The sequence below is a fragment of the Mesorhizobium sp. CA10 genome (assembly GCF_020165285.1).
GTDB lineage: Bacteria > Pseudomonadota > Alphaproteobacteria > Rhizobiales > Rhizobiaceae > Mesorhizobium.
The window spans coordinates 112,873-220,915 of the sequence record NZ_JAIUHV010000008.1 but is presented as its reverse complement, the minus strand read 5'-3'; the positions used below and the strand labels follow the sequence as shown (position 1 = coordinate 220,915).

124 protein-coding genes, 3 tRNA genes, 1 pseudogene and 1 riboswitch (1 of these 129 cut by a window edge) are annotated in these 108,043 nt (G+C 64.1%); of the genes and pseudogenes, 55 read left to right on the top strand and 73 right to left on the bottom strand.

From position 1 onward, the window contains the following. Positions 1-128 precede the first annotated feature (128 nt). Together LB535_RS18520 and LB535_RS18515 are read left to right on the top strand one after the other, a co-directional pair. On the top strand, positions 129-1,631 hold the full coding sequence (locus LB535_RS18520; RefSeq protein ID WP_224633214.1) for a tlde1 domain-containing protein: 1,503 nt from the start codon (positions 129-131) through the stop codon (positions 1,629-1,631). Between the two features lie 250 nt (positions 1,632-1,881). Beyond that, positions 1,882-3,123, top strand: coding sequence for a glycosyltransferase (locus LB535_RS18515; RefSeq protein ID WP_224633213.1), 1,242 nt, complete (start codon positions 1,882-1,884; stop codon positions 3,121-3,123). Between the two features lie 2 nt (positions 3,124-3,125). Here LB535_RS18515 and LB535_RS18510 read toward each other — a convergent pair whose 3' ends face one another. Beyond that, complete coding sequence (locus tag LB535_RS18510) at positions 3,126-3,884, bottom strand: DUF4239 domain-containing protein (RefSeq protein WP_224607307.1); 759 nt, start codon at positions 3,882-3,884, stop codon at positions 3,126-3,128. Between the two features lie 201 nt (positions 3,885-4,085). Here LB535_RS18510 and LB535_RS18505 point away from each other — a divergent pair, with 201 nt between their 5' ends. After that, on the top strand, positions 4,086-4,871 hold the full coding sequence (locus LB535_RS18505) for a ThuA domain-containing protein (protein ID WP_224633212.1): 786 nt from the start codon (positions 4,086-4,088) through the stop codon (positions 4,869-4,871). A 99-nt stretch (positions 4,872-4,970) separates the two neighbouring features. Further along, the gene (locus LB535_RS18500) at positions 4,971-6,029 is read left to right on the top strand and encodes a Gfo/Idh/MocA family protein (protein WP_224633211.1); all 1,059 of its coding nucleotides are present in this window, start codon (positions 4,971-4,973) and stop codon (positions 6,027-6,029) included. A 141-nt stretch (positions 6,030-6,170) separates the two neighbouring features. On the opposite strand, the gene LB535_RS18495 is transcribed toward LB535_RS18500, so the two are convergent. From LB535_RS18495 to LB535_RS18485, 3 genes are all read right to left on the bottom strand, one after another. Further along, positions 6,171-6,893: a 3-keto-5-aminohexanoate cleavage protein gene (locus LB535_RS18495; RefSeq protein ID WP_224633210.1), complete on the bottom strand. Its 723-nt coding sequence runs from the start codon at positions 6,891-6,893 to the stop codon at positions 6,171-6,173. Positions 6,894-7,061: 168 nt separating this feature from the next. Continuing rightward, positions 7,062-7,994 (bottom strand): dimethylarginine dimethylaminohydrolase family protein, encoded by a 933-nt coding sequence (locus LB535_RS18490; RefSeq protein WP_224633209.1) that lies wholly within the window; start codon positions 7,992-7,994, stop codon positions 7,062-7,064. A gap of 30 nt (positions 7,995-8,024) precedes the next feature. Continuing rightward, positions 8,025-9,620 carry an amidohydrolase gene (locus LB535_RS18485; RefSeq protein ID WP_224633208.1) on the bottom strand — a complete coding sequence of 532 codons (1,596 nt, stop codon included), beginning with the start codon at positions 9,618-9,620 and terminating at the stop codon, positions 8,025-8,027. An 82-nt stretch (positions 9,621-9,702) separates the two neighbouring features. Here LB535_RS18485 and LB535_RS18480 point away from each other — a divergent pair, with 82 nt between their 5' ends. The 5 genes from LB535_RS18480 to LB535_RS18460 all read left to right on the top strand — a co-directional run bounded on the left by LB535_RS18480 (position 9,703) and on the right by LB535_RS18460 (position 14,677). Further along, positions 9,703-10,599: a LysR substrate-binding domain-containing protein gene (locus tag LB535_RS18480; protein WP_095767109.1), complete on the top strand. Its 897-nt coding sequence runs from the start codon at positions 9,703-9,705 to the stop codon at positions 10,597-10,599. A 129-nt stretch (positions 10,600-10,728) separates the two neighbouring features. Beyond that, positions 10,729-11,823, top strand: a complete 1,095-nt coding sequence (locus LB535_RS18475; protein WP_224633207.1) for an ABC transporter ATP-binding protein — start codon at positions 10,729-10,731, stop codon at positions 11,821-11,823. A 71-nt stretch (positions 11,824-11,894) separates the two neighbouring features. Further along, the gene (locus LB535_RS18470) at positions 11,895-13,010 is read left to right on the top strand and encodes an ABC transporter substrate-binding protein (RefSeq protein ID WP_224633206.1); all 1,116 of its coding nucleotides are present in this window, start codon (positions 11,895-11,897) and stop codon (positions 13,008-13,010) included. A gap of 21 nt (positions 13,011-13,031) precedes the next feature. Continuing rightward, a complete protein-coding gene (locus LB535_RS18465; protein WP_224633205.1) occupies positions 13,032-13,865 on the top strand; it encodes an ABC transporter permease in 834 nt (277 codons plus the stop codon). 5 nt (positions 13,866-13,870) lie between these two features. Then, positions 13,871-14,677, top strand: a complete 807-nt coding sequence (locus LB535_RS18460; protein ID WP_224633204.1) for an ABC transporter permease — start codon at positions 13,871-13,873, stop codon at positions 14,675-14,677. A 415-nt stretch (positions 14,678-15,092) separates the two neighbouring features. On the opposite strand, the gene LB535_RS18455 is transcribed toward LB535_RS18460, so the two are convergent. Continuing rightward, positions 15,093-15,452 carry an ArsR/SmtB family transcription factor gene (locus LB535_RS18455; protein WP_224633203.1) on the bottom strand — a complete coding sequence of 120 codons (360 nt, stop codon included), beginning with the start codon at positions 15,450-15,452 and terminating at the stop codon, positions 15,093-15,095. Positions 15,453-15,882: 430 nt separating this feature from the next. Between LB535_RS18455 and LB535_RS18450 the strand changes: the two genes are divergently transcribed. The 3 genes from LB535_RS18450 (at position 15,883) to LB535_RS18440 (ending at position 16,900) form a co-directional block, all read left to right on the top strand. Further along, positions 15,883-16,077 carry a hypothetical protein gene (locus LB535_RS18450; protein ID WP_095767104.1) on the top strand — a complete coding sequence of 65 codons (195 nt, stop codon included), beginning with the start codon at positions 15,883-15,885 and terminating at the stop codon, positions 16,075-16,077. A gap of 107 nt (positions 16,078-16,184) precedes the next feature. After that, complete coding sequence (locus LB535_RS18445) at positions 16,185-16,430, top strand: DUF982 domain-containing protein (RefSeq protein WP_095767103.1); 246 nt, start codon at positions 16,185-16,187, stop codon at positions 16,428-16,430. 227 nt (positions 16,431-16,657) lie between these two features. Next, positions 16,658-16,900 carry a DUF982 domain-containing protein gene (locus tag LB535_RS18440; RefSeq protein WP_095767102.1) on the top strand — a complete coding sequence of 81 codons (243 nt, stop codon included), beginning with the start codon at positions 16,658-16,660 and terminating at the stop codon, positions 16,898-16,900. 105 nt (positions 16,901-17,005) lie between these two features. Here LB535_RS18440 and LB535_RS18435 read toward each other — a convergent pair whose 3' ends face one another. Then, positions 17,006-17,971: a glycosyltransferase family 8 protein gene (locus tag LB535_RS18435; protein ID WP_224633202.1), complete on the bottom strand. Its 966-nt coding sequence runs from the start codon at positions 17,969-17,971 to the stop codon at positions 17,006-17,008. A 9-nt stretch (positions 17,972-17,980) separates the two neighbouring features. Then, on the bottom strand, positions 17,981-18,472 hold the full coding sequence (locus LB535_RS18430) for a CatB-related O-acetyltransferase (RefSeq protein WP_318012311.1): 492 nt from the start codon (positions 18,470-18,472) through the stop codon (positions 17,981-17,983). Between the two features lie 298 nt (positions 18,473-18,770). On the opposite strand from LB535_RS18430, the gene LB535_RS18425 reads away from it, so the two are divergent. Both LB535_RS18425 and LB535_RS18420 read left to right on the top strand, forming a co-directional pair. Then, complete coding sequence (locus LB535_RS18425; protein ID WP_224633201.1) at positions 18,771-19,430, top strand: FkbM family methyltransferase; 660 nt, start codon at positions 18,771-18,773, stop codon at positions 19,428-19,430. A 175-nt stretch (positions 19,431-19,605) separates the two neighbouring features. Further along, positions 19,606-20,457: a hypothetical protein gene (locus tag LB535_RS18420; protein ID WP_224633200.1), complete on the top strand. Its 852-nt coding sequence runs from the start codon at positions 19,606-19,608 to the stop codon at positions 20,455-20,457. Positions 20,458-20,500: 43 nt separating this feature from the next. On the opposite strand, the gene LB535_RS18415 is transcribed toward LB535_RS18420, so the two are convergent. Both LB535_RS18415 and LB535_RS18410 read right to left on the bottom strand, forming a co-directional pair. Beyond that, a tRNA-Arg gene (locus LB535_RS18415) sits at positions 20,501-20,577 on the bottom strand. Between the two features lie 55 nt (positions 20,578-20,632). Beyond that, positions 20,633-20,938 carry an ETC complex I subunit gene (locus tag LB535_RS18410; RefSeq protein WP_095767098.1) on the bottom strand — a complete coding sequence of 102 codons (306 nt, stop codon included), beginning with the start codon at positions 20,936-20,938 and terminating at the stop codon, positions 20,633-20,635. Positions 20,939-21,186: 248 nt separating this feature from the next. On the opposite strand from LB535_RS18410, the pseudogene LB535_RS29075 reads away from it, so the two are divergent. The 4 genes and pseudogenes from LB535_RS29075 to LB535_RS18390 all read left to right on the top strand — a co-directional run. After that, positions 21,187-21,747: pseudogene (locus LB535_RS29075) on the top strand (NADPH-dependent FMN reductase); the annotation flags it as partial. Further along, on the top strand, positions 21,721-22,155 hold the full coding sequence (locus LB535_RS29070; protein ID WP_176477007.1) for a nuclear transport factor 2 family protein: 435 nt from the start codon (positions 21,721-21,723) through the stop codon (positions 22,153-22,155). The pseudogene LB535_RS29075 and the gene LB535_RS29070, both read left to right, overlap by 27 nt. Before the next feature lie 135 nt (positions 22,156-22,290). Further along, positions 22,291-23,466, top strand: coding sequence for a flavin-containing monooxygenase (locus tag LB535_RS18395; RefSeq protein ID WP_224633275.1), 1,176 nt, complete (start codon positions 22,291-22,293; stop codon positions 23,464-23,466). 68 nt (positions 23,467-23,534) lie between these two features. After that, positions 23,535-23,627, top strand: a tRNA-Ser gene (locus LB535_RS18390). Between the two features lie 134 nt (positions 23,628-23,761). On the opposite strand, the gene LB535_RS18385 is transcribed toward LB535_RS18390, so the two are convergent. Next, entirely contained in the window at positions 23,762-24,610 is an 849-nt protein-coding gene (locus LB535_RS18385; RefSeq protein WP_224633199.1) for a GIY-YIG nuclease family protein, read from the bottom strand. A gap of 370 nt (positions 24,611-24,980) precedes the next feature. Between LB535_RS18385 and LB535_RS18380 the strand changes: the two genes are divergently transcribed. The 3 genes from LB535_RS18380 (at position 24,981) to LB535_RS18370 (ending at position 26,641) form a co-directional block, all read left to right on the top strand. Further along, positions 24,981-25,349, top strand: a complete 369-nt coding sequence (locus LB535_RS18380; RefSeq protein ID WP_224633198.1) for a hypothetical protein — start codon at positions 24,981-24,983, stop codon at positions 25,347-25,349. Between the two features lie 427 nt (positions 25,350-25,776). Continuing rightward, positions 25,777-25,853, top strand: a tRNA-Pro gene (locus LB535_RS18375). Positions 25,854-25,918: 65 nt separating this feature from the next. Next, a complete protein-coding gene (locus LB535_RS18370; RefSeq protein WP_224633197.1) occupies positions 25,919-26,641 on the top strand; it encodes an LCP family protein in 723 nt (240 codons plus the stop codon). A gap of 15 nt (positions 26,642-26,656) precedes the next feature. On the opposite strand, the gene LB535_RS18365 is transcribed toward LB535_RS18370, so the two are convergent. Together LB535_RS18365 and LB535_RS18360 are read right to left on the bottom strand one after the other, a co-directional pair. Continuing rightward, positions 26,657-27,040, bottom strand: coding sequence for a type II toxin-antitoxin system VapC family toxin (locus LB535_RS18365; RefSeq protein ID WP_224633196.1), 384 nt, complete (start codon positions 27,038-27,040; stop codon positions 26,657-26,659). After that, on the bottom strand, positions 27,037-27,294 hold the full coding sequence (locus LB535_RS18360) for a type II toxin-antitoxin system Phd/YefM family antitoxin (RefSeq protein ID WP_224633195.1): 258 nt from the start codon (positions 27,292-27,294) through the stop codon (positions 27,037-27,039). The genes LB535_RS18365 and LB535_RS18360 overlap by 4 nt, the downstream gene beginning before the upstream one ends. 336 nt (positions 27,295-27,630) lie before the next feature. On the opposite strand from LB535_RS18360, the gene LB535_RS18355 reads away from it, so the two are divergent. Beyond that, complete coding sequence (locus tag LB535_RS18355) at positions 27,631-27,894, top strand: hypothetical protein (protein ID WP_224633194.1); 264 nt, start codon at positions 27,631-27,633, stop codon at positions 27,892-27,894. Between the two features lie 21 nt (positions 27,895-27,915). On the opposite strand, the gene hdaA is transcribed toward LB535_RS18355, so the two are convergent. The 3 genes from hdaA to LB535_RS18340 are packed head-to-tail and all read right to left on the bottom strand — an operon-like array spanning position 27,916 to position 30,398. Then, entirely contained in the window at positions 27,916-28,620 is a 705-nt protein-coding gene (hdaA, locus tag LB535_RS18350; protein ID WP_224605739.1) for a DnaA regulatory inactivator HdaA, read from the bottom strand. A gap of 1 nt (position 28,621) precedes the next feature. Continuing rightward, positions 28,622-29,869 carry an AI-2E family transporter gene (locus tag LB535_RS18345; protein WP_411969585.1) on the bottom strand — a complete coding sequence of 416 codons (1,248 nt, stop codon included), beginning with the start codon at positions 29,867-29,869 and terminating at the stop codon, positions 28,622-28,624. Continuing rightward, positions 29,781-30,398 carry a CDP-alcohol phosphatidyltransferase family protein gene (locus tag LB535_RS18340; RefSeq protein WP_224605738.1) on the bottom strand — a complete coding sequence of 206 codons (618 nt, stop codon included), beginning with the start codon at positions 30,396-30,398 and terminating at the stop codon, positions 29,781-29,783. Before LB535_RS18340 ends, LB535_RS18345 begins: the two co-directional genes overlap by 89 nt. Before the next feature lie 380 nt (positions 30,399-30,778). Between LB535_RS18340 and purM the strand changes: the two genes are divergently transcribed. From purM to LB535_RS18325, 3 genes are read left to right on the top strand one after another with little or no spacing between them, the layout of a single operon-like run. After that, on the top strand, positions 30,779-31,858 hold the full coding sequence (gene purM / locus LB535_RS18335; RefSeq protein WP_095767195.1) for a phosphoribosylformylglycinamidine cyclo-ligase: 1,080 nt from the start codon (positions 30,779-30,781) through the stop codon (positions 31,856-31,858). After that, positions 31,855-32,562: a phosphoribosylglycinamide formyltransferase gene (gene purN, locus LB535_RS18330; protein WP_140846087.1), complete on the top strand. Its 708-nt coding sequence runs from the start codon at positions 31,855-31,857 to the stop codon at positions 32,560-32,562. Before purM ends, purN begins: the two co-directional genes overlap by 4 nt. Before the next feature lie 8 nt (positions 32,563-32,570). After that, the gene (locus LB535_RS18325) at positions 32,571-33,086 is read left to right on the top strand and encodes a SixA phosphatase family protein (protein ID WP_224633192.1); all 516 of its coding nucleotides are present in this window, start codon (positions 32,571-32,573) and stop codon (positions 33,084-33,086) included. A 70-nt stretch (positions 33,087-33,156) separates the two neighbouring features. Here the strand turns inward: LB535_RS18325 and LB535_RS18320 are convergent, their stop codons facing one another. The 3 genes from LB535_RS18320 to LB535_RS18310 form a co-directional block, all read right to left on the bottom strand. After that, positions 33,157-33,405 carry a DUF680 domain-containing protein gene (locus tag LB535_RS18320; RefSeq protein ID WP_140846085.1) on the bottom strand — a complete coding sequence of 83 codons (249 nt, stop codon included), beginning with the start codon at positions 33,403-33,405 and terminating at the stop codon, positions 33,157-33,159. Between the two features lie 273 nt (positions 33,406-33,678). Next, positions 33,679-33,885, bottom strand: a complete 207-nt coding sequence (locus LB535_RS18315; protein WP_095767086.1) for a DUF680 domain-containing protein — start codon at positions 33,883-33,885, stop codon at positions 33,679-33,681. Positions 33,886-33,935: 50 nt separating this feature from the next. Then, positions 33,936-34,175: a DUF680 domain-containing protein gene (locus LB535_RS18310; protein ID WP_095767085.1), complete on the bottom strand. Its 240-nt coding sequence runs from the start codon at positions 34,173-34,175 to the stop codon at positions 33,936-33,938. Positions 34,176-34,657: 482 nt separating this feature from the next. Here LB535_RS18310 and LB535_RS18305 point away from each other — a divergent pair, with 482 nt between their 5' ends. Continuing rightward, complete coding sequence (locus LB535_RS18305; protein WP_140635760.1) at positions 34,658-35,335, top strand: response regulator; 678 nt, start codon at positions 34,658-34,660, stop codon at positions 35,333-35,335. Then, a complete protein-coding gene (locus LB535_RS18300) occupies positions 35,332-36,699 on the top strand; it encodes a sensor histidine kinase (protein ID WP_224633191.1) in 1,368 nt (455 codons plus the stop codon). The genes LB535_RS18305 and LB535_RS18300 overlap by 4 nt, the downstream gene beginning before the upstream one ends. A gap of 8 nt (positions 36,700-36,707) precedes the next feature. Here LB535_RS18300 and LB535_RS18295 read toward each other — a convergent pair whose 3' ends face one another. The 7 genes from LB535_RS18295 to LB535_RS18265 all read right to left on the bottom strand — a co-directional run bounded on the left by LB535_RS18295 (position 36,708) and on the right by LB535_RS18265 (position 42,945). Continuing rightward, the gene (locus tag LB535_RS18295) at positions 36,708-37,019 is read right to left on the bottom strand and encodes a type II toxin-antitoxin system RelE/ParE family toxin (RefSeq protein WP_224610530.1); all 312 of its coding nucleotides are present in this window, start codon (positions 37,017-37,019) and stop codon (positions 36,708-36,710) included. Then, positions 37,016-37,306, bottom strand: a complete 291-nt coding sequence (locus LB535_RS18290; protein ID WP_140846080.1) for a type II toxin-antitoxin system ParD family antitoxin — start codon at positions 37,304-37,306, stop codon at positions 37,016-37,018. The genes LB535_RS18295 and LB535_RS18290 overlap by 4 nt, the downstream gene beginning before the upstream one ends. A gap of 100 nt (positions 37,307-37,406) precedes the next feature. Further along, the gene (locus tag LB535_RS18285) at positions 37,407-38,282 is read right to left on the bottom strand and encodes an ABC transporter permease (protein WP_140846079.1); all 876 of its coding nucleotides are present in this window, start codon (positions 38,280-38,282) and stop codon (positions 37,407-37,409) included. Between the two features lie 13 nt (positions 38,283-38,295). Further along, a complete protein-coding gene (locus LB535_RS18280; RefSeq protein ID WP_224633190.1) occupies positions 38,296-39,150 on the bottom strand; it encodes an ABC transporter ATP-binding protein in 855 nt (284 codons plus the stop codon). A 157-nt stretch (positions 39,151-39,307) separates the two neighbouring features. Beyond that, a complete protein-coding gene (locus LB535_RS18275) occupies positions 39,308-40,357 on the bottom strand; it encodes an ABC transporter substrate-binding protein (protein ID WP_263490808.1) in 1,050 nt (349 codons plus the stop codon). Between the two features lie 128 nt (positions 40,358-40,485). Further along, positions 40,486-41,262, bottom strand: coding sequence for a 4-hydroxy-tetrahydrodipicolinate reductase (gene dapB, locus LB535_RS18270; RefSeq protein WP_224633188.1), 777 nt, complete (start codon positions 41,260-41,262; stop codon positions 40,486-40,488). A 195-nt stretch (positions 41,263-41,457) separates the two neighbouring features. After that, a complete protein-coding gene (locus tag LB535_RS18265; protein ID WP_224633187.1) occupies positions 41,458-42,945 on the bottom strand; it encodes a winged helix-turn-helix domain-containing tetratricopeptide repeat protein in 1,488 nt (495 codons plus the stop codon). A 170-nt stretch (positions 42,946-43,115) separates the two neighbouring features. On the opposite strand from LB535_RS18265, the gene LB535_RS18260 reads away from it, so the two are divergent. Beyond that, entirely contained in the window at positions 43,116-43,328 is a 213-nt protein-coding gene (locus tag LB535_RS18260) for a hypothetical protein (protein ID WP_224633186.1), read from the top strand. Positions 43,329-43,356: 28 nt separating this feature from the next. Here LB535_RS18260 and LB535_RS18255 read toward each other — a convergent pair whose 3' ends face one another. Both LB535_RS18255 and LB535_RS18250 read right to left on the bottom strand, forming a co-directional pair. Beyond that, positions 43,357-45,462, bottom strand: coding sequence for a molybdopterin-dependent oxidoreductase (locus LB535_RS18255; protein ID WP_224633185.1), 2,106 nt, complete (start codon positions 45,460-45,462; stop codon positions 43,357-43,359). A gap of 84 nt (positions 45,463-45,546) precedes the next feature. Beyond that, positions 45,547-47,424: an ABC-F family ATP-binding cassette domain-containing protein gene (locus tag LB535_RS18250; protein ID WP_224633184.1), complete on the bottom strand. Its 1,878-nt coding sequence runs from the start codon at positions 47,422-47,424 to the stop codon at positions 45,547-45,549. A gap of 136 nt (positions 47,425-47,560) precedes the next feature. On the opposite strand from LB535_RS18250, the gene LB535_RS18245 reads away from it, so the two are divergent. The 3 genes from LB535_RS18245 (at position 47,561) to LB535_RS18235 (ending at position 49,197) form a co-directional block, all read left to right on the top strand. Continuing rightward, positions 47,561-47,797 carry a hypothetical protein gene (locus tag LB535_RS18245; protein ID WP_224633183.1) on the top strand — a complete coding sequence of 79 codons (237 nt, stop codon included), beginning with the start codon at positions 47,561-47,563 and terminating at the stop codon, positions 47,795-47,797. A gap of 135 nt (positions 47,798-47,932) precedes the next feature. Next, the gene (locus LB535_RS18240; RefSeq protein ID WP_224633182.1) at positions 47,933-48,709 is read left to right on the top strand and encodes a lysozyme inhibitor LprI family protein; all 777 of its coding nucleotides are present in this window, start codon (positions 47,933-47,935) and stop codon (positions 48,707-48,709) included. Positions 48,710-48,999: 290 nt separating this feature from the next. After that, complete coding sequence (locus LB535_RS18235) at positions 49,000-49,197, top strand: hypothetical protein (protein WP_224633181.1); 198 nt, start codon at positions 49,000-49,002, stop codon at positions 49,195-49,197. Positions 49,198-49,292: 95 nt separating this feature from the next. On the opposite strand, the gene LB535_RS18230 is transcribed toward LB535_RS18235, so the two are convergent. The 5 genes from LB535_RS18230 to LB535_RS18210 all read right to left on the bottom strand — a co-directional run bounded on the left by LB535_RS18230 (position 49,293) and on the right by LB535_RS18210 (position 52,600). Then, positions 49,293-49,610: a hypothetical protein gene (locus LB535_RS18230; protein WP_224633180.1), complete on the bottom strand. Its 318-nt coding sequence runs from the start codon at positions 49,608-49,610 to the stop codon at positions 49,293-49,295. A gap of 3 nt (positions 49,611-49,613) precedes the next feature. Next, positions 49,614-50,063, bottom strand: coding sequence for a MucR family transcriptional regulator (locus LB535_RS18225; RefSeq protein WP_095767194.1), 450 nt, complete (start codon positions 50,061-50,063; stop codon positions 49,614-49,616). Positions 50,064-50,419: 356 nt separating this feature from the next. Further along, positions 50,420-50,641 carry a hypothetical protein gene (locus tag LB535_RS18220; protein WP_224633179.1) on the bottom strand — a complete coding sequence of 74 codons (222 nt, stop codon included), beginning with the start codon at positions 50,639-50,641 and terminating at the stop codon, positions 50,420-50,422. Beyond that, positions 50,622-51,707, bottom strand: coding sequence for a DMT family transporter (locus LB535_RS18215; protein WP_224633274.1), 1,086 nt, complete (start codon positions 51,705-51,707; stop codon positions 50,622-50,624). Before LB535_RS18215 ends, LB535_RS18220 begins: the two co-directional genes overlap by 20 nt. Positions 51,708-51,766: 59 nt before the next feature. Continuing rightward, complete coding sequence (locus LB535_RS18210; protein ID WP_224633178.1) at positions 51,767-52,600, bottom strand: hypothetical protein; 834 nt, start codon at positions 52,598-52,600, stop codon at positions 51,767-51,769. 113 nt (positions 52,601-52,713) lie between these two features. Here LB535_RS18210 and LB535_RS18205 point away from each other — a divergent pair, with 113 nt between their 5' ends. After that, the gene (locus LB535_RS18205) at positions 52,714-53,682 is read left to right on the top strand and encodes a LysR substrate-binding domain-containing protein (protein ID WP_224524912.1); all 969 of its coding nucleotides are present in this window, start codon (positions 52,714-52,716) and stop codon (positions 53,680-53,682) included. Between the two features lie 270 nt (positions 53,683-53,952). Here LB535_RS18205 and LB535_RS18200 read toward each other — a convergent pair whose 3' ends face one another. After that, positions 53,953-54,135, bottom strand: a complete 183-nt coding sequence (locus LB535_RS18200) for a hypothetical protein (protein WP_140846066.1) — start codon at positions 54,133-54,135, stop codon at positions 53,953-53,955. A gap of 133 nt (positions 54,136-54,268) precedes the next feature. Between LB535_RS18200 and LB535_RS18195 the strand changes: the two genes are divergently transcribed. The 3 genes from LB535_RS18195 to LB535_RS18185 all read left to right on the top strand — a co-directional run bounded on the left by LB535_RS18195 (position 54,269) and on the right by LB535_RS18185 (position 57,149). Further along, the gene (locus tag LB535_RS18195) at positions 54,269-54,436 is read left to right on the top strand and encodes a hypothetical protein (RefSeq protein ID WP_224633177.1); all 168 of its coding nucleotides are present in this window, start codon (positions 54,269-54,271) and stop codon (positions 54,434-54,436) included. Positions 54,437-54,580: 144 nt separating this feature from the next. Continuing rightward, positions 54,581-56,662, top strand: coding sequence for an ATP-dependent helicase (locus LB535_RS18190; protein ID WP_224633176.1), 2,082 nt, complete (start codon positions 54,581-54,583; stop codon positions 56,660-56,662). 184 nt (positions 56,663-56,846) lie between these two features. Next, entirely contained in the window at positions 56,847-57,149 is a 303-nt protein-coding gene (locus LB535_RS18185; protein WP_095767062.1) for a DUF982 domain-containing protein, read from the top strand. 63 nt (positions 57,150-57,212) lie between these two features. Here LB535_RS18185 and LB535_RS18180 read toward each other — a convergent pair whose 3' ends face one another. Next, positions 57,213-58,028, bottom strand: coding sequence for a sterol desaturase family protein (locus LB535_RS18180; RefSeq protein WP_224633175.1), 816 nt, complete (start codon positions 58,026-58,028; stop codon positions 57,213-57,215). Between the two features lie 242 nt (positions 58,029-58,270). On the opposite strand from LB535_RS18180, the gene LB535_RS18175 reads away from it, so the two are divergent. After that, positions 58,271-58,690 (top strand): hypothetical protein, encoded by a 420-nt coding sequence (locus tag LB535_RS18175; protein ID WP_224633174.1) that lies wholly within the window; start codon positions 58,271-58,273, stop codon positions 58,688-58,690. Positions 58,691-58,698: 8 nt separating this feature from the next. Here LB535_RS18175 and LB535_RS18170 read toward each other — a convergent pair whose 3' ends face one another. The 3 genes from LB535_RS18170 to LB535_RS18160 form a co-directional block, all read right to left on the bottom strand. Next, a complete protein-coding gene (locus tag LB535_RS18170; RefSeq protein ID WP_095767192.1) occupies positions 58,699-59,484 on the bottom strand; it encodes a GGDEF domain-containing protein in 786 nt (261 codons plus the stop codon). A 386-nt stretch (positions 59,485-59,870) separates the two neighbouring features. Further along, on the bottom strand, positions 59,871-60,803 hold the full coding sequence (locus tag LB535_RS18165; RefSeq protein ID WP_224544184.1) for a hypothetical protein: 933 nt from the start codon (positions 60,801-60,803) through the stop codon (positions 59,871-59,873). 209 nt (positions 60,804-61,012) lie between these two features. Further along, the gene (locus LB535_RS18160) at positions 61,013-61,522 is read right to left on the bottom strand and encodes a DinB family protein (RefSeq protein ID WP_095767058.1); all 510 of its coding nucleotides are present in this window, start codon (positions 61,520-61,522) and stop codon (positions 61,013-61,015) included. A gap of 61 nt (positions 61,523-61,583) precedes the next feature. On the opposite strand from LB535_RS18160, the gene LB535_RS18155 reads away from it, so the two are divergent. Together LB535_RS18155 and LB535_RS18150 are read left to right on the top strand one after the other, a co-directional pair. Continuing rightward, positions 61,584-62,273, top strand: a complete 690-nt coding sequence (locus LB535_RS18155) for a glutathione S-transferase family protein (RefSeq protein WP_224633173.1) — start codon at positions 61,584-61,586, stop codon at positions 62,271-62,273. Positions 62,274-62,312: 39 nt separating this feature from the next. Beyond that, complete coding sequence (locus LB535_RS18150) at positions 62,313-62,594, top strand: DUF1905 domain-containing protein (protein ID WP_224633172.1); 282 nt, start codon at positions 62,313-62,315, stop codon at positions 62,592-62,594. Positions 62,595-62,648: 54 nt separating this feature from the next. On the opposite strand, the gene LB535_RS18145 is transcribed toward LB535_RS18150, so the two are convergent. Then, positions 62,649-62,882, bottom strand: a complete 234-nt coding sequence (locus LB535_RS18145; protein WP_224524927.1) for a hypothetical protein — start codon at positions 62,880-62,882, stop codon at positions 62,649-62,651. A 157-nt stretch (positions 62,883-63,039) separates the two neighbouring features. Between LB535_RS18145 and ndk the strand changes: the two genes are divergently transcribed. Both ndk and LB535_RS18135 read left to right on the top strand, forming a co-directional pair. Further along, positions 63,040-63,462 carry a nucleoside-diphosphate kinase gene (gene ndk, locus LB535_RS18140; RefSeq protein ID WP_027165590.1) on the top strand — a complete coding sequence of 141 codons (423 nt, stop codon included), beginning with the start codon at positions 63,040-63,042 and terminating at the stop codon, positions 63,460-63,462. A gap of 162 nt (positions 63,463-63,624) precedes the next feature. Beyond that, the gene (locus tag LB535_RS18135; RefSeq protein WP_224633171.1) at positions 63,625-63,873 is read left to right on the top strand and encodes a hypothetical protein; all 249 of its coding nucleotides are present in this window, start codon (positions 63,625-63,627) and stop codon (positions 63,871-63,873) included. Here the strand turns inward: LB535_RS18135 and LB535_RS18130 are convergent. The 10 genes from LB535_RS18130 to LB535_RS18085 form a co-directional block, all read right to left on the bottom strand. Beyond that, complete coding sequence (locus LB535_RS18130) at positions 63,848-64,192, bottom strand: DUF190 domain-containing protein (protein ID WP_140700021.1); 345 nt, start codon at positions 64,190-64,192, stop codon at positions 63,848-63,850. The two genes, LB535_RS18135 and LB535_RS18130, sit on opposite strands and share 26 nt — an antisense overlap. 32 nt (positions 64,193-64,224) lie before the next feature. Next, a complete protein-coding gene (crcB, locus tag LB535_RS18125; protein ID WP_411969584.1) occupies positions 64,225-64,647 on the bottom strand; it encodes a fluoride efflux transporter CrcB in 423 nt (140 codons plus the stop codon). An 18-nt stretch (positions 64,648-64,665) separates the two neighbouring features. Beyond that, positions 64,666-65,079: a fluoride efflux transporter CrcB gene (crcB, locus tag LB535_RS18120; protein WP_095767051.1), complete on the bottom strand. Its 414-nt coding sequence runs from the start codon at positions 65,077-65,079 to the stop codon at positions 64,666-64,668. A 98-nt stretch (positions 65,080-65,177) separates the two neighbouring features. After that, positions 65,178-65,240, bottom strand: a riboswitch (Fluoride riboswitch). Positions 65,241-65,461: 221 nt separating this feature from the next. Then, positions 65,462-65,731, bottom strand: coding sequence for a hypothetical protein (locus tag LB535_RS18115; protein ID WP_224633169.1), 270 nt, complete (start codon positions 65,729-65,731; stop codon positions 65,462-65,464). 181 nt (positions 65,732-65,912) lie between these two features. Next, positions 65,913-66,326, bottom strand: coding sequence for a YbaY family lipoprotein (locus LB535_RS18110; protein ID WP_224633168.1), 414 nt, complete (start codon positions 66,324-66,326; stop codon positions 65,913-65,915). A 135-nt stretch (positions 66,327-66,461) separates the two neighbouring features. Further along, positions 66,462-66,941, bottom strand: a complete 480-nt coding sequence (locus LB535_RS18105) for a molybdenum cofactor biosynthesis protein MoaE (protein ID WP_224633167.1) — start codon at positions 66,939-66,941, stop codon at positions 66,462-66,464. Between the two features lies 1 nt (position 66,942). Next, the gene (moaD, locus tag LB535_RS18100; protein ID WP_095767047.1) at positions 66,943-67,200 is read right to left on the bottom strand and encodes a molybdopterin converting factor subunit 1; all 258 of its coding nucleotides are present in this window, start codon (positions 67,198-67,200) and stop codon (positions 66,943-66,945) included. 9 nt (positions 67,201-67,209) lie between these two features. Continuing rightward, positions 67,210-67,806, bottom strand: a complete 597-nt coding sequence (gene pgsA / locus LB535_RS18095) for a CDP-diacylglycerol--glycerol-3-phosphate 3-phosphatidyltransferase (RefSeq protein WP_095767046.1) — start codon at positions 67,804-67,806, stop codon at positions 67,210-67,212. A 491-nt stretch (positions 67,807-68,297) separates the two neighbouring features. Next, positions 68,298-70,388 carry an excinuclease ABC subunit UvrC gene (gene uvrC / locus LB535_RS18090; RefSeq protein WP_224633166.1) on the bottom strand — a complete coding sequence of 697 codons (2,091 nt, stop codon included), beginning with the start codon at positions 70,386-70,388 and terminating at the stop codon, positions 68,298-68,300. Next, positions 70,385-71,149: an SDR family oxidoreductase gene (locus LB535_RS18085; RefSeq protein ID WP_224633165.1), complete on the bottom strand. Its 765-nt coding sequence runs from the start codon at positions 71,147-71,149 to the stop codon at positions 70,385-70,387. Before LB535_RS18085 ends, uvrC begins: the two co-directional genes overlap by 4 nt. 413 nt (positions 71,150-71,562) lie before the next feature. On the opposite strand from LB535_RS18085, the gene LB535_RS18080 reads away from it, so the two are divergent. Beyond that, positions 71,563-72,216 (top strand): outer membrane protein, encoded by a 654-nt coding sequence (locus LB535_RS18080; protein WP_095767043.1) that lies wholly within the window; start codon positions 71,563-71,565, stop codon positions 72,214-72,216. Between the two features lie 142 nt (positions 72,217-72,358). On the opposite strand, the gene LB535_RS18075 is transcribed toward LB535_RS18080, so the two are convergent. The 5 genes from LB535_RS18075 to LB535_RS18055 form a co-directional block, all read right to left on the bottom strand. Continuing rightward, entirely contained in the window at positions 72,359-72,772 is a 414-nt protein-coding gene (locus LB535_RS18075; RefSeq protein ID WP_224633164.1) for a GFA family protein, read from the bottom strand. Positions 72,773-72,858: 86 nt separating this feature from the next. Next, on the bottom strand, positions 72,859-73,236 hold the full coding sequence (locus LB535_RS18070; RefSeq protein ID WP_224633163.1) for a TfoX/Sxy family protein: 378 nt from the start codon (positions 73,234-73,236) through the stop codon (positions 72,859-72,861). A gap of 263 nt (positions 73,237-73,499) precedes the next feature. Beyond that, a complete protein-coding gene (locus LB535_RS18065) occupies positions 73,500-74,096 on the bottom strand; it encodes a glutathione S-transferase (protein ID WP_224633162.1) in 597 nt (198 codons plus the stop codon). A gap of 274 nt (positions 74,097-74,370) precedes the next feature. Then, on the bottom strand, positions 74,371-74,748 hold the full coding sequence (locus LB535_RS18060; RefSeq protein WP_181174787.1) for a hypothetical protein: 378 nt from the start codon (positions 74,746-74,748) through the stop codon (positions 74,371-74,373). A gap of 411 nt (positions 74,749-75,159) precedes the next feature. Continuing rightward, a complete protein-coding gene (locus LB535_RS18055; protein ID WP_224633161.1) occupies positions 75,160-75,690 on the bottom strand; it encodes a DinB family protein in 531 nt (176 codons plus the stop codon). Positions 75,691-75,761: 71 nt separating this feature from the next. Between LB535_RS18055 and LB535_RS18050 the strand changes: the two genes are divergently transcribed. Further along, a complete protein-coding gene (locus LB535_RS18050) occupies positions 75,762-76,385 on the top strand; it encodes a TetR/AcrR family transcriptional regulator (RefSeq protein WP_318012309.1) in 624 nt (207 codons plus the stop codon). 21 nt (positions 76,386-76,406) lie between these two features. On the opposite strand, the gene LB535_RS18045 is transcribed toward LB535_RS18050, so the two are convergent. The 4 genes from LB535_RS18045 to LB535_RS18030 all read right to left on the bottom strand — a co-directional run bounded on the left by LB535_RS18045 (position 76,407) and on the right by LB535_RS18030 (position 78,615). Beyond that, positions 76,407-77,021: a LysE family translocator gene (locus LB535_RS18045; protein ID WP_224544048.1), complete on the bottom strand. Its 615-nt coding sequence runs from the start codon at positions 77,019-77,021 to the stop codon at positions 76,407-76,409. Between the two features lie 155 nt (positions 77,022-77,176). Further along, positions 77,177-77,629, bottom strand: a complete 453-nt coding sequence (locus LB535_RS18040; protein WP_224544049.1) for a hypothetical protein — start codon at positions 77,627-77,629, stop codon at positions 77,177-77,179. Positions 77,630-77,793: 164 nt separating this feature from the next. Then, a complete protein-coding gene (locus tag LB535_RS18035) occupies positions 77,794-78,156 on the bottom strand; it encodes a DoxX family protein (RefSeq protein WP_224633160.1) in 363 nt (120 codons plus the stop codon). Positions 78,157-78,192: 36 nt separating this feature from the next. Further along, the gene (locus tag LB535_RS18030; protein ID WP_095767036.1) at positions 78,193-78,615 is read right to left on the bottom strand and encodes a VOC family protein; all 423 of its coding nucleotides are present in this window, start codon (positions 78,613-78,615) and stop codon (positions 78,193-78,195) included. A 182-nt stretch (positions 78,616-78,797) separates the two neighbouring features. Between LB535_RS18030 and LB535_RS18025 the strand changes: the two genes are divergently transcribed. After that, entirely contained in the window at positions 78,798-79,553 is a 756-nt protein-coding gene (locus LB535_RS18025) for a helix-turn-helix domain-containing protein (protein ID WP_224633159.1), read from the top strand. A 19-nt stretch (positions 79,554-79,572) separates the two neighbouring features. Here LB535_RS18025 and LB535_RS18020 read toward each other — a convergent pair whose 3' ends face one another. From LB535_RS18020 to LB535_RS18010, 3 genes are read right to left on the bottom strand one after another with little or no spacing between them, the layout of a single operon-like run. Beyond that, positions 79,573-80,421, bottom strand: a complete 849-nt coding sequence (locus LB535_RS18020) for a 23S rRNA (adenine(2030)-N(6))-methyltransferase RlmJ (RefSeq protein ID WP_224633158.1) — start codon at positions 80,419-80,421, stop codon at positions 79,573-79,575. Positions 80,422-80,479: 58 nt separating this feature from the next. Continuing rightward, the gene (locus tag LB535_RS18015; RefSeq protein WP_224633157.1) at positions 80,480-81,106 is read right to left on the bottom strand and encodes a hypothetical protein; all 627 of its coding nucleotides are present in this window, start codon (positions 81,104-81,106) and stop codon (positions 80,480-80,482) included. A gap of 31 nt (positions 81,107-81,137) precedes the next feature. Continuing rightward, positions 81,138-81,758, bottom strand: coding sequence for a TetR/AcrR family transcriptional regulator (locus LB535_RS18010; protein WP_224633156.1), 621 nt, complete (start codon positions 81,756-81,758; stop codon positions 81,138-81,140). A gap of 132 nt (positions 81,759-81,890) precedes the next feature. On the opposite strand from LB535_RS18010, the gene LB535_RS18005 reads away from it, so the two are divergent. The 4 genes from LB535_RS18005 (at position 81,891) to LB535_RS17990 (ending at position 85,952) form a co-directional block, all read left to right on the top strand. Further along, a complete protein-coding gene (locus LB535_RS18005; protein ID WP_224524957.1) occupies positions 81,891-82,364 on the top strand; it encodes a carboxymuconolactone decarboxylase family protein in 474 nt (157 codons plus the stop codon). Positions 82,365-82,702: 338 nt separating this feature from the next. After that, a complete protein-coding gene (locus LB535_RS18000) occupies positions 82,703-83,620 on the top strand; it encodes a lysylphosphatidylglycerol synthase domain-containing protein (protein ID WP_224633155.1) in 918 nt (305 codons plus the stop codon). A gap of 5 nt (positions 83,621-83,625) precedes the next feature. After that, entirely contained in the window at positions 83,626-84,702 is a 1,077-nt protein-coding gene (locus tag LB535_RS17995) for a glycosyltransferase family 2 protein (protein WP_224633154.1), read from the top strand. Between the two features lie 92 nt (positions 84,703-84,794). Continuing rightward, complete coding sequence (locus LB535_RS17990) at positions 84,795-85,952, top strand: hypothetical protein (protein WP_224633153.1); 1,158 nt, start codon at positions 84,795-84,797, stop codon at positions 85,950-85,952. A gap of 6 nt (positions 85,953-85,958) precedes the next feature. On the opposite strand, the gene LB535_RS17985 is transcribed toward LB535_RS17990, so the two are convergent. The 8 genes from LB535_RS17985 to LB535_RS17950 form a co-directional block, all read right to left on the bottom strand. After that, the gene (locus LB535_RS17985; protein WP_224633152.1) at positions 85,959-86,264 is read right to left on the bottom strand and encodes an addiction module antidote protein; all 306 of its coding nucleotides are present in this window, start codon (positions 86,262-86,264) and stop codon (positions 85,959-85,961) included. A gap of 1 nt (position 86,265) precedes the next feature. After that, positions 86,266-86,571 carry a type II toxin-antitoxin system RelE/ParE family toxin gene (locus LB535_RS17980; protein ID WP_318012318.1) on the bottom strand — a complete coding sequence of 102 codons (306 nt, stop codon included), beginning with the start codon at positions 86,569-86,571 and terminating at the stop codon, positions 86,266-86,268. Between the two features lie 34 nt (positions 86,572-86,605). Beyond that, the gene (locus LB535_RS17975; RefSeq protein ID WP_224633151.1) at positions 86,606-87,601 is read right to left on the bottom strand and encodes a Rieske 2Fe-2S domain-containing protein; all 996 of its coding nucleotides are present in this window, start codon (positions 87,599-87,601) and stop codon (positions 86,606-86,608) included. After that, positions 87,598-89,994 carry a F390 synthetase-related protein gene (locus tag LB535_RS17970; protein WP_224633150.1) on the bottom strand — a complete coding sequence of 799 codons (2,397 nt, stop codon included), beginning with the start codon at positions 89,992-89,994 and terminating at the stop codon, positions 87,598-87,600. Before LB535_RS17970 ends, LB535_RS17975 begins: the two co-directional genes overlap by 4 nt. Further along, the gene (locus tag LB535_RS17965) at positions 89,991-90,815 is read right to left on the bottom strand and encodes an MBL fold metallo-hydrolase (protein WP_224633149.1); all 825 of its coding nucleotides are present in this window, start codon (positions 90,813-90,815) and stop codon (positions 89,991-89,993) included. The genes LB535_RS17970 and LB535_RS17965 overlap by 4 nt, the downstream gene beginning before the upstream one ends. Next, on the bottom strand, positions 90,812-91,795 hold the full coding sequence (locus LB535_RS17960) for an NAD-dependent epimerase/dehydratase family protein (RefSeq protein WP_224633148.1): 984 nt from the start codon (positions 91,793-91,795) through the stop codon (positions 90,812-90,814). The genes LB535_RS17965 and LB535_RS17960 overlap by 4 nt, the downstream gene beginning before the upstream one ends. Before the next feature lie 3 nt (positions 91,796-91,798). Next, positions 91,799-92,788, bottom strand: a complete 990-nt coding sequence (locus tag LB535_RS17955; protein ID WP_224633147.1) for a 3-oxoacyl-ACP synthase III family protein — start codon at positions 92,786-92,788, stop codon at positions 91,799-91,801. 85 nt (positions 92,789-92,873) lie between these two features. Next, positions 92,874-93,671, bottom strand: a complete 798-nt coding sequence (locus tag LB535_RS17950) for an alpha/beta fold hydrolase (protein ID WP_224633146.1) — start codon at positions 93,669-93,671, stop codon at positions 92,874-92,876. 114 nt (positions 93,672-93,785) lie between these two features. Here LB535_RS17950 and LB535_RS17945 point away from each other — a divergent pair, with 114 nt between their 5' ends. Further along, positions 93,786-94,682: a LysR family transcriptional regulator gene (locus LB535_RS17945; protein ID WP_224633145.1), complete on the top strand. Its 897-nt coding sequence runs from the start codon at positions 93,786-93,788 to the stop codon at positions 94,680-94,682. Here LB535_RS17945 and LB535_RS17940 read toward each other — a convergent pair. Both LB535_RS17940 and LB535_RS17935 read right to left on the bottom strand, forming a co-directional pair. Then, positions 94,679-95,128, bottom strand: coding sequence for a DNA polymerase III subunit chi (locus LB535_RS17940; protein ID WP_095767020.1), 450 nt, complete (start codon positions 95,126-95,128; stop codon positions 94,679-94,681). The genes LB535_RS17945 and LB535_RS17940 overlap by 4 nt on opposite strands. Before the next feature lie 9 nt (positions 95,129-95,137). Further along, complete coding sequence (locus LB535_RS17935; protein WP_224633144.1) at positions 95,138-96,640, bottom strand: leucyl aminopeptidase; 1,503 nt, start codon at positions 96,638-96,640, stop codon at positions 95,138-95,140. Between the two features lie 377 nt (positions 96,641-97,017). Between LB535_RS17935 and lptF the strand changes: the two genes are divergently transcribed. The 7 genes from lptF (at position 97,018) to LB535_RS17900 (ending at position 105,280) form a co-directional block, all read left to right on the top strand. Beyond that, the gene (lptF, locus tag LB535_RS17930) at positions 97,018-98,214 is read left to right on the top strand and encodes an LPS export ABC transporter permease LptF (RefSeq protein WP_095767018.1); all 1,197 of its coding nucleotides are present in this window, start codon (positions 97,018-97,020) and stop codon (positions 98,212-98,214) included. A gap of 2 nt (positions 98,215-98,216) precedes the next feature. After that, positions 98,217-99,299 carry an LPS export ABC transporter permease LptG gene (gene lptG, locus LB535_RS17925; protein WP_224633143.1) on the top strand — a complete coding sequence of 361 codons (1,083 nt, stop codon included), beginning with the start codon at positions 98,217-98,219 and terminating at the stop codon, positions 99,297-99,299. After that, positions 99,299-101,725, top strand: a complete 2,427-nt coding sequence (locus LB535_RS17920) for an LPS-assembly protein LptD (protein WP_224633142.1) — start codon at positions 99,299-99,301, stop codon at positions 101,723-101,725. The genes lptG and LB535_RS17920 overlap by 1 nt, the downstream gene beginning before the upstream one ends. A 235-nt stretch (positions 101,726-101,960) precedes the next feature. Continuing rightward, entirely contained in the window at positions 101,961-102,881 is a 921-nt protein-coding gene (locus LB535_RS17915; RefSeq protein WP_224524998.1) for a SurA N-terminal domain-containing protein, read from the top strand. A gap of 128 nt (positions 102,882-103,009) precedes the next feature. Continuing rightward, entirely contained in the window at positions 103,010-104,065 is a 1,056-nt protein-coding gene (pdxA, locus tag LB535_RS17910; protein WP_224544069.1) for a 4-hydroxythreonine-4-phosphate dehydrogenase PdxA, read from the top strand. A 7-nt stretch (positions 104,066-104,072) separates the two neighbouring features. Further along, positions 104,073-104,918 (top strand): 16S rRNA (adenine(1518)-N(6)/adenine(1519)-N(6))-dimethyltransferase RsmA, encoded by an 846-nt coding sequence (gene rsmA / locus LB535_RS17905; RefSeq protein WP_140842357.1) that lies wholly within the window; start codon positions 104,073-104,075, stop codon positions 104,916-104,918. Positions 104,919-104,986: 68 nt separating this feature from the next. Beyond that, positions 104,987-105,280: a DUF1330 domain-containing protein gene (locus LB535_RS17900; protein ID WP_224525004.1), complete on the top strand. Its 294-nt coding sequence runs from the start codon at positions 104,987-104,989 to the stop codon at positions 105,278-105,280. A 185-nt stretch (positions 105,281-105,465) separates the two neighbouring features. Here LB535_RS17900 and gmk read toward each other — a convergent pair whose 3' ends face one another. The 3 genes from gmk to mltG all read right to left on the bottom strand — a co-directional run. Then, a complete protein-coding gene (gene gmk, locus LB535_RS17895; RefSeq protein WP_095767013.1) occupies positions 105,466-106,140 on the bottom strand; it encodes a guanylate kinase in 675 nt (224 codons plus the stop codon). 4 nt (positions 106,141-106,144) lie between these two features. After that, positions 106,145-107,035 carry a YicC/YloC family endoribonuclease gene (locus LB535_RS17890; RefSeq protein ID WP_224633141.1) on the bottom strand — a complete coding sequence of 297 codons (891 nt, stop codon included), beginning with the start codon at positions 107,033-107,035 and terminating at the stop codon, positions 106,145-106,147. A 246-nt stretch (positions 107,036-107,281) separates the two neighbouring features. Then, a protein-coding gene (mltG, locus tag LB535_RS17885; RefSeq protein WP_224633140.1) for an endolytic transglycosylase MltG crosses the window boundary here: on the bottom strand, positions 107,282-108,043 show its 3' portion. It continues 429 nt past the right edge of the window; only the last 762 of its 1,191 coding nucleotides appear in the window; its start codon lies beyond the right edge, outside the window; its stop codon occupies positions 107,282-107,284.

Here is a 108,043-nt window from a genome sequence, read left to right as displayed (position 1 = left end):
TGCCGATTGAGAGTGGTCGTATGGCGTTTTTGCGTTTGAAGAACCGGGGTGACGCTCCTCATGGGGGGGTAACTTCGCAAAAGTCTGGTCATCGTTGGGTTGTGGTGCCTGCTGTCGGCGCCGCCCTCATGCTGTGGTCCGCCGCCACCTTGGCGGGGCTCCATTCGGTGAGCACCTCGCTGACCGCCGCTTCCAACGGATTGCCGCAAGGCCTGCTTTCGCCCCGCAACATCGCGCTTGGCGACCAGCGCCGACAGATCGCCAACGCCTGGGCGCCGCACCTTGCAGTCAATGGCGGCTACAAGGCAGGCTCGCTTACCGGCGGCTGCGACTCCGGCTGCTTCAGCCTCGCGACAAGCTTCAGGCATGACGGCCAAGCTCCTGAAAAATTGAAGAAAGAAGGCCACGCCGGCAAGACGGCGCGCCTCAAGTTGCCGGCGCCGGATAGCGTCGCGCATGAAAACGTCGTGGTGGCTTCGGCCGCCGGGGTCGTCGACCGCTTCGACGGCGTTGTAAAGCGCGCCGCGCTTTCGCCGCAGAAGCTTGCCGATGCCTTTGCCCGCGCCGAGAAGGCGCCGTTCCTGCTGGCCAGCCTGCCTTCGGCGAGCCGCTTTGGCGGCGCGCTGCCAGGCGCCCCGGCGGAAGCCCGCTTCGGTTCGCGGCCGGCCGAAATCGCCGGCGCTTCCGACTTGGCGCTGGCGCTCGCCAATATAGCGCCGGAGGAAACGGCCGACCCTCCGACCGCCGTCGCGCTCGAAAACAGCGACGCGCCCGATGTCGCCGCCAAACGGGACAACGGCAAGGATGGCGCCTACCAGGTCGCCTCACTGCCGCCGCAGGATGATCTGCCCGACACCATTGCCGTGCCCGGCCTTCGCCCGCGCGCCACGCTCGAACGCACCACCGAAGCGCCCGAAGAAAACGCCGCCAGGACGCAGAAGCCCGAAACCGCGAAGCCGCAGGTTGCCAAGGCCAAGCCGCGGCCGGCCGCTGCCGATACCGCGCAAGGCGCACCGACGGCGGTCTCGCCGAGGAACGGCGACCAGGCCCTGCCGGGCGTGACAGACTCGAAACCGCTCGTGACTGACTCCAAGCCAGGCAAGCGCAAGGCGCAGGCGTCCGAGATGCTCGCCTATGCCAAGCCGGACACGCCGGAGCGCGGCGGACTCGGCAGCGCGTTCCGCAACCTTTTCAATGGACCCACGACGGGCAATGGCGTTGCCGTCTACGATATTTCGGCGAGGACCGTTTACATGCCCGACGGCTCGAAACTGGAAGCGCATTCAGGGCTGGGCTCGATGGTCGACCAGCCGCGCTTCGTCAACCGCAAGAATGTCGGCCCGACGCCGCCCGACACCTACAATCTGTCGATGCGCGAGTCGCGCTTTCACGGGGTCGAGGCAATCAGGCTCACGCCGACCAGCGGCAACAACAAATACGGCCGCAACGGCCTGCTTGCGCACACCTATATGCTGCGCGGCGGCCGTGCGGAATCCAATGGCTGCGTCGTCTTCAAGGACTATCACCGCTTCCTTGCCGCCTACAAAAACGGCAAGATCAAGCGTCTCGTCGTCGTCCCGCGCCTCACAAGCTCCCCCACCCGGGTCGCCCACGAAGGCCGCCAGGGTTAAACCCTATCCGGCCGGCGAGCTTGTCGCCGGCACTTGCCGATCCCCACTTGCCGATCCGAAGGGCTTCGCGCCGATCCGCGCGGATGCTTGGTATGTCGTCGCCGCTTCGAATAGCGACGCGATCGCGACCTCAACCGAGGACGCAACAACGACCCTTCCCAGAAGGTAGATATGGCGCAGCCCGGGCTTGCGGCAAGCCCCCGGCCATGGCGTATCAACGCTGCTCCGAAAAAACGACACGGAGCATGGAATGCGTATCTTGTTATCGACTTATGGCTCGCGCGGCGACGTCGAGCCTTTGGCGGCGTTGGGCGCAGCGTTGCAGGCGCATGGCGTCGAGGCCAGGGTCAGCGCGCCGGGCGACGAGGAGTTTGCCGCCCTTCTGGCCCGCGCCGGCGTGCCGCTGGCACCGGCCTTCGCGCCGGTGCGCGAATGGGCGAAGGAAATGGTCAACCGGTCGCGATCGGCCTCGCCCGCGGACCGGGCCCGGCTCATTTCCGGCCAGGCGGCCGAGATCGTCGTCAGGCAATATGAGGCGCTGAGCGCGGCCGCCGAAGGCTGCGATGCAGTGGTGGCGTTCGGCCTCTTCCCGTCCTGCGCGGCCGGGCGGCTGGTCGCGGAACAACGCGGCATGCGTTACATGCTCGGCACGTTCTGCCCCATCTGGCTGCCCTCGCCGCACAACCGGCCGCATGAATATCCGGGCCATCCGCTGCCGGCCGGCGTGACCGACAACCGGCTGCTGTGGGAGCTGGACATCCGGACCAAGAACGCCCTCTTCGGCGAGGCGATCAACGGCCATCGCGCATCGCTCGGACTGCCCCCGGTGGAAAATGTCCGGGACTATGTCTACGGCAATCCCGTCCTGCTCGCCTGCGACCCGACGCTGGGACCATGGCCGGGCTCGGACCTGATCGACGTCGTGCAGACCGGCGCCTTCATCCTGCCGGACGAGCGGCCCCTCCCCGACCGGCTCAAAGCCTTCCTCGATGCCGGCCCGCGGCCGGTCTATGTCGGCTTCGGTTCCATATCGGTCGCGAGCGAAGCCGGCCCCGCCGCCATCGAGGCAATCCGCGCCAAGGGCCTCCGTACGGTGCTCGCGCATGGCTGGGCAGAGTTGGGCCCCGTCGACGATCGCGACGACTGCTTTGCCGTCGGCGAGGTCAACCAGCAGGCGCTGTTCGGCCGCGTCGCCGCCGTCATCCATCACGGCGGCGCCGGCACGACCATCGCCGCCGCACGGGCGGGAGCGCCGCAGGTGATCGTGCCGCAGATCGGAGACCAGCCCTATTGGGCAAGACGGGCGGCCGAGCTCGGCATCGGCGCCGCGCATGACGGTCCGGTGCCGACGGCGCAGTCGCTGTCGGCGGCGCTGGAGACGGCGCTGGCGGCCGGCGCCCGCGCGAGCACTATCGCCGGCATGATCCGCACCGACGGCGCCAAGGCAGCGGCGAGACTGCTGGTCGAATTGCTCGGCCAGCCCGGCCGGTAAACTCATTGCGTCGTCAGTTCAGCCAGCGCCCGTTGCAGGGGCGCTGGCGAGACCTGGATCGGGCCTGAGAACGGACTGTCCATGTCGACGATCAGATAGATCGCCGCGGCGACCAGCGCCCCGGAAACGAGGCAGGTGAAGACGATGGTGCCGTTGCGCGGCGCCCGGAAGCCGAAGCTGGCGAAGATCAGCGTCAGCCAGGCGACGAGCAGAACGATCAGTGGCGCGGGTATGGCGCCCTCGGACTGTTCGGCCAGTATCCAGCGCTGCTCGATCAGCTTCTGCAGTTGCTGTGTCGCGGCCTGTTGTGCGGCGGTCTGCCTGGCATCCGCCGGCGTCAATCCCGCCAGAATGTCGCCGACCTGATTGAGCAGCAGTTCCGCCAGCCTGTTCGGGACGACGGTCGTGTCGCTGTCGGCGGCAGAGGTGTCGACGACGCGCTGGACGTATGCGGTCAGCGATTGCCGGGCGCTGTCTGCTTCCGGTCCGTAACGTCGAAGCGTACGATCAAGCAGGATGAGATCGGTGGCGAAGGTGTGGACGTTGCCGTTGATGGCCTCGAATGTGTTCTTGGCTGAATTGATCATCAGGCCGAGCATAAGCGACGACATCACCACGAACAGATTCGCGGCAAGCCGCACCACTGCGCTGGTGTCGTCCTGAAGGTGGTGAGCAGGGAAACGCTCGTGCACCATCAGGCTGACCAGCGAGGCCCCGGCCAGACAAGCAAAGATCGCTGCGCCTACAAGCACTTCGCCCATGGCCAATATTGCGCACGGGAAGGGAAGCTTGCCAATCGGCCTCGCGAACTCATCATCCAGCGCGAAGCAAGGAGCGTGGCGGCGCAGACCACAGGATGATGACTCCGCCGGCATTCACCGCATTGCGAAAACCGCTTCCAATGCCGGGCGAAGGCGCTATCTATGGCGCGGGGCGGCTCCCAATCACTCACGAGGCAATCCATGACAATTCGCGCTGTCGTCTGGGGCGAGAACATCCATGAGCGGACCAATGAGGTGGTGGCCTCGATCTATCCGGAAGGCATGCACGCGACCATTGCCACGGCGTTGAACACCGACGCAGGCATATCAGCCTCGACCGCGACGCTGGAGCAGCCGGAGCACGGCCTGCCGCAATCCCGCCTAGCCGAAACCGACGTGCTGGTCTGGTGGGGCCACAAGGACCATGGCGCGGTGACCGACGAAGTGGTCGAACGCGTTGCGAAGCGCGTCTTCCAAGGCATGGGGCTGATTATCCTCCATTCCGGCCATTTCTCGAAAATCTTCAAACGGCTGATGGGTACGCCCTGCACTTTGAAATGGCGCGAGGCCGGCGAGCGCGAGCGGCTCTGGGTGACGAGCCCCAGCCACCCCATCGCCGAAGGCGTCGGCGAATATTTCGAGCTGGAGAACGAGGAGATGTATGGCGAGCAGTTCGCCGTGCCCGAGCCGCTCGAGACCATCTTCATATCCTGGTTCCAGGGCGGCGAGGTGTTCCGCTCGGGCCTGACCTACCGGCGCGGCGCCGGCAATGTCTTCTACTTCCGCCCCGGACACGAAACCTATCCGACCTATCACGACGCCACCGTGCAGAAGGTGCTGCGCAATGCGGTGAAGTGGGCGCACAACCCGCAAGGGGCGAAGCCCGCCATCCTCGACGCGCCGAACGTGCCGGTGGAAAAGGCGCTGGAGCCGATCGAGGAGCGCGGGCCCAAGCTGCATCAGCATGGCGAGGCCGGCTTCCGCTAAAAAGCGTCTCTCCGCTTCGCTTGGGATTGCGCGGAAACAGCGCCTGGGTCACATTCTCCCCGTTATTGAATCGAACCAAATCGCTCGGAGGAGCAGAAAATGCGGCTTTTGATACTGGGCACCGGCTGGATGGCGCAGGAACATGCCCGCCGCTTTGGCGCCATCGAGGGCGTCGACATCGTCGGCGCGGTCGACGTCGATGCGGCCCGCGTCGGCGAATATGCCGATGCCTACAACATCCCGAAGCGCTTCACCTCGCTGCAGGCGGCGCTCGACTGGGGCGATTTCGACGCGGTCGCCAATGTCACGCCCGACCGCATCCATCATCCGACCACCATGGCGCTGGTCGCCGCCGGCAAGCCTGTGCTGTGCGAGAAGCCGCTGGCGGAAAATTTCGGCAAAGCCAACGAGATGGCCGATGCCGCGGAAGCCGCCGGCATTGTCAACATGGTCAACCTCACCTATCGCAATGTCACCGCGCTGCAGAAGGCGCGCCAGATGGTGCAGGCCGGCGAGATCGGCACGGTGCGCCATGTCGAGGCGTCCTACCTGCAGAGCTGGCTGGTGTCGAAATTCTGGGGCGACTGGCGCACCGATCCGAAATGGCTCTGGCGGCTATCGCGCGGCCATGGCTCCAACGGCGTGCTCGGCGACGTCGGCATCCACATCCTCGATTTCGCCTGCTATGGCGCGGCGCTCGATATCGACCATGTCTTCTGTAGGCTGCGCGCCTTCGACAAGGCGCCCGGCGACCGCATCGGCGACTACCGGCTCGATGCCAATGACAGCTTCGCCATGACGCTCGATTTTTCCAACGGCGCCTTCGGCGTGGTGCATGCCAGCCGCTGGGCCACCGGCCATCTCAACGAGCTTCGGCTGCGCATCTATGGCGAGAAGGGCGGCATCGAGGTGGTGCACAATCTCGACGGCTCGATGTTGAAGGCCTGCGTTGGAGAAAATGTCGAGAACGCCAAGTGGGAAGAGCTCGACGCCGGCACCGTGCCGACCAACTACCAGCGCTTCGTCGAGGCGGTGCGGAGCGGCGCGCAGACCGAGCCGAGTTTCCGCCACGCGGCGGGCCTGCAGAAGGTGCTGGACCTCGCCGTGGTGTCGGATGAGAAGCGGGCGGAGTTGAGAGCGCACGCGGATCCGCAGTAGCGCTTTCCTCGCCCCCGCCAAAGGCGGGGGAGAGGTGTCCGCGAAGCGGACGGAGAGGGGGGTCTTCGTAGAGCGCTCCCCCTCTCCGTCTCGGCTTCGCCGAGCCACCTCTCCCCCACTTCGTGGAGGCGAGGAACAAGATCACCGAGCGCGATAAATCGCCACCGCCGCAGCCACCAGCGCGGCGTTGCCGTCCGCCACGTTTGCGTCTGGCAATTCCTTGCCGTCCTCCAGCCCGACCCGCGTCGAAAGCTTCCGCGCAGCCGCCCTTTCCACGAACGGCCATACCGTCGCGTTCTCGCCATGCAGCAGAATTGAGCGGCGGATGTCGGCGCGCTCCAGCACCGTCTCGATGCCGTCCGCCACGGCAAATGCCTGATCAATCGCCTGCTCGGAAATCTCGATCAGCACGCGCAGCACCCGCCCGCCATGGTCGAGGCCGACCAGGCGCTCGGCGTCGGCAATGGAAGCGAGCCCCGCCTCGATGCCGATGCCGCGCTGGCGCAGACTTTCCATGACGACGGGCGCCGCCGTTTCGCTGAGATTGACCGAGGCATAATCGGGCAAGTCTCGCCAGCCCGAGATGGCGACCAGCGCGCGCAAATCGTCCTTCTCGATCCAGGCACCGGTGGAGACGCCGATCAGCGTGCCCGGACAGGCGCGGCGGATTGCTGCGACCGTTCTGTCCATCGCCTCCGGCACCAGGCTCTCCCGGCCATCGGCGCCGCGCGCATGGACATGCAGCTCAGCCGCGCCCGCCGCGATCGAGGCTGCTGCGTCGCGCGCCATCGCCTCGGGATCGAGCGGCAATGCGGGGTGGAAGTCGGCGGGTCGGGCGCCGTTGATGCAGGCCTGGACGATCATCGTTGCGGCAATCCTGTTTCGGCTGGCCGGAGCCTAGCGTAGGGCCAGAATGATCGGAACGGATATGGCGAAGTCTCCTGACAGGCCGGGCCTGCAAAGAGAAATACCCCGGCCCCACGCCCAGGGGATAAGCTTTTATCGCCGGCAACTGCCGAGCTTCGAAATCCGTTATGCCGGCACGCGCTTCAACGCCTGCGCCATGCAGTGGATGCCGCCGCCGGTCTTGGAGATCTCGCTCATGTCGACGGCCGCGACCTCGAAGCCCTGCGCCTTCAGCTTTTCGATCAACGTCTTGCTCGACGTCGGCGCGATCACCCTGTCCTTGCCGAGCGACATGAAGTTGCAGCCGAGCGCCATCGTGTCCTGGAAGGGCACGTCGATGATCTCGTGGCCCTTTCCCTTCAGCCAGTCGACAATGCCTGGCTCGGTGCAGGCGAGGCAGACGGCGGTGAGCTTCTCGGCGATCGGCACCACCATCAGATCGATATGGACGTAATATTCGTCGATGAAGGCGAGCCGCGTCTCCCAGCCTTCCTTGTCGAACCAGGCCTGCACCTGACGCGCACCTTCTTCCTGCGTGCGGGCACCGCCGCAGCCGATCAGCACCACGCCCTCCTCGATAACGTTGAAATCGCCGCCCTCGAAGGTGCCGGCGGTCACCATGTCGTAGATCGGGATGCCGAGCTTCTCATACGTGCGGATGGCCGCATAGTTCTCGCCGCGCCGCCACCAATTGGCCATGGCGGTGATGAAGGCGCCGTAAGGAGTCATGACGCTGGAATCGCGCGAATAGACCTGCATCGGCAGTTCCGGCGTCGGCTCGTGCCAATGGATGTTGACGCCGAAATGCTCGTACGCAGCGACAAGGTCCTTATGCTGCGCCTGCGCGATCTGGATGTTGCAAGGCGCCTCGCGCAGATGCTTGCGCGACAGCGAGCTGGTCGACAGGTGGCGCAGAAAGTTCGGCGAGCCGAGCAGCACGTCAGTCAGCACATCAGTTTCGTTGGCGAAGCCCCAGGTGGTCAGCGGCTTGGTGCCGCCATTGGGGTTGCGGCGCTGCAGCGAGAACGGCTCGGCGACGATGCGGTCATGGACGGTCATGGTGTTCTCCTCGGGATGGTTTGTTTCGTGTCATGCGGTGGAGGCGGCCGGGATCCACCAGTCGCGCCCGCGCGGCGTGGTGACATATTCGGGCCAGCGGAAGTTGATCGGCGGTTCGTAGTCGCAGAGCGGCGCGATCCAGTTCGAGCCGCCGACCCCTCCGCCGGTTCGCCTGACGAACTCGTCCATGGCAGCGTCACGCGCGGCCTTGTCTTCCAGCAGGCGCAGCGCCGTCAGCGCCACCGTCTTGGCGGCGCAGGTGACCATCGGATCGATGGTGGCGGGGATGCCGCCCAGCGCATTCATCGCCCAGGCCGGATAGGTGTAGCCGGCGGCTGCGCGCAGCGCCGGACGGGCGATGTAGAAACGCGATGTCGGCGCATGCCAGCTCATGTCGGTGTAATCGTCGGAAGTGGAATTAACCTGCGATGGCGGCAGATCGCGGCGCAGGATCGCTTCGGCCTCTTGCGGCGAAATCAGCTGTTCCAGCTCGTCGATGAACGGATTTTCCGTCGCCTCGCCGCCTGCATTGACCTGGACCTCGCGGGCGATCGCCCTCGCCTCCTCGCTCCAGCGCGGCGCGCCGACGATCGAGAGTGACTGATAGGTGATGTCGGCCATGGCGTGGTTGGCGAGACCGGGTCGCGACTTCGACACCCAATGGCGCTCGTAGCGGCAGCCGCTCATCTTCGCCGCGGCTTGCGCGTTGCGGTCGAGAACGGTAGTCACCTGCTCGGCCATGGCAATGGTCGGCACGCGGATCATGTACTGGATCTCGGCAAGGCCGGCCGGAAGGTTGTCGGCGGTCGCCTGCCCTGCCGTCAGGATCGCCTCGCTGATCGACCAGCCGCCTTGATGCGTGAGCATGGAATCGCGCAGCGCCTTGGACGCCATGTACATCATCATCAGCGCGTCATTGGCGCCGGGCGCCCTGACCGCCGAATGCGCCTGCGGGATCGGCGCACCATCGCTTGCCGCGCGGGTCCAGTTCTCCGGATCGTCGCAGACAAAGCGGTAGATCATCGAATAGGCGGCGCCACAATGCGTGTCCCAGCGCGCGGTGTTGCAAAGCGGCAGCATGTAGAAGGGATGGAAAGAGATCATGCCGGCGAGGCCGTCATAATAGCCTTTGGTCGCATGGATCGGCTTCGAGCCCCTCACCTTCTCCGCCGGCTCGCCGGTGAAGCGCAGCGTGCCCTTGATGCCGTGCTCCAGCATCGCCGCCTTGGTGGCCAGAAGCCCGCCGAGGCTGCCGATGCCAAGGCCCGAATGCGGATCGGTGTGGCCGCCCGCCTCAACACCGAGACCCGGCCGCGCGCGCTTCACTGTCGCGGCGTCCTGGCAATTGCCGGGCACGGCGTCATACTCGCCATACATGCCGATCACTGGCCCGTCGCCATTCGTCCAATGGGCGCAGAAGGCTGTCGGCATGCCGCCCGAGCCTTCCTCGACCGAAAAGCCTTCGCGCTTCAGCCGTTCCACATACCAGGCCGCTGACTGGTACTCGCGCCAGGCGGTTTCGCCAAAGTCGAAGATGGTGCGCGTCCAGGCCGAGAGCAGCGGCTGGATACTGTCGATGCAGGCTAACGCGGTTTCTTGCGCCGAGGTCGTCACCGGTTTGTCCATACCTCAAAGAAAGCAGTGAAGCGGCTCATCAAAAAGTGATATGTTTTCCCGGTTCGTGCAAATTCGGTTCACCTGAGGCCTCTTGCGAATACCATCCACGCAGGCGCTGCGCGCCCTCGACAGCTTCGCCCGTCACGGCAGCGTCTGGCGCGCCGCCGACGAACTCCACCTCACCCGCAGCGCCGTCTCGCATCAGTTGCGGCTGCTCGAGCGCGACCTCGGCTTCGATCTCCTGCAGCGCATCGGCAAGGGCGTGGCGCTGACGCCGCGCGGCCAGCGCTACGCGGCCGACGTCCGAAAGGCGCTGACCGTGCTTGGCGATGCGAGGACTCAGAACAGCGGCGCCGGCGTCGGCGGCTCCTTCGCTATCTCCTGCCCGCCGGGCTTCGCCTCAATGTTTTTGTGCACGCATATCGGCGAGTTCCAGCAGATGTACCCGGACGTGACGCTCTCGGTGCTCACGCCGCGGCGGCTCGACGATGTCAGCAATCCGGATGCCGACGCCTTCATCGCCTTCGGCGTCGGCAACTGGCCGAACCGGGCCGTGGAACTGCTGTGCGAAGTCTCCTTCACGCCGCTTTGCAGCCCGAGACTGCTCAACAAGGTCGGCGGTTTTTCCAAACCCGCCGACGTGCTGCGCGCCAACCTCCTGCATCTTTCCGACACCGAGGACTGGGCGCGCTGGCTGGCGCTGTCCAAGGTGGAAAATCCCGATACCGAAGGCGGCATCTTCTTTTCCGATATGAATCTGGTCTTTTCGGCGGCAATCGCCGGCCAGGGGATTGCGCTCGGCGACGAGCTGACCGGCCGCCAGGCGCTGAGCGAAGGCCGGCTGGTCAAGCCGTTCGAGGCGACCGTCCCGTCGCCGCGCTCCTATTTTCTGGTCTTCGAGCACGCCAAGGCGGGGCACCCGGTGCTCAATGCCTTCGGCGACTGGCTGAGGGCGAAGCTGTCGGAGAGCAGTCTGGCTAAGTATTGAGATTGGCGCTGCCGCGTCGCCGCTCCGCACCACGCGTGAATCAAATTTGCCGATCAGGCGAAAACTATTCGGTTGCGGTGAGCCGCAGCCGTGCCTACGATTTGGCTTGACGGTGAGGATAGAGGCAGGATGCAGCAACCCGGCCGGGCCGCAGAGATCAAGGCGAACGGGATCGGCAAGAGCTTCGGCTCGTTCCGGGCGCTGGATAATCTGACGCTCGATATCGGCCGCGGCGAGTTCCTGACGCTGCTTGGGCCCTCCGGCTCCGGCAAGACCACCTTCCTGATGATCCTCGCCGGCTTCGTGCAGCCGAGCGAAGGCAAGCTTTTCAGCGACGGCGTCGACATCACCAACCGGCCGGCCGAGCAGCGCGCCGCCGGCATGGTGTTCCAAGGCTACGCTTTGTTTCCGCATATGAGCGTGGAGCAGAACATCGCCTTCCCGCTCAAGGTGCGCAAGAAATCCACTTCCGAGATCAAAAGCCGTGTCGGCGAGATGATCGAACGCGTCGGGCTGAACGGTCACGAGAAGAAGCTGCCGGCGCAGCTTTCCGGCGGCCAGCAGCAGCGCGTGGCGCTGGCCCGCGCACTGGTGTTCGAGCCGGGCGTGCTGTTGCTCGACGAGCCGTTCTCGGCGCTGGACAAGAGCCTGCGCGGCCAGATGCAGGCCGAGATGAAGCGGCTGCACCAGGAGACCGGCACCACCTTCGTCTTCGTTACGCACGACCAGAGCGAGGCGCTGGCGCTGTCGTCGCGCGTCGCCATCTTCAACCACGGCAAGCTGTTGCAGGTCGGCAGGCCTGACGAGGTCTATAACCGGCCGACCAACCGCTTCGTCGCCGAGTTCCTGGGCGAGATCAACATGCTGCCGGTGAAAAGCGTGCGCCCCGCCGACAATGGCGCGACCGGGCTCTGCGAAGACCGCGCGGTCAACATGCGCTGCAAGGCCGAGGCGATCAAAGGCGACGCCATCCTCGCCATCCGCCCCGAAGACATGTCGATCGCGCCGGAAGCGTTCGCCAACCAAAACGGTATCGCGGCGACGGCCGTCGCCTCGACTTATCTCGGTGCCGCGACCAAGCTCGACCTCACCACGCGCCAAGGCGCCAAGGTCACCGTCTCGGTGCCGAACGAGGTCGCGGCCGCGGCGTTGAGCAAGGGCAATTCCGTCTGGCTGACCTGGCCGGCGGAGAAGGGCTTCCTCCTTCCGGACGGAGGACAATAAGCACCCGCCGCCGCGGCCCGAAATCGCCGCGCCGGCTTCCGGTTCAATCAACGACAACAAGGGGAACTGACATGACGAACGAAACCAAGAAACAAACAATCGAATCCCTCGCCGAGCGGACCAGGCGCGGCGAGATCTCGCGCCGGCAGTTCGCGCAGCTTGCGGGCCTCGTGCTCGCCGGCACGCCGATGCTTTTGCGCTCGACCGGCGCTCAAGCCGAGACCAAAGGGCTGGTGCTGGTGAACTGGGGCGGCGACGCCATAACGGCTTACGATGCCGCTTACGGCCAGGCCTTCACCAAGGAAACAGGCATCCCGGTCAAGATGGACGGCTCGGGCCCGACCGAAGGTGCTATCGCCGCGCAGTACAAGAGCGGCGCGCCGACCTGGGACCTTGTCGACGTCGATCCGTTCTCAGCCATCACGCTCGGCGGCCAAGGCATGCTCGAGCCGATCGACTACAAGGTCGTCGACAAGAGCAAGATGCGGCCGGGCTTCGGCTGGGAATATGCCGCCTCGACCTACTTCTTCTCCTATGTGATCGCCTATGACTCGCAGAAATTCGGCTCCAACGCGCCGACCGGCATGGCCGACTTCTTCGACGTGAAGAAATTCCCCGGCAAGCGCTCGCTCTACAAATGGGGCGTATCGAGCTGGGAAGCGGCGCTGCTGGCCGACGGTGTGGCACCCGCCTCGCTCTATCCGCTGGACCTGAAGCGCGCGCATGACAAGATCGCCGCCTTCAAGGAAAACGTCGTCTCCTATTGGGGCGGCGGCGCCGAAAGCCAGAGCGTATTGCTCAACGGCGAAGCCTCGATGGCGATCGTATGGTCGACCCGCGCCTCGTTGATCGAGCAGGACTCCGGCGGCCAGATCAAGTTCATCTGGGACCAGGGCCTGATCTCGCCCGGCGCGCTGGCGGTGCTGAAGAACAATCCCGGCGGCAAGGACGCGGCGATGAAGTTCATCGCCAGCACCCAGGATCCGCAGAAGGAGCTGGTGATGTTCGACAAGCTCGGACAGGGCCCGGCCAATCCGGCGGCCGATGCGCTGATCCCGGCCGACAAGAAGCGCATCAACCCGGTCGATCCGGACAACATGAAGAAGCAGATCCCGCTCGACATGGAGTGGTACGCCAAGAATTACGGCGCCGCGCTCGACGAATACACCAAGATCATCTCGGCCTGATCAGGCCGAGATTTCTGACCGATGAGAGGCCCCCTCTCCGACAGGATGGGCGCGGCGCTGTTGATGGCGCCGCTGCTCCTGTTTTTGATCCTTGCCTATGCCTGGCCCTTCCTCGGCGTGGTGAAGTGGAGTTTTACCCTCCCAACGCTAGGCCTCGGCCAGTACCACGCTTTGCTCACCGACGACCTGGTGCAGTCGGTGTTCATCCGCACGCTGCGCATCGCGGCGATCGTCACCGTGGTCTCGGTCACCGCCGCCTATGCCATCACCGTGGTCTGGGTGCGCGGCAGTCCGGTGCAGCGTGTGCTGGCCGAGTTCTGCATCCTGGTGCCTTTCTGGATCTCGGTGCTGACGCGCGCCTTCGGCTGGGTCGCGCTGCTCTCCAACCGCGGCCTGATCAACACCTGGCTGCAATCGGTCGGCTTCATCTCGGAGCCCCTGACTTTGGTGCGCAACGAATTCGGCGTCATCGTCGGCATGTCGCATTTTCTCATCCCTTTCGCGGTGTTCCCGCTAGCATCCGCCATGCGCAGCCTGGACGAGCGCGTGCTGCTTGCAGCGCGCGGTCTCGGCTCCAGCCGCATGCGCACCTTCTGGACGGTGTTCGTGCCGATGACGCGCTCCGGCATCATCGGCTCGGCGCTGATCACCTTCGTCTTCTCGCTGGGCTTCTTCGTCACGCCGGCAATCCTCGGCGGCGGCCGCAGCGTCATGATCGCGGAGCTCATTTATCTGCGCATCTTCCAGAGCCCGGACTGGGGGCTGGGCGCGGCGATCAGCGTCGTGCTGGTGGTGTTCGTCGGCGCGCTGATGGCGCTGCTGTTCCGCTACGTCAAACCGAAGCAATTGGTGTAGCCGAGATGCCGACCTACCGCCCCGGCCCCGTCTCGCTGCTCCTCGCCGTTCTGGTGGCACTCTTCCTGCTGATGCCGCTGCTTGCCGTCATCCCGGTGTCGCTGACGCCGAGCCGGATGCTCACCATGCCGACGGGGGAATTGTCGCTGCGCCACTACCGTTCGCTGATCGAGGATCCGCGCTGGTTGGACTCGATCCTGCTTTCGCTCAGGATCGGCATCGTCAGCAGCATCCTTTCCACCGCGCTTGCCCTCACCTTCAGCCTCGGCGTGTGGATGTTCCAGCCGCGCTTCACCGCCGCCCTTGTCGGCTTCGTGCTGTTGCCGATGGTGGTGCCGCCGGTGGTCTCGGCGGTGACGCTCTATTTCCTGCTCACCTCGGTTTCCGGCATCACCTCCTTCTTCGGGTATGATACCTGGCTGGGTGTCGCCATGGCGCATTCGGTGATGACCGTGCCTTTCGCCACGGTGCTCATCCTCGTGTCGCTCAGCCAGATCGACCGGCGCATCGACCTTGCCGCGCGCGGGCTCGGCGCCAGCGTGTGGGAGCGCGCGACGCGCGTCATCATGCCTAATATCAAGTTCGGCATCGTCACCGCGGCGCTGCTGTCTTTCGTGCTCTCCTGGGAGGAGATCGGCGTGACGCTGTTCATCACCTCGGTCAACGCCATCACCCTGCCGCGCCTGATGTGGATGGGCCTGCGTGATAACATCGACCCGGCGATCGCCGCGCTCTCTGTGATCCTGATCATTATCACCGTGCTGGTGCTCGCTGTGCGCAGCGTCATCACAAGGCAGCGCGGCGCACGCTAGAGCGAGGCGTCGTTGGGCGGCAAGGCACATCGTCGACCCGCAACGAAAGAGGCCCGCCGGAGCGGCGAGCCTCTTACGGAGCCGAAGTGGAAGCTTGGCGCCGTCATGATCCGGGGGTGTGGATCGACTCGATATTTAGCCAACAGCGCCCGACCAGGCGACTTACAAATCTGTAATCTTCGGCTGAGCCAGACCCCGCTCATACACAAAAATCATTTACTATCAGCCGCCTGCAGCGGAAATCGGACTTCCAAGCGTCGCCTCTCAAACAAACGTGATGAACCGCCGGGCGAGCGGCATGACAGGAGCAAGGAAACGTGGGCGGGTCACGATGCGGCCGCTTGCACGCAGTCTGCGCCATGGCAGTGCCGCGCCGGACGAAGGCCCCCGGCCTCGTCCGTGCGTGCCAGTCTGTTCAGGCGGCTTGCGGCCGCCGCATCCTTTCGACCAAGGCCTGCCTTGCCGGTCCGGCGAGCGGCTTGTCCGTCGTCAGCAGGCCATCGAGCAGTGCCAGAAGCTCGCGCGCTGCCGAAGACTTGCAGGAATAATAGACCATCTGACGATCGCGGCGGGTTTCGACAAGACCAAACCTGCGCAGTTTGGCCAGGTGTTGCGACAGCGCCGACTGGCTGAGTTCGACCTTGTCGGCGAGCACGCCGACCGAGAGTTCGCCCTCAGCGAGGTAGTTCATGATGAGCAGACGCTTCTCGTTGCCCATCACCGCAAGAAAGGCTGCCGCGCTTTCTGCGTTGGCGGTAAGTTTCTTGGTGACCATCGATTTCCCCATGGTTCATGCTCTTCCGAAGGCCATGGGGGCAATGGCTTCGGAGTTCCAGAGCGTTGACGGGCCTGCCCCGATTTGGACGGGACCTGCCCTGCTTCTTTTCGACCAGAACCCCTTCGTAACCCGGTTGCCACCACGTCGGGGTTGCTGGTCTCGGACAGAACGCACGGCGCTTTTCTCGACGCAAGTCAATGCAGACTCGGAAAAATTCCGCGCTGCTAATGCGTATCAGCGCAGCGCTCATTCGGCAAGAATATAACGAGGCCGGCAAAACAGCGGTCAGCCGCAGCCGCGGAAGCAGGCCGGCCGAGGCGCCTGACCAAAGAGGCCTGCGGCTATGTACCGGCGACTCACTCCCGATCTTGAAGCATGCTAATATGTTAGCCGGGGCAGAGAGGGGCCGGGCTATTAGGAGGAAGCCATGACCGCTGTGCGCAACACATTCACCCCTGACGAGACGGCCATGCTTGGCCGTGTCTACGCGAACGGCAATGTCGAGGGCGAGACCGCCGAACAGAAGGAAGCGCGCGCTTCGCGCATCATCGCCAATTACATGGCGGGCATCACCGACGAGGCGGAATTGATGGAGCTTTCGCGGCGGCCGCTTGGCAGATGAGCAGCGTGCGCCGCCTTCGTGAGACGGCTTCACGGTAAGTTGACGTTCCGGATCGGAACCACGCGGCAAAATTTCGTGTTCCGACATATTTCGGGAGAGCTTTCGCGATGATCCAGGGATGGTTTTCCAGGCCGGTCGAAGTCGCCGTCGGCGTTTCCGGCTCTATCCGGCATATCTCCAACGCGGAGCAAGCCGTCGAACTGCTGACCGGCCAATGGCGCGATGCCGGCAGCGCGCTGCATGGCGCGGCGCTGCGCGCCTGCCGCCGGGCGATCCGCGGCGACATCGCGGCGGACAACGCCAGGGAGGCCTTTATCGTCGCCGCGCGCGAGGCGCATGTGCTGGTGGAATAGAGCGTTTTAAAGGCCATTGGTCGCGCCATTTAGCGGCCCGGATCGCGCGCCAGCCGGTGCCCAAGAGCCGGTCCGAACGCGGCCTGTCACCACCTTAAGATTCTTCGGAACCTAATGCGTGATGGTTGGTTAACGCGCGGGTTCCGCATCGCCTCGCGAACCTGCATCGGGTGCCCATCCGGCGCCGATTGCTTGCTCTAAAGACAATCACAAGAACGGAGGAAGTGATGAACGATGTCTGGTTTTCCGAACCAGTCGTGATCGATTTCCAGCCAAACGGCCAGCGCAAGGTATCAAGCTGTTTCGAGGCGATGGAATGCCTCGACCAGCGCTGGCCGGGGCCGGCGCGCGGCGGCGCCTGGCGCTCGGCAAGCCGTGTCTGCCGCGATGCGCTCGACGGCCTGCGCAGCCCGGTGGAAGCCCGCAAGACACTGCGCAAGGCGGCCAAGGTCGCCGGCCTGCTGGCGTAGCCCTCGATTTTCCAATGGCGTCCCACCAGGGGCGTCGCCAAGCCCGTCGCGGTTTCCCATTGCCGCGGCGGGCTTTGCTTTCAACGAGGGCGAAGCGACGCCTGATCAGGCGAAATCGCCAAGCACTTCGGGAAACTGGACCGCCATTGCTCCTTCATCCGCCTGCCGGGCGTAGAGCTGATGCATCTTCGTGCCGTCATATCTGGCCCGGCGGCGCTGCACGTCCTTGCCGAAAAGACCGGCAACAGCATCGAAGCGCCGGAAGAAGCGCTTCATCACGCCGCGCTCGAAGGGTATGCGCTGCTCGAACGGCTTGCCCCAAGGCGTGTCCTTTGCCAGGTCGCGCCATATCCTGAGAGCTTCAAGTTCGACGCCGACCTGATTGCCCCACGGCTTACCGCCCGCGAAATGCCTGGCCCAGGCTTGCGAGAAACGAAACTCTCTCGTTCCAAGCGATTGCAAATTCCAGTTGGGATGCATCGTCTGCCATTTGCCCTCGAAGACGACGTTCAGGGCATTTTGATCGTTCATCTGGCCTTCGACGGCGAGTCTCCGAGCCTCCTGCATGAGTCCCTGTTCGCGCACCGGCGGCATATTGAAGACGATGATGCCGGCATTGAAGTACGGCGCGCCCGGCTGCATGGACATCTTTTGCCGATAGGCTGGCCGGAAATACATGTAATCGTCATGCGCTGCGAGCAACGCGGCCTGAATAGGCTGCCCCACAAGGTCGGCAATGTCCCGGTTGAAAAGCACGTCGCAATCGATGTGCGCTATGCGGTCGTAAGGTGCAAACTCCGCAAACTGGTCGACAAAGAGACGGATGAACGTCGCAACGCTGCCCGGGCGAAAGCGGTAGCCGGATGCGGCCATGGATTCCGTTACATCAACAACTCGGACGCGATCTTTCACCAGCCGATCGGCGATGCTCTTGTCGGCGTCGCTCGCGCCGAGATGAAGAATGAAACCGTCCGTCGGTTTTTGTGCAACATCCAATATCCGGCGCGCCGCCAGGCAGGCATAAGGAAAGTACCCGGCGTCAGCCGCTATGAAAAAACATGATTTCGTCATCGCTGCCGTCTACCCCGACCGATTGAGGGCGGTGCCTGCCACAAAATGCTTCGCGACGAAAGCTTCGATGGGGCCAGTGAGCATGGCCGCCTCGCGTTTGACCTTGTCATCGTCCCAATGCCACCATTGGATCGCCTGCAGCTTCGAGATGATCTCTTCGGGAAAGCGGTATCTGATCAACCGAGCAGGAGACCCGCCGACGATCGCATAGGGGGGCACATTTTTGGTGACGACCGCCCCGGCGCCGACGATTGCACCGTCGCCGATCTCCACCCCTGGCAGGATCATCGCGCCATTGCCGATCCAAACGTCGTTGCCGATGGTGATGCCGGCCGGCTTGCCCCCATTGGGGATCAGCTCGGGCTGCTTCAGCAATCGGCTGTAGATTGGAAACGAGGTTGCGCTCTCGGTCGGGTGCTGGCCGGAGCACATGAAAAGCACCCGCCCGGCAACAGAGCAGAAGGCTCCGATTGTCAGCGGAGCGTCCTGCGAGGAAAACATGATCTTCTGCCTTTTCACACCGTAAGTGTGACGGCCAACGGTCACATGCTCCGGCAGTTTGGAACGGACTTCCCTCAGCCATTTGGAAAATGTCGACATCGCAAACCTCCCCTAGCCCATCAGCGACATAGCCGTACATAAGCCGAAGTAGCAAGCGCGAGGTCAGTGACGGGTCGTTCCTTTGCACCAGGTAACCAATCGAACGACTGTACCTTCCCTTCCCGTCGCGTCGTGAAGGCATGGTTGATACTCGATCCAGCCAAGATTATACCCGCTTCGGTCAAAAGGCGGGTGGACTGTGTTACAGGAAAGTTATCTCGAATTCATACTGCGCTGGCATCTGTACCGCAGGTGGCATCGTCCGCCGCGCCCGAAGCGACAAGCCGAATTCAACTTTCATCAATTGATGAAAGCCACCTCCCCAAACGGCTTGTTCATCGATCTTGGCGCCAATGTCGGCGACGTCACGCGGCACGCCCTCAGCTATGGCATGAAGGTAATAGCTTTCGAGCCCGACCCAACCGCGCTCAAAATGCTGACGCGCCGGTTCGGCGACGACAAACGGGTGACGATCATTCCCAAAGCAGTTGGCGGGTCAGCGCGAAAGGCCACTCTCCACCAGAGACCGGACACTCAAAACATCCGAATGACAGAGTGGTCATCCTTATTCGAGGTGCCCGCACATGCGAAGGGAAGCGCTTTTGAAGTCGAAGTCGTCGATTTGGTGGAATTCCTGAAAGCAATTCGCGACCCCATTGCGATTGTGAAAATGGACATCGAGGGTGCCGAGGTGGAATGCATCGAGGCCATGCTGGACGAAGGAATCTATCGTTCCATAGGCCGCATCTTGGTCGAGACCCACGAGAGGTTGTCGCCCGATCTGGACGCCAGGATCCGAGCGCTTCGCGAACGCATTTCGCGCGAGAATATCGCTAATATCGATCTGAATTGGGGCTGAAGCAAAGCCCAAACGCCTGCTGGCCACGCTCCAAGCTGCTTGATTTCCCAGCGACGACGGGCAAAGAGAACATCGGGGACACAGCTATTGCGAGACAGCTTTGGCATTCAAACCGCTCGTTGACAGACTGAGCCGAAGCCGGACGGTTATCCGGTTAAGGGCGCTCAGGAACCAGGTGGTCTACAAGGTCTTCGAGCATCGCGGGCGCGCATCCGGGCGTCTTCTTGCGAAGGAATTGCAGGAGGCCGGGGTCTCGCGCGTGTGCATCACGGTCGCCTTCAACGTGCCGTGGGTGATCGACGCGTTAACGAAGGCGTGGGAAATGCAACCGCCAGGAATGACCTTGGTCGTCGTCGACAATTCGACGAAGATTGCGGCAAGGGAGGTCATTGCCAACATCTGCAAGATGCGCGGCGTGCCCTATCTTGCCCTGCCAATGCGGGTCGAAAAGCACCTGTCGAGATCGCACGGAACTGCAATCACATGGGCCTTCCACAACATCGTGCGCCACCTCAAGCCGGAGCTCTTCGGCTTCATCGATCATGACTGCTTCCCGGTAACGCCGTTCGACATCCCGTCCAAGCTGGACGGCAAAGCCGTATATGGCCGCAGGGCGTACGGCACCGAAAATCACGTTTACAAGGCCAAGCAGGGCGATCAGCACTGGAATTTATGGGCAGGCTACTGCTTTTATCGGTTCTCCGCCGTGGCCCATCGCAAGCTGAACTTCGAGCCGCGCTTGAACCTCGGCCTCGACACCGGCGGCGCAAACTGGGCGGCTCTCTATTCGAAACTCGCCGAGGCGGATGTCGCCGTCGCAACGCTGGAACAGCGGCCGATGACGATGGCGGGCGCGGTCGGGCGGCATGAGTTTATCGACGGCGCCTTCTTTCACCTCGCCGGCGTGTCATATCCGGAAAGGCCAGGATACCACCATCGAACGATGGAGCACCGGGAAATGCTTCGGGACTATGTGTGGAACACTTATCTCGGCGGCCCCGCCGGGCAGGCCGTGAGCGACTTCTGATCGGATTCGGAGCCGGCCGGATCTCATAAGCCACTGAACAAACTGGCGATCCCGGCAGGATTCGAACCTGCGACCATCGGCTTAGAAGGCCGGTGCTCTATCCAGCTGAGCTACGGGACCGTCGGCCGGCCGGGCCGGCTGAGGCGGGTTACGCCAGGCGACGCAAGACCGGGAGTCAGTGCGTCCAGGGCGTCCTGCGGTCATAGCGGAAATTGTCCGAATAGGAAATCTGCCGGCGCTTGGCTTCCTTCGGCTCTTCCACGCGATAGGCGATCTTTTGCTTCTCGGCATAAGCCACAGCCTCTTCCTTCGTCTCGAAGGTGAGCTTCACCTGGCTCAACATGTCGCCCGAGGTGGTGTAGCCCATCAGCGGATCGATCTTCTTGCGCTGGGCGGGGTCGAATTCCAGCACCCAATGTCCTGTCTTGGCCTTGCCGGACTGCATCGCGGTTTTGGCTGGACTGAAAATACGCGCGGACATGACCACCTCTTTGCCGCCCGAAGACCGGGCACCTTTGTGCGGCGCAATATCCGAGACCCTGCAGGATGCCTGAAATCTCGCGCCAATCCGTCATTACTGTGCAATGGCCGCGGCGGCAAGGCCGCAAGCGGCCAGGGGCCCGCCATGACGTAGGGAACCTCACTGGGCTGGCGACATTATCGAAAGGTCGGGCGGCCGGCCCGAGCCGGTCCTACCCTGTGAGGCAAATCAGAACCGGACGTTTCGCCATGACCAATGCAACCGAACACGCCGTCCTGCAGCTTGCTGTCCTTGTCGGCAGCCTGCGCGCCCAGTCCTTCAGCCGCAAGATCGCCAAGGCGCTCGCCGCCCGCGCGCCGGATTCGGTGCGCTGCCGCTTCATCGAGATCGGCGATCTGCCGCTTTACAACGAAGATCTGGATGGCGACAGCCCGCCTGCGGCGTGGTCGGCTTTTCGCGCGGCGATACGCGAATGCGACGCGGTGCTGTTCGTCACCCCGGAATATAACCGCTCGATCCCGGGCTGCCTGAAAAACGCGCTCGATGTCGGCTCGCGTCCGCCGGGCAAGAGCGTGTTCAAGGACCTGCCCGCCGGGGTCGTCAGCGTCAGCCCGAGCAAGATCGGCGCCTTCGGCTCCAATCAGGCGCTTCGGCAGACCTTCGTCTTCCTCGACATGCCCGTGATGCAGCAGCCGGAGGCCTATATCGGCAATGTCGCGGAGCTGCTCGACGGCAAGGGCGCCGTCACCAATGCCGACACCGCCGCCTTCCTCGAGAATTTCATGGCCGGCCTGGAAAGCTGGATCCGGAGGGTGCACCCCGGCGGCTCGTCCTTCGATGCTTTCATGAAGCAGCGTGAGAAGATCGCCGAGGACTATGTCAATGGCGATGCCACCTCGCTGAAGGCGATCGTCACCCACGCCGGACCGGCGACGTTTTTCTCGCCGCGCGGCGACCATCTCGAAGGCGCCGAAGCGGTCGCTGGCCGCTACGAACGAGACGCTGCAAGCTTCCACAAGGGCGGCAACACCGACCTTGAGGTGCTGCAGGCTTCGGCAAGCGGCGATCTGGCCTTCTGGAGCGGCTTGCAGCATGCCAAGGCACGCATCGGCAAGAACGGCGAGGCGACCGAGATGACCCTGCGGGTGACGGAAGTGTTCCGGCTGGAGGATGGCGCATTCAAGCTGGTGCATCGCCACGCCGACCCGGCTCATTAGCCGGCGCTTGTAAAAATCCGCGACACAATGCCGGAGGTCTCGCAACATCCGCCTATTCCTTTTGGCACGTGAGCGGCATATGTCAGATACATGGCCGTGCCAGTTGAAGGCATGAAGGCGACGATAAAGACACCAATGGACGCGGAAGCGAAAGTCTTGCCGTCGGGGGTCGGCGAGCCTGCGATACTGGAAGGCGCGATTGTCATCGGCGCGGGCGCCGCCGGGCTTGCCGCCGCTTATGCGCTGGCCAAGACCGGTGTGGCGACGCAGGTCCTGGAAAGCGAGCAACGGCTGGCCGAGCCCTGGCATCGCCGCCACGACAACCTGCACCTCAACACGCATCGCGACCTTTCTTCGCTGCCGGGCGTATCCTTTCCGGCAGGAACGCCGGCTTTCCCGCACCGCAGCGCTGTCATCGGCCATCTCAACGATTTCGCCGAGAGGCACCGGCTGCCGATCGCCTTAGGCGTCAAGGTCGATGAGATCGAATTTCATAGCGACCACTGGCTGCTGCGAACAAGCGCGGGCTTGAAGGCGGCGCGCTATGTGGTGATCGCCACCGGGCGCGACCGGCAACCCTTCATCCCGGCCTGGAAAGGCATGGGGGATTTTTCAGGATCGATCATCCACTCGGCCGATTTCGGCAGGGCGAGCGATTATGCCGGCAAGACGGTGCTGGTGGTCGGCGCCGGCAATTCCGGCTTCGACGCGCTCAACCATCTTTCCCGTGTCGAGACGGGCCAGATGTGGCTTGCGGCGCGCAACGGACCTTCGCTGCTGCCCAAGCGCATCGGCAAGATCGCTATGCACCGCTTGTCGCCGGTGATGGCGAGCCTGCCGACAAGGCTCGCGGACGCGGTGATGGCGGCAACGCAGCGCCTGGTGTTCGGGGATCTGACGAAATACGGCCTGCCTCCTGCCCCGGCTGGCGGCGCCAGCCGGCTCGGCTCCGACTATACGGCGATCGCCGCCGATGACGGCGCGGTCGACGCCATCAAGGCCGGGCGCATCATCGTGGTGCCGCAACTGCACGAATTCAGGCGCGACGGCGTCGTGCTGGACAATGGCCAGACGATCGCGCCCGACATCGTCATTGCCGCCACCGGCTACCGCACGGGGCTGGAGACGATGCTGGGCCGGCTCGGCGTGCTCGACGCCAAGGGCGTGCCGTTGTTCAACGGCGCCGCGAACGACCCGAGGCTGCCCGGACTCTGGTTCACCGGCATGCGGCCGAGCATTCGCGGCTGCTTTGCCAATGCAAGGATCCAGGGCGCTGCGATCGCCAGGAAGATCGCCAGCCAGCAACGCTGAGCCGTCAGTTCCGACCTCCGTTTTTGTGTTGCCTTCCGGGCATCCGCCCCCTACACGCCGCGGGACGTCGGAGTGTAGCGCAGCCTGGTAGCGCACCTGATTTGAGATCAGGGTTGCTCAGGCTGATTTCTTTTTATCTTTCAACTTCATAGCCTCTCCGTCATCGATTTCGGTGTGACTCCCGGTGTGATTTGCAGCCTCCATGGCGAGACGCATGTATCGCGCAAGTCTCTAGCTCGATCAGCTGGCGTCGGCCAATGTTTGATCATTGAGTCCGTCGTGACAACAATGGCCACTATGGAGTAAGAAGCAGGATCGTGTGAGGATCCACGATCCTGCCCTGCACCGTGTCGCCTTCCTGGAAGTGTTCCTGAAACCAGCGGGCAATCTGCTGGTTGCCGCCGACAACCCGCACTGCACCGGTCCGGTTGGCTGTCCGGTTGATCTTGGAAACAACCGTCTGGCTGCCGTCGCTGAACCGGACACGGATCGGATCGCCGTCTTTTCCGAGAAAACGGCTGCTCTCCACACCTGGATTGAGAAAACCCCTATGGTAATAAGTCGCGCCGAGTTGAACCGTGAAAGACGCCGGGGCCGCGCGAAATGCCTGTGGTTCTGACAAGATGTCTGCCTCAGACTTATCATTGGGCCTCTCTGCCTCGGTTTCCTCTGCCTCTTCGCGTTCTGCATCCTCGGAGATTGGCTGCCCCTTATCCTTGCCGTTCCATGGCGGGTCGAAAGCACGGATCAGGCTGTCCTCGAGACCCGCGGCCAAATTGATTTCAAAATCGGCATATCGGAGGTGCGAGATAGGCGTGAAAACTAAGATACGGATCTCGGTGCCTTTAGTGATAGCCATCTTGATGTTGCGGTGGCAGCGCTGATTCGTCGCCTGCCCCTTGCCCGGGCGGCAGTAGCCAATATAGCGCTTCCGGATCGAACGGGCGGTCTTGCCGATATAGAGAACCTGGTCGCCATTCACGAACGCATAAAGCGCATTCGGAGCGTCCAGCAAAACTTGGTTCGCCTCAGCATCCGCGCCATCCAGCTCGTAGGCAATAACATCGCCGGCCGCCTGCCAACCGGCGACGTCGACGAAGCCGATATTGAGAAGAATCTCGGCATTCAGTTCCGGATCCGTCATATGTGATTGCCCTCCCTTTGCCCGAGAACTTTCTGAGTTGACCGCTGCGACAATCATTCGCCGCCGTCACCTCGCATAACCCGACGCTTGTCGTTTAGACCCCGCTCCGGTGGCCAGGCGGTAAAGATATCCGTGTCCTTGAGCAGACTGACGTTCACGCGGACAGGTGTTCTCCAACTTCTGTACAGACCAGGTCCATATGACGCGAAGCCCACCGACTCCAGGAGGTCCACTTTGGAGGTGCCAGGCTCGGAATAATCCAGACTTCCGTCGTCCCAGCCCGGGCTCGCGCAGTCCTGTCAGGCGCCGTTGGCACCGCTGGCAATTCCACGCCTAGCAAGTGACTCAACTCTTTTGATGTGCCGGCTCCGTGCGCGACCAATGCGCGTGGTCTGATGATTTCGAATATGGCCCGGAAGATTTCCGATCCACGTTGGGCCCCTCCTTCGTGTTCAGCGAGCGAGAGGTCCGCGCTCATTGGCGTCGAATAGCAGACCACATTCGTCTCAATGACATCGGAGATTCCTTCGTCGCGCAGTCCGGCCACAAGTCGATCGGTGTTGACCCTGGTGGGGGATGGCTTGCCGATGATTCGATCGTAGAGACCGCGACAGCTTTGACCATTTCGGTTGAAGAGCGCGTCAAGGTATGTGTCGTGATCGCCAACCAAGTCCGCAGCGAATCCATTTCGCTGATTGCGACCGACGGTAAAGACGCTCGAAGCCCATGGCATTGCTGATCCCGTCATCCAAGGGCGCGGATATTGACCGTTGATCGGCGCGGTTAGCTTTCTTAACGCAGCCTCGAGCTGCTCTGCGCGGTCCGCCCGCCCGCCCGCTAGTTCGATCAAATTTGCCTCCCCACACAGACCGGGAACAGCGCTTCAGCGCTCCGACGATCGTCGCTCGGGTGTCAACCCGGATTGGGTCATCTATCAGTTCTGAATCGCGCCTTTCGCAAGCCTAGCAGGTTTGCACTCCAACGCGAGGAGAGAGCAAAAAGGTTAGTCCGCAGCGCCGCCAAGGCCATCGGAACAAACAGAGACAACCGGTGTGCTTTTCGGTCACGAAAGGCACACCAGGACACTGTTTGTTCTGATTCCCCCGATTTGTCCCGACAAGGCACTTGCGCTACACCCCCTTGAGAATATAGGGCTTTCGGCGCGTCGGAGTGTAGCGCAGCCTGGTAGCGCACCTGATTTGGGATCAGGGGGTCGCGTGTTCGAATCACGCCACTCCGACCATCATTTCCTTCCCGGAAAGAACCAAGCCGGTCCCGCCCCGGCATCTGGCCAGAGGGGGCTCTCATTTGGCAGCCGTGGTCGTGGCGATCCTCGACAGGGACAATTGGGACGCCAACACAGACATCATCGTCGTCGTGGATGGCGCCAGGCGGCGGCTGACATGGGTGCCGCGCGACTTGTGGTCTCCCCTCATAAGCGACCGCATCAACGCGGCTTTCACCATCGGTGGCGGAAGCTTGCTGCTCGATGCGCTTGCTGAACTGGGATTTGCGGCGCAGAGTGCGATCTGCCTCAGGCGTGGCGCAAGCGAAGCCGCGCTTGCCGAAGCCAGCGTCAGAGTGCCGATCCCCGCGCCACTCGATTTCTGGTATCCGCTGACACCGACAAGCCGCATCGAAGACGGGCGCCAACAGGTCTCCTTCCGCCCGCCCGCCGAAACGCTAAGGGGCGCCCGTCTCCATCAGTGGATCGGCGCCCGCAGCATGGTCAACGGACAGGGAAGCGACTTCCACCGCATGCGGCGTCAGATCGTGTTCCTGCGCGCGCTCATCGCCCAGGATTTCGATTTCCGCCTTTTGCTGAAGGATCCCGAACTGGTGCGGATCAGCGGCGGCGATCCGTTCCCCCTGCTTGCCCGCGTCTCGACCAGCTGGCGCATGAAGGTGCATGACTGGGTGGACGACGCTCTCATCGACGGCAAGATGGTCCTGGTCCCGCGCAAGCCGCAACCATGGTGGCGGCGGCAACTGCGCCGGCTACGGGACAGGCTCAAGGGAAAGCCGACCTAGCCCATTTCCGGTCGCTCAAATCGCGCCTTCGACATCCGTCTTGGAGAAATCCTCGCCGACATAGAGCAGCCGGCAAGCGCGGTCCTTCGCCACCTCATAAGCGAAGCAGTCGCCGAAGTTGAGCGCCGCGGGGTGGATGCCTTTGCCCCATCGTGCGTAAGCCTCGGCAACACGCCGAGCCGCGCCTTCCGTGACTGGCGCAATCTCGAAGCCGAGCCCGTCGAGCAGGGATTGCACTTCCGCGGCCACGCCGCGTCGTGCGGCAACAGTCAGAAGCTCGGCTACGGTTCCGGCCGATATCAGAAGTTCGTCTTCCGTTTCAAGCGCAGCGATACAGGCGTCCGCCGCCGGCTCGTCGAGGACGATGGCGATCAAGGCCGAGGTATCGACCGCGATCATTCCGGCAGGCCGTCATCGCCGTAGAGGAAATCCTGGCTGCGCGCCGCAGGCGGGCCGGCACTGACTTTCGCGGCGCCGGAGGCCCGGACGGCCTGCAGCAGGCTCCGGCGGTGCTTCCGGTCCGGCGCGGACCGTACCGGGACGAGACGCACGGCCGCGTGACCGTGGCGGGTCAGGATAATCTCATCTCCAGCCTCGGCGCGCCTCACCAGTTCGGTCAGTTGCGCCTTGGCGTCTGTCACGGATATCTGCATGACAAGCTCTAAATGGACCACGTGTTGGTCCATCAAAATAGACCATTTGATAGTCTAGCTCAAGGCCGCAGGTCGGAGGAACGGTAAACCCGCCGGGCGAGAACCCCAACACCTCGAGCCCGGCGAGCCTACAACCCGATCAGGAACGCGACCGGGACCGGGATCAACCGGCATTGTCTGCCTTGCAAGAGCGATGCCGGAAAGACTGTTCCGAAATGGGACAGCTGGGCCGCTGGCTCGCACGGGTTGATCACGGAACACACCGGCTGTGGCTTGAATAATCCCTCGCTTCCAACTTTGTCGCCGGTCTAAGCTTTGAAAAAAAGGGGATTTCCCATGCCTGTTGTCGAGGCGGTGCTGTCGCTGATCGGCCCGGCCTATTTAGCCTATTACGGCTTTGCCGTTCCGGTCATGGTGGTCTGGGCAATTCTGTGCGCTGCGCTCTGGGTTTGGAACAACCGGCCGAGCAAGAGACCGGGTGGCGTCGCGCGGTCGCGGTCCGCCGGCCTGATGTTTTTCGTCCTTGTCGCCGCCTGTTACATCGCGGCGCACACAGGCGTGTATCTTCTGGCCCAGCATCTGGCCGGGCTATGGGCGTAACCGCCGGGACGCTATCGGTGGCTAAATATCGAACTCGCCCTGCCCTTCGTCCATGGCGCTCACGGTCTCGGCGGCCAAGGCGCGGGTGATCGGCGTCTTGCGTTCGAGTGCGGCGCGGTCGAGGCGCTCGACGACGCGCATGGCGGTCGCGAGCGAGCGCTCGATGCGACGCACCAGATATTGCACCACATGCGGCTCGACCTCGACCTGGCGGTCGGCGAAGAGCTTGGTGATGACGCCGGCAAGCAAAAGGTCGTCGGGCTCGTGGATCTCGACCGTCGACGCCGCCTTCAGCCGCGAGATGAGATCGGGCAGCGCGACGCGCCAGGCGGAGGGGAAACGCCGCGCCGTCAAAAGCAGCGTCGAGCCCGCGCCGCGCACGGCGTTGATCAGGTGGAACAGGCCCTGCTCGTCGACCGCCGCCTTGTCGATGTCGTCGATGAGCGCCGGCCTGCTGCCGAGCCCGGCAATGTGCTCGCCGATCCGGCCGGGATCGATGGCGACGGCATGCGTCCGATCCTGCCAGATCCGGGCGAGGTGCGTCTTGCCCGAGCCGGGCGGCCCGGCCAGCACGACCACCGGCGACGGCCAGTCCGGCCAGCGGTCGATCAGCGATGCCGCTTGCGCATTGGTGCCCGAGACGACGAGCTCGTCGCGCGAATAGCCGGTGCCGTGGCCGAGATCGAGCGGCAGCTGGCGCGGCGGGTCGGCTGGCTGAGCCGTCATTTCAGCCCCGCGTCGAGCGATGGCCGCCGCCGCGGTCGGCCGGCAATTGCGGCGCGGGCTGTGTGCCGTTGCCCTTGTAAAGCGGCGATTCCAGATAACGGGCGATGGCGAAGCGCACCAGCACGGCAATCGCCGCCGAGGCCGGCACGGCAATCAAAAGGCCGACGAAGCCGAACAGCGCGCCGAAGGCAAACAGCGCGAACATCAGCCACACCGGATGCAGGCCGACGCTCTTTCCGACCAGCCGCGGCTGCAGGATGTTGCCCTCGATGAACTGGCCGACGAAGAACACGCAGGCCACGGCGACCACCATGGTCCAGTCCGGCCAGAACTGGACGAAGGCGACGCCGACGGCGAGCACCAGCCCGGTCAAAGAGCCGACATAGGGGATGAAGGAGATCAGCCCGGCGAAGAAGCCGATGAGGATGGCGAAGTTCAGGCCGGTCAGCGTCAGGCCCGTGGCGTACATGGCGCCGAGCACCAGGCAAAGCGTGCCCTGCCCGCGCACGAAGCCGGCAGTGGCGGTGTTGATGTCGCGGGCAAGCGCGCGCACCGTCTCGACATGATCGCGCGGCACCCAGCCGTCGACCTCGGCCACCATGCGGTCCCAGTCGAGCAGCATATAGAAGGCGACGACTGGGGTGACGACGAACAGGCTCACCACCGAGACCAGCGCCACGCCGGAGCTCCAGATCGAGGTGAAGACGGCGGTGAGCAGGCTGAAGCCGGAGGTGAGCAGCGAATTCAGCCCGTCGCGAAGGCCGGCGGCGTTGACGCCGAAACGCTGCTCCAGCCATTTCGGGTCGAAACTGGTGATCAGCGATTGCAGGCGGGTGAGATATTCCGGCAGCTTGCGGGCGAAATCGGCCATCTGGGTGGCCAGCACCGGCACTAGGATAACCAAGGCCAGCACCACCACGACGATGAAGGCAATCAGGATCACCACGGTCGCCATCAGGCGCGAGAGGCCGAGCCGCTGCAGCCAGTCGGCGACCGGGTCGAGGAAATAGGCGAGCACCATGCCGGCGACGAAAGGCAGGAGGATGCCCGAGAAAATATAGAGGAACAGCGCCAGCAGGACCGCCGTCGCCAGCCAGAAGAAGACCTGGCGGCGAAGCCCGCCCGAGCTGTCGTCGGCCTCAATCACCGCGGCTTCGCCGTCAGGCGCCCGTGTTGGAGCCGCCCGATTTGCCGATGCCCGACTTGATGTCGCCGGTTTGGGAGTTGCTCGTTCGGGAGCCTTCGCCATAGCCGCTCATATGCCTTAGCCAGGCCACGAGATAGGCTGCGGCCGAAGCCACGGTCAAGACCCCGGTCAGCAATATGAGCGCGGTCCGCAACGGGTCCAGGTGCACGGCAAAGGCAAGTTCGCCCAGCACAAGCGCCGCCAGCACGATCTGCGCGGCGGTGTTGGCCTTCGACACGAAGAGCGGCTTGACCTCGACCGGATGGCTCATCACGCTGGACAAGAGCACGGCGCAGACAATGAGCCCGTCGCGCGAGACCACGGTCACCACCAGCCAAAGCGGCAGTTCGCCGGCAAAACCCATGACGACGAAGACCGAGACCAGCAGAAGCTTGTCCGCGATCGGATCGAGATAGGCGCCGAGGCTGGACGACTGGTTCCAGCGACGCGCGATAAAGCCATCGACGCCGTCGGAGATGCCGGCAACGAGGAATCCGGCAAAGGCCCAGTCCCAATGCGCCTGCAGCATGGCGAGCACCACCGCGGGCACGAGCAGCAGCCGCATGATCGTGATCATGTTGGGAAGGGTCACATGATGTCCCGTCGCGATTTTTATTGGAGAATAGATGATGGAGATAAGTAAATTGGGCAAGAGAGGAGCGGCGCTGAAGCTGCCGATCTCCCCTCTTGCAGGGGAGATGCCTGGCAAGGCAGAGGGGTGCTGTCCCTCGGCATATCGGAGTTCTTCTTTCGCCGTGTCGTCAGAACCATTATCGACGCTGGTATTCCTTCACACCCCGTGTCCTGCCGGACATCTCCCCCGCAAAGGGGGAGATTGGCCATCTCGGCCTTCGCCAATCGCCTATGTCGGTGCTCACTTTCCACGCTTTTGTCGGCGGAAACGACGGCCATCCTTGCTCCCCGAAACCATTCATGCGAAGAGCCGGCAATGGAAACGAGGACGAGCCGACGATGAGCAAGGGCGACAAGGCCGAGCGCAAAAACGGGCTCACCTACGCCGAGGCTGGCGTCGACATCGATGCCGGCAATCTGATGGTCGAGAAGATCAAGCCGCTGGTGCGCGCCACGCGCCGGCCGGGCGCCGATGGCGAGATCGGCGGCTTCGGCGGACTGTTCGACCTGAAGGCCGCCGGCTTCACCGATCCGGTGCTGGTCGCGGCCAATGACGGTGTGGGCACCAAGCTCAAGATCGCCATCGATGCCGGCAAGCACGACACGATCGGCATCGATCTCGTCGCCATGTGCGTCAACGACATCGTCGTGCAGGGCGCCGAGCCTTTGTTCTTCCTCGACTATTTCGCCACCGGCAAGCTCGACCCGGACCAGGGCGCTTCAATCGTCGGCGGCATCGCGCAAGGTTGCCGGCAGGCCGGCTGCGCGCTGATCGGCGGCGAGACCGCCGAGATGCCGGGCATGTATCACGACAAGGATTACGACCTTGCGGGCTTCGCCGTGGGCGCCGCCGAGCGCGGCCAGCTGCTGCCGACCGACGACATTGTCGAAGGCGACGTGCTGCTCGGCCTTGCCTCGTCCGGCCTGCACTCCAACGGCTTTTCGCTGGTGCGCCGGATCGTCGCCGCGAGCGGCCTTAGCTGGAGCGATGCGGCGCCATTCAACGAGGAGCTCAGCCTCGCCGAGGCGCTGCTCGAGCCAACGCGCATCTATGTGAAGTCGATCCTGAAAGCGATCCGCAACACGCATGGCATCAAGGCGCTGGCCCATATCACCGGCGGCGGTTTCCCGGAAAACATTCCGCGCGTTTTGCCCAAAGATTTTTCCGCCGAGCTCGACCTCGAAGCGATCGACGTGCCGCCGGTGTTCTCGTGGCTGGCCAAGACCGGCGGCGTCGCGCCGGAAGAGATGATGCGCACCTTCAATTGCGGCATCGGCATGATCCTCGCGGTCGCCTCCGGCCAGGCGGCGCAGGTCGCGGCGGTGCTGCAGGAAGCCGGCGAGACGGTGACGCCGATCGGCCGCATCGTGCCGCGCCGCGACGCCGGCGTCATCTATCGGGGCTCGATCGGCCTATGAGCAGGAAACGCACAGTCGTCCTGATCTCGGGACGCGGCTCCAACATGACGGCGCTGATCGCGGCCGCCGCCGATCCAATCTATCCGGCAGAAATCGTCGGCGTCATTTCCGACCGCGCGAACGCCGCCGGCCTCGGCATCGCCCAGTCGCGCGGCATCGCCACCAAGGTCATCCAGCGCGCCGACCATCCGAGCAAGGATGCCTATGACGCTGCGCTCGACGCCGCGCTTGTCGGCTTCGGCGCCGACATCGTAGCCCTTGCCGGCTATATGCGGATCCTCGGCCGCGGCTTGGTCGAGAAATGGCAGGGGCGCATGGTCAACATCCACCCTGCCCTGCTGCCGGCCTTCAAGGGTCTGGACACGCATGCGCGGGCCATCCGCGCCGGTGTTCGCATCCATGGCTGCTCGGTGCATTTCGTCACGCCCGAGATGGATGACGGCCCGATCATCGCGCAGGCCGCCGTGCCGGTGATGGTCGGCGACAATGAGGACACGCTTGCCGCGCGCGTGCTGAAGGTGGAGCACCGGCTCTATCCGCTGGCGCTGGGTCTGGTCGCCGAAGGCAAGGCGCGCATGGAAAAGGGCCACACCGTGCTTGCCCATTTCGCCGACGACGCCGACAACGCCACCTCGGTGGTGATGGCGCCCGACCCGCTGCGCGAGGAGACCGACCTCGAGCAGCTGGCGCGGATCACGCCGTAGAGGCTGCAATGCCCCTGAGACAACTTCTTATCCTCCGCCACGCCAAGTCGAGTCGGGACGATCCCAAGCTTGAGGATTTCGACCGGCCGCTAGCCGCGCGCGGCTTAAAGACGGCGCCGCTGATGGGGCGGGAGCTTGCCCAGCGCGGTTGGCTGCCGGATCTGGCGCTGGTGTCGCCGGCGCTGCGCACGCGCGATACCTGGCGGCTGGTTGCGGCCGAACTCCCGAAGAACGTGCCGGCGCAATTCGCCGACGAACTCTACGAGGCGGCTGCCGGTGCGATCCTGGCGCGCGTGCGGCAGGCCAAGGCAGCGAGCCTGATAGTGATCGGCCACAATCCCGGCCTGCAGCACTTTGTGTTGCGGCTGGCCGGCCCCGGAACGGATGGGAGCGTTTTCAAGAAGATCGAAGCGAAGTTTCCGACGGCAGCTCTTGTCCGGTTCACGCTGGACAAGGATTGGGCCGATCTCGACTTCCGTGGCGCCCGACTGACGCATTTTGTTCGGCCGAAGGATTTGACGTAGCCCGAAGCCTGGCGGCCCATAAGCAAGGCGGCGGGCAAGCCCGCCGCCTTCAATATTTTCAAAGACGAGCTCAATTGCCCCAGTTGTCCGATGGCGGACCCGGCCAATCCGCAGCGCCGGTCGCGCCAGTCTTCATCTCGGTATCGACCTTCGGGGCCGGCTTGACTGTGTTGTGCTTCGGGATCGAAGCCGTGACGCTGGTGTCGGAGCCAACGGTGGCTGCCTGATTGACGCCATCGGCGCCGTAGTGGTCGCTGCCGGCGAAGGCGGAGCCCATCGCGAGAAGCATTGCGACAGTGGTGAGAGCGATCCTGGTCATTTCGGTTTTCCTTGTCCGTTTGGTTTCGTCGGGCGATGGCCTTGGGAGGATGGCCCCGCTGCCGAAAAGACCCGCGGCGGCCTGGGTTTATTCCCGGCGCGTTCGCTTTTCAGCTGCCATGGCAGTGTCGGATCGGACTTCGCTCAGAAAAAGGCAAACGATTACAAATGCTTGTGATGACAAATACTTGTGATGCGATTCAAACGGCGTTAGCCGGCTGCAGAAAAACAGAGCGGCGGGACAAGCCCGCCGCCTGCTTTTTTCCGGGTCGGATCAGTGGTTGCCGAACAGGTTGTGATCGGTGCCCTGCACCACCGGCCTTCGGACATCCGCGTCCGACTTCGCGATCGAGGTCGTCACAGTCCGGTCGATGGTGACAGCCGGCTGTTTGGCATTGGCCGCTCCGTAATTGTCCGAGCTGGCGAAAGCGGCGCCCGTGGCGACAAGCAGGGCGACGGCGGTAAGAGCGATCTTGGTCATTACTCCAGATTTGAAGGTTATTGGTTGAAGCGGGTTAGGAGGCGCGCCGGTTAGCGGCCCCAGATGCCTTGGCCCGACTGCGGCTGGTTCTGATCAGGCGTGATGTGGAACTCGCGCTGCTCGAACTTGTCGAGCTTGCGGATCGAACCGGTGACGGTGTTGTCGACGTTGCCCGCAGGGGCCGTTACGGCCGGCTGGTTGACGTTGTCGGAACCGTAGTGGTCGCTGCCAGCGAAAGCGCTGCCCGTGGCAATGAGGAAAGCAGCGGCGGCAAAAGCAATCTTGTTCATTTCAGATACTCCAGATTTCAAAAGTCATGTCCGTCTAGTGGCGTGCCGTAATGGAAATTCGCGTCGCTCGGACCACCCCGAAATGGGTCGGGCCTGTTGCCATTTCCAATCACGAAAAGTTGTGAACTGAACCGTTCGGTTCGATCTTGAAATTGAGTGAACGACTGAGCGGCCACATTCTTGTTATTTAATATCAATCGGTTACCTGGATCGTCGCGCGATGCCGCACCTGGATAACGGGAGCCGGTGTTCACCCCGGCTATACGAACCGTCAACATTAATTGAACCGAACGGTTCGGTTTTATCACTTGCACGACCGAACAGGTGGCTCGGCAGGCACCATGACCGGGGTGGCGGCTGCCGAGAAACCACGTTTGCCTTGCGCGCGGATCGATACTATCGGTTGCCTCGGGAACCAATTTGGACGCCGCCTGCCGCCCTTTGGCGAAGGTCGACGCCGTTGGGAGGAACAGCGACGAACGATGCGGCTGCTGCTTGTCGAGGACAATCGCGAACTGGCCGATTGGCTGAGCAAGACCTTGCGCCAGGCGAGCTATGTCGTCGACGTCGTGCATGACGGCGAGGATGTCGAGCATGCTTTAGCCGCCGGGGATCACGCTTTGATCATCCTCGACCTTGCCCTGCCCCGCATGGGCGGCATGGAGGTGCTGAAAAGGCTGCGGGCGCGCGGCAACCCGGTGCCGGTTATCGTGCTTACCGCCAATGCCAGCCTTGACGGCCGGGTCAAGGGCCTCAACGAAGGCGCCGACGATTATCTGGCGAAACCATTTCAGATCGAGGAGCTGGAAGCGCGCATCCGCGTGCAGCTGCGCCGTGCCAACGACCGCACCGCGCCGGTCGTTTCCTGCGGCGATCTCACCTTCGACACCAACACCAGGCTGTTCTCGCTTGCCGGGGCGACGCTGTCGCTGACGCCTCGTGAGCACGCGGTGTTGGAACAGCTCGTCGTCAAGGCCGGCCGCACGGTGAGCAAGGCGGCGCTCTCGACCGCGATCTACGACTTCGACACCGACGCCGACCCCAGCGCCATCGAGATCTATGTGCACAGGCTGCGCAAGAAGCTCGAGGGATCGCGCGTCCAGATCGCCACCTTGCGCGGCCTGGGCTACCTGTTGCGCCACGACGATCCGGCGCCATGAAAATCGACAGGCTCCGGTTCGGCAGCCTTCGCCTGCAGTTGCTGGCCTGGGTGGTGCTGCCGCTGGCTGGGCTCGCCGCTATCAATCTGTGGACCAGCCAGCGCAACGCGCTGGCGACGGCGGACCTCGTCACCGATCGCATGCTGGTCGGCTCGGCACGCGCCATCGCCGAGCAGGTGGCGATGGCCGACGGCGCGCTCGACGCCACCGTGCCGCCGGCGGCGATCGAGATGTTCGACACCGGCGACCGCGACAGCGTCTATTATCGCGTCGAGACCGCCGGCGGGCGGCTGCTGAGCGGCTATCCGGACCTGCCCGAGGCGCCGGATCGCGGCAGCGTCGAGGCCACCTACCGCGATCACCCGCTGCGCCTGGCAACGCTCAGCCATGCCGTGATCGGCGCCGGCAGCGATTCGCCGATCAAGGTCACGGTCGGCGTCACGCTCGCCGGACATGACGCCATGGTCAAGCGCCTGTGGCTCAGCGCCTTCGCCCAGCAGCTTGCCTTGGTGGCCATTGCCGGCGTGTTCGTGCTGCTTGGCCTGCGCCGCGGCCTGGCGCCGCTGATCCGGCTGCGCGATGCCGTGCGCTCGCGAAGCCGCAGCAATCTCGATCCGGTCGAGGTCCCGGGCGCGCAGAGCGAGATCCGGCCGCTGATCGAGGCGCTCAATGCCTATATGGAGCGCGTGCGGGCGCAAATGGCGGCGCAGCGACGCTTCATCGCCAATGCCGCGCACCAGTTGCGCACGCCGCTGGCGCTCTTGTCGACGCAGGCAAGCTATGCCTTGCGGGAAACCGTGTCCGATCGGCGCCAGGAGGCGCTGGTCGCGTTGCAAGCGAGTTCCGGCAGGCTGGCGCGGCTCGCTGAACAATTGCTCACGCTTTCGCGCGCCGAGCCCGGCAGCCGGCGGCCACGCGCCGACCGCATCGACCTCACCGAAGCTGCCCGCCATGTGCTGGAAGCGCAGGCGCCGGTGGCGATCAAGCGCGACATCGACCTCGGCCTCGAGGAGAACGGACCGGTGGCGGTGATCGGCGACGGCACGATGCTGCGCGAGATGATCGTCAATCTGGTCGACAACGCGCTGCGCTACACGCCGGCTGGCGGCGCGGTGACTGTCAGGCTGGCGATGGTCGATCGCGAGGGCGTGCTGACGGTCGCCGACACCGGCCCCGGCATTCCGGCCGAGGAACGGGAGCATGTCTTCGAACGCTTCTACCGCCTCGCCGGCTCGGCAGAGGAAGGCAGCGGGCTCGGCCTGGCGATCGTGCGCGAGGTGGTCGAGAATGCCGGCGGCAGCGTCACTCTGGGCGACGCCGCCGCCGGCGGGCTCAAGGTCGAGGTCCGGCTGCCGCTGGCCTAAGACCTACCTCAATGCTCGGACTCTTCGTCCGGCAATTCGAGCGTACGACCCGAATAAAGAATCCGGAGGATGACCACTTTGTCATCCACGATTTCGAACGCGATCGTTGCGCGTCGGCGCCATCCTACCGTGCGCAAACCCGGTGCGATTTCGTCATGACGCGTGCCCCGCTCCGGAAAAGTTTCAAAGTCGAGACAATAGTCGACAATGCGCCCGACAAAACGCAAAGCGGTTGCCACGCCAGCCTTTGGCGCGAGCTCGCTCAGCAACTCGGCAATGTCCCGCTCGGCGGCAGCATGGAACCTGACCTGATATTTCATGCACCGGAGCGCGGTTTGGCGGCGATCGCGTTGATGTGCTCAGAGAGATTGCGGCGCAGCTGTTCGGCCGTCAAAAGCTTCTCAGGATGGGCGCGCGCATCCTGCATCGTCGGCACGACTGCCTCGCGCAGCCAGCGTTCAATCGCCGCGTCACGGGCAGCCAACGTACGCAGGCCATCACGGATGACTTCGCTCTCGGTGGCGTATTCGCCTGAGGCAACTTTATTTTTCACCATCTGCGCCATCTCGAGCGGCAGTGTGATCGTCAGGGGCTGGGAGTTTCGCATGGCTCGTCTCCTCGATACCCCTCAGTATAGCACAAGGCGCGTGACTTTGTCATACACTAGGTGAAGCCGCACACCAGACATGATGATGTGCGGCGATTGCTCAGGTCCCCTGCTCGTTGAACGGCGCCGGGCGCCACTTCACCACATAGTTCTCGAAGCGGGTGATGATGAACTCCACCACCAGCGCCATCACCGCCAGGATGATCATGGCGGCGAAGACGCCATTGGCGTTGAAGGCGCCCTGCGCGGTGGAGATCAAAAGGCCCATGCCCTGCTTGGCGCCGAGGAACTCGCCGACGACGGCGCCGACAAGGGCGAAGCCGAAGCTGACATGCAGACTGGCGAGGATCCAGCTCATCGCCGAAGGAATGATGACCGAGGTGGTGATCTGGAACGGCGAGGCGCCGAGGATCTGGGCGTTGGCAATCATCGCCCTGTCAGCCTCGCGCACGCCCTGGAAGGCGTTGGCGAAGACGACGAAGAACACCATGACGACGGCCAGCGCCACTTTGGAAGCCATGCCCAACCCGAGCGCGATGATGAACACCGAGCCGAGCACCACGCGCGGCACGGAGTTCGCGATCTTGATATAGATCGAGAACACATCGGCCAGCAGCTTGTTGCGACCAAGGATGATGCCCGCCACGATGCCGCCGACGGCGCCGATAGCGAAGCCGAGGAAGGTTTCCTCCAGCGTCACATAGATCTGCAGCCAGAGCGGCCCCTGCGAGGTGCCCTCGGTGATCCAGGACCAGATCTGTTCCCATATGCCCGACGGGCTGGAGAAGAAGAACGGGTCGATGATGTTGTAGTCGGCGCAGAGTTCCCAAAGGCCGAGGAAGACGACGAGGATCGCGAGGCGCAGGCCGATGACCAGAGCATGGCGTTTGCGCAGCCGTGCCCTCGCCTGCGCTTCCGCGGCGACGATCGAGGTGGCGCGGGCGGCGGCCTGATCGGTTGGAGAGATGGCGGTCATGGCAAGTCTCCTTTCAATGGCTCGCCTGCAAGCCACGGCTTTGGCCGAGCTGCACTTCCTCACGCAGATCGTTCCAGATCACTTTGGCAATCTCGATGAATTTCGGGTCGTAACGAATGTCGGACATGACGCGCGGGCGCGGCAGATCGATGCGGTAGACGCTCTTCACAGTGCCCGGACCGGCGGTGAGCACATAGACCTTGTCGGCCAGCGCCACCGCTTCCTCCAGATCGTGCGTGACGAAGACGACGGATGATCTCAGCCCCGACCAGAGGTCCAGCAATTCGTCCTGCATTGCCGTGCGGGTTTGCATGTCGAGCGCGCTGAAGGGCTCGTCCATCAACAGGATCTTGGGCTGGTTGATGAAGGTCTGGGCAAGCGCCGCGCGCTTGCGCATGCCGCCCGAAAGCTGATGCGGATAGTGCTTCTCGAACCGCGAAAGGCCGACCCGGCCGATCCAGTCGCGCGCCTTCTCATAGGCTTCTTTCTTCGGCGTGCCGCGGAAGAGCGGGCCGGCGGCGACATTGTCGAGGACGCTGCGCCACGGAAACAGCGCGTCGGCCTGGAAGACGAAGCCAATATCCCGGCTGATGTCGGTGACCGGATTGCCCATGACGCGGACATTGCCGGTGGTCGGACGCAACAGGCCGGTGACGAGGTTGAGCGTCGTCGACTTGCCGCAGCCGGTAGGGCCGACGACGCAGGCGAACTCGCCGCGCGCCACCGTCATGGTGAAATCGCGGATCGCCGTCATCATGTGGCCGTCGGGCGTGACGAAGCGCAGCGTCACATCGTCGATGGCTATCGCGGCGTCAACCGGCGGCGCGGCGGGAGACAGTTTCTCCGCCGCCATGGTCTGCGATTGCATGGCACACTCCTTTGGTGGTGCGGGGACGGCGCAATCCAGGCCCCGCGGGCCTGCTCGCCGGAATCCGGAAACATGGCCGCCGAATTGATTCAGGCGGCCGACGCAAGCTCTTGCTTTTCAAGGGCGGACGGGTCCGTCCGCCCTCGCCTGCCGGCGCCTACTTCGCCGCGTCGACGAACTCTGTCGTGTAGGTCTTCGATAGGTCGATCTGCTTGCCCTGCAGGCTCTTTGAGAAGGTCGACAGAACCTTCAGCACGGTCTGCGGTCCATCGGCCGGCATGCGGCCATCCGGCGTGAACATCGCCTTACCGCCTGCCAGGCCCTGAACATAGAGGTCCTTGCTGCCGGCATAATAGTCCTTCGGCATCTTGTCGGCGATCTCCTCGGCCGAATGGCCGGCGATGAACTTCATCGTCTTGACGAAGGCGTTGGCGAGCTTCTGCGCCTCGTCCTTGTGACCTTCGAGCCAGCTCGACTGGACGTAGAACGACGCAGCCGGGTAGTCGCCGCCGAGCGCCGCCTTGGTCTTTTCGGGCGTGCGCATGTCGACCAGGACCTTCGCCTCGCCGGTCTGGAGCAGCTTAGCGATGGTCGGCTCGGTGGTCATGCCGGCCTGGATCTGGTCCTGCTTGACGGCGGCGATGAAAGTGTTGCCGGCGCCGACGGGAAGCAGCGTGTAGTCGCCCGGCTTCAGGCCGCTGCGAACCGCGAGATACTGTGTCAGGAAATCGGTCGAGGAGCCGAGGCCGGTGACGCCGAGCGTCGCGCCCTTGAAGTCGGCTGGCGACTTGATTTCCGGGTGCTTGGCCGAGACCAGCTCGACCTCGCCCGGCGCCTGGCTGAACTGCACGATCGACTGGATGTACTTGCCCTTCGACTGCAGATCGACGGTGTGGTCGTAGAAGCCGACGACGCCCTGCACGGCACCGGCCAGCAACTCATTCTCGGCCTCGACGCCCGCGCGGGAGTTCACCAACTCCACGTCCAGCCCCTCGTCCTTGAAGTAGCCGAGCTGCTGGGTGAGCACGGCCGGCAGATAGATCTGCTTTTCCATGCCGCCGACGATGATGGTGATCTTGTCGGCAGCCGATGCCGTCGATGCGCCAGCGCCAACCACGGCAACCGTCAGCGCCACTGAACGCAGGGCGCGTTTAGAGATGAAACGGGTCACTAGTCTTCCTCCACTGGGCGGCGCGCCGCGCCGCATTCCTCCTGTCGGCCGCTCCCAGGCCGTTCATGTGGCGACCGCCACAAAACTGTCATGGCATGGCCAAGCTTTCAGCTGGCTTTCAGCCGTTTTAGAGGCCGTGGAATGGAGTCCGGCGGGGTTACCGGTCACAAGGCAGTGAAGCCCAGCACATCGCGCATGTCGTATTCGCCGGGCGGCCGTCCGGCGACCCAGAGCGCAGCCGCGATGGCGCCGCGGGCGAACATCGAGCGGTCGCCGGCGGCATGCGAAAGCGTGAGCCTCTCGCCGTCGCTCAGGAAGCTGACGCTGTGCTCGCCGACGATGCTGCCGCCGCGCATAACGGCAAAGCCGATCTCGCCGGCATTGCGCGGACCAACGAGGCCATCGCGGGCGCGTCTCGCCACATCGTCCAGCACGACGCCACGTCCTCGCGCGGCCGCCTCGCCCAGCATCAGCGCCGTGCCCGACGGCGCATCGACCTTCATGCGATGATGCGCTTCAAAAATTTCGATGTCGCAGTCGTCGGCGGCAAGCGCCCTTGCCGCCTGCTCGGCCAGGCCGGTCAGCATGTTGAGCCCGAGCGAGTAGCTGCCGGAGCGCATGATGGCGACTTTCTTCGCGGCGTCGGCAATCGCCGCCAGTTCCGAGGCGCTGAAGCCGGTCGAACCGATTACCAGCGCCGGACCGCCGCGCGCCGCGCAGGCCTTGGCCAGTTCGGCGGAAGCCGCGGGCATGGTGAAGTCGACGACCACATCGGCAAGCGCCAGCGCTTCGTCGCGCTCGACCTGCCCCTCGCCCATGCTGCCCGGTCGATGGAAGCGCGCGACGAGCTGCAGCCGCGGATCGGCCGCGACGGCTTCCGCCATCTGCCGGCTCATGCGGCCGAGCGCACCGGCGATGGCTATCCTGAGCGGCTGCGGCATGGCGATCCTGTCGAAAACTGAGTCGGAACAATCCTCTAGCACGCCGCCTTGGCAAATTGATTCAAACGACTGCAGGCCACGGCAAACGGGGCGAGACGAGAGCGAACTGTACACGAATGTGAAGGCGGCCGCGGACGAGATCAAGACGCTGGACGCGCAGGCGGCGAAGTAGCAAGGCTACGGGCCGCGACGGCGCTATCGCGCCTTGTCAACATGATCGAGGATCGCGCGATAGCGCCCGCATATGGCGGCATCCTGGTAGAAATCCACTTCGGTATCGATGATCTGGTCGAGGCTTAGTCCGCGATAATGCGCCTTTACCTTTGCCAGGACCTCTTGCGCTTGCCTGATTTCGCCGAGTTCGGAATGGCAGATGACAAGACGGATGAGCGACCACGGTGTTACAGTCGCCATTTTCGCGTAGCAGACGACTGCCTCGCGATATCGTCCGGCCGTCGTCAGAAGGACGCCACGGAAGTCGTCATACCATCCCACGGCGTATGGGTCGCGACGCTGGGCTTCGGCTATCTCATCAAGCCCCTCCTCCGGCCTGCCCGTGTGATTGAGGAAAATAGCGCGGATACTAAGAATGAATGGATCGTTCGGATTGAGCGCGACGGCCCGGTCAAGGCTGAATTCAGCCTGTTTGAACTGGCGCAGGTACAAGTGAGCGAAGCCGGTGGCGAGATGCCCATAGGCCTCGTCGGGATCAAGGTCCAACGCCGTTCTTGCGATCGCCAGTCCGGAATGCAAATGGCCGGGATTGTTGTAGTCCCAATAGTACTTGATCGACTCCACAAAGCTGAGCATGGCATGGGCGGCAGCAAACTGCGGATCGAGCTTTGCCGCCTGGCGCAGAAATGGCTCCGCTTCGAGCACAGTGTCATAGACCGCGGCCAGTTGCAGCGCCCGCAGATAAAACTCATAGGCCGACATGTTGTTGGTCGGGCGGCCTCTGGCGCGCGACGAAATCGCGGTTCTGGCCTGCCGAGCCAGACGCGCCGCGATCATCCGGGCGATTTCATCCTGGATGGCGAAAATGTCGTCGAGTTCCCGGTCGTAGTGTTCGCCCCAGATATGAGCCATCGACGACGCATCGGTCAGCTGCACGGCGATCCGCACCCTGTTGCCGATCTTCCGCACGCTGCCTTCGACGACGTATTGGACGCCAAGCTTGCTCGCCACCTCCGCCGGATCATGCGCCTTGCCGCGGAACTGGAAGGAGGAGTTCCGCGCGATGACCAGAAACTCCTTATACTTGCCAAGCTCGGCGATGATGTCCTCGGTGATGCCGTCGCTGAAATAATCCTGCTCCGGATCGCCGCTCATATTGTCGAAAGGAAGTATGGCGATGGACGGTCTGAACGACCGCGTAACATCCGCCTTAACCGCGAAGGGCCTGGGGCCTGCATATTTATAGCCGCGACCGTGCACGGTTGCGATAATCTCGGCAGACAGCAATTTTCGCAGCGCCGAAATGTGGACCTGCAGCGTATTCTCCTCCACCACCACGCCGGACCAGACCGCATCTAGAAGTTCGGTCTTGCCGATCACCTCGTCGGGTCTGTCGAGCAACATGGCGAGGATGTCGAAGGAACGCGCCGAAAGCTCCACCGGCCCTTTCGGGCCTAGCAACTGCCGTTCGGCTCGTCTCAAACGATAGTTCCCAAACTCCAAGTCCATTGGCCACCACCCTCGCGGGGAGGATAGTCCAAGATAACCCTGAAGGCGAACTTCAGGGCCGTTCGGGATTCTTCGCGTCAGGCAAATTCAGAGCCGTGCAGGTCTCTTCAGGTTCAAGCCAAGGACCTGCGTGGGAGGCAGCGCCATTGTCGCCGTTACAGGAGGACATCGTGGCTGACATCCTCACCACAGGCCCGATCATAGTCCGACGCCTTAAACTGCTGCGGCGAGGCTTTCCGAGGCTCGGCGCATCGCTCAATGCCATGTCCGGTTTGGTAGGCGACGCACTCAAGATGGCTTACGTGGATCCCTACGCCAGTCTTGGGCGCCAATCGCGGGTCGTGCCGGACGATGATCTCGAAGGCCGAGATCCCACTTGGTGAGCGCAAGCAATGGCAGACCGCGAAGTGGTCAAAGCGCCCTGAGCCACACCTTGTTGTCATGGACGGCGGCGCCGCCATAGGGCGCGGGCGCATCGGCGCCGGTCAGCACGTTGATGCCTTCGCCGCGCTCATGCGCGCTGTTCGGCCAGATGCCTTCGGCGATCACCACACCGCGCTTCACACCGTCGAAAAATTTTGCGTGCAGCACCACGTCGCCGCGCCGGTTGCCGACCTCGACGCGGCCGCCATCCTCGATGCCGAGCGCCACGGCATCTTCGGGATGGAGCAACAATTCGGGCCGGCCTTCCCTGGCCCTCGACACTGGCGTCTCGGCAAAAGTCGAGTTCAAAAAATTGCGCGCCGGCGAGGTCGCCAGCCGGAACGGATGCTCCTCGTCCGCGACCTCGATCAGTTCGACATGATCGGGGAATTCCGGCAGCCGTCCCAGCGGGCCGAACAGACCCATGCTTTTCGGCGGCCGGTTGGGCGCCGACTGCCCGGTCCAGTTGGGCCGGAAGTGGAATTTCTTGTCGGCATGGCCGAAGCCGTTGATGAAATGCGCGTCGTCGAAGCCGGGCTGCAGGTCGACCCACTTCTCAGCCTTCAGGCTGTCGAAGCTGCCGAGCCCGCGCTTGCCGAGGATGATGTCGATATGCTCGCGCTCGGTCAGGCCGAAGCCGGGCCGGTCGCCGACGCCGAGCCGCTTGGCGAGCTCCTCATTGACATAGTGGTTGGTTCTCGGCCCTTCCGGCGGCTCGATCAGCCTGGGGCCCAGCGTGATGTGCTGGTTGCCGCCACCTTTGTAGATGTCGTCATGCTCCAGAAACATCGTCGCCGGCAGCACGACGTCGGCGAGCTTGGCCGTGTCGGTCATGAACTGCTCATGCACGCAGGTGAACAGATCCTCGCGCAGAAAACCCTTTCTCACCAGCCGCTGCTCCGGGGCGACATTGGCCGGATTGGTGTTCTGGATCAGCATCGCCGTCACCGGGGGACCGCCATAGAGCGCGTCGGCCGCGCCCGTCAGCACCGGGCCGATGCGCGAATGGTCGAGATAGCGCACCTTCGGGTCGCGCATCGCGGTGCCTTCCAGCACGTCCTGGTTCAGCTGGAAGATGCCGGAGTTGGAGTGGAAGGCGCCGCCGCCCTCATACTGCCAGGCGCCAGTGACGGCGGCGATGCAGGAGACGGCATGCATATTGACGGAGCCGTTGCGCTGGCGGGCAAAGCCGTAGCCGAGCCGGAAGTAGGTCTTCTTGGTGTTGCCGACGAGATGGGCGAATGCCTCGATCTCGGCGACGGATAGCCCGGTTATGGCGGCCGCCCATTCGGGTGTGCGCGTCCGCAAATGTTCTTCCAGCCCACGCGGATCATCGGTGTATTTCTCGAGATAGGCGCGGTCGGCCAGCCCGTCGCGGAACAGCACATGCATGACCGCGCAGGCGAGCGCGCCGTCGGTGCCGGGCTTCAGCACCAGGCCGAGATCGGCCTGCTTCATCGTGGCGTTGTCGTAGATGTCGATGACGACGATCTTGGCCCCCCGCTCCTTGCGCGCCCTGGTCGCATGGGTCATCACGTTGACTTGGGTGACCACGGCATTGGTGCCCCAGATCACGACGCAGTCGGATTTGGCCATCTCGCGCGGATCGGGCCCGCGCAGCGCGCCCGCCCCCATCATCCAGCCGGTCCAGGCGAGATTGGTGCAGATCGAGCCGAAGAAGCCCGAGTATTTCTTGGCGTGGCGCAGCCGCTGGATGCCGTCGCGCTGCACCAGCCCCATCGTGCCGGCGTAGAAATAAGGCCAGACCGTCTCCGAGCCGTATTTTTCTTCGGCTGCGATGAATTTTTCCGCCACGAGGTCGAGGGCTGCTTCCCAGCTGGCTTCCTTCCAGGCGCCCTCGCCCTTGACGCCGGCGCGCACCAGCGGTTTCAGCAGCCGGTCGGGATGGTGGACGCGGTCGGCATAGCGCGCGACCTTGGCGCAGACGACACCCGCCGTGTAGCTGTTCGCCTTGGCGCCGTGGACGCGGCCGATGCGGTTGTCTTCGAGCAACTCGACTTCGAGGGCGCAGGTGGAGGGGCAATCATGCGGGCAGGCCGAATGGCCGATCCGGAGCTTGGCGTGCTGGTTCATGCGGGGTGTGTAGCGGGTTTTAGGGACGAGGTGTAGGGCCAGATGGGCTCCCCCTTCTCCCCTTGCGGGAGAAGGGGAACCGCGCTACTCCGCGATCCCTTCCTCATACTCCGCCGACATCGTCAGCCATTTGTCCTCGTTTTGCGCCAGCGTCTGCGCCAGTTGCGAGCGCTCCTTGGCGAGCTGCGTCGCGGTCGAGGGGTCCTTTTCGTAGACCGCCGGATTGGCAAGCTCGTCCTCGATCAGGTCGATGCGCTTGCGGATGCGGTCCATGAGCGCCTCGGTGGCGCGGATTTCCTTCGCTAAAGGCTCTAGTGCCGCACGGCGCTGGGCCGCCTCGCGGCGGCGATCGGCCTTGGACGCCTTGTCCGCCTCCTTCTGCTCACGGCGGTTGGCGGAAACGCCGGTGACCAGCGTCTTATAATCCTCCAGGTCGCCGTCATAGGGATTGACCGCGCCGTCCTTGACCAGCCACAGCCGGTCGGCCGTCGCCTCGAGCAGGTGCCGATCGTGCGAGATCAGGATCACGGCGCCCGGAAAATCGTTCAGCGCATGGATCAGCGATTCACGGCTGTCGATGTCGAGGTGATTGGTGGGCTCGTCGAGGATGAACAGGTTCGGCCCCTCGAAGGCCGACAACCCCATCAACAGCCGCGCCTTCTCGCCGCCGGACAGATCCTTGGCGGCGGTGTTCATCTTCTCGGTGGTAAGCCCAAACTGGGCGACACGGCCGCGCACCTTCGATTCCGGCGCCTCCGGCATCAGCCTGCGAACATGCTCGTAGGCGTTTTCCTCAGGCCTGAGATCGTCGAGCTGGTGCTGGGCAAAGATCGCCACCTTCAGCCCAGGCGCTACCGTCATCGTGCCGGCCTCCTGCTTCAGCCGGCCGGACAGAAGTTTGGCGAAGGTCGACTTGCCGTTGCCGTTGGCGCCGAGCAGCGCGATACGGTCATCGGCATCGATGCGCAAGGTCATCTTCTTCAGGATCGGCTCACCGGGCGTATAACCGACACTGACGTTGTTGAGCGCAACGATCGGCGATGCCACCGTCTTCACCGGCTCCGGAAACGAGAATGGCCGCACCGTGTCGTTCACGATCGCCGCGATCGGCTTCATCTTTTCCAGCGCCTTGATGCGCGACTGCGCCTGCCTGGCCTTGGAGGCCTTGGCGCGAAAACGCTCGACGAAGGATTCCATATGCTTGCGGGCGGCTTCCTGCTTGATGCGGCCCTTTTCCTGCTGTTCCTTTTGCTCGGTGTACTGGCGCTCGAACTGGTCGTAGCCGCCGCGCCAGAAGGTCAGCTTCTTCTGATCGAGGTGGACGATGGAATTGACGGCGCGATTGAGCAGGTCACGGTCGTGGGAGATCAGCAGAACCGTGTGCGGATATTTCGAGACGTAATTCTCCAGCCAGAGCGTGCCTTCGAGGTCGAGATAATTGGTCGGCTCGTCGAGCAGCAGAAGGTCAGGCTCGGAAAACAGCACTGCGGCCAAAGCCACGCGCATGCGCCAGCCGCCCGAGAAGGAGGAGGCCGGGCGGCGCTGCGCTGCGTCGTCGAAGCCGAGGCCGGCAAGGATGGTGGCCGCGCGGGACTCGGCCGAGTGGGCGTCGATGTCGGTCAGCCGCATGTGGATGTCGGCAATGCGGTGCGCGTCGGTCGCCGTCTTTTCCTCTTCGAGCAGCGCGGTGCGCTCAATATCGGCCTTGAGCACGATGTCGATCAGCGGCTCCTCGGTGCCGGGCGCTTCCTGCGCCACCTGGCCGATGCGGGTGCTTTTCGGCAGGCTGATCGAACCGGTCTCAGAAGGGAAATCGCCGGTGATCGCCTTGAACAGCGTGGTCTTGCCGGTGCCGTTGCGGCCGACAAGGCCGGCCTTGGTGCCGGCCGGCAAGGTCAATGAAGCATGATCGAGAAGCAGCCGCCCCGCCATGCGCAGCGTAAGGTCGTTGATGATAAGCATGGCCGGCTTTTGCACGGGAGATCGGCGCTTCGCAAGAGCCAGGGCCCGGGATGAGACCCCCGCTCGCTGTCTTTGGCCGTTCAGCAAAAAACTCGAAGGACTGGAACCAGTTGCCGGCCGAAGCGTTTGGACGCCCGTGATCCGCTATCTCGCCCTGGCTTTCATCTTCTTCCAGGTCGCCACGACAACCGCGCTGGCGACGCAGGTGGTTCTGTTCGAAGACGAGACCGCTCACATTGCTCTCGCCGCTGAACCCGCGAGCGGGCTGCAGGGCCAACCAATCTCGCCCCAAGCGGCCAAGATTGCGAACCGGCTGGAGACGCGGGAGCCGGAACACCTGTTGATTCAAATCGATTCTGGAAAAGCATCCTAGCTTCGCCTTATGATTGACGAAGAGGCTGGCGGACACGCCCCTCTATCCTGCCGGAATGTCTCCCCTCAAGGAAGGATTGTTCGTTCCTCAGCTTTCGCCCGGTCACACTTTGCTTGCCACGTCACAGGTTTGGCGTTGATCGCCGCTGTTGTCTCAACCTATGCTGGCGCGAGCGGCGGGTTCAAGCAGAGGACAGATCAGATGTCAGCCAAGACCTCGCTCCTTTCGGCCTCGCTGGCGGTCGCGATTTTCGCAGTCGTCGCCGGGCTGACCATGCTTCCCACCACTCCCGCCGCCCGTGCGGCAACCATCGACTGCGCGGCAGCGAAGACGCAGGCCGACCTTGCGACCTGCACGACCGCGAATGCCGCTTCGGCGGACGCGGGGCTCAATGCAGTCTACAAGGAGCTGGCGGGACGTCTGGCTCCCGCCGACCTGAAGCGCCTGCGCGAGGCGCAGCGCGCCTGGATCCCGTTCCGCGACAAGGAATGCGCCTTCCGCACCCAGCCCTATGCCGGTGGCTCGGTATATGCGACCCTCGTCGAGACCTGCAGACAGGACTTGACGAAGGCGCGGCTGGCGCAGTTACAGCACCAGTTGCAATGCCCCGAAGGCGACCTCTCCTGCGTGCCGCAAAGCGGCGGCAGCGCCGCGCCCGCGACGGCTGGTACGGCGTCTGCGAAACCCGCCCCTGCACAGGTAAGCCGGAACGACACGCGGCCATGCGTGCAATCCGCGGGAAAGGCGAAGTCGGACGAGTATGTCTCGCAATGCGTCCAGGTTTCGCCGGCGACCAATACGCCCTGCAACGGGCAGAACGCGTGCAACGTGATGATCGATGAGATCAAGCGCGGCTGCGCCATGATCGGCAATGACAACCCGCCCGCCTTTTGTTCCACCTACAAGAACTAAGCCGCACCCGACGTCGCTCCTGACTGCCACGGCGATCAACATTCCCGGAGAAAGATCAACCCGTCGCAAGCAGACAACCGCAAGTTTGCCTCGTGCTCAATATTGATGCAGCAAGAGACGATACCACCAAAAAGGCAGCGAAATCTTCTGACCCAAGCATGATGCTTATCAAAAATTGATTTCAGTTTTTATCGCAAACCTGCGATCTTGCCGATGCGCCGTGAGTCGTGAGTTGGCGCCAACGATAACTTGATCCAAGAAAACTTGGCTCTGGCATTCAGGAGCTCACGATGGGCGCGGCGATCAACGATCCACGCACGTTGCGATATGTCGCGGAAATCACGCGCAAGCTGGCGAAGATGCTCTCGCGCACGCGCTACAACATGCTCGTCTACCTTCTTGAGATGACGGCTGTCGAGGCGGAGAGCCTGGCCAACGAGCAGGACCCCAAGGTCCGGCCGGCGGAGCCGCCTCAGGTCCTCGGCTGAGCGCTCGCCATAAGGCGGTCCAGAGCGTTTCACCGTTTCAAGGAAACGGTAAATCGCTCTATCTCCCTGTTTTGACGCAGTTCCGGGCGGAAAGGCTACGCCGAAGTCGCCGAGCCCAACCGCTCACACTTTTCCTGGAATTGCTCAAGGACGGCGAGACATTCCAGCCTGTGCGCCTCGATTACCGGCGGAGCATCGCATTCGATGATGGCGCGCTCGAACCGGTCGAGCGCGTCCAGCGCCGCAAGCAGGTCGCCGGACGGACTGCCCAGCGAAAACAGGATGCGCCGCGCCTTGACGCCGTGAGCCGCACTCACTGAGCACTGCGCGGCGACCCCGCGGCGCAACGCGGCAAGGTCGGCCAGATGGTCGCGCAATGGCCATGGCGCGACATCATCCGCTGCGGGCAACATGCCTCAGGCCTTGGCCTTACGCTTGCCCTTGCTCCTGGCCGCGTCGCCGCCGGCCGGCTTGCGGCCGAGGCCGGAGGATTTGGCCAACGCCGAGCGGGTGGCCGAGTAGCTCGGCGCCACCATCGGATAATCGGCGGGCAGGCCCCATTTCGCACGATATTCGTCCGGCGTCAGGTTATGATCGGTCGCGAGGTGACGCTTCAACGACTTGAACTTCTTTCCGTCCTCCAGGCACACGATGTGGTCGGGGAAAACCGAGCGCTTCGGGTTGACCGCAGGCGTCTGCGCCACCGCCTCCTTGACAACGCTGCCGGTGGCGAGCCTGCGCACCGACGCGCTGACGCTGGCGATCAGATCGGGCAGGCCGGAGGCAGGGAGCGGATTGTTGCCGACATAGGCCGAGACAATGTCGGCGGTCAGTTCGATTGCAGTCTTGTCGTCGATGTTGGACAATTTTTTCACCTTCTGCTGGCCCTCAAATCGCCAGCTCTTTTTTTAAGACTTTCGTCGGTGTATCGAATTGGACCTGTCCCCCAACGGACCGTCCAGAGTCAGTAAAGCTACGAGACTCAATACCGGGTGATGTTTCTACACGGATTGGAAACGCGCAAGTTAGGAATTCTAATAGCTATAGCGCACGCTTTATAGCACCGGCCGCCCGCCTGGATAGGTAAAAGGGGCTACAGAACTTCAACCTACGGTAGGAGTTGCTGAAAAATCGAAGTTCAGGCCAAGTTCCAGCACGGCAACGGCAATCTACCAGCCGAATGCTCGACCATGCGCGATTCGGCGGCCCCATGGCAAATCGCTCATCCGGCGGCGACACCGCGCCTGAGCACGGCAGGCGGCCTCTCCGCGAGGATCTCCAGCACGCGCTTCCAGCGCGCGCAGCGGCTAAAGTCCTTCTGCTCGATGGCCTTTTCGGCCTTCATGGCCGCATAGAGCGGCGCCTCCGCGCCAAACTCCCTGACCAGCCAGTGCGCCTCCTGCCTGGCGCGGCGTTCGTCCTCGTCAACGGCCATTTTGGACATTGTGCCTGCTCTCCGTACCTTCGATGCCGACCGCAAGGCAGCTGCCAATGACGAGGACGGCGCCGGCAACAGCCGTCATCGACAAGCTTTCGCCCGAGAGCGTCAGCAGAAACGTGGAAGCTATCGGCGTCAGATAGGCGACGACCGCTATCCTGCCGCCGTGGTCGAGCTTTGCCGCGCGCGACCAGAAATAATAGCCGAGCCCCATCGGGCCGGCGCCGAGATAGAAGCCGAGCAGAAGATGCGCGCCGGTCGGGCGCACGACGCTATCATGCAGGCACCAGGCGAAGGTGAGCGCGACACCGATCAGCGCCGAAGGCAGGAGCAGCCGCTCGGGCGACACGGCGAGGCGGCCGACAGCGAACGAGTAGAAGGCCATGCAGAGCGCGGAGCCGAAAGCGGCGAGATAGCCGACAAGGCTGCCGCCTTCGAACCATGCACTGTTGGACCAAAAATGCGCGCGGCCGCCGGAGATCACCAGCGCCACGCCGACGAAACCAAGCGCCGCCGCCAGCCCGAGCAACACCGGACGCCGCGGCCTGCCAAGCAGGATGACCGCCGCGGCAGTCATCAGCGGCCAAGTATAGGCGACAAGGTTCGCCTCGATGACCGGCGCCGAGGCGAAGCCGATATATTGCAGGACCATGGTGCCGACCAGGCCGAGGAAGCCGACGAGATAGGCGAGCGCGGCATTTCCCTTCTCCCCTTGTGGGGTCCGAAGGACGGGGCGAGACCCGTGGCTCGCCCCCGGGCGGTGGCCTCGCATAGCGAGGACGGATGAGGGGTGCTCCAGGGAATGCCAGCGTCTCACTCCGCTGGAACACCCCTCATCCGTCTCGGCGCTGCGCGCCGATCCACCTTCCCCCACAAGGGGGGAAGGAAAGAGCCGGATCAGCGCGAAAACAATCGTCGCGCCGCAAAATTGCAGGAACTGCACTTGCGACACCGGATAGACGGCAAGCAACGTCTTGCCGACTAGGGCGTTGGTCGCCCACAGCGCCACGGCGCCGAGGGCGAAGGCAAGCGCCGCGCCGCGGGCGCCGGAACGGCTTTGGCTTTCCGGCATGACCGGCCCGAGGCTCAGCGACACTGAAGGCGGCTGACACTCGACCGGATCGTCGGTCATTACCAAGACTCCCTCGCCCCGCCGGAAACCGCTTCCGCCGTCGGCCGCGGCACAGGATGTTCCTCGGCATAGCGGCGGTAGGCGGGCAGCTGGTTGGTCCAGACATCCTCGGCCAGCTCGTTCACCCAGGCACGGTCATGGTCGTTGTCGGCGGCGAGGTAGAACATGCGGTTGTCGTCGACATAGGGTTTGGCCGTCGAGCGCTGGTTGAGCACCAGGGTGACGCGCTCGCCGAGCTGGATCGGCGCGGTGCGGTGGAGCACACCGAGGAACTGGCCGAGCGTGGCGTAATTCATCTTGTGGTCGATGCGCATGATCTTGTTGCGCGGCAGCTCGCGGCCGGATTCCAGGATCGAGCGGCCGGTCTCGGAATCGTCGCAGTAGATTTCCAGATGACCGCCGATGAGAGGATCGCTGATCGACAGCGGAATGAGCTCCGTCACCGGAACGCCGTCGCAATGCCATTCGACCGCGCCATCCCTTGGATTCATGAAGGTGACGGTCGAGCCGACGATCGACAGCGGATAGGGCTCGAGCTTGGTTCCCATCATGTCGGACAATCTTTCCAGGCGCAGCTTGTCGTGCAAGAGCTCCTTGATCTCGGGAATATAGCGGTCGGCACCAGTGATGAAGGTGAGGTCGAGGTGCTTGTGGACGGCATGGCTGCCCTTCAATTTGAGCGCCGCTTCTTCGATGGCGGCAAGCAGAGCCGGGTCGTAACCGTGACGATACTGGGCGACGCCGAAACCCGACACTTTCCAGGAGGTCTCATGACCAATGATGGCCTCGCGGCTCATTGCACAGCGCAGTTCGGGAATTGTATGGGCGTTCATTCTATTTTCTCCAAAATGGGGGCAACACTTGGTTAACAGTCATTTAAACGCCTACCCCTGTAAATTTAGGAATGCTGGTGGTAGCGTAAGCCCAGCTTAAGGTCGAAAACCCCGTGCGACTGCTCAGTCAGGTCAACCTCAACTCACTGAAAATCGTGGAGAGCGCCGCGAGGCACAGGAATTTCACGCGCGCCGGCGAAGAGCAATTCATCACCGCTTCCGCCGTCAGCCAGCGCGTCAAGAGCCTGGAGGATCAGCTGCGTTTCAAGATCTTCGAGCGTGGCGGCAACGCGGTGTCGCTGACGCCGGAGGGCGAGACCTATGTGGCGCGCGTGCGCGAGGCGCTGGAGCGGATAGTGGCGGCCAGCATGGAGGCAACCGGCCAGTCGCAGGCGCATGTGTTGCGGATCTGCGTGCTGCCGACCTTTGCGGCGCGCTGGCTGTTTCCGCGCCTTTCGGCCTTCCAGCATCAATATTCTGATATTGAGATGCGGGTGTCGACCTCTTACGCCACGCATGAATTCTCGACTTCGGAATACGACCTCGAAATCCGTTATGGCGACGGCAATTTCCCCGGTCTCACGTCGGAGCTGCTGTTCAAGGAAGACCTGACGCCGGTGTGCAGCCGCAAACTCTTCCATGAGGTGCTGGGCGACAAACCGCTGTCGAAGGTCGTGCCGGAGGATCTGCGCTACTTCACGCTGCTACACTCTGACACGTGCACGCAGAACTGGCAGTCGTGGCTGGGCTTTGCCGGCGCAAGCTTCGTGCTTGGCGAAACGAGGAGCGTCTATTTCGATAGCTGCATGATGTCCTACGAAGCGGCCAATGCCGGCATGGGCTTTGCCGTCGCCAACCGCGCCTATATGGCAAGCGACATCCGCGCCGAGCGGCTGGTGGCCCCCTTCGCGGTCCACCATCCCAACACGGCGGGTTGGTATTTCGTCAGCCCCATCAAGGCGGTCGGCGCCCGCAAGGTCGAGCTGTTCAAGCGGTGGATCATGGCTGAAGCGGCGCTGACGCAGCGCCAGTTGGACATCGAGATCGCCAACGTGCCGGTACGGCGCGTGGCGATGGCGTGAAGGCCAGTCTTCCACGGATGCTCACTTGAGCGAATCCCGCACCATCGGAGGCCTCGCAATGACGGGCCCTGCAGAATTTTCGTGATTTTCCGGTGGCTCCATAGCCGGCTACCGTGATCGCACCATGACGCGAAGCGGAGACTCAGCTATCTTGTGTTGTGCGGCGGGCCTGATTTTCCCGCTTGGCCGGCGCTACCCAGCTTCCTCCCAAGCAGCGCCGGCCTTCTTCGTTTCGGCCCGACGATAATCTCGGCAAGCCGGGCGTTGGCGCTATTGCTTCGGCGGCGTGCCCGGCTGGTCTCCGCCGGTGGTCGACTTCGGCACAGGGTTCTTGTCGACCTGAGGGTTCTGGTTGACTTCATCGCCCGGCGCCTTGGTGGGCGGCACGCTGTTGTCGCAGGCGGCGAGCACGAGCCCTGCCGCAAGAGCCAGCAGCACAGGAAGCTTCTTCATGACGACCTCCTCTCGTTCGCTCCTTGAGGGGCAAACGGGGCGGTGGCGGTTTGGTTGCGTTGACCGGCGGGAACCAACCGATCCGAGTCCGGTTGGAATCCCGAGCCAATCGAACGCAACGAGGAAACTGATTATGGTCCGCCTTCTGCTTGCCGGGCTTTTTGCCTACACCGCCTATCGCGTTGCCGTGAGGATCATCCACGAGGTGCCTGGAGACGTCGCGCCACTGGATATGCCGGGCGACGAGAGGCGCAATTTGCGGCGCCAGTCGGCGGCGATGGGGGTCGAGCCGAAGCGGTAGCGGCTCTTTCGATTGGGAATAGCCCCTTCCGGTGAAGCGTGGATGCCGGCGCAGCCCCTCTCCGGCCGCTTCGCGGCCACCTCTCCCCCTCGCGCGGGCCGAGGAAATTATTGCGAACAAAGCGGAAACGATGCTTGATGGGCGATGAACATCGCCGCTCGTGATTCGTCCTTCGAGGCGCCCGCCTATCTTGGCCGGCTGAACGACGAGCAGCGGCTGGCGGTGATGCATGGCGACGGCAAGGTGGCGGCGCCGCTGCTGGTGATCGCCGGCGCCGGCTCCGGCAAGACCAACACGCTGGCGCATCGCGTCGCCCATCTGATCGTCAAGGGCGCCGATCCGCGCCGCATTCTGTTGATGACCTTCTCGCGCCGCGCGGCGGCCGAGATGGCCAAGCGGGTCGAGCGCATCGCCGGCGAGGTGCTGGGGCGCGACGCGGCAATCATCGCCGACGCACTCGCCTGGGCCGGCACTTTCCACGGCATCGGCGCGCGACTGCTGCGCGACTATGCCGAGCAGATCGGCCTCGACCCGGCCTTCACCATCCATGACCGCGAGGATTCGGCCGACCTGATGAACCTTGCCCGGCACGAGCTGGGATTCTCGAAGACCGAAAGCCGCTTCCCCACCAAAGGCACCTGCCTGCAGATCTATTCGCGGGCGGTGAATGCGCAGGCGCCGCTGGGAGAAGTGCTTGGCTCAGCCTTCCCCTGGTGCTCAGGATGGGCCGAACAGCTGAAAGAGCTGTTCGCGGCCTATGTCGAGGCCAAGCAGGCGCAGAACGTGCTCGATTACGACGACCTCCTGCTCTATTGGGCGCAGATGGCGACCGAGCCGGAGATCGCGGCGCATCTTGGTTCCCGCTTCGACCATGTGCTGGTTGACGAATACCAGGACACAAACCGGCTGCAGGCCTCGATCCTTCTGGCGCTGAAGCCGGACGGCGCCGGGCTGACCGTGGTGGGCGACGACGCGCAGTCGATCTATTCCTTCCGCGCTGCCGAAGTGCGCAACATCCTCGATTTCCCAAAGCAGTTCGTGCAAGCAGCCGCGGTCATCATGCTGGAGCGTAACTACCGCTCGACCGAGACGATCCTGGCCGCCGCCAACAAGGTGATCGGCGAGGCCAGCGAGCGCTTCACCAAGAATCTGTGGACCGAGCGCCGGTCCTCGCACAAGCCGCAACTGGTCAGCGTGCGCGACGAGGCCGAGCAGGCCAACTATGTATGCCAGGCGATCCTGGCCGAGCGCGAGGCGGGCACGGCGCTGAAGGCACAGGCGGTGCTGTTCCGCACCTCGAGCCATAGCGGGCCGCTGGAGGTGGAGCTGACGCGCCGCAACATTCCCTTCGTCAAGTTCGGCGGGCTGAAATTCCTCGATGCCGCGCATGTCAAGGACATGCTGGCGATGCTGCGCTTTGCCGAGAACCCGCGCGACCGCGTCGCCGGTTTTCGCGTGCTGCAGCTTATGCCGGGCATCGGCCCGTCCGCCGCCTCGCAGATCGTCGACGCCATGGCGACGTCGCTGGACGAGACGCTGGGCCTCGCCCGGTTCCGGCCGCCGCAGCGCGCGGCGCAGGACTGGCCGGTCTTCCTCGACATCTATGGCGGCTTACGCGCCGGCGCCAAATGGCCGGCCGACCTCGAGCGGATCAGGCTGTGGTACGAGCCGCATCTGGAGCGCATCCATGAGGATGCGATCACGCGCCGGGCCGATCTCCTCCAGCTTGAGCAGATCGCATCGACATATCCGTCGCGCGAGCGCTTCCTGACCGAGCTCACCATCGACCCGCCCGACGCCACAAGCGACCAGGCCGGGCCGCCGCATCGCGACGAGGATTATCTCATCCTGTCGACCATCCATTCGGCCAAGGGCCAGGAATGGAAGAACGTCTTCGTGCTCAACACCGTCGACGGCTGCATCCCGGCCGATCTCGGCGTCGGCACCAAGGAGGACATCGAGGAGGAGCGGCGCCTGCTCTATGTGGCGATGACCCGGGCCAAGGACAGCCTGCATCTCGTCGTGCCGCAGCGCTTTTATCCGCACAACCAGGCGGCGCGCGGCGACCGCCACGTCTATGCCTCGCGCACGCGCTTCATCCCGGCCTCGATGCTTTCGGCCTTCGAGCAGTCGTCCTGGGCGAGCGCCGCGCTCAAGAACGACCCGCGCCAGCGGCCGGGCGTCAAGGTCGATCTCGGCGCCCGCATGCGCGGCATGTGGAAATAGGCTGCCTGGCCGTTCCAGCCGACTGCAAGACAAAGAGCCCGATTTGTCTCTGCGTCAGCGGGGGGCACGCCATCCTTGAGAAAACAGCGGCATGCGTGGAACCTCCCGCCGCAAGCCGCGTTGTGTGGCGTCCTTCCCCAGCCAGGGAGGCTCGCCGCCTCCGCAGCCAACTGACGAGGTCCGAATGCACGACAGGACGTTCTTCACACCGGTCGCCCTCAGCGTCGGCGCCGGCCACAAGCGCATGATCGCCTCGCTGTTCGAGATGCATGATTTCCTGACCGAGTTCCCGCCGTCGCGCCGCCGCCTCAGCTATGGCGCCGCGGTGAAGGCCTGCGAGGCCGCGCGGAATGGAGAAATCCCGGTCGAGGCCGCGCGCGATGCGCTGATCACCTTCGCGGTGACGGCAGGCGTCTTGTGGCCTTCAGAGCAGCCGGTCGTCTCGGTCAAGCCGGTGGCGCGCGGCTATGGCGGCTTCGCTGCCTGAATTTTACAACAGAAGACCGCCCTCCCGGAAAGCCCGCCCTCAGTGGCGGGTTTTTCCGTGACGTCATTCCGGCTTGGCGGCCGCCGGTAACGTTTCTGCGATCGGCGCGACCGGTTCGGCCGTGGTCACGAAGGGATAGACGAGTTGCTGGTGATAGAGCTGCGGCACCGGCTCGTCGATGCCGTATTTTTCCGGCATATGTTGCGGCATGAACAAGGTGCCGCCGATCAGATCGAGGACGGGCAACTGTCCGGCGAAGTTCTTGTCATAGGCCTGGCGTTCGTTGGCATGATGCCAGTGATGAAACTGCGGCGAGGCAATCAGCCATCTCAGCGGCCCGAACTTGATGCGGGTGTTGGAGTGGATGAACACCGACTGCCAGTGATAGATCAGCACATAGATGAGAACCGCTTCCCCGGAAAAACCCAGGGCGAAGAGCGGCAGGAACGAAGCCGACTTGGTCAGGATCTGATCCACCGGGTGCACGCGGTGGCCGGCCAGCCAGTCCATCTCCTCGATCGAGTGATGAATGGCGTGAAAACGCCACAGGAACGGCACCGCGTGAAAGGCGCGATGGGCAAAGTAGAAGCCTATATCGGCGATGAGCAGGGCCTCGATCGTCTGCAGCCATAAAGGCTGCGACCGGACGGCGGCCGAAAGCGCCTCGGGAACGACGCGCGGGACCACCAGCATCGCAGCGCCGATCACCAGCAACAGGCCGAACTTGATCACGATGCCGTTGAAGAGCAGATAGAAGACGTCGTTCAGCCAATGCCGGCGCGCGGCCGATTGCTCGGCATGCAGCGGCAGGAGCTGCTCGAGCGGAATGAAGATGAGGGCGATGACCAGCACCGCCTTGTAGTCGATGAGATCGAACACGGTCGCTCGCGGATCGGCTGAGGCCAGTCTCCGACACTAGCCGCCAAAGAATGAACGGACCGTTGCTGGCATACGCGGCGCTGCGAAATCGCGTGAAAACTTTTCGACGGCTGCGTGAAACACCACACGGACGGTTGCCGTTCACAATGTCAGTTGCGGACGCGCTTTAAGTCTTTGTTTTGATGCATGTCGTTGTCCCGGAACCGTTGCACACTTCCGGGCGACATGCATCGGGAGGGCGGATGTTTCTCGATCGCGAGCGTTTCAAGCCGGCGGCCGAAATGCGGCTTGGCCGGGACAAGTCGTCGATCCGAGTGACGATAACCGATCCGAAGGCCTGCGAACTCGGCGAAGCCGTTCTATGCCTGGGTCACCGCCGACGCAAGGCGGTCAGGATCGGCACCTGCAGCGCCTCGGCGGGCAAGCGCCTGCTTTCGTATCCCGGCTACATCAATCGCAGCCTCACGGGCCGCGGCGGCGCGACGCCTAAATGGGAAGCGCTGAAGTGGCTGAACCTGCTTGCCGAACACGGCATGCTGATGGCGGTGGTGCATCAGCCGGGCCCGACCCCGACCGCGGCAGACCTGATCAGGCCCTATCTCGATGTCGAGCGCCAGTTGATCCGCCAGCACGGGCCGCTGCTCAACCGCAGGCACCGTTGACCTCGGATTCAGTGGACCGTGCCGGCGGCATCGCCCGCCGGCCCGCCGCGCGGAATCTCGAAGCTCACCTGGTCGCGGCCATTGGACTTGGCCTTGTAGAGATGGCGGTCGGCGACCTGGAACATGTCATGGTAGGTGGTCGGGCCGCTGAAGGCGGTGCCGCCGATGCTCACGGAAAGCGGCCAAGGCCGCCCGCCGGGCGCAAACTCGGCCTCGCGGATGCGGCGCCTGATGGATTCGGCGACCAGAAACGAGCGTGCGGCGTCGGCGCCGGGCAGGAAGACCGCGAATTCCTCGCCGCCGATGCGTCCGACAATGTCGGCGCCGTGCAGTTGCCCCTTGATCGTCGCGGCGATCAACCTCAGCGCCTGGTCGCCGCAATCGTGACCGAGGCGGTCGTTGATCGATTTGAAGTGATCAGCATCGACGATCAGCAGCGCGCCGGTGTCGGCGACCGTTTGGTCGCGCGCCCGCTCGAGATAGGCTTCGACCAGCATCGAGAAGGCACCGCGATTGAAGACCGCCGTCAGGCTGTCGGTCGCAGCAATGACGCCGAGTTCCTTCTGCGTGATGGCCAGCTGGCGCATCTTCCACATCAGGAAGAACAGGAAGGAGCCGCCAAGGACAAGCGGCAGGAAAAGGTCCGTGAGTTGCGCCCAAAGCAGCGCCTGCGGCGACAGCGAGGGGAAATTGAAGGAATCGACGAAGAAAGCGGCGGCAATGAAAAAGGCGGTACCGGCGGCGGTGACCACCACGACCCTGCCCCAACTTGTCGGGGACAAATCGATGCGCATGCCCTTTGCTCCCACTGCAACACGCTTATTGTGGAGCGCGAGCGCAAAAGAAGTCCTAACATATTAGCTTCAATGCAAGTGTGGTTAACACGCCGTCGGCACCGCCTGCGGTGGGGGCAAGCAGAAAGCCACCACGGAAGGCTCTCCGACTGGCCGGAGGCCTCGTCAGGCACCGCCGGCCGCAGCCGGCAACGCGGCAGGAGTGCCGCAGAGCCTCACGGCCGGTCCGATGCTCCCGGTTGGCCGTTGGCTGCATGGTATTGCCCCGCTGCAACCGGTCGATTGTCCAGCGGGAGAACAATATCGGCTTCAATGCAAGCTCGGTGCGCGCAGCAATAACGCGAACGGCAGGCCCGCCTCCACGGCGGCGGGCTCTGCTTTTCCTTTTAGTGGGCTGTCGAGCTGCCCGAACCACCCACGGTGCCACCGATTCCACCGGTCGAGGTATTGCCGGAACCTATGGTGGAGCCGGCGGCCGAGCCGCCGATGCCGGCGTTGAAGCCGCCGGAGCCGCCCACCGTGCCGGTGCCGCCGACGCCGCCCGTCGCACCAAACGAGGTACCAGTGTTGGGGATGATTGTGCCTGTGGCACCACCAATCGAGCCGCTGGTGCCGGCGTTCAAGCCGCCGGCGCCGCCACCCACGGAGCCGGTACCGACGACGCCACCGGTCGCACCGAACGAGGTGCCGGTGGTTGTATCCATGGCACCGCCAATCGAGCCGCTGGTGCCGGCGTTCAAACCACCGCCGCCTACTGTGCCGACGCCGCCGATGCTGCCCGTCTCACCGAACGGGGTGCCGGTGGTCGTGCCCATGGCATCGCCAATCGAGCCGCTGGTGCCGGCGTTCAAACCACCGCCGCCTACTGTGCCGACGCCAACGATGCTGCCCGTCGCACCGAATGGGGTGCCGGTGGTCGTGCCCATGGCACCGCCAATCGAGCCGCTGGTGCCGGCGTTCAAACCGCTGGCGCCGCCCACCGTGTCGGTGACGCCGATGCCGCCGGTCGCACCGAACGAGATGCCTGTCCCGGTAGTCGTGCCCGCGACGCCGCCGATCGAGCCAGTAGTGCCGGCGTTGAAGCCGCCGGTGCCGCCCACGCCGACGCCGCCGATGCTGCTGCCAAAGCCAGTGCCGAGACCGGTTGAGCCACCCATCGAGGAGCCCGTGCCGGTGCCCGCGCCGCCCGGGTTACCCGCCGCGACGCCAGTGTTGCCAATACCAAAGCCGATGTCGAGACCAGCGGCATTCGCCGGCACGGCGAGAATGGCGATGCCGCCGATCAATGTGCCGGCGATTTTTTCTACGATACCATTCATGGCATTCTCCTTCGTTGCCACTTTTTTCGCACTGCATCGCCGGACTGCCGGGTCCGTGCGCATGCCTGTGCGAGAGGGAATGAAGGGAATACGAACGGGCTCGGTCAGGGTTCCATTTTTTCAAGGAAAAATTCGCTGATTCCGCGTCTTCCTTGATGGTCGAGTTTGATCGACAATCGGCTCGCGGAAAAGCCTGGACCATGCAGCGCTCAGGCGTAGGCGCGACCTTCCTCGGAGCGCTGGAACAGTGCCAGGTCGAGCGACACCGAAGGCCGGCCGAGCACCGTGAGCACCATATGCGCCTGGCCGCGATGGTGGGTCTGGTGGTTGAAGAAATGGCCGAGCGCCGGCGAAAGGCGCTGCGAGACGGTGCGCATGTCGACGGTCATGTAGGAGAAACGGCCGGCGAGCGCCTTGTCGCCCATCCCGCCCACCCAGTCGACGATCCTCCTGTCCTCGGCCTCGCGCGCCAGCCTCAGGGCCGGCAAGGCGTGGTAGAGCATGGCGGCGGTGTTCGAAGGCGCGTCGCCCTCGCCGGTGAAGCGCTTCATCCATACGCGGTCGACGGCGAGCAGATGGTTGAGCGTGCCGAGCATCGAGCCGAAGACGGCGCCGACGTCGCGACCGAGCTCGTCTTCGGCAAGATCGGCGGCGGCATCATAGAGACGGCCATTGGCCCATTGATTGTAGGCCGCAAACATCATGAAATGCTGCTTCATTCTTCCCACCCGGCTTGACCCGAATCCGGGCCCTTCGTAACCCGCAGCAACGGACCCGCCAATGACCATTCTGCTCTATGACCTCGTCGGCCATGACGTCGCCCGCCCGTTCAGCCCGCATTGCTGGAAGACCAAGATGGCACTGGCGCATAAGGGACTTGCCGCCACCAACGTGCCGACGCGCTTCCTGGAGGTGCCGAAAGTCGAAGCCGGCGTGTCGAGGACGGTGCCGGTGATCCGCGACGGCGAGCGGGTTGTCGCCGATTCCTTCGCCATCGCGCTCTATCTCGACGAAGCCTATCCGGAACGGCCGACGCTTTTTTCCGGCGAAGGCGGCAAGGCGATGGCACGCTTCATCGAGCGCTGGTCGCAGCTCACCATACACCCCTACATCGCGACGGTGGCGCTGACCGATCTGCATGCGATGCAGGACGAACCGAACGCTGCCTATTTCCGCGAGAATCGCGAGCAGCGCTATGGCAAGCGCCTGGAAGACGTCGTGGCCAACCGCGATGCCGGGCTCCCGGCCTTCCGCGCCGCGCTGGAGCCGCTGCGCTCGACCCTCGCCTATCAGCCTTTCATCGGCGGCGAGGCGCCGCTGTTTGCCGATTACATCGTGTTCGGGGCGCTGCAATGGGGCCGCATCGCCTCGCCTTTCCGGTTGCTCGACGACGGCGACAGCATCGCCCGCTGGTTCGAGCGCTGTCTCGACCTGCATGGCGGGATCGGCCGGCAGGTCGCGGCGGCGTGAAGACCGCGAGTGTTGGGGGCTGGCAGGTTGCGCTATGAGATGCGGGCCGAGATTTGGGTCTACCCCGGCAAGGGCGGCTGGCATTTCGTGACACTACCGGTGGAGTTCGCGGCACGGATCAAGGCGGCGATGACGGGGCTGGCGCGCCCTTGGGGCTCGCTCGGCATCACGGCGGCGATCGGCAAGACCAGGTGGCAAACATCGCTCTTTCCCGACAAGGCGTCCGGCAGCCTTCTGTTGCCGGTCAAGGCCTCGGTGCGCCAGCGCGAAGGTCTCAAGGCAGGGGATTCGCCGAAGCTGACCATTGAGGTCGAGCTTTAGATCAGAGCCGACTGAAGCCGACCGGTCAAAATCCCTGTGCAGTGCCATTCGCGTCTATTTTGACGCGTCCTTGTCGCGCGCGTCCCCGTTCGGCGCATTGCCGTCGGCCAGCCTCACGCAGATCGGATCGCCCTGTTCCATGCGCACGCACTGCCATTCCGGGCCGAAGCCGAAATTCTGCTCTGCGCGCTGCGGGAAGAACAGCAGGGCGAAGACAGCCAAGGCAAGAACCACGGCCACTAAGACAATGCCCGCCATGTCGCCGCGACTGAGATAGGGCCAGTTCATCGCCTCGGCTCCAAGCTGCGTCCAGCGCGTTCGCAGCCGTCCAATTATCCCGCAAAGCGCTCGCCTTGACCAGAAGCCGCCTCCCCTTGGCAAGCCGCCGGGCGGCTTGTATAGAGCCCGCCACTCCAATTTCCATTCCCACAACAAGGACGACCCTATGGCGATCGAACGCACCTTCTCCATGATCAAGCCGGACGCGACCAGGCGCAACCTGACGGGCGCCATCACCAAAATGCTGGAAGACGCCGGCCTGCGCGTCATCGCATCGCGCCGCGTGTGGATGAGCCGCCGCGAGGCGGAAGGGTTCTACGCCGTCCACAAGGATCGCCCGTTCTTCGGCGAGCTGGTGGAATTCATGTCGTCGGCGCCGACCATCGTGCAGGTGCTGGAGGGCGAGAACGCCATCGCCAAGAACCGCGAAGTGATGGGCGCCACCAATCCGGCGAACGCCGCCGAGGGCACCATCCGCAAGGTCCATGCACTGTCGATCGGCGAGAATTCGGTGCATGGCTCGGACGCGCCCGAAACCGCCGCGCAGGAGATCAAGTACTGGTTTTCGGACACTGAGATCGTCGGCTGAGGCGCAAGCTCGAGTTTCACGGAACGGCCCGCTCCAGCGGGCCGTTTTTGTTTGAAACGGGTGGTCACATTCGCCGCCTGCCCTAGGTTCAGCGAAATTGGCAAAGTAGCGCTGGGCGTCGGCGGCTGTGAGCCGCGCTTCCGCCGAACCGAGGGAGGAGGCATGATCAAGCCTCATGTTTCTGAAAGTGGCCTTGCCTATCCGGACGACCTCGCCCTGTTGAAGCGTATCTATGACGAGGTCTGCGAGGAGCGCGGCATCGTCTTAGGCAGTCCCGAGGCGTCGGACCTGGCGATAGAGGCGATGAGACTGTTTTCCGCCGGTGTCTTCGATGAAGTGGCCATCGGCCGCCGTCTCCGAGGCGGTGACGTGGAGACCGGGGAGTTCAGTCCCCGTCGCCGTAGCGGATGACTTCCACCTTCTCCCGGGTGATCAGGCAGCTCTTCGTCCTGGTCAATGCCTTGATCTCAGGGATCAGCGCATCGATCTTCTCCGGCGCGTCGACGATCTCGACGACAATGGGCAGATCCTGCGACAGGCGCAGGATCTTGGCGGTGTGGAGCACGCTGGAGCGGCCGAAGCCGAGCGGGCCCCTCAGCACCGTGGCGCCGGCCATGCCGGTCTCGCGCGCCTTGATGACGATTGCTTCATGCAGCGGCTTGCCGTCGGCCGCCCTGTCGTCCTCGCCGAAGAAGATCCTGAGCAGCGCGCATTGCGCGGGAAGTTCCATGTTCTCTTCTCCCTGTTCACCTGTGTGGCCCATCACCTATTGGCCGACTGCCTGTCGACCGGCAGGCGATTGAGCCTGGACGCCATGAGATAGCCCAACCACGCGGCGGCGAGCGACAGGCCGACCACACTGATGAGATAGGTCGCGGCCAGCGGCAAGTCGCCCTCGAACAGCAGAGTGAAGGTGTCGAGGCTCATCGCTGAAAAGGTGGTGAGGCCGCCGCAGAAGCCCGCCATGACGAAATTGCGACTGGCGGGACCGACCATCATGCGGCCGTCCGGCCCGGTCAGCGTGGCGAAGACCATGATGACCCAGGAGCCGACGACATTGACGAAAGCGGTCGACCACAGCGCATTCAGGCCGAGCAGCGAGACGATGACATAGCCCGACAGGAAGCGAGCCAGCGAACCGGTCGCCGCCCCGCAGCCGACCGCCAGATAAAGCCGCATTGCCATCTGTCTGTCCACCATCGCTCAGCCCGCAGCCCCGATGGATGAACCAAACACCCACACCACCGCCCAGAAGCCAAGGGCGACGAACAGCACGCACAGAGCCGACGACGCGACGACATTGAAGGCGGCCAGCCGCCCCTCGCCTTCGAGCGCCAGGCTGAGCGTCTGCAGGCAGAAGGACGACACCGTGGTGTAGCCGCCGAACAGGCCGACGACGATCAGGTCGCGCACGAGATCGCTGGCGAAGACGCCGCCGACCGAGCGTGCCGCGCCGGCGAAGGCGCCGATGGCCAGGGCGCCGGAAACATTGACCAACAACGTGCCCCAGGGAAAGGTCTCGCCGATGGAACGGCCGACCACGCCGGAGAGGAAAAAGCGGGAAATGCCGCCGAAGAAACCGCCGATCAGGACCAGGGCGCAAGCCGCAAGGGTCATCGCTTCAATGCCTTTCCAAACGCGATCCCAAACCGGAATCACCTCACAAGAACAGGCACGAAGCGGAGCGGAAAAACAAATCCTGCCGCGCGAGAGCACGCCTGGCAGGAGTCATCAGCCCATAAGGGCGGTTTCAGGGGAACCCCATCCCCATTTTCGAGGGAAGCTAGGCGGTTGCAACAGCGTGGTCAATTGCGGCGTGCTTAAATGATGGACAGAGCCGTTGAGACGGTCAGGCCAGCCGGAGCATGATGCCGAAAAGCGGAGCGGTTTTCGGACGACATCATGCTCCTGTTGTTTTCGACGCAATTCCGGACGGAAAACCGCGCCCCGTTTTTCCCGGAATTGCGCATAAAACCCGCCGGCCCCCGGCGGGCGGACGTCATTTGGCCTGACGGTCTTTCACATTCGCATGGGCGTTCGCTGCCTCGGTATCGGTAGACGGCGTCTTCGTCTCCTCACCGGTGAACGGACTGCCCTGTCCAGGCGCAAGGTCGCCGCTGTGGCCGGCCTTGTTGGTCTGGAACGGCTGGCTGTCAGGGCTGAGGCCATGCTGCTCGGCATTGAACAGATGGTCGTCCGCCCGGGCAACGCCGGCAAAGGCAATCAGCGATGCACTCGCGGCTGCGAGGATGAGCGTGCGCTTTTTCATGTCTGGTCTCCTTTGAGTGGCCAGATCGAGCCCGCGCATTCGGTCTGGCGGCTTAAGTGAAGGGACATTGTCCCTTTGCCTGCCCGCCATCTGCATAGGTGAACGCCCGGCGTTGCCGGTTTATTCCGGAGAAAACGGTGTCCAGGCACAAAAGTTGCGCGGTCGGGCTCGGCGCGCGACGTCAACGCGCCATTTTCAGCAGAACCGTCTGAGGCTTGCCCGTCAGCGGATCGACCTGATGACTTGTAGCGGTAACGAACATCAGCCGTTCGCCAACGGTAATACGCGCCTGCAGCGCATAGGTCCGGCCGTTCTGGATCGCCTTGCGATCGAAACCGATGTCGAACCTGATCGGCACTTGGCCGGTGGGCGCTATCCTGCGCCTGGCGACCACGGTTGCCGGCGCGTCGGCCAGCGAAACATCGGCGAGCTCGACCACGAGCACGGCGTCGGGCGGCAGCGCGATGCGCTCGCGGTAGGTCACCTCGCCCGCGATCGTCATTTCGCCGGCGTTGGTCGCTTCCGGCACGGCGAGCGCGCCGACGACCAATGGCATCAGCCCGAAAATGAAGAATTCCGCGATGCGGTCCAGCATGAGATTGCTCCCGCCAAGCAAATCAAACCACCCGGCAGGCTTGGGAAGGATTGCGGTCGTTCGATGGCCGAACGGGAGTTTTTTCTGATGCATGTCGTTGCCCCAGAACCGCTGCACAGTTCTGGGCGACATGCATTATTCGCCCTGCTTCTTCCAGCGCTCCGCAGCTTGATCGTCGGCTTCCTTGGCCTCGACCCAACCGCCCTCGGAGCCGTCGGCGCGGTGTTCCTTCTTCCAGAAGGGCGCACGCGACTTCAGGTAGTCCATCAGGAAATTCGCCGCCTCGAAGGCCGCCTGCCGGTGCGGTGAGGCCGCGACCACCAGCACGATATTCTCGCCCGGCGCTATCTTGCCGTGGCGGTGGATGACGGTGAGCCCCTGCACCGGCCAGCGCCCGGCGGCCTCGGCGGCGATGCGTCCGATCTCGGCCTCCGCCATGCCGGGATAGTGCTCGAGCTCGAGCGCCGAGAGCGCGCCCTGCTCGTCACGGCAAAGGCCGGAAAAAGTAACCACGGCGCCGATATCGGTCCGGCCTTTGGTCAGGCCGGCGATCTCGGCGGCGACGTCGAAGTCCTCGCGCTGGATGCGGATGGCGGGCACGACCGCGCCGGCCATGTCAGCCCCCGGTCATTGGCGGAAACAGGGCGATCTCGCGCGCGCCTTCGATCTTCTCGCGATGGCCGACATGCTCCTGGTTGATGGCGACGCGGATGACGTCAGGGTATTGCAGCGCGTTCTCATACTCCTCGCCGCGCGACTTCAGCCAGCGCAGCAGATCGGCGACCGTCTCGATGCCGGCAGGCAAGTCGACGTCCTCTTCCGGCTTGCCGATCCGCTCGCGCACCCAGGCGAAATAGATGAGTTTCGTCGACATCCGCGCTTCCTACTCGTCCATGATGTGCTTGAGGCCGGCGCGGAAATAGTCGTAGCCGGTGTAGAGCGTGACAAGTGCCGCGACCCACAGCAGCACGAGGCCGATCTGCGTGGTCAGCGGAAAGATCTTGTCGCCGGCCGGGCCGACCAGCAGGAAGGCGATGGCGACCATCTGTATGGTGGTCTTCCATTTGGCGAGCTGGGTCACCGGCACTGACACTTTCAAGGCGGCCAGATATTCGCGCAGCCCCGAAACAAGGATCTCGCGGCACAGGATGATGATTGCCGCCCACAGCGACCAGCCGGCGATGCCGCCATGGCGGTCGGTGTCGGCGGCAAGCAGGAGCAGGCAGGTTGCGACCAGCAATTTGTCGGCGATCGGGTCGAGCATCTTGCCGATGTTAGAGGTCTGCTGCCAGGCGCGCGCGAAATAGCCGTCAAAGTAATCGGTGATCGAGGCAAGCAGGAAAATGACCAGCGCCGACCAGCGGGCGAAGTCGGACGACTTCAGGTGGCCTTCAAGAAAAAAGCACAGCACGACCAGCGGCACCGCGATGATGCGGGCATAGGTAAGGATGTTCGGCAGGTTGAACGCGCGCTGTGCCATGTCGTCTCGGGAAATCTCCACCGCCAGACGTACTCAAATCAGAAGCCAATGTAGGGGGTCAACAGCCGAGATTCGATTGACCAGGGAAAAATGGCGTGAAGGTCGGCGTGAAGCACCTCTCTCTGGTCTGGGCATTCCACGTCAGAGGCAGAGATTGGCAACTTCGATGTATACTCTTCTTGCAACGTTGGGATTGGCGAAGCCTAAGCAACTTCGTCATCCACGGGCGGAGCGGGAGCGAAGCGGACGCGCAGACCCGAGGATCCAATCCGTGACCTCGCGCGAGGACTGCAACGGAGCAGAACGGAGGTTTTCTGAACCGCTGCAGCGCCTGGAGGTAACGGAATGGATTCCAGGGTCTGCGCCGCGTCGCTGCGCTCCTTGCTCCGCCCTGGAATGACGACGTGGTGGGCGTTTGAGCTAATCGCCAAGGTGCAACATCCCTCACCACGCCGACGCCTTGGTCAACCTTCCGTGCTCGCGACCAGCCCTCAGCTCTCGTGGAAGTGATTGTAGACCAGCTTCGCCACGTGCTCCGAAATGCCGTCGACCTTGACAAGGTCCTCGACGGCGGCGCGGCTGACCGCTTTGGCGGTGCCGAAGGCGTGGAGCAGCGCGCGCTTGCGGCCGGGACCGATGCCGGCGATCTCGTCGAGCGGGCTTTTGACCATCTCCTTCTTGCGGCGGGCGCGGTGGGAGCCGATGGCGAAACGGTGCACCTCGTCGCGCAGGCGTTGGACGAAATAGAGCACCGGATCGCGCACCGGCAGCATGAAAGAGTCCCTGCCCTTGACGAAGAAGCGCTCGCGGCCGGCGTCGCGGTCCGGGCCCTTGGCGATACCGATGGCCACCACCCTGTCCTCGACGCCGAGATCGGCAAGAATCTGGCGCACGGCCGTCATCTGGCCCTGGCCGCCGTCGATCAGGATGACATCCGGCCAGGCCGGGAAGCCGCCATTGCCGGCGACCAGATCCTCCTCGCCGGCTTCGTCCTCGACGGCCGAGCCGGGCTGGACGTCCCCATGCTCCTTGAGCAGCCGCGAAAAGCGCCGCTGCATCACTTCGCGCATCATGCCGAAATCGTCGCCCGGCGTGATCTCGGTGGAGCGGATGTTGAATTTCCGGTACTGGTTCTTCACGAAACCTTCCGGTCCGGCGACGACCATGGCGCCGACCGCGTTGGTACCCATAATGTGCGAGTTGTCGTAGACCTCGATGCGCACCGGCGGCTTTGCCAGGCCGAAGGTCTCGGCGAAGCCGGCGAGCAGCCGCGCCTGCGTCGAGGTCTCGGCCAACCTGCGGCCAAGCGCCTCGCGCGCGTTCTGCAGCGCGTGGTCTGTCAGTTCCTTCTTCTCGCCGCGCTGCGGCACAGAGATGGATATCTTGCGGCCGGCATGTGTGGAGAGCGCCTCGGCGAGCAGTTCCTGTTCCTGCGCGGCCTGGGAAAGCAGCAGCGTGCGCGCCGGCAGCTTGTCGTCATAGAATTGCGCCAGGAACGAGCCCAGCACCTCCGCCGGCTCCAGCGCCGGATCGGCCTTGGGGAAATAGGCGCGGTTGCCCCAGTTCTGACCGGTGCGGAAGAAGAATACCTGGATACAGGTCTGGCCGCCCTCCTGGTGGATGGCGAAGACGTCGGCCTCCTCGACCGTCTGCGGGTTGATGCCCTGATGTGCCTGGACATGCGAGAGCGCCGCAAGACGGTCGCGGTAGATGGCGGCGCGCTCGAAATCGAGCTCTTCGGAGGCCTGCTGCATGGCGGCCGAGATTTCGGTCTTCACCTTCTGGCTGCGGCCGGAGAGGAAGTCCTTGGCCTCGGCGACCAGCTCGGCATAGCCCTGATGCGAGATCTCGCCGGTGCAAGGCCCGGCGCAGCGCTTGATCTGATAGAGCAGGCACGGCCTTGTGCGGTTCTCGTAGAAAGAGTTGGTGCAGCTTCGAAGCAGGAAGGCGCGCTGCAGCGAATTGATGGTGCGCCCGACGGCGCCGGCGGAAGCGAAGGGGCCGAAATAGTCGCCTTTTCGCGAGCGCGCGCCGCGATGCTTGTAGATGCCGGGCGAGACATGGTCGCCGGTGAGCAGGATATAGGGGAAGGACTTGTCGTCCCGCATCAGCACGTTGAAACGGGGCCGCAGCCGCTTGATGAGGTTGGCCTCGAGCAGCAGCGCCTCGATCTCGGTGCGGGTGACGACGAATTCCATCGTCGCCGTCTCGCGCACCATGCGGCCGATGCGGGCGGTGTGGAAGCGCCCCTGCGCGTAATTGGTGACGCGCTTCTTCAGGCTGCGCGCCTTGCCGACATAGAGAACGTCGCCGGCGGCGTTCATCATGCGATAGACGCCGGGCTGGTTGGGCAACCGCTTGACCAGGGTCTGGATCACCTCGGCGCCGACCATCCCGTCTGCGTCGCCGGCATGCGGCGTCCAGTCGATGGCCGTGAAAGCGACCTCGGGGCCGGACGGCAAAGGCTCGGCCTCGACGATCTCCTCCGCCGCCTCGTCCTCGACGTCCATCTCGGGGTCGATATCGGGCGGCAGATCGTCGGCGGCGCCGTTTCGTTTGTCTCTTTGGGCTACGGGACTCATTCCACCATGCCTGTCACATCGGGCGTCTGCCACGCAAGATGCTGGCCGCCATCGAGCGCGATCATCTGGCCGGTCACCGAGCGCGCTTGCCACAGATAACGGATCGTAGCGCCGAATTCGGGCAATTGCGGGCCGCGCTTCAGGATCAGGCCCTCGATCTGGCTCTCGAAATCATCGTCATCCTGGCGCTTGTTCTTCAGTGTCGGGCCGGGGCCTATGGCGTTGACGCGGATGCGCGGTCCGAGCGCCTGTGCAAGCATTTGCGTTTGCGTCCACAGAGCCGATTTCGACAGCGCATAGGAGAAATAGCGCGGCGTCGGCCGCCAGACGCGCTGGTCGATGATGTTGACGATCAGCCCCTCCCCCTCTTGCGGCAGCGCGCGAGCAAGGTTCTGCGCCAAAAGCGCCGGCGCCTTCACGTGGATGGCGAAGTGGCGGTCCCAGGCCTGCCAGTCGAAATCCTCGACGCGATCGTCGACGAACAAGGAAGCGTTGTTGACCAGCAGCGTGACGGGTCCGAGCGCCGCCTGCGCGCGACCGACAAGATCACCCACGGCATCCATGTCGGTGAGATCGGCGGCGACAGCGGCGGCGCGGCCGCCCCCGGCCACGATCTTCTTTGCCAGCGCCTCGGCCTCGTTGCCGGAGCGATTGGCGTGGATGGCGACGGCGAAGCCATTGGCGGCCAGATCCTCGACGATCGCCTTGCCGATCCGCCTTGCTCCACCCGTCACCAGCGCGACGGTCGTGGCTTGTCTCATGGTGTCAATCCTCAATCGACTTCACGATTCCGGGAAGCCGGCACAATGTGACGGGCCAAGCGTTAAATGCCATTTCCACCTGAGGCAGGAATGTGGCGAAGCGGCCCGGACGCGCCTCCGCCCCATCGGATTCGGGGCGCCGTTCACGGCAATATATGTCGCCGGACCCCTTGAACCAAGCGGTGTGCAGCGCAACATGATTAGCCTGCTGACATTCGCTGTTGCGAAGATGCAACGTCAACTTTCGGCCTTATTCGCGCCGGGGAATGACCCAAGTTCAGGTTCGCTTCAGCCGCATTTCAGCACGACATTCGGAACCGTTGAGCGCCAAGCCCGTTTATCCCCCCGGACGGGCCGGGGCGTTTCATGAACAAAAAAGCCTAAGTGTCTTGTGGCTTAAGGAGAGTATAACAATGAAGACCAATCTCAAATTCGCGCCGCTTGCCGCTGCGCTCGGGCTGTTCGCCTTTGCTGGCACCGCCTTTGCGGCCGACGTCGTTTCCGAAGAGCCGCCGGCTCCCGCCCCGGTTGCCGAGCTTCCGGTCGCTTCCTGGGCTGGCCCCTATGCCGGTATCAGCCTCGGCTACGGCTTCAGCGGCCATGCCGATGCTCGTGACGCCGGCGTCAATGTGAAGACCAAGGGCTTCATCGGCGGCGTGTTCGGCGGCTACAACTGGCAGCAGGATAACTTCGTCTACGGCGCTGAAGCCGATCTCGGCTACAACGGCGTCAAGGGCGACAGCGCTGGCATCAACGCCAAGGGCGGCCTCGAAGGCTCGCTGCGCGCTCGCCTCGGCTATGCCGTGACCCCGGAAATCCTGCTTTATGGCACCGGCGGTCTCGCCGCCAAGAACCAGAAGATCACGGATAGCGTCACCGCCACTGACGAGAGCAAGGCAATGCTCGGCTGGACGGCCGGTGTCGGCACCGACATCAAGATCACGGACAACGTGTTCGGCCGCGTCGAGTACCGCTACACCGACTACGGCGACAAGGACTTCGGCGCCCTCGGCAACGTCAAGTCGAAGGACAACCGCGTCACCTTCGGCGTCGGTATGAAGTTCTAAGTCGTAGAAGCCACGACACGAAAAAGCCGGGCCTTGAGCCCGGCTTTTTTTGTGTTTGTAATCCTGTCCTTCTGCCCTTGCCGGTTTCGAGAACCTTGTACGAGCAGGCAACAAACTGCACGCGAGCCGTATCGCCCTGACTTCAGGGAGTCGGCGTCGACGGCGCCTGCTGGAAATCCTCATGGACTGGAATCGACTGCAGCCGGTCGAGCCATTTTGCTCTTGAGCGCATCATGACTTGCGCATCCGCACGGTACTCGCCCAGGTCGTCCAGCGTGGCGGCGTGGACATGGATCTCGGCAGGCCATTGGTCGGAGCGGAAGTAGAGCCTCGCGCCGCAGGACGGGCAGAAACCGCGAAAAGTATTCGGGCTGCTTTCATAGTGCCTGATGTCGCCGCTCCAGCTCAGCTTGTCCGGCTTCATTCCCAGAAAGACCGTGAAGGGGGCGGATGTCGCCCGCTGACAGTCGGTACAGTGACAGACCAGGTTGCGCGTGATCTCGCCTGAATAGGTCCAGGCCACAGCACCGCACATGCAATGCCCATTGAGTGCCATTGCTTCCTCCCCTGGCCGTTCGTTCCTCGAGGCCAGCTCAACAACGCTGACACATCGCAGTCCGCAAGGCCGATGCGACGAGCGGCTTACGCGCGTTTCTTTGCGACCTTGGCGGGTTTGACCTTCGGCGGCAAAGTTTCGACGAATGCCAGCGCAAGGCCGAGCCAGCCACGGAGATCCGCCTCCGTGGCTGTGCCTTCCGGCGCGACATGGACATAACCTTCCATCGAGCGCCCGCCCATTTCCATCGGGCTTGCATGGGGCCGTGCGACTGCGGCCGCATGCGCGGCCTTGCCGACACGCACCAGCAAACCGCGCTTCGACGTGCCGATCAGCATGTTGCCGTCGATCATGAAGCAGGTGCCGCCGAACATTTTCTGCTCGGTGAAGGCGCGCCGGCCGAGCGCCGCACGCAGACGCTCGACCATGGGGTCGGGCGCGAGGCTGGTTGAGGGCTTTGCCATGTCACCACTCCGACTTGGGCGGTGTCAGGCAAGCATGGAAGAGAATGGGATTCAAGGTGGGCGCGAGGCCGAAACTGCCAATCTCCCCCCTCGTGGGGGAGATGGCCGGCAGGCCAGAGGGGGGCGCGAAGGAACGCCAACTTTCGAGGCGGCCCCGTTATCTTTGTTGGCGGCACATGATCGGCAATACTGAGATCCCGGCAGGACAGCGCCCCCCTCTGCCCTGCCGGGCATCTCCCCCACAAGGGGGAGATCAGCTGTATCTACCCCGGCACGCTGCCCTTCAGCTCCGGAAACTTCTCATCAAACCTCGCGGCCCAGCGCACGAGCCGGCTGCGGCCCTTCTCCCATTGGCCGGGAAAGCGCAGCGCCAGATAGCCGAGGCAGGCGCGCAGCGCCATATGGCCGGCGGTGATCTTCTTCGGCAGCTTCGGCGGGTTGGCGTTGATGAGGTCGAGCGCGGCGGTGATCTTCGCCCACTGGCGATCGAGCCAGGGCTGGTGGACCATCGCTTCCGGACGCGTGCGCCGTTCATAGACCATCGACAGCGCGCAGTCGCAGATGCCGTCGGCCAGCGCCTCGAGAACTTCCGCTTCGAGCCGCTTGTCGGGATTGCGGGGGAACAGCGCATTCTTCGACAGCCGGTTGAGATGCTGGGTGATGGCGCGGCTGTCATGGATCGACCGGCCGTCCTCCAGCACCAGCACCGGGATCTTGCCGAGCGGATTGGCCGAGATCAGCTCGGCCGGCTTGTCCTCCGTCTTGACCGGCACGAGATCGATGGCGATGCCGGCATGGACGGCCGCCATGCGGACCTTCGAACTATAAGGAGACGTGGGCGCGTAAAGCAGCTTCGGCATGATCGGTTTTCCAGTTTGTCTGCGGCACTGTCGACCGAACGGGTCTCCAGGGCAACGGCCCAGCAAGGCCGATCCAGCTTGGCCAATGCATTTTTGACGCCCGGGCGCGGCAACAAAAAAAAGCTCCCGGAAGTTTTGCCTGGCAGCAAAATTTCCGAGAGCTTTAGGAGGAGCGTGCGCTCCGGCTCCGTTCGCCGTGACACCGAATTGGCGAGAGGGGTGCCTGAGTGGCACCCGCCCTCACCTGTTGCGGTTCGCGAGCGAAGCTACGCGATTACTTTTTGGCGGCCGGCTTCTTGGCCGGAGCTGCCTTCTTCACGGCTGCCGGTGCCTTGGCGGCGGCGGCCTTCATCGGAGCCTTGGCGGCGGGCTTGGCTGCGGCCTTCGCTGCCGGCTTCTTGGCGGCGGGCTTGGCCGCCGGCTTTGCCGCTGCCTTGACGGCGGGCTTGGCCGCAGCCTTCGCTGCCGGCTTCTTGGCGGCGGGCTTAGCCGCAGCCTTCGCTGCCGGCTTCGCTGCTGCCTTGGCCGGGGCCTTGGCGGCTGCCTTCGGTGCGGCTGCCTTCTTCACTGCTGCAGGTTTCGCGGCAGCCTTAGCTGCCGGCTTCTTTGCCGGCGCTTTCGCCGCCGGCGCCTTGGTTGTCGTCTTTGCCATGCGATGCCCCTTGCGTTTTGCCAATGGTCGTGAGTGACCCGGCGTGTCTATGCATATCTGACTCGCGACTGTCTAGCCAGCGAAGCAACACAATGATTTTCAGTTATTGAATTTTGGTTACACGAAACGCTTTAAGATGCATCTCATGGAAAAATTGTGAGCGAATCTATCACTTTCGAAGTGACGGCCTGGCGCACAGATTTTCGCGCGGCTTCTATCGCCCGATCCTCCATCGACCAGGGGCATAACCTTGCATCACAATGTGAGCAGAGTGCTCATAATAGACAAGAGGCCGTCGAACGTCGACTTCATCTTGTCCAGCAGAAACATCTACAGACGAACCGGCCAGATGCGACGACCAAAGCTTGAGCGCTTTAAAGTGAGCTTAAAGCTCATATTCACGCGCCGCATTCAAACGCCCGCCGGGCGGCATCCGCGCCGCAGGCGGCGCGCCGGCTCGGCCTGGTGCAGATGCACGGCGTAGGTGTCCCAGGGCGGCGAGAGCGCGATGGCGGCCAGCATGCGGCCGATTTCGCCGCGATGGTAGCTGCCGTGCAATACGATATGGATCAGCATCTCCTGCCTCGTCATGCAGCCCCTGTCGCCGTCAGTGAAGGTGAAAGCGACAGGATCGGCAAGCCTTTGCTCCGAAACGGCTTCGAGATAGTCGAGATACCAGCCGTCGATCTCGGCCAAGGCGGCGCGCAATGCGCGCGGCTCGGGCGTGTCCGGCGTATTGTCGCTCGCATAGCCATGGGCGACGCCCTTCAGATGCGCGGCAAAAATCCGCGCCACGACATGGATATGGTTCATCAGGCGGATCGCGGCGTGGCGTTCCCCGGCGTCGCCAGACGGATCCATCCCGGCAAGCTTCTCCACCAGCTCGTCGTTCGCCCGGGCCTGGTAGGCGAGCATGCCCTTCAGCAAGGTCTTGGCACTCATCTTTGCCGCCCCATTTGCGTTGGTGAATTGAATGTGAGTATCCTGTCTATATTCTCGGGAGACGGGCCAGCATGTCTACTCGCGTTGCAAAGCCGGCCGCACGCATGCGCAAGCAGCCGCGCCAGGCGCGTTCGATCGCCACCGTCGAGGCGATCATCGAAGCCGGTGCTCACGTTTTGAGCGAGCTCGGCTGGGCAGGCTTTTCCACCAACAAGGTGGCAGAGGCCGCGGGCGTCAGCATCGGCTCGCTCTATCAATATTTCCCCGACAAGCTCGCCCTGGTCGAAGCGATCCGGCGCCGCCACTTCGATCATGTGCTGTCGGTGATTCGCGAAGCGGCGGCCGACGAGAAGCCGCTCAGGCAATTCGCGCGCGAGCTGGTGCGCGGCATGATCGGCGCGCACTCGATCCATCCGACGCTGCACCAGGTGCTGCTGGACGAGGCGCCCGGCGACCGCGGCTCGCGCGCCGCGCATGCCTCGTTCCAGGCGCGTTATCTCGAACATTATTCGGCTGCCGTCGCGCAGTATCGCAAGCGCCGCAAGGATACCGAGACGATGGCGCGCGTGCTCTCATCGGCTGTCGAAGGCGTGATCCACAACGCGGCACGGCGCAACATGCTCGATGCGCCGGAGCTGCAGAAGCAGCTCGTCGAGCTGATCCAGGTTTACATATCGGGCGGCAGGGCCGCGTGAGATTGTCGGCTTGGCGTCGGTTCAGCGGGCAGCGACGATGGCGACGCCAGCACCGACCATCACGCCACCTGCCGCACGGTTCACCCGGCGCACGACCTTCGGCGTGCGCAGCAGCTTTCGGGTGCGGCCTGCGAGGACGACATGGCCGCCGATTACGACAGTCTCGACAGCCAGGATCACCAGCATCAGCGCGCCGAGACGCTCGGCGTCCAGCGATGCGCCGACGACGTTCGGCAGCAGCGCCAGATAGAACAAAGGCATCTTCGGATTGCCGAGATTGAGCGCGACGCCGGTGGCGAAAGTCGCAAGCAGCCCGCGCCGCCCGGATACGGGCAGCAGGTCCGGCACGATGGGCGCTGCTGTCCATAGCCTGACGCCCATCCAGATCAGATAAGCCGCGCCGCCATAGCGAAGCACGGCCATGACGACCGCCATCTTGGCGGCTACGACCGACAGACCGAAGGCGGCGAGGACCAGGAAGATGAGGATACCGGCCACCGTTCCGGCGCCATAGGCGATGCCCGATGCGGCGCCGCCGGAGATTGTGCGGGCGACGATGGTCATGTTGTCGGGGCCTGGGCTGGCTGCGAACACGAAGAAGGCCGCCGCAAATGCAAGGAGGGTAGCAGTATCCATGAAGGTCCCCGAGGAAGTCGTTGCTCTCGGGAGTTCAGATTAACTGATTTGCCTTCCGGCGAAAGCCGGAAGGCACAACATTCGCGGCGAGACCTATTCAGCGCGCAAAAGGATGCGGTCCCTCTGACCGCAGGCGCGCGGCGGAAGCGACAAACCTAGCGCAGCACGCGGCAGCGACCGTTATACACCAGCCAGCGATCGAAGCCGGAGACGCAGAATTCGACATTGTCGCCGATCGAGGCAAAGCCCTGGCCTTCCTCGATCAGGTAGAAGATCGAACGGTCGCGGCCGTCCGTCAGGTTGACGGTGGCGCGGCAATAGTGGCGGCCGATCGGCCATTCATCGCTCGCCGGCTCATAACGATGCTGGCGGATGTTGCGGAAATCAGTGATCGCGACGTCCGGCAGATGCGGCACGTGATGCACCTGATAAGAGAAGCGGTCGGTGATCTTGTTCAGCACCCAGGCCTCGCCGCACACGCTGCCGTCATCCTCGGTGTAGATGGACAGGTCGGCGGCATGCGCTGCCTGGCTGAAGCCAAGCGGAGCGGCAAAGGGAGTGGACAGGGCAACCAGCGCGGCAAGGGCGGAATGGGCGAAGCGAGTCATGACAGCCTCTCAAGGTCGGTTCCGCGCACTGTGCGGGAGCACTTGGCGGCGGTCAAGCGGTTGCGAAAACAATGGTTTCCGTAAAACTTCATTCCAGACTTCACCGGCTAATTGGGTTGCATGGGATTTCAGGTCAGCCGGCCTGACCTGAAACCTCATCCAAACTAAAGCCCTCCGGTAAGCAGCAGCCCGCCGATGACGGCGATGTTGATCAGGAACGCGTTGCGCAGAACCTGCCTCTCCGGCTCCTCCACAGCCCAGAAGCGCAGCAGCATGACGTTCGTCGTCAGCGTGAAGACGACCAGCGCGCCGGCGGCGAAGGGCCGGGCCATGTCAATGGCAAGCAGGGAACCCGCAATGATCTCGACCGCCGAACCGGCGGCCAGCATCAAGGCCGGGGCCGGAAATTTCTGGGCGGCCAGATGGTCGCGCATCGCTCCGAATTTCAGGAAATGCTCGACGCCGGCAAAGACGAACACGCCGCCGATGAGGAGAGCGCCAAGCGCTTGAATGGATTGAACGGGCATGGCGGCCTCCTCTCTCGACGACGCGCTTCGCTTTGCTCAATCCAGCGGAATGAAGGCCGGGTTGTAGACGACCTCCCACAGATGATCGTCGGGATCCTGGAAATAGCCGGCATAGCCGCCCCAGAAAGTTTTTTGCGCCGGCTTGACCACGCGTGCGCCGGCCTTGACGGCCTCGGCCATCACGGCATCGACCTCGGCCTCGCTGCCGACATTGTGGCCGATGGTGAGCTCGGTCGGACTGCGGCCGCTCTGCGGCACCGTCGCGTCATGGGCGATGCTGGACCGTTCGAAGATGGCGAACTTCAAGCCGCCGGCGAGTTCGAAGAAGGCGACGGCGCCATGCTCGAATTCCCGGCCGATGATGCCTTCCGTCGGCAGCCCAAGGCCGTCGCGATAGAATTTGAGCGACGCTTCCAGATCGTCGACGCCGAGCGTTAATACGGTGATGCGAGCTTTCATTTCTCTCACTCCTTTCTATATCCGTGACCACAGCCGCAAACGGATGCGGTCTGATGCGAGCGCGTGAAGCGCGGTGAAGTTGCGTCCGTTTTGCCATGGATGACGTGGCCGGCCTTGAATATTTCGGCCAAAATGACCGTCGCACCGATCCGGCAACCTTGCTGGAGCAGATCGGAGAGAGAATGGAACCGGTCCTGGCGCAGACCACCGGCTTCTTTCACGAGCGGCCCGTCGCTGGTGGCCTTGCCGCTGCCTTCTGCGCGGTCTGGGTCCACCGCATGGATGACCGCGCCGTTCCGCCCATCGTCATCACGCCGGACGCGACGATCGACCTGCAATGGATCGACGGCCGCTTCCGCGTGGCCGGCCCCGACAAGGAGCCGCAGATCGAGACGCCGCCGGCCGGCGCGGTGATCGTCGGCTTCCGTTTCCGGCCTGGCGCGGCCGCCGGTTGGCTGGGCGTGCCGGTCAGCGAAATCATCGGCGGGCGGCTGAGTCTTCAGGAAGTATGGGGTACGCGTGCCCGCGAACTGTCGGATCGCATCAAGGCTGCGAGCGATCTGCCGGCCATGCTGCGGCAGTTGGAAGAGACGGTCGGCATGCGCACCGAAGGCCGCGATGCGCTCGACCCGCAGATGGGCCGGGCCTTCGACGTCATTCACAAAGGTTTGCCGCCGGAAACGCCGCTGGTTCCCTTCCTGCAGCGCCAGCTGCATATGAGCGAACGGACGCTGCGACGCCGCTTCGAGGACGCCTTCGGTTATGGCCCCAAGACGCTCGACCGCATCCTGCGCTTCCATCGGTACCGGCGCTTGCAACGACAGCAAGGCGACGCCTCGACCGCGCTGCTCGCCATCGAGGCCGGCTACGCCGACCAGGCGCATCTGATCCGCGAAAGCCGGCGGCTGACCGGCGTGACGCCTACGGCGCTGGCTTAGTCTAGGCGATGCGGTCGCCTTACTCGCCCGCCAGCCACTCGAGCGACCAGCGCGACGGTTGCCGGAGGGCGAGCGCTTTGTGCAGGGCCGGCAACAGGACCTTCAATTCGCTCTCCAGCGTATAGGGCGGATTGACCACCACCAGCCCGCTGCCGTCGAGGCTGGGCTCGTTCGAGGCGGGCCGGATCTCGAAGGCGATGTCGAGCAGCTTCGGAATGCCGGTCTCCGTCAACGCCGTGCGGAAAGCGGTGACCGCCTTGCGGTCCTTGATCGGGTACCAGAGCGCGTAGATGCCGCCCGGCCAGCGCCGATGCGCCTTCTGCAGGCCTTCGACGAGCCTGGAGAACTCGCCCTCCTCCTCGAAGGGCGGATCGATGAGGACGAGGCCGCGCTTTTCCTTCGGCGGCAGTTGCGCGCCGAGCGCCAGCCAGCCGTCGAGCTCGATGACCCTTGTCTGGAAATCGCCGGCGAAGACCGATTTCAGCCGCGCGGCATCCTCGGGATGCAGCTCGATCGCCGTCAGCCGGTCCTGGTTGCGCAGGAGATGGCGCACGATCAGCGGCGAGCCGGGATAATACTCGAGGCCGCCGTCGGGATTTCGCGCGCGTACCGCTTCCAGATAGGGCTGAAGCAGCGCCGCCGCTTGCGGCTCGAGCGCGGATTCTACCAGCCGGCCGATGCCGGTCTGCCATTCGCCGGTCTTGCCGGCCTCGACCGAGGCAAGATTGTAGCGGCCGATGCCGGCATGGGTGTCGATGACGCGAAAAGCCTTGTCCTTCTGCTTGAGATATTCGACGAGGCGCGCGAGCACGACATGCTTCACGACATCGGCGAAATTGCCGGCGTGGTAGGCGTGGCGATAGTTCATGCGCGCTTATCTCCAGAGAGCATGATGCCGAGCGAGAACCGCTTCACACCTTTCGGCATCATGCTCGTGGCGAACCGTTGCGGCCCCAGCGCGGCGGTGGCGGCTGCGAATTGGGATTTTGCGGGCCACCGCCGCGGCGCCCGAAGACCAGCGAAACCGCCAGTCCGGCAAGGCCGACGCCCATCAGCGTATAGCCGGCCGGCCGCGCGCGTTCGTCGATCGAGCCGGTGTCCGCGCGCAGGATGAGATCGACCGCGCGCATGGCGATGCCGTCGGCATCGCCGGGTCCGACGGTGAAGAGGTAAGGACCGGGCGCGACCTTATCGATGACGCCGGCCTCGTCGCGAAAGATCTTGTCGGGCAGTTGCGGGCTGGCCTGGCGCGGATTGTCCGTGTGGTTGAAGGAGAGCGCCGAGGCCAGCACCGTGCGGCCGCCATGCGCTGCGGTCAGCGTCAGCACCGTGCGCTGCTGACCCGCGACGCGCTCGGCCCGCGCGGTCAGATCGACCAGCACCCTTACCGGAGCGTCGCCTGCGGCAAGTTGCACGGTGGCGGGCCGGAAGCGGCCGCCCTCATAGACGCGATACGTGCCGATGGGGTGGCCGGAAAAATTGCTCATCGCCCAGGGATAGAAGATGCCGATGGCGGCACCGGCGATGAGGAGAAGGACACACAGGAAGCGCATTCAGAGCCTTGGTTTCTGAGCGAGATCGCTGCTATTTTTTGGCGGGTTCGTTTCGCGCAGCTTCGCGGACCCGCTCCATCTCGTCCAGAAACATTTCCAGACCAAGCTCGAAAGTCTTGTCGAAGCCGGCGGCGCCGAAATAGGCGCCGGCCTTCACGACGCTCGGATAGTTGCGCGCCAGCTCCTCGTCGCTGACGGTGGTGACCGCCGAAGGCCCCTTGGCATAGCCGGCCGTCTCGTCGAGGATCGCGCCCATCAGATAGTAGCCGGCGGCGCGGAACAGGCGGGCGCTGAGCTCGGGTCCGAAGCCGCCATCCTCGAACAGGCCGATGATGGCGTTAAGCTTGGCGAGGCAGGGCGGCGAGTTCATGCGGTAGACGACGATGAACGGCGCAAAGGCCGGGTGCTCGGTAGCGACGCGCCGGAATTCCTGCATGCCGATGCGGGCCCGCTCGCGCCAGGGCAGGCTGTCGTCGGGGATCACAAGCCCGCTCATCTGGCGATCAACCAGCGCTTCGTAGAGATGCGCCTGCGAGGGGAAGTGGTGATAGATGCTCATCGCTTCGCAGCCGAGCCTGGCGGCGAGCTTGCGCATCGAAAAGCCGGAAAGCCCTTCCCGCTCGATCACCTCGAAGGCGGCGTCCTCGATCATGTCGCGGGAGAGTTTTCCGCGGGGTCGCTTTTTTCTGCTCGGTGCATCCATGGCGCTTGACAACTTACACTGTAAGGTTCATCCTCCACACACCTTACATCGTAAGGCTAACAAAAACCAGAGGAGAATATCATGTCAGTCATTCGCATCATCTCAACCGCGCATTCCTGCCTTCGCTTCGCCTCGTTGATCGCCGCGGCGGGCGTGTCTGCCGCATTGCTCGCCTCCGCGCCGGCCCGCGCCGATGACTATGACGCGGCGCTGAAGGACATCCAGTCGACTATGGGCGGTGTGCCGAGCTTCATCAAACAATTCCCCAAGGCCGGTCTGCCCGGCGCCTGGGCCGAGGTCAAGGCCATCGAGCTCAGCGACAAGACGGCGCTGACGCCGAAGGAGAAGTCGCTGATCTCGCTGGCGGTCGCGGCGCAGATCCCGTGCAGCTACTGCATCTGGTCGGACACCCAGAACGCCAAGCACGCCGGCGCCACCGACGAGGAGATCCAGGAGGCCGTCACCATGGCGGCGCTGACACGCCATTGGAGCACCATCTTCAATGGCATGCAGGTCGATTTCGATCAGTTCAAGAAAGAGATGGGCGGAGAGTAAGGCTTAATCGGCATATCGGGCGGACGCGATGTCCGCCCGCTTTTCGCCGCCCCAATCGCTGCTCCAACCAAGCTTATGGATTCGCCGGCGCCGCTGCTCCAGAGCGTTTCACCGTTTCACGGAAACGGCGAACCGCTCTATCTCTTTGTTTTGACGCAATTCCGGACGGAAACCGCTCACACTTTTCCTAAAATTGCTCTATAGGAACAGCGCCTTGAAAAAGCCGGCACGGATCCGATATCGGACCGGCGCCGGTCGGGCCGACATTCGAGAGCGCCCCCTTTGCAGGCCCTCGAATGGCGCTTCCGCCCCGACCGGGCGGCCCGTTGGAGACCTGTTTGAAGCGAGCGATATCGATAATCGTCACTCTGGCGCTGCTGGCATGGCTTGCCAGCGACCAGCGCTGGAAGATGGTCGGCGATGCCTTCGCCTCCATTACGCCAGGCGCCTTCGTGGCAGTCGCGGCGGCGCTGTTCGTCACCTATGTGCTCAGGGCGCTGCGTGTCTGCGACGAATTCCGCGGCGACGTGAACGGCCGCTTCGGCGCCGTGCTTCGCGTCATCCTGATCCACAATGCGATGATCAACATCGTGCCGTTCCGCGGCGGCGAGACGGCGTTTCCGATCCTTTTGCGCCAGGTGTTCGGCGTGCCGATCGTGCGCGCCAGCGCTTCGCTACTGTGGTTCAGGCTGCAGGACGCCTTCGTCGTCGGCGTGCTGGCTTGCCTCGTCTGGCCGGGCCTGCATCCGGCGCTGCGGGCCGCCGGCATCGCGGCGCTGATCGCCGCCGCATGGTACCTGCCGCGCTGGGCGCGCGCGCCGCACAACTGGACGGCGGGCGGCAGGATCGTCTCGAAGCTCGGCAAATTGCGCGACATCTTCACCGAAGCGACGGGACGCTCGCGCTACGGCTGGTGGTGGACGATGGCCAATTGGGCGCTGAAGCTCGGCGTGCAGAGCTGGCTGCTCGCCATGCTGCTTGACACCTCGTTCCAGACCGCCTTTCCCGGCGCGGTCGGCGCGGAGGCGGCCGCCATCCTGCCGGTGCAGGGTGTCGCCGGCTTCGGCACCTATGAAGCGGGCGCGGCCGCCGCACTGCTCTATTCCGGCATCGCCATGAAGGACGGCCTGCAGGCCGCGCTCGCGCTGCATCTCTTCATCCTGTGCTCGGCGGTCGCAACCGGTGCGATCGCCTGGCTGTTTCCCTCGAAATCGACGCTGCCGGAAACCCCGGCGGCGGGGCCGGCAAGGAAATGACCGCCATGAACGTGCTTCCCATTCCGGCTTCCGGATTGCCCGAGGGCGCCGTCATGCCCGAGCACAAGCTCTCCATCGTCGTCCCGATGTACAACGAAGCCGACAATGTCGAGCCGCTGCTGGTCCGCATCCATCAGGCGATGGAAAATTACAGCCAGCCCTGGGAAGTGGTGCTGGTCGACGACGGCAGCACCGACGCCACGCCCGCCGAGATCCGCCGGCTGGCGGCCCAATACGGGCCGCATGTGCATGGCGTGGAACTGGTGCGCAACTACAAGCAGACCGCCGCCATGCAGGCCGGCCTTGACGCCGCGCGCGGCGACGTCATCGCGACGCTCGACGGCGATCTGCAGAACGACCCGTTCGACATTCCGCGCATGGTCTACCGCCTGCTGACCGAGGATCTCGACCTCGTCGCCGGCTGGCGCAAGGACCGCAAGGAAGGTTTCTGGATGCGCCGCCTGCCCTCGCGCATCGCCAACAGGCTGATCGCCCGCGTCACCGGGGTGCAGCTCAAGGACTATGGCTGCAGCCTGAAAGTGTTCCGCGGCAGCGTCATCCGCAGCGTGCGGCTCTATGGTGAGATGCATCGCTTCATCCCGGCCTGGCTCGCGACGGTGACGACGCCGCGCCGCATCGCCGAGGAGGTGGTGACGCATCACGCCCGCATCCACGGCCAGTCGAAATACGGCATCTCGCGCACCTTCCGCGTGGTGCTGGACCTCGTCTTCATGTTCTTCTTCCTGCGCTACCGCACGCGGCCCGGCCATTTCTTCGGCGGCATCGGCATCGTGTTCGGCGTGCTCGGCTCGCTGATCCTTGCCTATCTCTTCGCGATCAAGGTTTTCTGGGGACAGGATATCGGCACAAGGCCGATGCTCATCACCGGCTTCTTCCTGGTGATCGCCGGGCTGCAGGCGGTGACGTCGGGCGTGCTCGCCGAGATGCTGTCGCGCGTCTATCTCGAGGCCAATGGCGCGCTCGCCTATGTGGCGCGGCCGCAGGCCGCGCATGGCGAGGGCGAAGGCTGGCATTGGCCGAGCAAGCCGGCGATCGAGAAGGCGAAGCCGCGTAAGAAATGATCTTGCCGCTCCGGCATCGATCGCTGCCCGCGTTGCTAACCACGCCGATTTCGCGCAACGATTTTTCGCGACGGGAACGACGCGAATGAGCGATGCCGGGGGCTGACGGATCCATCCTGATTACCGGGGCGCGGGCGCCGGTTGCGCTGCATCTGGCGCGCCTTTTCCATGGCGCAAGCCATAGGGTGATCCTGGCCGACACGCCGGCACGGCCGATCGCGGCGGCGAGCAAAGCCTGCGCGCGTTATCATCGATTGCCGCCGCCGCGCTTCGAGCCGCGGGCCTATGCCGATGCGGTTGAGGAGCTGATCCGTGCCGAGGGCATCGGCCTCGTCGTCCCGACCTGCGAGGAGGTCTTTCATCTTGCGCTTGCCTGGCGCGGCAGGAGCATGCCGGCGCTTCTGTTCGCACCCGATATCGAGCTGCTGGCGGAGGTCCACAACAAGCACAGCTTCATCCGGCTCGCCGAACGGCTCGGGCTGGAGGTGCCGGAAACGACGCTGCTCAGCTCGCGTGGCGATATGGAGGTCGTGCGCGGCCGCTCTCGCGAGCTGGCGTTCAAGCCGGTCTGGTCGCGCTTTGCCAGCCATGTGCTGCTGCGTCCGCCGTCCGAAGCGCTCGATGCGATCGCGCCCTCGGCCGCCATGCCCTGGGTGGCGCAGCGTTTTGTCGAGGGCGAGGAGATCAGCGCCTATGCGGTGGCGCGCCAGGGCAGGCTCAAGGCGCTCGCGCTCTACCGCTCGCTCTGTCGTGCCGGAAAGGGAGCAGGCATCTTCTTCGAGCGGGTCGCGAACGAGGCCGCGCGCGAGCTGGTCGAGCGGATCGTGGCCGGCACCACGTGGACCGGGCAGATTTCCTTCGACCTGATGCGCGAGCCGGGCGGCCGTGTGCTGCCGCTCGAATGCAATCCGCGCGCGGTGAGCGGCCTGCATTTCTTCCGCGATCCTGGGCGCTTCGTGGATACCGTGCTCGGCGACGGTCAGGAAGTCGCGCCCGACGTCATCGCCCCGCAAACGGTGCGGCTCGCGATGTGGATTTACGGATTGCCGACGGCGCTGCGTTCGGGAGGGTTGGGCGGATTCCGAAAGGCGATGCGCGAGGGCGAGGAGTTGCTCGACTGGCCGGGAGATTCGGCACCGGTTAAGGCGCAATGGCCGGCGCTGGCGGAGATTGCTGGGGTGGCATTGCGCGATCGCATCAGCCTGCAGGCGGCGTTGACGCGAGATATCGAATGGAATGGGCCTTGTTGACGCGCTTCAAGCTCCGAGCGAGCCAGGGCCGATCGGCCTGACTTCGAGCTGCAAGCCCAGCGCCTTAGTTACACCGAGCAGCGTGCTGAGGCGTGGATCGCCTTTTTCACTCAGCGCTTTGTAAAGCGCTTCGCGCGTAACGCCAGCATCCTTGGCTATAGCTGTCATCCCGCGCGCACGGGCGACAACACCAAGCGCGTGCGCGATATAGGTTGCGTCGCCGGTCTCGAAGGCGTCGGCAAGGAGTTCGGCCTGGGACTCCGCGTCTTCGAAATATTCAGCAGCATCGAACGGTGTGGTTTTGAGAGCCATATTAAACCTCGTCTGCCATCTGCTTGGCTTTTCTGATGTCTCTGTCTTGGGAGGATTTGTCACCTCCGCAAAGCAGGATGATGATGGTGCTGCCGCGCCGGACGAAATAGACGCGGTAACCCGGCCCGTAGTCGATCCGAGGCTCGCCTATGCCTTCGAAGAATTTGGCGTCCCCCAATAGACCGGCCCCAACACGGATAAGCCTCTGAGCGATCTTCCTGGCAGCCCGGATATCCTTGAGGTCTCGCAGCCACTTCCTGAATTCCTCGGTCTGCTGAACATCGATCGTATGTGAACTATAATTCACAGATACAGGCAAATCAAGGTATGTGAACTATAATTCACAGCTCGATATCATGCACCCTCGCCTCAGTCGCAGCCGCCGGCATCTTGCCATCCATGATCGCGGCGATGTCGCGGCGCAGGAAATCGAGCGGGCCGATCACCGGCAAGGCTTGCGGCGGTAGCCGGGCATTGTCGCTGGCCGATTTCAGCACCCGGCGATCTTGGTGCAGCGCGATGTTGAAAAGCGGCTTGAAGGCCAGCGCTTTCAGCTCGCCGAGCAGGCCTTGGCGCCGGCCGATCAGCCAGCCGATACCCTCGACGGTGTGCTTATCCGCTTGGCGCAGATGGAAGGTGGTGGCTAAGACCAGCCCGTCCCTGCCCCAATATTCGAGCTCGGCGATGCCGGGATGGCGGAAGCGGCCGATGGTTTTCGTGCGCTCGCCTTCCAGAAGCCGGCTGATCAGGCCCTGCTGGCGGTCCTCGCCGGTGTAGCTCGCCTCGACCCAGCCCTCGCCGCCCGTCACCTCGACCCGCACCAGATGGCGCTTGGAGGTGAGGCCCCGCAACAGGCCCTTATGGGTGAAATGCGTATGGGTGGCGTCGAGGATGTTTTCCGCCGCGTCGATGACCGTCGACTGAGTCGACGATCGCACGCGCCGCACGATGATGTCCTTGCCCTGCATGCAGTGAAGGTAAGGCTCGCCTCGCGGGGTGCCGGATGAGACGAAGACTACGCCGTCGCGCTCGATCGCGGCGTAGCGGCGGACCCGGTAATGCGGCATGGCGCCGACATGGCCCGGGATCGCCGTGCAGCGGCCCTCGCCATCATAACGCCAGCCATGATAGGGGCATTCGATCTCGCCGCCGACCACCTTGCCGGTCGACAGCTCGACAAACCGGTGCGGACAGCGGTCGAACAGCGCGGCAATGCCTTGCCCCGAGCGAAACAGCACCACGGGCTCGCCGTCGAACAGGATGCGCTTGGGCCGCCTGCCGATATCGGCGGACAGCGCCACCGCCTGCCAGTGAGCTTCCGCGCGACGCTCGCTCACAGTTCGAACCTCCTGAGCAGCGGAATGCCGACCAGCGCCAGCACGGCCTCCATGATACGGATCGCCAAGCGCCGGCGAAGCGCAAGATGCCCGGCATAGACGGCGTTGTATTCGATCGCGGCGACTGCGCCGCGACGGCGTTTGAAACCGGCGGCGCCCGCGCTCATGTTGAAGAACAGGCCGCGCGCCGTGGCGTGGTCCTGCGCCATCGCCATCATCATGCGGTAGAGCCCGTCGGCGACCGGCAGGCTTGTATCGTAGCCGACGATGGGCTGGGTCAACGTGCGGCCGTTCTCGAACAGGCCGGTGACAGCGACCAGCTCGCCGCCCGGCCTGCGCAGCCCCGCAAGGCTGATGATGCCGCGCCGGTGCATTTCGGCGATGTAGCGGGCGGTGTAGTGCGGATTGAGCGGCGTGTATTTGTCGAGGTAGAGCATGGTGTAGAGCTGCTCGGCGCGCGCATAATCGGCATCAGTGAAATCGCCATTGCCCACTTGCTCGAACGGCGTTGTGCGCAGGCAGGCGCGATCGCGTTTCATGTCGCGCGTCATTGCGGGCGCGGCGCTGCGATCGGCGAAGATGTATATCTGTCGCGCCGCCAGCATGCGAAACCCCTCGGCCTTCAAGGCGGCCATGGTCGCCGGATCGGCAATATCGTTCAACGAGCGGATGACGATGGCGCGATCGGGGAAACGCGCGGTCAAGGCCGAACGCAACGACGCGGCTGTCGGCCGGTCGAGCAGCGGCACCGGATTGGTCGAATAGAGCCAGTTGTTGACCTGCGCCTGGCGGTCGAGGCCGCTCGCCCTGACCAGCGGCGCGCAGGCCACGATGATGGCGTTGAGCGCGCGCTTGAGCAGCGGATGGGCGGCGAAGTTGCGCGTCTCATCCATCGCGTAGTCGATATAGGCGCTGGTCGGGCAGCAGATATAGCAATTGTGCGCCTTACTCCCGTCGTTCAACGTCAGCGGAAAAACCCGCCCGGCGATTTCGAGCGTCTCGACTTTCGTGTCCAGATTGGCGATGAGGTGGCGCACCGGCATCTCGTTGAAAAGCCTTACAAAAGCCTCGACCTTTGCCGGCTTGTTCTCGACCCGGTCAGCCTGCTGCACAAGCCTTTGCGCCATCGCCGCGCCGCTCATCGCGCGCTCCAGGCGGGCTTCGACGCGACGCAGCTTGCGGCCTGTCTCCAGCGGCAGCGGCGCGCGGACGAGCGTGACGGTGGCGACCGCCTTTCGCGCATCCAGCAACGCTTGCACCGCTTGATGCGCGGCCGCCGCCGCATCATCCGCGAACGTTGGCGGAAGGCTGAGCTCGACCTTGTCCGGCCCGGTCTGGACAAGACGAAAATCGTCGATGCGGCGATCGGCCTTGAGCACGGCGTTGCGCAGCACATCCGGCGTGACGAGCACCGGGCCGTCCGGCGACATGAGCCGGAACACATCATCCATGCGGCCGACGATCTCGTCGACGCAGCGCAGCGGCGAACCACATCGGCAAGGTGCTTCGGACAAGCGCAGCAGGTCGTTCATCCTGTAGCGCGCCATGATCTGTGTCCGGCGGCGAAAGGTTGTCACTAACGGCGTCACCAGCCCCTCACCCGCCGGCTCGAATTCGAAGAAGACGGAGTCTTCGGCAAGATGCAGTCCGCCCCGGCGGCAGGTGACCGCGAACAAGCCTTCGGTCGCCATGTAGATCTGATCGAGCGGCAGCCGGAAGAAATCCTCTATAACCGGACGATCGACCGGATCCAGCGTTTCAGCCGCCGAGAAGACACGCTTCGGACGCAGACGGAAACCCTCGCTCGCGAAATGCCGCAGGATTTTCGGCGGCGCGATAATCACCGTCGGATCGAAGGCTTCGAGCGCGGAGCGCCAGCTTTCCGGGCCCGAGGTCAGATCGAAGAAGGCGAGCTCTATCAGGCGCGATTTGCGGGCGCTGTCGTAAAGCCCGGTGTTCTGCGGCAGGATGACGGCGACGCGCATGCTGCGCCAGAGGAGATCGGGCGCCGCCTTGGCCAGGATCGCGCCCAGCCAGCGGTATTTTTCGGCCTCGGAAATCACGAACAGGCCGCGATTGCCCGATGTTCCGGTGCTGGCGCCGATAGTGAGCGGTCCGGCGCGGCCCTCGCCCGCCAGGGCCGCCCAGGCTTGCGCGGCGGTGAGACGGTGGATGTTGAAATCGTCGAAGCGCGCCATCAGCAGCGCCTTGTCGGTGACCGGCAAATCGATGAGGCGCGCCGGCGCCTTGCCGTAAAAGGGCGCGCGCGGCAGGTCGCCGTTCAGGAAGCGCCGCAAGGCCGCCGCCTGCCAGCGCTCGAAATCCGCGCGGCTCTTCCGCGAGACCCAGCGCGTCAAGGCGAAGGAGCCTGCCGCTTCCGCCAGCCCGTTCATGCGGCCTCCGGTGCGAGGTCGTAAGATGTCGGAGCGGGATCATGGCACAGCATCACTTCGCCGCCTGAGGCGAGGAAGCGACGCAGCATAGCGCTGGTCGGCTCGATCGCCGCGGCATCCTCGGCGATCAACGTGGCCGGGAAACCTGGCGTGCGGCTCTCGGTCAATGCGGCGAGCAGCCATTGCGCATCGACGGCGTAGAGCAGCGGCCGGGCAGTTCCGGTAAACAGCAGGCCGAACTGGCCGTCGGCATGTCCTGGAAGATCGACCGCGATGACGCTGCCGTCGCCGAAGAGATCGGCGCCGCCTGGCGCGCCTTCGCGCGCCTCGACTCGCCGCTTAGCGGACAACGCCTCCAGCCGCGCCTCGAAATCCGGCGGGAAGAGTTCGGTGAAGACGCCATGCCGCAGATTCCGCCCCGGGCCTCGCGCCTTGACCCGAGCCCAGGCCGCATCGCTGGCGATGAAGCGCGCGTTGCGGAACAGCGACAGGCCCGAAATGTGGTCAGCATGAAAGTGGGTGACGATGATTGTGCGGATGTCGTCCGGCGACAGATCGAAACGCCGCAGCACCGGCAGGACCTGCTCGGCGGCGTTGAGCTCGGGTTTCAGCAGCGCACCGTAGAGCCGAAGCGTGCGGCTACGCTGCTCACCGCTCAGCGCCTCAGATGTGTAGCCGGTGTCGATGAGCACAGGCCCGGCAGTTGGGTGAAAGATCAGCCCATAGCGGACACGCAGCCTGACACTTTGCCAGCGGCCGCCGCGCAGGATCAATCGCTCGGCGGCGCTCACCCAGGCGCTGTTGGCGAAGACGATCCTCATGCCTGCGCCCCACCGGAAAACGTGCGGTCAAGCCCTTGCTCGAACGAGATTTTCGGTGCCCAGCCAAGCATCCGCTTGGCCTTGGAAATATCGAGGCTTTGCGCATAAGCGAAGAGGCCGAGCCCATAGCGGGTGACCGGCGGCTCGGGGTGGCCAGGCAACCGGAGCGCCACTGCTTCCATCAGGCCCGCCGCCAGCATCGCCGGCATGAGCGGCGTCGGCCGCCAGCGCGCCTCGAGACCGGCGCGGGCGCAGGCCTCGTCGGCAATGCGGCGGACCGGCAGCACCTCGCCGCCGGAGATGTTGAAGATTTGGCACTCCGCCTCCCCGGGCGCGGTAAGCGCCGCCATCACCGCGTCGACGACGTCGTCGACATGAGTGAGGTCGATGGCCGCCCGGCCATTGCGAAACAGCGGCAGCGGCCGGCTTTTGGCTGCCTTGATCAGGCGCGGCAGCAGCGCGTGGTCGCCTTTGCCGTAGATGCCGCGCGGCCGCAGCGCCAACGGATGGATGGCGGGCTGGCCGAGCACGATCTTTTCGGCCTCGCGCTTGGTGCGGGCATAGTGATTGACGGGCTCCGGCAAGGCCACGTCCTCGCTGAGCCCAAGCTGGTCGCGGAAGGCAAAGCAGACGGACGAGGTGGAGATGTGGACGAAGCGGCTGACGCCTTGCCGCTGCGCGAAATGGACAAGGTTGCGCGTTGCCGTGACGTTGGCCGCCTCGAAATCAGCGAGGCGTCCGAAAGGCGAAGAGAGCGCCGCGCAATGGATGATCCGTTCGACCCTGCCAAGCCTCGGATCGAGCGCGGCGTCGAGCGGCTGCTCGAGATCGTGGCGGACGATGCGATGGCCGGCGGCCTCCAGCGCGGCGCAGCACGCTTCATCGCGGCCGAGCCCGAGCGCCAGCGTGCCGGAGGCAGCCAGCCGCTCTAGCACATGCGAGCCCAAGAAACCGCTGGCCCCGGTGACGAGCACGGCCATCCCTCAGACCTCCAGCGCCATGCCGCCGAAGGAGACGCCGGCCGACGTGCCGAGGATGAGCAGCTTCATGCCCGGCGCCACGCGGCCCTCGCGGCGCGCGACGTCCAGCGCGAAGGGAATGGAAGCCGCGATCTGGTTGCCGAAGCGGGCGGAGATGTCGACGAGCTTTTCCGGCGCAAAGCCGGTCTGGCGCGCCATATGGGCAAGCGCGAACGGGCTCGCCTGGTGCGGCACGACGAGATCGACATCGCCATGCCGCCAGCCGGCGCGCTCAAGCAGAGCGGCGACGAAGCCGTTGAAATGGCGCGCGGTGAGCCTGAACAATTCCTTGCCGTCCATGTGGAACAGGCTGTGCGCGGCGAACGCTTCTTGCTCCTTGCGGAAATCGAAGCGCGTGCCGCCCGAACCGATGCCGCAGGCTTCCCAGCCCGACGGATAGGTGCGCATCAGGCTGGCCGCCACCTTGCCCTCGCCTTGGCCGCCTTTGCGCAGCACGGCGGCCGCGGCGCCGTCGCCGAAGAGCGCGGCGATCTCGGGCGCGTCCTGCCACGGCAAGGCGCGCGAGGCGATCTCGGAGGAAAACACCAGCGCCGTCTCGCATTGCCCGGCCTCGATCATGCGGCCGGCGGTCTCGAAGGCGGTGAGGAAGCCCAGGCAAGTGCTGTTGACGTCGAAGGCGGCGGCCGAGCCGTCGGCCAGCCCAAGGCGCTGCATGACCAAGGGCGCGGTCGCCGGCAGCGGCTGATAAGGCACGCCGCAGCCGCCGATGATCAGGTCGACGGCGCCGGGATCGAGGCCGGCATCCTCAAGCGCCAGCGTCGCCGCCGCCCAAGCTAGATCGATTTGCGATTCGCCCTCGCAGACATAGCGCTCGACGACGCCGGTCGCGGTTTCGAGCGCGCCCTCGCCGAGGCCAAGCCGCTTCTCCAGCGTCCGCGTCGTGACGCGCTCAGCCGGTACCGCCCTGCCGGTTCCGACGATCCTGATCTGCATTCTCCCCCCGCCGCATGAGCTTGGCCCTGTCTAACGCAAAAAACGATCGATAGCGACGTTTCCAAGCTCATGCGGCACTGCCAGATCATCGCTTCCGAAGGAAGCCCGTCACCGCTTCCATGAACTCCGCTGGACGCTCGACATTGAGCAGGTGGACGCCGGGCAAAAGCAGGAGTTCCGCGCCGGGGATCGCCGCGGCGATCGCCTCGCTGTGGCTTGCCAGCGTCACCTTGTCGTCCTCGCCGCCGATGACCAGCGTCGGCGCGGCGATGAGGGAAATCGGGCGGCGCAGATCGGCGTCGCGGACCGCGGCGAAGCATCCCGCCAAGCCTTGCGGCGACATGGCGAGGATCGCGGCGTGGAATGGCTCGACTGTCTTGTTTTGACCGGCAAGCATAGAGGCAGGGAACCAGTTTCGCATGAACATGTCCGCCGTCGCCGACAGGTCGTCGGCCGCAAGCACGTTGCGTATCTGCTCGTCGAAATAGGATGCCGGCCCGAGATGTGGCGAGGTGTTGGAAAGGATCAGGCGCTCGATGCGCTCCGGTGCATGGATGCCCAGCCACTGGCCGACGAAACCGCCCAGCGACAGGCCGAGGAAATGCACGCGGGCAAGCCCGAGGAAATCGAGCAGTTCCAACACGTCGCGGCCGAGACGGTCGAGCGAATAGGCGCCGGCCGGCGCGTCGGAGCCGCCATGGCCGCGAAAATCATAGCACAGCACGCGGAAGGATTTGGCGAGTTCCGGAACCTGGCCGTCCCACATGTGGAACGTCGTGGCAATGGAGTTGGAGAGCATCAGCACCGGACGGTCTTCCGGACCGTCCAACCTGTAGCCGATGCGGGCGCCATCGCCCGCAGTGAAGTGCAGCGTGTCGGTCATTTTGGATCCTCATCCTTTCGGCGCTTTTGGAAGGCTTTCGATGAGGCAAAGTAGGCATCGTAACTATCGAAGAAAATTACTATGATGCGACAATCTTTGTAGGACTTTTCGACTATGGATGGCGTGAAACTTCACGATCTCAGATGTTTCGACGCGGTCGCTCGCCGAGGCAGCTTCCAGGCCGCAGCCCAGGCCTTGCACCGGACGCATCCCTCGGTGTTCGCAGCCGTCGCCCGGCTCGAAGAGCAACTTGGCCTGAGGCTGCTGGATCGCAGCGGCTACCGGGTGAGCTTGACCGAGGAGGGCCGCCTGTTCCATGCGCGGGCGCAACTGACGATCCGCGAATTCGAGCATCTTCGGACCTATGCGGGCCAGCTGGCGAGCGGCGAGGAAACCATGCTGCGCCTCGTCATGGGCGACGTCTGCCCTCGGCCCAGAATACTCGGCCTGCTCAGCTGCTTCTTCGCCGAGCGGCCGCGCACGCGCCTGCATCTCGACTATGAAGCGATCGGCGGGCCGGTCGAGCGATTGATGGACGGCGAAGCGGACCTCGTCTTCCACCGCGCCAACCCGTCCGATCCGCATCTCGAGAGAATCAACCTGTGCGAAGTCGCCTTCGTGCCGGTGGTGGCGCCGGGCTTCCTGCCGTTCGACCCGGGGAATGACGTCACGCCAGAAGCGATGCGGCCCTTCACCCAATGTGTGATCCGCGACACGGCGCGGCGTCCTTCACCAGAAAACTTCTTCGTCATCGACGGCGCACACTCCTGCTCGGTGCCCGACCATATGATGAAGAAGGAGTTGATCCTGCACGGGCTTGCCTGGGGCCACCTGCCCGACTGGTTGATCGAGGACGACTTGCGCGACGGACGGCTGCTCTCGATTGCCGGCCGGCATATTCCCGGCCGCACCGAAACCGTCGCCGCGGTGCGGCGACGCGACAAGCCGCACGGACCTGTGGCCGAGGCGCTGTGGCGGCATCTTCAGGATAGTGCCGGACTTGCGAGCTAAGCCTTGCGTTCCCAGCGTCGGTCCTGCGTCTGCTGCCAGTAGGTCACGGCGTGGCCGGCTTCCTTCATCGTCTTCCAGTGGCCGCGGGCGGCTTCGAGCTGTGCCGCGTCATGGCCGTCGAACAGGAAGACGGCGCGCTCGTAGCCGGACAAGTCGGGAGGCGTCGCGCCGTCGACCAGAAAACGGATCTGCGCGGCATTCTGGTTGCCCTCGCCCGTGGTGAGCAGGATCGGCTGCTCGGCCGGATAGGCTTCGCGGTCGGTGGCATGCGCCAGGAAGGAATCGTCGCGAAAAATCCACAGATGCTGGTCGAGCGCGTCGCGGCGATCTTCCGTGCCGGTCTGCACCACCGCGCGCCATCCGCGCTCGACGCTGCGTTCGAGCAGGCCCGGCAGCGCCTCCTCGAGCGTCGATTCGGTCAAATGGTAGAACAGGATGTCGGTCATCCCGGAAACCTAACCCTCATAGTGATCGCGGACCAGGCGGTCGAGCAAGCGCACGCCAAAGCCCGAGCCCCAGGACTGGTTTATCTCGCTCGACGGCGCGCCCATCGCGGTGCCGGCGATGTCGAGATGCGCCCAGGGCGTGTCCTTGACAAAGCGCTGCAGGAACTGCGCGGCGATGATGGCGCCGCCATAGCGGCCGCCGATGTTCTTCATGTCGGCGTTCTTGGAATCGATCAGCTTGTCGTATTCAGGCCCGAGCGGCATGCGCCACAGCCGCTCCTGCGATGCCTGCCCGGCGCCGAAAAGCCGGCCGGCAAGCTCGTCATTGTTGGAGAAAAGGCCGGCATAGTGCTGGCCTAGCGCCACCATGACGGCGCCGGTAAGCGTCGCCAGGTTGATCATGAATTTCGGCTTGAAACGGTCGTTGGCATACCAGAGCGCATCGGCCAGAACGAGGCGGCCTTCCGCATCGGTGTTGAGCACCTCGATCGTCTGGCCCGACATCGAGGTGACGATGTCGCCGGGACGCTGGGCATGGCCGTCGACGGCGTTCTCGACAAGGCCGATGACGCCGACCACATTGGCCTTCGCCTTGCGCGCAGCGAGCGCACGCATAAGGCCGGTGACGGCGGCGGCGCCACCCATGTCGCCCTTCATGTCCTCCATGCCCGAGGCCGGCTTCATCGAATTGCCGCCGGTGTCGAAGGTGACACCCTTGCCGATGAAGGCGAGCGGCGCGTCCTTGGCCTTGCCGCCGTTCCAGCGCATCACCGCCAGGCGCGCGCCGCGCGGCGAGCCTTGCGCGACGCCGAGCAACGAGCCCATGCCGAGCTTCTTCATCTCCTTTTCAGCCAGGACCTCGACCTCGACGCCGAGCTGCTCCAGCGCCTTGACGCGCTCGGCGAATTCGACGGGCCCAAGCGCATTGGCCGGCTCGTTGACCAGATCGCGCGCAAGCAGCACGCCGTCGACCACCGCTTCCTCGCCGGCAAAAGCCTTTTTCGCGGCAGCGGGATCGGCGCAGTGAACGGTTACCCTGGCGGGCTTGCCCGACTTCGTGTCGGATTGGCCGTCTTCCTTGTCTTTCCTGGTCTTGTATTTGTCGAAGGAATAGCTGCGCAGCAGGATGCCGGCGGCGAGGCTCGCCGCCTGGCGACCGTCGGGCTGCAGCTCCGGCAGATCGAGGATGACGGCCACCTCGGTCGCCTTGCGCAGCGAAGCGGCAACGGCGCCACCGAGCTTCAGCCAGGCATAGTCGTCGAGGCTCGAGACCTTGCCGGCGCCGACCGCCACCAGCCGGTCGACCGGCGTTCCTTCCGGCGCCAGCACCTCGGCCGAGCTTGCGAATTTGCCGGAGAAATCGGCGACCGGAAAGGCGCGAGCCAATGCACCAGCCGGATCGCAGGCCTTCGCCGCCTCGCCGAGTCCGCCGTCATCGGCCGCGAAGACGAAGACGCTGCCCTTTTTGGGCGCGGCGAATTTGGCGAAGGAAATGGACGGTCTGGACGTCATCAGGTCCTGCTTTCGGGGATGGCCGTAGGGTGACGGCAAAGGTAATTTTCAACGGGCGAGAGGTTTGGCAAGAGTGCGCGACATTTGGTCGTTTTCCGCCATTTGGCAAGACTTTGGCCGAAATCGCGGTCTATATCGGCGCCACCATAGACAAAGGATTCGCCTCGGCACGGCCTTAGCTTGCTGCCGCAACCTGCTGTTAACCATCGATGTTTTGCATTTTTTATTCATTGGCGCGGAGACTCCGCCACGCCGGGGCACGTGGCGTGGGGCGACAAACCGGAGCGAGCCGCCCATGACGCAGTTGTGCGGGCGCCGCCGGATCACTACCTTGTCGGCGGGCATGATGCCGTTCGGCAAAATCGAGAAAAGCCTTCATGAAGGTCGTTGAACGCTACATCATGCGCCGCGCGCTGACGATGTTCCTCGCGGCGCTGGTCTGGACGCTGGCGATCGTGTGGACCACGCAGGTGCTGGCCAAGATCGACCTCGTCACCGACAATGGCCAGTCGGCGCTGACTTTCTTCGAAGTCGCGGCACTCATCATCCCCTCGATCATCCCGATCGTGGTGCCGTTCGCCCTGGTGGTGGCGGTGGCGCAGACGCTGAGCGCCATGAACACCGATTCGGAGCTGGCCGTGCTCGGCGCCGCCGGCGCCTCACGCTGGACGATCGCGCGGCCGATCCTGCTGCTCGCGATAGCGGCTTGCGCGTTTTCCTTCATCGTCGACAACGCCATCGATCCCTATGCCAGGCAGAAGAACCGCCAGCTGGTGGCAGCATCGCGCGCCGACCTTCTGTCGCTGATCATCCAGGAAGGCACGTTCCGCAAGATCGACGAAGGCCTGTTCCTGCAGGTTGGCGAGCGGCTTCCCGGCAACCGGCTCGGCGGCATCTTCGTGGCCGATTCACGCGAGGAAGGCGCCAGCCTGACCTACTACGCCAAGACCGGCAGCATCGTCGAAAAGGGCGACGAGAAGGTGCTGATGATGAATGATGGCGTCATCAACCGCAAATCGGTGACCGGCGACCTCTCCGTCATCCGCTTCACCTCCTATGCCTTCGACATGTCGGCGTTCATGTCGGCGGCGAACGACATCACGCTTTTGCCCAAGGACCGCACGACGCAATATCTGCTCAGCCCGGATCCCAACGACAAGATGTTCCAGCGAGAACCGGGCAGCTACCGGGCGGAGCTCAACCAGCGTCTCGCCGAATGGTCCTATTCGCTGGTGTTCGCGCTGATCGCGCTTGCCGTTGCGGGCGACGCGCGCTCGCACCGGGAGGCGCGCATCAATCCGCTGATCACGGCAATCGCGATAGCGCTTTTCGTGCGGTGGCTGGGCTTCTTCGCCGCAGGCAAGGCCGACAGGGTCTGGTACTATGTCTACCTGCTCTACGCTATACCGCTCATCGCCTCCGCGGTTTCGATCTGGTTCATCGTATCGTCGCGCACCATGGAATTGCCGGTCAGTTGGGCAGACTGGCTGACGGGCCTCGCCAAGCGTGCCGGCGACAACTGGACAACATTCAAGCTCTGGCTCGTCCGGCGCACTTCCGGCCAGGGAGCCTGACCATGGGCTGGACGCTGGGCCGCTATTTCTTTTTCCGTTACGTCTCGATCACCTTCTGGTTCTTCCTCGGCCTGCTGGCCCTGGTGTTCCTGATCGACTTTACCGAGCTTTCCGGCCGCACGACCGGGTTGCCCGGCTTCACCTACGGCACAGCCTTCGCCATTTCGGCGCTCAGGATGCCGATGATAATGCTGCAGACGGTGCCGTTCGTCGGACTGTTCTCGGCAATGGCAACTCTGGTGTCGCTCAACCGCCGTTACGAGCTGGTGATCGCCCGCTCGGCCGGCGTCTCGGCCTGGCAGTTCCTGTTTCCGTGCTGCGTCGGCGCGCTGATGTTCGGCGTGCTGTCGGTCGCCGTGATCAATCCGATCGCAGCGCATGGCTTTTCCTGGTCCGAGCAGATGGAGAACGACCTCAGGGCCGGCAAGTCGAACGCCGTGACAACCAACGTCACGCCGTGGCTCAGGCAGAAGACCGAATCGGGCGACACCATCATCGGCGCCCGCGCCATCCTCAATCAGGGGCTGGAGATGGCGGACGCGGTGTTTTTCATCCTCGACCCGCAGGGCAACATCGCCGAACGCAAGGATGCGGCCAAAGCCCTCCTGCGCGACGGCTATTGGGAATTGCAGGACGTAAAGGTCTTCAAGGGAGGCAATATCCAGACGCTGGCGTCCGACAGGGTGCCGACCAATCTCAAGCCGGAATTCGTGCAGGAACGCCTGGCGCGCCCGGAAACCATCCCCTTCTACGAGCTGCCGCGAAAGATCGAGGTTGCCCGTTCCTTCGGACTCAAGGCGAATGCCTTCGCCATGCAGTTTGATTCGCTGGTTGCCTTGCCGTTCCTTCTCGTCGCCATGACGCTGATTGCTGCAACGGTTTCAATGCGATTTGCACGAATGGGACAGTCGGCAACGATGATTCTGGGTGGCGTCGTGGCCGGCTTTCTGCTTTATGTCGTTTCGGTACTGGTCAAGGCATTCGGTGTAGCCGGATTCGTGCCTACTGTGGTGGCTGCATGGGTTCCGGTTGTCGTGGCTATGTTCTTTGGGGTGACGTTTCTGCTATACAAGGAAGACGGCTAGTGAGGGAGGCGGTTTTGCGCAGCCATAGGCAGGCCGGTTTGGCACGCCTCTATGGGGCGACTGCCTTGGCGTGTCTGTTCGCTTGCGCGGTGCCGACGGCAGCCGCGCTGGCGCAGCAGATTACTGCCAAGTCCGTTCCTTCCGGCACCCAGATGCTGCTGGCCGCCGACACGCTTGTCTACGACAACGACAAGCACACGGTGACGGCCGTCGGCGGCGTGCAGATCGACTATGGCGGCAACAAGCTGGTCGCCCAGCGCGTGGTGTATAACCGCGACACCAAGCGCCTCGTCGCCAGCGGCGCCGTCGAACTGATCAACAGCGACGGCACCAAGGTCAATTCCGACCATATCGACATCACCGACGACTTTGCCGACGGCTTTGTCAACGCGCTGCGCGTCGAGACGATAGACAAGGCCTATTTCGCCGCCGAGAGCGCGGAGCGCATGGGCGGCGTGCTCACCACCTTCCACAACGGCGTCTACACCGCCTGCGAGCCTTGCGAAGACAAGCCGGACAAAGCGCCGACCTGGCGCATCAAGGCGCGAAAGATCATCTGGAACGGGGAGAAGAAGACGGTCCGCTTCGAAAACTCGAATTTCGAGTTCTTCGGCTTCCCGCTCGCCTATCTGCCGGCCTTCGAGATCGCCGACCCGACGGTGAAGCACAAGAGCGGCTTCCTGATCCCCGGCATCGTCTATAACAACCATCTCGGCGTCGGTATCAAAGTCCCCTATTATTTCGCCCTGTCTCCGACCTATGACCTGACCGTCACCGGCAGCGGCTATACCAAGCAGGGTTTCCTCGGCGAGGCCGAGTGGCGCCAGCGCTTCAACAACGGCCAGTACACGCTGAAGATTGCCGGCATCAACCAGCAGGATCCGAACGCGTTCATCGATACGCGCACGCTCGACATCAACCATGGCCATAACGTCAATTCCGGCCCGGAAGGCGACCCGAACAAGTTCCGCGGCATGATGGGCACCAAGGGCCAGTTCGCCATCAACGAGCGCTGGGATTTCGGCTGGGACGTGCTGCTCCAGACCGACAAGGAATTCTCGCGCACCTACAACATCGAAGGCTACAGCGACCTCGTCCACCAGTCGTCGATCTATCTGACAGGCTTGAGCGACCGCAATTATTTCGATGTCCGCGCCATGCGCTTCGAGGTGCAGGAAGACACGCTCTCCAGCGATCCGACGGCGCGCGCCGCCAAGCAGCCCTGGGTGCTGCCGTCGCTCGATTACGCCTATATCCCCGACACGTCGGTGGCCGGCGGCCAGTTGTCATTCAACGTCAATACACGCGTGATCAGCCGCAACCGGCTGGACGAAACACTTGACGGAGGCTCGGTTCTACGCGTTCCGGGTATAGAGGGCCAATCAAGCCGGCTGTCGGCGGAAGCCGAATGGAAGCGTACCTTCACTACCGACGACGGCCTGCAGTTGACGCCATTGCTGGCGTTCCGTGGCGACGCCGGCTATGTCAATGCGAATTCGGCTTCGCTTGACGCAATTACGTCGATGGCTAACAATCCCGTGGTGGGCACACCCGGCGACGACATGCGTTCCTCGCTTGCCCGCTACATGGCCACTCTCGGCCTCGAGGCGCGTTGGCCGCTCCTGTTCTCGATGGCGAACTCCAGCCATGTCCTGGAGCCGACGGCGCAGGTCTTCGTGCGCCCGAACGAGCAATATGTCGGCGGGCTGGCCGTCCCGAACGAAGACGCGCAGAGCTTCGTCTTCGACGCCACCACGCTGTTCGAGCGCGACAAATTCTCGGGCTATGACCGCATAGAAGGCGGCACGCGCGCCAATGTCGGCTTCCGGTATTCAGGCGCCTATGACAATGGCTGGGCCACGAATGCAATTTTCGGCCAGTCCTACCAGCTTGCGGGCGAAAATTCCTTTGCCGCGCCCGACCTCGTCAATGTCGGGGCCGAGTCCGGCCTGGACAAGCAGACCTCGGATTATGTCGGTCTTGTCGGCTTCAACAGCCCGAGCGGTTTCTCCGGCTCGCTGAGCGGGCGTTTCGACGAGCAGACATTCGAGGTGAGGCGCGCCGAAGTGAAGGCCGCCTATTCCAGCCTGCCGATATCGCTCAGCGCCAAATACGCCTTCATCGAGGCGCAGCCGCTCTACGGCTTCACCACCGACCGCCACGAGCTCACGCTCGGCGCTTCGGCCCATCTGGCGCAGAACTGGCGGCTGTTCGGCACCGGCACCTACGACATCGAGACAAATGTGCTGGTCAAGGACGGCGTCGGCTTCGCCTACAACGATAGCTGCTTCACTTACATCATGACGTATTCGCAGACGCGCGACACCGTCACCAAGGAAGTGTCGCAGAACATCGGTTTCAACCTGTCGTTCCGCACGCTCGGCGATTTCGGTTCGTCAACAAGCGCGGTCGATACCATCCAGTGATCAAGCGGCGGGCGCGCGGTCTCCGAGCCGTGTGCCGGCTGGGGCGCTGATGGGCTTTGGTCTTGATTTGGAGCGTGTTCCTTCGAAAATGGGCGCGTTTCCCAAGGCCATGCGGCGGCGACATCGTTTCGCCGCATAAGATGGGCATGGGGTCGACTGCATCCGCAAGCGTTCGGAGGACGCGCGGCGCAGCGATGGCGGGAAACTCGAGATGGGGAAAAATTAGGAAGGTAAGATGAGGAAATACCTGTTTTCAGCGGGATTCGCGCTTCTGGTCGCGGCCTCCATTTCGGTCACGGCTGTCGTGCGGCCTGCTTTCGCCGCTGAGATCAAGTATGTCGTCAACAACATGCCGATCACCACCGGCGACATCGCGCACCGCGCCGCCTTCTTCAAGCTGCAGCACAAGAAGGGCGATGCCGCGCAGGAGATGATCGACCAGACGCTGCGCCTGGCCGAGGCCAAGCGGCTCGGCATCCACATCACCGACCAGCAGGTCGACGCCGCCTACCAGCGCTTTGCCTCGGGCAACAAGATGCCGCTGGCGAAACTCGACGCGATCATGGCGCAGTCGGGCGTCACCAAGGAACATTTCAAGGAATTCATCCGTGCCCAGATGGCCTGGAACCAGGCGCTCAGCGCGCGCTACCGCTCCGGCGAAGGCGGCTCGGTGACCGAGCAGGACGCCGTGCGGCGCATGCTGGACAAGGGCGGCGCCAAGCCGACCGCGACGGAATACATGCTGCAACAGGTGATCTTCGTGGTTCCGGCATCGGAGCGCGCCGGCACGCTCGCCAAGCGCAAGCGCGAGGCCGACGCCATGCGCGCCCGCTTCAGCAGCTGCAGCACCACGCGGGAATTCGCCAAGGGCCTGATCGACGTCACCGTGCGCGACCTCGGCCGCGTGCTGGCGCCGCAATTGCCGTCCGACTGGGCCGAGCAGATCAAGGCGACCAAGGTCGGCGCCGCGACGCCGACGCGCGAGACCGAGCGCGGCGTCGAGTTCATCGGCATCTGCTCCTCGCGCGAGGTTTCCGACGACAAGGCCGCACAGATGGTGTTCCAGGCGGAAGGCAGCAATGACAAGGACGCCGACGAGCTCAGCAAGAAATATGTCGCCGAGCTGCGCCAGAAGGCCAAGATCGTCGAACGCTAGAGCCGGATGATTTCAGGTCGAGTCGACCTGAAATCTGAATCCGGCTCTAAATCAAAGAGATAGGGCATGATGTCGTCCGAAGACCGCTGCACACTTTTCGGCATCATGCTCTGAGCGACAAGCGTGCGATGCCGCAGCCAGCCGACCGCATGAGCACGCAGAAGACCCACGCGCCGCTGGCGCTCAGTGTCGGCGATCCGTCGGGCATCGGGCCTGAGATCGCCATCGCCGCCTGGCAAGCTGGCGACAGCGCCGGTGTGCCGCCCTTCTATCTGCTTGCCGACCCCGCTTTGATCGAAGCCCGCGCCCGCCTGGTCGGCGCGAATGTGACGATCGCCGAGACCTTGCCCGGACAGGCGGCGCACCACTTTGCCCGGGCTCTGCCTGTCGTTCCGCTCGATGCGCGTCATTTCGACAGCCCGGGACAGCCGAACCCGGCCAACGCCGCCGGCACCATCGAGGCCATCGACCGCGCCGTCGCCGACTGTCTCGCCGGCCACGCCGCGGCGATAGTCACCTGCCCGATCTCCAAGAAGCCGCTTTATGATGCCGGATTTGGCTTTCCCGGCCACACTGAATATCTGGCACACCTGGCTTCGCGCCACACCGGCAGGGATGTGACGCCGGTGATGTTGCTGGCGGGACCGGATCTGCGCACCGTTCCGGTGACCATCCACATCGCTTTGGCCGAAGTGCCGAAGGTACTCACGACGGAGCTGATCGTCGCGACCGCGCGCATCACCGCCGCCGATCTCGAGAGCCGCTTCGGCATTGCGCGGCCGAAGCTTGCGATCGCCGGACTCAACCCGCATGCCGGCGAAGGCGGCGCCATGGGCCTGGAGGATGCTGCGATCGTGACCCCGGCCGTCGAGATGCTCAAAGCGGAAGGGATCGACGCGATCGGACCGCTGCCGGCTGACACGATGTTTCATCCGCGCGCGCGCGCTTCCTATGACGCGGCGCTCTGCATGTATCACGACCAGGCGCTGATCCCGGCCAAGACCTTAGCCTTCGACGAGGCGGTGAACGTGACGCTGGGCCTGCCCTTTGTCCGAACCTCGCCCGATCACGGCACCGCTTTCGACATTGCCGGCAAGGGTATTGCGCGCGCCGACAGCCTGATCGCCGCGCTAAGGCTGGCGCGCCGGCTGGCCGACAGCGGACGGCAGGCCACCGCCGCGTGAGGATCCATTGAGCGGGCGCACCACAATCGACGGGTTGCCGCCGTTGCGCGAGGTGATCGAGCGGCATGGCCTGCAGGCCAAGAAGGCGCTCGGGCAGAATTTTCTGCTCGACCTCAACCTGACAAGCAAGATCGCGCGCGCCGCCGGCGATCTCGGCGAGGCGACGGTGATCGAGGTCGGCCCAGGCCCGGGCGGATTGACGCGGGCGCTTCTCTTCAACGGCGCGCGGCGCGTGATCGCCATCGAGCGCGACGAGCGCTGCCTTGAAGCGCTGGCCGAGGTCTCCAGCCACTATCCCGGTCGCCTGGAGGTCATTCCCGGCGATGCGTTGAAGACGGATTTTGCCGCGCTTGCCGGCGGGGCGAACGGCGGGCCGGTGAAGATCGTTGCCAACCTGCCCTACAATATCGGCACCGAGCTTCTGATCCGCTGGCTGACGGTGGCCGATTGGCCGCCCTTCTACCAATCGATGACGCTGATGTTCCAGCGCGAGGTGGCGGAGCGCATCACCGCGGTCCCGGACAGCGACGGCTATGGCCGGCTCGGCATCCTAGCCGGCTGGCGCACCGAGGCGAAGATCGCCTTCGACGTGCCGCCGCAGGCATTCACGCCGCCGCCGAAGGTCACCTCATCGGTGGTGCATCTGGTGCCGCGCTTATCTCCCCTGCCCGTGGACGCCAGAAAGCTGGGCCGCGTCACCGAGGCCGCCTTCGGCCAGCGCCGCAAGATGCTCAGGCAAAGCGTGAAGAGCCTTGGCGGCGAGGCGTTGCTGACGCGGGCCGGCATCGACCCGACGCGGCGGGCGGAGACGCTCAGCGTGGAAGAGTTTGTCAGGCTGACCAACGCGGTTTGACCGCCAGCGTCACTGGAATCCAGACCCCGGCGCCATAGATAGTCAGGCGAAACCAGCCGGAGCCTGCAATGCCTGCCTATGTCATTTCCGATGTCACTATCCGCGACAGGGAGGCGTTCGAAACCTACCGAACTCGCGCCGCGGCCTCCATCGCCGCGCATGGCGGACGCTATCTCGTTCGTGGCGGCGAGGTGGAGACACTGGAGGGGAGTTGGAAACCCGGGCCGCTCATCGTCGTCGAGTTTCCCGACATCGAGACCGCGCGGCGCTGGTATCGCTCGGGCAATTACGCGGCCGCACTTGAGGTTCGCGACGCTGCGCTTAGCCGCAACCTCATTCTGGTCGACGGGATCAGTTCGTGACGCGGCGAATTGCCCGAAAACGGCCGCGCACGATCAAGCTGAGGCGCTTTTTGCCGAGAAACGGGCGGCAACGGGTCGCAAATAGAGGTTTGGTTCACTTTTGCTTTTTGTACCGCCGCAGGCCGGCGCTGCCCCTCATCCGACCCTTCGGGCCACCTTCCCCCGTAAGCGGCGAGAAGGAAGAGTCACCCCGTCTTCTCGTCCAGCAAGCCCGAAATGAAGTCGAACAGCCCCGGCCGCCTGTCTCGGCGAAGCCGCTCCGCCGTGACGATGGCGCGGACCTCGGCGAAGGCGCGGTCGAGATCGTCGTTGACGATGACGAAGTCGTATTCCTTCCAATGCTCGATCTCGAGGCGGGCGTTCTTCAGCCTGGTCTCGATGACCGATTCCTGGTCCTCGGCGCGGCGCTTCAGGCGCGCCTTCAATTCCTTCATCGACGGCGGCAGGATGAAGATCGAGACGATGTCGGCGCGCATCTTCTCCTTGAGCTGCTGGGCGCCCTGCCAGTCGATATCGAACAGCATGTCGCGGCCTTCGGCCAGCGCGATTTCAGCGGGCTCGCGCGGGGTCGCATAGCAATTGCCGTGCACTTCGGCCCATTCGAGCAGCGCATCGGAATCGCGCAGCCGCTCGAACTCGCGCATGGTGCGGAAGTGATAGTGGACGCCTTCGATCTCCGAGCCGCGGCGCGGCCTTGTCGTGACGGAGACCGAAAGCTCGAGACTTCCATCGCTTTCGAGAAGATTGCGCGCGATGGTCGACTTGCCGGCGCCCGACGGCGACGACAGCACCAGCATCAATCCGCGGCGGCGGATGCGGGACCCCAGATCCCTGGCGGCCGTCGGCTCCTTGGCAACCATCCCGTCACTCCAGATTCTGGACCTGCTCGCGAAACTGGTCGACCACCGCCTTGAGCTCCAGCCCGATCGCGGTGACCGCGGCAGCGTTCGACTTGGAGCATAAGGTATTCGATTCGCGATTGAATTCCTGCGCCAGAAAATCGAGCTTGCGACCAACGGCGGCGCCGCTTTTGAGCAGCGCGCGCGCCGAAGCGATATGCGTCTTCAGCCTGTCGATCTCCTCGCGGATGTCGGCCTTGCTGGCGAGGAAGGCCGCTTCTTGATGCAGCCGGATGGCGTCGAGATTGGCCGAAGCATCCGTCAAGAGGCGCACCTGCTCGGCGATACGCTCGCGGATTGCCGCGGGCTCGCGCGACGGGTCGGCCTCGGCCTTCAGCGTCAGCGCCTCGATGATATCGACATGGCCGGCAAGAAGCGCGCCCAGCGCCGCGCCCTCGCTGCGGCGCGCCTGCTCCAGCCCGGCGAGCGCCATCTCGAGCGCAGACAGGATCGCGGCGTCGAGAGCGGCCCGCTCCTCCTCCGTCTCCACGGCTTCGGGAATGTCGAGCACACCGCGCAGGGAGAGCAGGCCGTCGGCGGTGGCGGGCTCGGTGCCGAACTGCTCCTGCAAACGCCTGGCCAGCCCTGCCAGGTCCTTGAGGAACGCCTCGTTGACCACCGGCTGGATTTGCCTTGCGGCGGCGCGGCCGACGGTCAACGTCGCCTGGAAATTGCCGCGCGCGAAACGCTTCTGAACGGTCTGCCGGACGGCCGTCTCCAGCCGGTCGAAACCCTGCGGCAATCTCAGCCTCACCTCGGCGCTCTTGCCGTTCACCGATTTCACCTCCCAGGCTATCGAGGTGCCCTCGCTTTCAGCGGCGCACCGCGCAAAACCGGTCATGCTTTGCAGGCTCATTGCCCTGTCGTCCCCCTGTCGCAGCCAAGGCATGCGTTGCCCAGCGCTGCGCGCCCAAAAATCGCCGGACGATCGGCCGGCGTCCCCTCAAAACATGAATATGGCCTCGCGTCAAAGGACGCGTTCTTCTGCGTGGTGCATGTCGTTTCCCAAAACCGCTGGCGCACTTTTGGGCGAATGCAGTGAGTTTCGATGCATGTCGTTTTCCCAAAACCGCTGTGCGCTTTTGGGCGACATGCATTGCGCCTATTGCGCGTCGTCGCCGCCGGCGTCGCCATTCTCGCCATTGGCCCCGGCGTCGCTGCTGTCGGCGTTGTCATCGGGGGCTGCCGGCGCCGTCGTCTGGCCCGAGGCCTTGGCGGCGGCATCAGCCTGCTTCTTCTGCAGCGCCCGGTAACGGGCGACGTTCTGGTTGTGCTCTTCCAGCGTCGCTGCAAAGACATGGCCGCCATTGCCGTCAGCGACGAAATAGAGGTCGTCGGTCTTGGACGGATTGGCGACCGCTTCAAGCGCCGCTCGGCCCGGATTGGCGATCGGCGTCGGCGGCAGGCCCTTGATCATGTAGGTGTTGTAGGGCGTCTGCTTGTCGAGGTCGGACTGGTAGATCGGCCGGTCCGCCGGCTTTCCTTTGCCGCCGAACAGGCCGTAGATGATGGTCGGGTCGGACTGCAGCCGCATGCCCTTGGCCAGGCGGTTGAGGAACACCGCGGCGACGCGGGAGCGCTCGTCGCTCCTGCCCGTTTCCTTCTCGACGATCGAGGCGAGCGTGACGAAGTCGTCGATGTTGGCGATCGGCAGGTCGGCCGCGCGATGCGACCAGACATCCTCGACCAGCTTCTTCTGGTCGGCGACCAGCTTGTCGACCATTTGCTGCCTGGTGGCGCCGCGGGTGAAGCGCAGCGTGTCGGTGGCGATGGTACCTTCCGGCGGCAAGGTCGGCGGCATGTCGCCGGTGAGCGCCTCCTGATCGGCGACGCGCTGCAGCGCCTGCTCGACCGTCAGCCCTTC

Bases quoted from the DNA above. Each gene is read 5' to 3' on its own strand.
- LB535_RS18300 (WP_224633191.1), top strand. From the start codon at position 35,332: ATGAAAATCGACAGGCTCCGGTTCGGCAGCCTTCGCCTGCAGTTGCTG.
- LB535_RS18210 (WP_224633178.1), bottom strand. From the start codon at position 52,600: ATGAACGCCCATACAATTCCCGAACTGCGCTGTGCAATGAGCCGCGAG.
- LB535_RS18230 (WP_224633180.1), bottom strand. From the start codon at position 49,610: ATGTTGCCCGCAGCGGATGATGTCGCGCCATGGCCATTGCGCGACCAT.
- LB535_RS18235 (WP_224633181.1), top strand. From the start codon at position 49,000: ATGGGCGCGGCGATCAACGATCCACGCACGTTGCGATATGTCGCGGAA.
- LB535_RS17950 (WP_224633146.1), bottom strand. From the start codon at position 93,671: ATGACCGACACGCTGCACTTCACTGCGGGCGATGGCGCCCGCATCGGC.
- LB535_RS18035 (WP_224633160.1), bottom strand. From the start codon at position 78,156: ATGCCCGTTCAATCCATTCAAGCGCTTGGCGCTCTCCTCATCGGCGGC.
- LB535_RS18445 (WP_095767103.1), top strand. From the start codon at position 16,185: ATGATCCAGGGATGGTTTTCCAGGCCGGTCGAAGTCGCCGTCGGCGTT.
- LB535_RS18135 (WP_224633171.1), top strand. From the start codon at position 63,625: ATGATCAAGCCTCATGTTTCTGAAAGTGGCCTTGCCTATCCGGACGAC.
- LB535_RS18410 (WP_095767098.1), bottom strand. From the start codon at position 20,938: ATGTCCGCGCGTATTTTCAGTCCAGCCAAAACCGCGATGCAGTCCGGC.
- LB535_RS29070 (WP_176477007.1), top strand. From the start codon at position 21,721: ATGGCCGGCCTGGAAAGCTGGATCCGGAGGGTGCACCCCGGCGGCTCG.
- LB535_RS18510 (WP_224607307.1), bottom strand. From the start codon at position 3,884: ATGGGCGAAGTGCTTGTAGGCGCAGCGATCTTTGCTTGTCTGGCCGGG.
- LB535_RS18460 (WP_224633204.1), top strand. From the start codon at position 13,871: ATGCCGACCTACCGCCCCGGCCCCGTCTCGCTGCTCCTCGCCGTTCTG.
- LB535_RS18435 (WP_224633202.1), bottom strand. From the start codon at position 17,971: ATGACGAAATCATGTTTTTTCATAGCGGCTGACGCCGGGTACTTTCCT.
- LB535_RS17940 (WP_095767020.1), bottom strand. From the start codon at position 95,128: ATGACCGACATCCTGTTCTACCATTTGACCGAATCGACGCTCGAGGAG.
- LB535_RS18465 (WP_224633205.1), top strand. From the start codon at position 13,032: ATGAGAGGCCCCCTCTCCGACAGGATGGGCGCGGCGCTGTTGATGGCG.
- LB535_RS18075 (WP_224633164.1), bottom strand. From the start codon at position 72,772: ATGGCACTCAATGGGCATTGCATGTGCGGTGCTGTGGCCTGGACCTAT.
- LB535_RS18450 (WP_095767104.1), top strand. From the start codon at position 15,883: ATGACCGCTGTGCGCAACACATTCACCCCTGACGAGACGGCCATGCTT.
- lptG (WP_224633143.1), top strand. From the start codon at position 98,217: ATGGGCTGGACGCTGGGCCGCTATTTCTTTTTCCGTTACGTCTCGATC.
- LB535_RS18175 (WP_224633174.1), top strand. From the start codon at position 58,271: ATGTTTCTCGATCGCGAGCGTTTCAAGCCGGCGGCCGAAATGCGGCTT.
- LB535_RS18130 (WP_140700021.1), bottom strand. From the start codon at position 64,192: ATGGAACTTCCCGCGCAATGCGCGCTGCTCAGGATCTTCTTCGGCGAG.
- purM (WP_095767195.1), top strand. From the start codon at position 30,779: ATGAGCAAGGGCGACAAGGCCGAGCGCAAAAACGGGCTCACCTACGCC.
- LB535_RS18355 (WP_224633194.1), top strand. From the start codon at position 27,631: ATGCCTGTTGTCGAGGCGGTGCTGTCGCTGATCGGCCCGGCCTATTTA.
- LB535_RS18030 (WP_095767036.1), bottom strand. From the start codon at position 78,615: ATGAAAGCTCGCATCACCGTATTAACGCTCGGCGTCGACGATCTGGAA.
- LB535_RS18310 (WP_095767085.1), bottom strand. From the start codon at position 34,175: ATGAACAAGATTGCTTTTGCCGCCGCTGCTTTCCTCATTGCCACGGGC.
- lptF (WP_095767018.1), top strand. From the start codon at position 97,018: ATGAAGGTCGTTGAACGCTACATCATGCGCCGCGCGCTGACGATGTTC.
- LB535_RS18085 (WP_224633165.1), bottom strand. From the start codon at position 71,149: ATGAGACAAGCCACGACCGTCGCGCTGGTGACGGGTGGAGCAAGGCGG.
- LB535_RS17970 (WP_224633150.1), bottom strand. From the start codon at position 89,994: ATGAACGGGCTGGCGGAAGCGGCAGGCTCCTTCGCCTTGACGCGCTGG.
- LB535_RS18365 (WP_224633196.1), bottom strand. From the start codon at position 27,040: ATGATCGCGGTCGATACCTCGGCCTTGATCGCCATCGTCCTCGACGAG.
- LB535_RS17915 (WP_224524998.1), top strand. From the start codon at position 101,961: ATGAGGAAATACCTGTTTTCAGCGGGATTCGCGCTTCTGGTCGCGGCC.
- LB535_RS18265 (WP_224633187.1), bottom strand. From the start codon at position 42,945: ATGGACTTGGAGTTTGGGAACTATCGTTTGAGACGAGCCGAACGGCAG.
- LB535_RS18115 (WP_224633169.1), bottom strand. From the start codon at position 65,731: ATGAAAAAGCGCACGCTCATCCTCGCAGCCGCGAGTGCATCGCTGATT.
- LB535_RS18250 (WP_224633184.1), bottom strand. From the start codon at position 47,424: ATGCTTATCATCAACGACCTTACGCTGCGCATGGCGGGGCGGCTGCTT.
- LB535_RS18515 (WP_224633213.1), top strand. From the start codon at position 1,882: ATGCGTATCTTGTTATCGACTTATGGCTCGCGCGGCGACGTCGAGCCT.
- LB535_RS18015 (WP_224633157.1), bottom strand. From the start codon at position 81,106: ATGCGCTTCCTGTGTGTCCTTCTCCTCATCGCCGGTGCCGCCATCGGC.
- LB535_RS18060 (WP_181174787.1), bottom strand. From the start codon at position 74,748: ATGGCAAAGACGACAACCAAGGCGCCGGCGGCGAAAGCGCCGGCAAAG.
- LB535_RS18500 (WP_224633211.1), top strand. From the start codon at position 4,971: ATGCGGCTTTTGATACTGGGCACCGGCTGGATGGCGCAGGAACATGCC.
- dapB (WP_224633188.1), bottom strand. From the start codon at position 41,262: ATGCCGCAGCCGCTCAGGATAGCCATCGCCGGTGCGCTCGGCCGCATG.
- LB535_RS18080 (WP_095767043.1), top strand. From the start codon at position 71,563: ATGAAGACCAATCTCAAATTCGCGCCGCTTGCCGCTGCGCTCGGGCTG.
- LB535_RS18110 (WP_224633168.1), bottom strand. From the start codon at position 66,326: ATGCTGGACCGCATCGCGGAATTCTTCATTTTCGGGCTGATGCCATTG.
- LB535_RS18185 (WP_095767062.1), top strand. From the start codon at position 56,847: ATGCACGACAGGACGTTCTTCACACCGGTCGCCCTCAGCGTCGGCGCC.
- LB535_RS18315 (WP_095767086.1), bottom strand. From the start codon at position 33,885: ATGACCAAGATCGCTCTTACCGCCGTCGCCCTGCTTGTCGCCACGGGC.
- LB535_RS18440 (WP_095767102.1), top strand. From the start codon at position 16,658: ATGAACGATGTCTGGTTTTCCGAACCAGTCGTGATCGATTTCCAGCCA.
- LB535_RS17900 (WP_224525004.1), top strand. From the start codon at position 104,987: ATGCCTGCCTATGTCATTTCCGATGTCACTATCCGCGACAGGGAGGCG.
- ndk (WP_027165590.1), top strand. From the start codon at position 63,040: ATGGCGATCGAACGCACCTTCTCCATGATCAAGCCGGACGCGACCAGG.
- LB535_RS18325 (WP_224633192.1), top strand. From the start codon at position 32,571: ATGCCCCTGAGACAACTTCTTATCCTCCGCCACGCCAAGTCGAGTCGG.
- uvrC (WP_224633166.1), bottom strand. From the start codon at position 70,388: ATGAGTCCCGTAGCCCAAAGAGACAAACGAAACGGCGCCGCCGACGAT.
- pgsA (WP_095767046.1), bottom strand. From the start codon at position 67,806: ATGGCACAGCGCGCGTTCAACCTGCCGAACATCCTTACCTATGCCCGC.
- LB535_RS18010 (WP_224633156.1), bottom strand. From the start codon at position 81,758: ATGATCGAGGACGCCGCCTTCGAGGTGATCGAGCGGGAAGGGCTTTCC.
- LB535_RS18150 (WP_224633172.1), top strand. From the start codon at position 62,313: ATGCGGGCCGAGATTTGGGTCTACCCCGGCAAGGGCGGCTGGCATTTC.
- LB535_RS18105 (WP_224633167.1), bottom strand. From the start codon at position 66,941: ATGGCCGGCGCGGTCGTGCCCGCCATCCGCATCCAGCGCGAGGACTTC.
- purN (WP_140846087.1), top strand. From the start codon at position 31,855: ATGAGCAGGAAACGCACAGTCGTCCTGATCTCGGGACGCGGCTCCAAC.
- LB535_RS18255 (WP_224633185.1), bottom strand. From the start codon at position 45,462: ATGAACCAGCACGCCAAGCTCCGGATCGGCCATTCGGCCTGCCCGCAT.
- LB535_RS18050 (WP_318012309.1), top strand. From the start codon at position 75,762: ATGTCTACTCGCGTTGCAAAGCCGGCCGCACGCATGCGCAAGCAGCCG.
- LB535_RS18280 (WP_224633190.1), bottom strand. From the start codon at position 39,150: ATGCAATCGCAGACCATGGCGGCGGAGAAACTGTCTCCCGCCGCGCCG.
- LB535_RS18045 (WP_224544048.1), bottom strand. From the start codon at position 77,021: ATGGATACTGCTACCCTCCTTGCATTTGCGGCGGCCTTCTTCGTGTTC.
- LB535_RS18190 (WP_224633176.1), top strand. From the start codon at position 54,581: ATGAACATCGCCGCTCGTGATTCGTCCTTCGAGGCGCCCGCCTATCTT.
- LB535_RS17965 (WP_224633149.1), bottom strand. From the start codon at position 90,815: ATGAGGATCGTCTTCGCCAACAGCGCCTGGGTGAGCGCCGCCGAGCGA.
- LB535_RS18200 (WP_140846066.1), bottom strand. From the start codon at position 54,135: ATGAAGAAGCTTCCTGTGCTGCTGGCTCTTGCGGCAGGGCTCGTGCTC.
- LB535_RS18195 (WP_224633177.1), top strand. From the start codon at position 54,269: ATGGTCCGCCTTCTGCTTGCCGGGCTTTTTGCCTACACCGCCTATCGC.
- LB535_RS18170 (WP_095767192.1), bottom strand. From the start codon at position 59,484: ATGCGCATCGATTTGTCCCCGACAAGTTGGGGCAGGGTCGTGGTGGTC.
- LB535_RS18145 (WP_224524927.1), bottom strand. From the start codon at position 62,882: ATGAACTGGCCCTATCTCAGTCGCGGCGACATGGCGGGCATTGTCTTA.
- LB535_RS18360 (WP_224633195.1), bottom strand. From the start codon at position 27,294: ATGCAGATATCCGTGACAGACGCCAAGGCGCAACTGACCGAACTGGTG.
- LB535_RS18055 (WP_224633161.1), bottom strand. From the start codon at position 75,690: ATGAGTGCCAAGACCTTGCTGAAGGGCATGCTCGCCTACCAGGCCCGG.
- LB535_RS18345 (WP_411969585.1), bottom strand. From the start codon at position 29,869: ATGGCGAAGGCTCCCGAACGAGCAACTCCCAAACCGGCGACATCAAGT.
- moaD (WP_095767047.1), bottom strand. From the start codon at position 67,200: ATGTCGACGAAACTCATCTATTTCGCCTGGGTGCGCGAGCGGATCGGC.
- LB535_RS17990 (WP_224633153.1), top strand. From the start codon at position 84,795: ATGCCGGGGGCTGACGGATCCATCCTGATTACCGGGGCGCGGGCGCCG.
- LB535_RS18295 (WP_224610530.1), bottom strand. From the start codon at position 37,019: ATGAAATATCAGGTCAGGTTCCATGCTGCCGCCGAGCGGGACATTGCC.
- LB535_RS17890 (WP_224633141.1), bottom strand. From the start codon at position 107,035: ATGAGCCTGCAAAGCATGACCGGTTTTGCGCGGTGCGCCGCTGAAAGC.
- LB535_RS17945 (WP_224633145.1), top strand. From the start codon at position 93,786: ATGGATGGCGTGAAACTTCACGATCTCAGATGTTTCGACGCGGTCGCT.
- LB535_RS18320 (WP_140846085.1), bottom strand. From the start codon at position 33,405: ATGACCAGGATCGCTCTCACCACTGTCGCAATGCTTCTCGCGATGGGC.
- LB535_RS17935 (WP_224633144.1), bottom strand. From the start codon at position 96,640: ATGACGTCCAGACCGTCCATTTCCTTCGCCAAATTCGCCGCGCCCAAA.
- LB535_RS18215 (WP_224633274.1), bottom strand. From the start codon at position 51,707: ATGCCGGAAAGCCAAAGCCGTTCCGGCGCCCGCGGCGCGGCGCTTGCC.
- LB535_RS18455 (WP_224633203.1), bottom strand. From the start codon at position 15,452: ATGGTCACCAAGAAACTTACCGCCAACGCAGAAAGCGCGGCAGCCTTT.
- LB535_RS18395 (WP_224633275.1), top strand. From the start codon at position 22,291: ATGGACGCGGAAGCGAAAGTCTTGCCGTCGGGGGTCGGCGAGCCTGCG.
- LB535_RS18070 (WP_224633163.1), bottom strand. From the start codon at position 73,236: ATGGCAAAGCCCTCAACCAGCCTCGCGCCCGACCCCATGGTCGAGCGT.
- LB535_RS17995 (WP_224633154.1), top strand. From the start codon at position 83,626: ATGAACGTGCTTCCCATTCCGGCTTCCGGATTGCCCGAGGGCGCCGTC.
- LB535_RS18275 (WP_263490808.1), bottom strand. From the start codon at position 40,357: ATGCGGCGCGGCGCGCCGCCCAGTGGAGGAAGACTAGTGACCCGTTTC.
- LB535_RS18305 (WP_140635760.1), top strand. From the start codon at position 34,658: ATGCGGCTGCTGCTTGTCGAGGACAATCGCGAACTGGCCGATTGGCTG.
- LB535_RS18385 (WP_224633199.1), bottom strand. From the start codon at position 24,610: ATGACGGATCCGGAACTGAATGCCGAGATTCTTCTCAATATCGGCTTC.
- LB535_RS18285 (WP_140846079.1), bottom strand. From the start codon at position 38,282: ATGACCGCCATCTCTCCAACCGATCAGGCCGCCGCCCGCGCCACCTCG.
- LB535_RS18495 (WP_224633210.1), bottom strand. From the start codon at position 6,893: ATGATCGTCCAGGCCTGCATCAACGGCGCCCGACCCGCCGACTTCCAC.
- pdxA (WP_224544069.1), top strand. From the start codon at position 103,010: ATGCCGCAGCCAGCCGACCGCATGAGCACGCAGAAGACCCACGCGCCG.
- LB535_RS18165 (WP_224544184.1), bottom strand. From the start codon at position 60,803: ATGAATGGTATCGTAGAAAAAATCGCCGGCACATTGATCGGCGGCATC.
- LB535_RS18220 (WP_224633179.1), bottom strand. From the start codon at position 50,641: ATGTCCAAAATGGCCGTTGACGAGGACGAACGCCGCGCCAGGCAGGAG.
- LB535_RS18155 (WP_224633173.1), top strand. From the start codon at position 61,584: ATGACCATTCTGCTCTATGACCTCGTCGGCCATGACGTCGCCCGCCCG.
- LB535_RS18065 (WP_224633162.1), bottom strand. From the start codon at position 74,096: ATGCCGAAGCTGCTTTACGCGCCCACGTCTCCTTATAGTTCGAAGGTC.
- LB535_RS17985 (WP_224633152.1), bottom strand. From the start codon at position 86,264: ATGGCTCTCAAAACCACACCGTTCGATGCTGCTGAATATTTCGAAGAC.
- LB535_RS17955 (WP_224633147.1), bottom strand. From the start codon at position 92,788: ATGCAGATCAGGATCGTCGGAACCGGCAGGGCGGTACCGGCTGAGCGC.
- LB535_RS18475 (WP_224633207.1), top strand. From the start codon at position 10,729: ATGCAGCAACCCGGCCGGGCCGCAGAGATCAAGGCGAACGGGATCGGC.
- hdaA (WP_224605739.1), bottom strand. From the start codon at position 28,620: ATGACGGCTCAGCCAGCCGACCCGCCGCGCCAGCTGCCGCTCGATCTC.
- crcB (WP_095767051.1), bottom strand. From the start codon at position 65,079: ATGACCCTTGCGGCTTGCGCCCTGGTCCTGATCGGCGGTTTCTTCGGC.
- LB535_RS18430 (WP_318012311.1), bottom strand. From the start codon at position 18,472: ATGTTTTCCTCGCAGGACGCTCCGCTGACAATCGGAGCCTTCTGCTCT.
- LB535_RS18470 (WP_224633206.1), top strand. From the start codon at position 11,895: ATGACGAACGAAACCAAGAAACAAACAATCGAATCCCTCGCCGAGCGG.
- LB535_RS18520 (WP_224633214.1), top strand. From the start codon at position 129: ATGCTGTGGTCCGCCGCCACCTTGGCGGGGCTCCATTCGGTGAGCACC.
- LB535_RS18160 (WP_095767058.1), bottom strand. From the start codon at position 61,522: ATGAAGCAGCATTTCATGATGTTTGCGGCCTACAATCAATGGGCCAAT.
- LB535_RS18485 (WP_224633208.1), bottom strand. From the start codon at position 9,620: ATGGACAAACCGGTGACGACCTCGGCGCAAGAAACCGCGTTAGCCTGC.
- LB535_RS17960 (WP_224633148.1), bottom strand. From the start codon at position 91,795: ATGGCCGTGCTCGTCACCGGGGCCAGCGGTTTCTTGGGCTCGCATGTG.
- crcB (WP_411969584.1), bottom strand. From the start codon at position 64,647: ATGGCAATGCGGCTTTATCTGGCGGTCGGCTGCGGGGCGGCGACCGGT.
- LB535_RS18490 (WP_224633209.1), bottom strand. From the start codon at position 7,994: ATGACCGTCCATGACCGCATCGTCGCCGAGCCGTTCTCGCTGCAGCGC.
- LB535_RS18020 (WP_224633158.1), bottom strand. From the start codon at position 80,421: ATGAACTATCGCCACGCCTACCACGCCGGCAATTTCGCCGATGTCGTG.
- LB535_RS18025 (WP_224633159.1), top strand. From the start codon at position 78,798: ATGGAACCGGTCCTGGCGCAGACCACCGGCTTCTTTCACGAGCGGCCC.
- LB535_RS18040 (WP_224544049.1), bottom strand. From the start codon at position 77,629: ATGACTCGCTTCGCCCATTCCGCCCTTGCCGCGCTGGTTGCCCTGTCC.
- LB535_RS18505 (WP_224633212.1), top strand. From the start codon at position 4,086: ATGACAATTCGCGCTGTCGTCTGGGGCGAGAACATCCATGAGCGGACC.
- LB535_RS18005 (WP_224524957.1), top strand. From the start codon at position 81,891: ATGTCAGTCATTCGCATCATCTCAACCGCGCATTCCTGCCTTCGCTTC.
- LB535_RS18290 (WP_140846080.1), bottom strand. From the start codon at position 37,306: ATGCGAAACTCCCAGCCCCTGACGATCACACTGCCGCTCGAGATGGCG.
- gmk (WP_095767013.1), bottom strand. From the start codon at position 106,140: ATGGTTGCCAAGGAGCCGACGGCCGCCAGGGATCTGGGGTCCCGCATC.